This window comes from Saccharopolyspora phatthalungensis (assembly GCF_014203395.1).
Taxonomy (GTDB): Bacteria; Actinomycetota; Actinomycetes; order Mycobacteriales; family Pseudonocardiaceae; genus Saccharopolyspora; species Saccharopolyspora phatthalungensis.
The window spans coordinates 286,137-397,610 of the sequence record NZ_JACHIW010000002.1 but is presented as its reverse complement, the minus strand read 5'-3'; the positions used below and the strand labels follow the sequence as shown (position 1 = coordinate 397,610).

The 111,474-nt window shown below is 68.5% G+C and carries 112 protein-coding genes and 13 pseudogenes (1 of these 125 cut by a window edge); 52 read left to right on the top strand and 73 right to left on the bottom strand.

The genetic code is table 11. The features are described 5' to 3' along the window. Together BJ970_RS28815 and BJ970_RS28810 are read left to right on the top strand one after the other, a co-directional pair. A protein-coding gene (locus tag BJ970_RS28815) for a YkvA family protein (RefSeq protein ID WP_184730059.1) crosses the window boundary here: on the top strand, positions 1–304 show its 3' portion. It extends 170 nt beyond the left edge of the window; only the last 304 of its 474 coding nucleotides appear in the window; the start codon falls outside the window, past its left edge; the stop codon is at positions 302–304. A gap of 341 nt (positions 305–645) precedes the next feature. Continuing rightward, the gene (locus BJ970_RS28810; protein WP_221468307.1) at positions 646–2,646 is read left to right on the top strand and encodes an alkyl/aryl-sulfatase; all 2,001 of its coding nucleotides are present in this window, start codon (positions 646–648) and stop codon (positions 2,644–2,646) included. A 332-nt stretch (positions 2,647–2,978) separates the two neighbouring features. Here the strand turns inward: BJ970_RS28810 and BJ970_RS28805 are convergent, their stop codons facing one another. Further along, positions 2,979–4,151, bottom strand: coding sequence for an acyl-CoA dehydrogenase (locus BJ970_RS28805; protein WP_184730057.1), 1,173 nt, complete (start codon positions 4,149–4,151; stop codon positions 2,979–2,981). A 119-nt stretch (positions 4,152–4,270) separates the two neighbouring features. Here BJ970_RS28805 and BJ970_RS28800 point away from each other — a divergent pair, with 119 nt between their 5' ends. After that, the gene (locus BJ970_RS28800) at positions 4,271–5,020 is read left to right on the top strand and encodes a TetR family transcriptional regulator (RefSeq protein WP_184730055.1); all 750 of its coding nucleotides are present in this window, start codon (positions 4,271–4,273) and stop codon (positions 5,018–5,020) included. A gap of 292 nt (positions 5,021–5,312) precedes the next feature. Here the strand turns inward: BJ970_RS28800 and BJ970_RS28795 are convergent, their stop codons facing one another. From BJ970_RS28795 to BJ970_RS28785, 3 genes are read right to left on the bottom strand one after another with little or no spacing between them, the layout of a single operon-like run. Next, a complete protein-coding gene (locus BJ970_RS28795; RefSeq protein WP_312864520.1) occupies positions 5,313–5,789 on the bottom strand; it encodes a recombinase family protein in 477 nt (158 codons plus the stop codon). Beyond that, a complete protein-coding gene (locus tag BJ970_RS28790; protein ID WP_184730053.1) occupies positions 5,699–7,123 on the bottom strand; it encodes an MFS transporter in 1,425 nt (474 codons plus the stop codon). The genes BJ970_RS28795 and BJ970_RS28790 overlap by 91 nt, the downstream gene beginning before the upstream one ends. Beyond that, the gene (locus BJ970_RS28785) at positions 7,120–7,692 is read right to left on the bottom strand and encodes a TetR/AcrR family transcriptional regulator (RefSeq protein WP_246471881.1); all 573 of its coding nucleotides are present in this window, start codon (positions 7,690–7,692) and stop codon (positions 7,120–7,122) included. Before BJ970_RS28785 ends, BJ970_RS28790 begins: the two co-directional genes overlap by 4 nt. Positions 7,693–7,728: 36 nt before the next feature. Between BJ970_RS28785 and BJ970_RS40230 the strand changes: the two are divergent. Then, positions 7,729–8,056, top strand: a pseudogene (locus BJ970_RS40230) (helix-turn-helix domain-containing protein); the annotation flags it as partial. Between the two features lie 75 nt (positions 8,057–8,131). On the opposite strand, the pseudogene BJ970_RS38325 reads toward BJ970_RS40230, so the two are convergent. The 10 genes and pseudogenes from BJ970_RS38325 to BJ970_RS28740 all read right to left on the bottom strand — a co-directional run. After that, positions 8,132–8,767: pseudogene (locus tag BJ970_RS38325) on the bottom strand (Tn3 family transposase); the annotation flags it as partial. A gap of 55 nt (positions 8,768–8,822) precedes the next feature. Further along, positions 8,823–8,951: pseudogene (locus tag BJ970_RS40225) on the bottom strand (DUF4158 domain-containing protein); the annotation flags it as partial. Positions 8,952–9,298: 347 nt separating this feature from the next. After that, a complete protein-coding gene (locus BJ970_RS28765; protein WP_184730044.1) occupies positions 9,299–9,691 on the bottom strand; it encodes a VOC family protein in 393 nt (130 codons plus the stop codon). A gap of 83 nt (positions 9,692–9,774) precedes the next feature. After that, positions 9,775–9,930 carry a hypothetical protein gene (locus BJ970_RS28760; protein ID WP_184730042.1) on the bottom strand — a complete coding sequence of 52 codons (156 nt, stop codon included), beginning with the start codon at positions 9,928–9,930 and terminating at the stop codon, positions 9,775–9,777. Positions 9,931–10,140: 210 nt separating this feature from the next. Next, a complete protein-coding gene (locus tag BJ970_RS38320) occupies positions 10,141–10,620 on the bottom strand; it encodes an amidohydrolase family protein (RefSeq protein ID WP_312864519.1) in 480 nt (159 codons plus the stop codon). Then, positions 10,608–11,087, bottom strand: coding sequence for an amidohydrolase family protein (locus BJ970_RS38315; protein WP_246471880.1), 480 nt, complete (start codon positions 11,085–11,087; stop codon positions 10,608–10,610). Before BJ970_RS38315 ends, BJ970_RS38320 begins: the two co-directional genes overlap by 13 nt. Then, positions 11,075–11,584, bottom strand: coding sequence for an amidohydrolase family protein (locus BJ970_RS39665; RefSeq protein WP_312864518.1), 510 nt, complete (start codon positions 11,582–11,584; stop codon positions 11,075–11,077). The genes BJ970_RS38315 and BJ970_RS39665 overlap by 13 nt, the downstream gene beginning before the upstream one ends. 31 nt (positions 11,585–11,615) lie before the next feature. Further along, complete coding sequence (locus BJ970_RS28750; RefSeq protein WP_184730040.1) at positions 11,616–11,834, bottom strand: DUF5703 family protein; 219 nt, start codon at positions 11,832–11,834, stop codon at positions 11,616–11,618. Further along, entirely contained in the window at positions 11,831–12,811 is a 981-nt protein-coding gene (locus tag BJ970_RS28745) for a YncE family protein (RefSeq protein WP_184730038.1), read from the bottom strand. Before BJ970_RS28745 ends, BJ970_RS28750 begins: the two co-directional genes overlap by 4 nt. A gap of 169 nt (positions 12,812–12,980) precedes the next feature. Beyond that, positions 12,981–13,964, bottom strand: a complete 984-nt coding sequence (locus tag BJ970_RS28740) for an aldo/keto reductase (protein ID WP_184730036.1) — start codon at positions 13,962–13,964, stop codon at positions 12,981–12,983. 250 nt (positions 13,965–14,214) lie between these two features. On the opposite strand from BJ970_RS28740, the gene BJ970_RS28735 reads away from it, so the two are divergent. Further along, the gene (locus BJ970_RS28735) at positions 14,215–15,063 is read left to right on the top strand and encodes an undecaprenyl-diphosphate phosphatase (protein ID WP_312864517.1); all 849 of its coding nucleotides are present in this window, start codon (positions 14,215–14,217) and stop codon (positions 15,061–15,063) included. A 104-nt stretch (positions 15,064–15,167) separates the two neighbouring features. Further along, complete coding sequence (locus tag BJ970_RS28730) at positions 15,168–15,863, top strand: histidine phosphatase family protein (protein ID WP_184730034.1); 696 nt, start codon at positions 15,168–15,170, stop codon at positions 15,861–15,863. Between the two features lie 101 nt (positions 15,864–15,964). Here the strand turns inward: BJ970_RS28730 and BJ970_RS28725 are convergent, their stop codons facing one another. The 3 genes from BJ970_RS28725 to BJ970_RS28715 form a co-directional block, all read right to left on the bottom strand. Next, complete coding sequence (locus tag BJ970_RS28725) at positions 15,965–16,819, bottom strand: hypothetical protein (protein WP_246471879.1); 855 nt, start codon at positions 16,817–16,819, stop codon at positions 15,965–15,967. After that, entirely contained in the window at positions 16,816–17,373 is a 558-nt protein-coding gene (locus BJ970_RS28720) for a hypothetical protein (RefSeq protein WP_184732639.1), read from the bottom strand. Before BJ970_RS28720 ends, BJ970_RS28725 begins: the two co-directional genes overlap by 4 nt. A 503-nt stretch (positions 17,374–17,876) precedes the next feature. Further along, the gene (locus BJ970_RS28715; protein WP_184730032.1) at positions 17,877–18,149 is read right to left on the bottom strand and encodes a helix-turn-helix domain-containing protein; all 273 of its coding nucleotides are present in this window, start codon (positions 18,147–18,149) and stop codon (positions 17,877–17,879) included. Positions 18,150–18,203: 54 nt separating this feature from the next. Between BJ970_RS28715 and map the strand changes: the two genes are divergently transcribed. Beyond that, positions 18,204–18,971 carry a type I methionyl aminopeptidase gene (map, locus tag BJ970_RS28710; RefSeq protein ID WP_184730030.1) on the top strand — a complete coding sequence of 256 codons (768 nt, stop codon included), beginning with the start codon at positions 18,204–18,206 and terminating at the stop codon, positions 18,969–18,971. A 329-nt stretch (positions 18,972–19,300) separates the two neighbouring features. Continuing rightward, complete coding sequence (locus tag BJ970_RS28705; RefSeq protein ID WP_184730028.1) at positions 19,301–20,476, top strand: macrolide family glycosyltransferase; 1,176 nt, start codon at positions 19,301–19,303, stop codon at positions 20,474–20,476. Positions 20,477–20,508: 32 nt separating this feature from the next. On the opposite strand, the gene BJ970_RS28700 is transcribed toward BJ970_RS28705, so the two are convergent. From BJ970_RS28700 to BJ970_RS28635, 13 genes and pseudogenes are all read right to left on the bottom strand, one after another. Further along, positions 20,509–21,726: a GDSL-type esterase/lipase family protein gene (locus BJ970_RS28700; protein ID WP_184730026.1), complete on the bottom strand. Its 1,218-nt coding sequence runs from the start codon at positions 21,724–21,726 to the stop codon at positions 20,509–20,511. A gap of 227 nt (positions 21,727–21,953) precedes the next feature. Then, positions 21,954–22,484 carry a CocE/NonD family hydrolase C-terminal non-catalytic domain-containing protein gene (locus tag BJ970_RS28695; protein ID WP_221468304.1) on the bottom strand — a complete coding sequence of 177 codons (531 nt, stop codon included), beginning with the start codon at positions 22,482–22,484 and terminating at the stop codon, positions 21,954–21,956. A 417-nt stretch (positions 22,485–22,901) separates the two neighbouring features. Next, entirely contained in the window at positions 22,902–24,752 is a 1,851-nt protein-coding gene (locus tag BJ970_RS39110) for an AMP-binding protein (RefSeq protein WP_281399687.1), read from the bottom strand. A 106-nt stretch (positions 24,753–24,858) separates the two neighbouring features. Next, positions 24,859–25,032 (bottom strand): annotated as a pseudogene (locus BJ970_RS39105) (AMP-dependent synthetase); the annotation flags it as partial. Positions 25,033–25,757: 725 nt separating this feature from the next. Beyond that, entirely contained in the window at positions 25,758–26,333 is a 576-nt protein-coding gene (locus BJ970_RS28675; protein WP_184730022.1) for a 1,2-dihydroxy-3-keto-5-methylthiopentene dioxygenase, read from the bottom strand. Further along, the gene (mtnB, locus tag BJ970_RS28670) at positions 26,330–26,950 is read right to left on the bottom strand and encodes a methylthioribulose 1-phosphate dehydratase (RefSeq protein ID WP_376775179.1); all 621 of its coding nucleotides are present in this window, start codon (positions 26,948–26,950) and stop codon (positions 26,330–26,332) included. Before mtnB ends, BJ970_RS28675 begins: the two co-directional genes overlap by 4 nt. A 2-nt stretch (positions 26,951–26,952) precedes the next feature. Next, positions 26,953–27,672: an acireductone synthase gene (gene mtnC / locus BJ970_RS28665; protein ID WP_184730018.1), complete on the bottom strand. Its 720-nt coding sequence runs from the start codon at positions 27,670–27,672 to the stop codon at positions 26,953–26,955. Then, the gene (locus BJ970_RS28660; RefSeq protein ID WP_184730016.1) at positions 27,669–28,709 is read right to left on the bottom strand and encodes a s-methyl-5-thioribose-1-phosphate isomerase; all 1,041 of its coding nucleotides are present in this window, start codon (positions 28,707–28,709) and stop codon (positions 27,669–27,671) included. The genes mtnC and BJ970_RS28660 overlap by 4 nt, the downstream gene beginning before the upstream one ends. 679 nt (positions 28,710–29,388) lie before the next feature. Continuing rightward, the gene (locus BJ970_RS28655) at positions 29,389–29,841 is read right to left on the bottom strand and encodes a hypothetical protein (RefSeq protein WP_184730014.1); all 453 of its coding nucleotides are present in this window, start codon (positions 29,839–29,841) and stop codon (positions 29,389–29,391) included. A gap of 232 nt (positions 29,842–30,073) precedes the next feature. Next, a complete protein-coding gene (mug, locus tag BJ970_RS28650) occupies positions 30,074–30,664 on the bottom strand; it encodes a G/U mismatch-specific DNA glycosylase (RefSeq protein WP_184730012.1) in 591 nt (196 codons plus the stop codon). Positions 30,665–31,074: 410 nt separating this feature from the next. Further along, positions 31,075–33,459 carry an ATP-binding cassette domain-containing protein gene (locus BJ970_RS28645; RefSeq protein WP_221468303.1) on the bottom strand — a complete coding sequence of 795 codons (2,385 nt, stop codon included), beginning with the start codon at positions 33,457–33,459 and terminating at the stop codon, positions 31,075–31,077. A 369-nt stretch (positions 33,460–33,828) separates the two neighbouring features. Beyond that, complete coding sequence (locus BJ970_RS28640; RefSeq protein ID WP_184730010.1) at positions 33,829–34,239, bottom strand: VOC family protein; 411 nt, start codon at positions 34,237–34,239, stop codon at positions 33,829–33,831. Between the two features lie 5 nt (positions 34,240–34,244). Beyond that, positions 34,245–34,691 carry a helix-turn-helix transcriptional regulator gene (locus tag BJ970_RS28635; protein ID WP_312864516.1) on the bottom strand — a complete coding sequence of 149 codons (447 nt, stop codon included), beginning with the start codon at positions 34,689–34,691 and terminating at the stop codon, positions 34,245–34,247. 292 nt (positions 34,692–34,983) lie between these two features. On the opposite strand from BJ970_RS28635, the gene BJ970_RS28630 reads away from it, so the two are divergent. From BJ970_RS28630 to BJ970_RS28585, 11 genes are read left to right on the top strand one after another with little or no spacing between them, the layout of a single operon-like run. Beyond that, positions 34,984–35,874 carry an ABC transporter substrate-binding protein gene (locus tag BJ970_RS28630; protein WP_312864515.1) on the top strand — a complete coding sequence of 297 codons (891 nt, stop codon included), beginning with the start codon at positions 34,984–34,986 and terminating at the stop codon, positions 35,872–35,874. Position 35,875: 1 nt separating this feature from the next. Further along, positions 35,876–36,580 (top strand): amino acid ABC transporter permease, encoded by a 705-nt coding sequence (locus BJ970_RS28625; RefSeq protein WP_184730006.1) that lies wholly within the window; start codon positions 35,876–35,878, stop codon positions 36,578–36,580. Next, on the top strand, positions 36,577–37,368 hold the full coding sequence (locus BJ970_RS28620; protein WP_184730004.1) for an amino acid ABC transporter ATP-binding protein: 792 nt from the start codon (positions 36,577–36,579) through the stop codon (positions 37,366–37,368). The genes BJ970_RS28625 and BJ970_RS28620 overlap by 4 nt, the downstream gene beginning before the upstream one ends. A gap of 5 nt (positions 37,369–37,373) precedes the next feature. Continuing rightward, positions 37,374–38,105: a GntR family transcriptional regulator gene (locus BJ970_RS28615; protein WP_312864514.1), complete on the top strand. Its 732-nt coding sequence runs from the start codon at positions 37,374–37,376 to the stop codon at positions 38,103–38,105. 14 nt (positions 38,106–38,119) lie between these two features. After that, the gene (locus BJ970_RS28610) at positions 38,120–39,349 is read left to right on the top strand and encodes an aminotransferase class I/II-fold pyridoxal phosphate-dependent enzyme (protein WP_184730002.1); all 1,230 of its coding nucleotides are present in this window, start codon (positions 38,120–38,122) and stop codon (positions 39,347–39,349) included. Continuing rightward, positions 39,346–40,482, top strand: a complete 1,137-nt coding sequence (locus BJ970_RS28605; protein WP_221468302.1) for a mandelate racemase/muconate lactonizing enzyme family protein — start codon at positions 39,346–39,348, stop codon at positions 40,480–40,482. Before BJ970_RS28610 ends, BJ970_RS28605 begins: the two co-directional genes overlap by 4 nt. A 29-nt stretch (positions 40,483–40,511) precedes the next feature. Beyond that, positions 40,512–41,342, top strand: coding sequence for a M20 family metallopeptidase (locus BJ970_RS28600; RefSeq protein WP_221468301.1), 831 nt, complete (start codon positions 40,512–40,514; stop codon positions 41,340–41,342). Continuing rightward, a complete protein-coding gene (locus BJ970_RS37200; protein ID WP_221468300.1) occupies positions 41,329–41,730 on the top strand; it encodes a zinc-binding metallopeptidase family protein in 402 nt (133 codons plus the stop codon). The genes BJ970_RS28600 and BJ970_RS37200 overlap by 14 nt, the downstream gene beginning before the upstream one ends. Further along, the gene (locus BJ970_RS28595) at positions 41,721–42,584 is read left to right on the top strand and encodes a carbon-nitrogen hydrolase family protein (RefSeq protein ID WP_184730000.1); all 864 of its coding nucleotides are present in this window, start codon (positions 41,721–41,723) and stop codon (positions 42,582–42,584) included. The genes BJ970_RS37200 and BJ970_RS28595 overlap by 10 nt, the downstream gene beginning before the upstream one ends. A gap of 29 nt (positions 42,585–42,613) precedes the next feature. Beyond that, positions 42,614–43,762 (top strand): M24 family metallopeptidase, encoded by a 1,149-nt coding sequence (locus BJ970_RS28590; protein WP_184729998.1) that lies wholly within the window; start codon positions 42,614–42,616, stop codon positions 43,760–43,762. Then, positions 43,759–44,220 carry a RidA family protein gene (locus tag BJ970_RS28585; protein ID WP_221468299.1) on the top strand — a complete coding sequence of 154 codons (462 nt, stop codon included), beginning with the start codon at positions 43,759–43,761 and terminating at the stop codon, positions 44,218–44,220. Before BJ970_RS28590 ends, BJ970_RS28585 begins: the two co-directional genes overlap by 4 nt. Positions 44,221–44,278: 58 nt before the next feature. Here BJ970_RS28585 and BJ970_RS28580 read toward each other — a convergent pair whose 3' ends face one another. Both BJ970_RS28580 and BJ970_RS28575 read right to left on the bottom strand, forming a co-directional pair. Then, a complete protein-coding gene (locus BJ970_RS28580) occupies positions 44,279–44,872 on the bottom strand; it encodes a DUF308 domain-containing protein (RefSeq protein WP_184729996.1) in 594 nt (197 codons plus the stop codon). 331 nt (positions 44,873–45,203) lie between these two features. Continuing rightward, positions 45,204–45,353: a hypothetical protein gene (locus BJ970_RS28575; RefSeq protein WP_184729994.1), complete on the bottom strand. Its 150-nt coding sequence runs from the start codon at positions 45,351–45,353 to the stop codon at positions 45,204–45,206. A gap of 101 nt (positions 45,354–45,454) precedes the next feature. On the opposite strand from BJ970_RS28575, the gene BJ970_RS28570 reads away from it, so the two are divergent. Then, positions 45,455–46,084 (top strand): TetR/AcrR family transcriptional regulator, encoded by a 630-nt coding sequence (locus tag BJ970_RS28570; RefSeq protein WP_184729992.1) that lies wholly within the window; start codon positions 45,455–45,457, stop codon positions 46,082–46,084. 149 nt (positions 46,085–46,233) lie between these two features. Here the strand turns inward: BJ970_RS28570 and rox are convergent, their stop codons facing one another. Further along, entirely contained in the window at positions 46,234–47,658 is a 1,425-nt protein-coding gene (rox, locus tag BJ970_RS28565) for a rifampin monooxygenase (RefSeq protein ID WP_221468445.1), read from the bottom strand. 558 nt (positions 47,659–48,216) lie between these two features. Between rox and BJ970_RS28560 the strand changes: the two genes are divergently transcribed. Further along, positions 48,217–48,396: a hypothetical protein gene (locus tag BJ970_RS28560; RefSeq protein WP_184729988.1), complete on the top strand. Its 180-nt coding sequence runs from the start codon at positions 48,217–48,219 to the stop codon at positions 48,394–48,396. On the opposite strand, the pseudogene BJ970_RS28555 reads toward BJ970_RS28560, so the two are convergent. From BJ970_RS28555 to BJ970_RS38290, 5 genes and pseudogenes are all read right to left on the bottom strand, one after another. Next, positions 48,393–48,698, bottom strand: a pseudogene (locus BJ970_RS28555) (recombinase family protein); the annotation flags it as partial. The gene BJ970_RS28560 and the pseudogene BJ970_RS28555 sit on opposite strands and share 4 nt — an antisense overlap. Positions 48,699–48,975: 277 nt before the next feature. Next, positions 48,976–49,422 carry a nitroreductase family deazaflavin-dependent oxidoreductase gene (locus tag BJ970_RS28550; RefSeq protein WP_184729986.1) on the bottom strand — a complete coding sequence of 149 codons (447 nt, stop codon included), beginning with the start codon at positions 49,420–49,422 and terminating at the stop codon, positions 48,976–48,978. Then, the gene (locus BJ970_RS28545; RefSeq protein ID WP_184729984.1) at positions 49,412–49,969 is read right to left on the bottom strand and encodes a DUF4158 domain-containing protein; all 558 of its coding nucleotides are present in this window, start codon (positions 49,967–49,969) and stop codon (positions 49,412–49,414) included. The genes BJ970_RS28550 and BJ970_RS28545 overlap by 11 nt, the downstream gene beginning before the upstream one ends. Before the next feature lie 355 nt (positions 49,970–50,324). After that, the gene (locus BJ970_RS38295) at positions 50,325–50,684 is read right to left on the bottom strand and encodes a hypothetical protein (protein WP_246471878.1); all 360 of its coding nucleotides are present in this window, start codon (positions 50,682–50,684) and stop codon (positions 50,325–50,327) included. 47 nt (positions 50,685–50,731) lie between these two features. Continuing rightward, the gene (locus tag BJ970_RS38290; RefSeq protein WP_246471877.1) at positions 50,732–51,046 is read right to left on the bottom strand and encodes a hypothetical protein; all 315 of its coding nucleotides are present in this window, start codon (positions 51,044–51,046) and stop codon (positions 50,732–50,734) included. A gap of 99 nt (positions 51,047–51,145) precedes the next feature. On the opposite strand from BJ970_RS38290, the gene BJ970_RS28535 reads away from it, so the two are divergent. After that, complete coding sequence (locus tag BJ970_RS28535) at positions 51,146–51,364, top strand: hypothetical protein (protein WP_246471876.1); 219 nt, start codon at positions 51,146–51,148, stop codon at positions 51,362–51,364. Between the two features lie 27 nt (positions 51,365–51,391). Then, a pseudogene (locus BJ970_RS28530) lies at positions 51,392–51,784 on the top strand (Tn3 family transposase); the annotation flags it as partial. A gap of 86 nt (positions 51,785–51,870) precedes the next feature. Here the strand turns inward: BJ970_RS28530 and BJ970_RS28525 are convergent. From BJ970_RS28525 to BJ970_RS28515, 3 genes are read right to left on the bottom strand one after another with little or no spacing between them, the layout of a single operon-like run. Then, entirely contained in the window at positions 51,871–53,073 is a 1,203-nt protein-coding gene (locus BJ970_RS28525) for an alpha/beta hydrolase family protein (protein WP_184729982.1), read from the bottom strand. Next, entirely contained in the window at positions 53,061–53,909 is an 849-nt protein-coding gene (locus tag BJ970_RS28520; RefSeq protein ID WP_184729980.1) for an NmrA family NAD(P)-binding protein, read from the bottom strand. Before BJ970_RS28520 ends, BJ970_RS28525 begins: the two co-directional genes overlap by 13 nt. Beyond that, positions 53,906–54,331: a nuclear transport factor 2 family protein gene (locus tag BJ970_RS28515; RefSeq protein WP_184729978.1), complete on the bottom strand. Its 426-nt coding sequence runs from the start codon at positions 54,329–54,331 to the stop codon at positions 53,906–53,908. Before BJ970_RS28515 ends, BJ970_RS28520 begins: the two co-directional genes overlap by 4 nt. A gap of 97 nt (positions 54,332–54,428) precedes the next feature. Between BJ970_RS28515 and BJ970_RS28510 the strand changes: the two genes are divergently transcribed. After that, positions 54,429–55,061, top strand: coding sequence for a TetR/AcrR family transcriptional regulator (locus BJ970_RS28510; protein ID WP_184729977.1), 633 nt, complete (start codon positions 54,429–54,431; stop codon positions 55,059–55,061). Positions 55,062–55,080: 19 nt separating this feature from the next. Further along, positions 55,081–55,323: pseudogene (locus BJ970_RS40375) on the top strand (zinc finger domain-containing protein); the annotation flags it as partial. Positions 55,324–55,356: 33 nt separating this feature from the next. Here the strand turns inward: BJ970_RS40375 and BJ970_RS28505 are convergent. From BJ970_RS28505 to BJ970_RS28495, 3 genes are all read right to left on the bottom strand, one after another. Continuing rightward, positions 55,357–55,590, bottom strand: a complete 234-nt coding sequence (locus BJ970_RS28505; RefSeq protein ID WP_184729976.1) for a hypothetical protein — start codon at positions 55,588–55,590, stop codon at positions 55,357–55,359. A 6-nt stretch (positions 55,591–55,596) separates the two neighbouring features. After that, the gene (locus tag BJ970_RS28500) at positions 55,597–56,904 is read right to left on the bottom strand and encodes a coiled-coil domain-containing protein (RefSeq protein ID WP_184729975.1); all 1,308 of its coding nucleotides are present in this window, start codon (positions 56,902–56,904) and stop codon (positions 55,597–55,599) included. A gap of 579 nt (positions 56,905–57,483) precedes the next feature. After that, positions 57,484–58,248 carry an ASCH domain-containing protein gene (locus BJ970_RS28495; protein WP_184729974.1) on the bottom strand — a complete coding sequence of 255 codons (765 nt, stop codon included), beginning with the start codon at positions 58,246–58,248 and terminating at the stop codon, positions 57,484–57,486. A gap of 477 nt (positions 58,249–58,725) precedes the next feature. Here BJ970_RS28495 and BJ970_RS28490 point away from each other — a divergent pair, with 477 nt between their 5' ends. Then, on the top strand, positions 58,726–59,910 hold the full coding sequence (locus tag BJ970_RS28490; RefSeq protein ID WP_184729973.1) for a tyrosine-type recombinase/integrase: 1,185 nt from the start codon (positions 58,726–58,728) through the stop codon (positions 59,908–59,910). Between the two features lie 118 nt (positions 59,911–60,028). Here the strand turns inward: BJ970_RS28490 and pcm are convergent, their stop codons facing one another. Beyond that, positions 60,029–60,655, bottom strand: a complete 627-nt coding sequence (pcm, locus tag BJ970_RS28485) for a protein-L-isoaspartate O-methyltransferase (protein ID WP_184729972.1) — start codon at positions 60,653–60,655, stop codon at positions 60,029–60,031. Between the two features lie 180 nt (positions 60,656–60,835). Next, positions 60,836–61,768 carry an FG-GAP repeat domain-containing protein gene (locus BJ970_RS28480; protein WP_246471875.1) on the bottom strand — a complete coding sequence of 311 codons (933 nt, stop codon included), beginning with the start codon at positions 61,766–61,768 and terminating at the stop codon, positions 60,836–60,838. Between the two features lie 236 nt (positions 61,769–62,004). Here BJ970_RS28480 and BJ970_RS28475 point away from each other — a divergent pair, with 236 nt between their 5' ends. Beyond that, entirely contained in the window at positions 62,005–62,886 is an 882-nt protein-coding gene (locus BJ970_RS28475; protein ID WP_312864513.1) for a CE1 family esterase, read from the top strand. 20 nt (positions 62,887–62,906) lie between these two features. Here the strand turns inward: BJ970_RS28475 and BJ970_RS39655 are convergent, their stop codons facing one another. Together BJ970_RS39655 and BJ970_RS28465 are read right to left on the bottom strand one after the other, a co-directional pair. After that, the gene (locus BJ970_RS39655; protein ID WP_184729971.1) at positions 62,907–63,941 is read right to left on the bottom strand and encodes a helix-turn-helix transcriptional regulator; all 1,035 of its coding nucleotides are present in this window, start codon (positions 63,939–63,941) and stop codon (positions 62,907–62,909) included. A 510-nt stretch (positions 63,942–64,451) separates the two neighbouring features. Then, positions 64,452–65,027 carry a TetR/AcrR family transcriptional regulator gene (locus BJ970_RS28465; protein ID WP_184729970.1) on the bottom strand — a complete coding sequence of 192 codons (576 nt, stop codon included), beginning with the start codon at positions 65,025–65,027 and terminating at the stop codon, positions 64,452–64,454. Between the two features lie 319 nt (positions 65,028–65,346). Between BJ970_RS28465 and BJ970_RS28460 the strand changes: the two genes are divergently transcribed. Continuing rightward, on the top strand, positions 65,347–66,357 hold the full coding sequence (locus BJ970_RS28460) for an MBL fold metallo-hydrolase (protein ID WP_312864512.1): 1,011 nt from the start codon (positions 65,347–65,349) through the stop codon (positions 66,355–66,357). 276 nt (positions 66,358–66,633) lie between these two features. Here BJ970_RS28460 and BJ970_RS28455 read toward each other — a convergent pair whose 3' ends face one another. Further along, the gene (locus BJ970_RS28455; RefSeq protein WP_184729969.1) at positions 66,634–67,530 is read right to left on the bottom strand and encodes an EamA family transporter; all 897 of its coding nucleotides are present in this window, start codon (positions 67,528–67,530) and stop codon (positions 66,634–66,636) included. A 324-nt stretch (positions 67,531–67,854) separates the two neighbouring features. Here BJ970_RS28455 and BJ970_RS28450 point away from each other — a divergent pair, with 324 nt between their 5' ends. After that, positions 67,855–68,454: an MBL fold metallo-hydrolase gene (locus BJ970_RS28450; RefSeq protein WP_221468442.1), complete on the top strand. Its 600-nt coding sequence runs from the start codon at positions 67,855–67,857 to the stop codon at positions 68,452–68,454. 15 nt (positions 68,455–68,469) lie between these two features. Here the strand turns inward: BJ970_RS28450 and BJ970_RS28445 are convergent, their stop codons facing one another. After that, complete coding sequence (locus BJ970_RS28445) at positions 68,470–69,012, bottom strand: AAA family ATPase (protein ID WP_184729968.1); 543 nt, start codon at positions 69,010–69,012, stop codon at positions 68,470–68,472. 83 nt (positions 69,013–69,095) lie between these two features. Continuing rightward, positions 69,096–70,229 carry a glycosyltransferase family 9 protein gene (locus BJ970_RS28440; RefSeq protein ID WP_184729967.1) on the bottom strand — a complete coding sequence of 378 codons (1,134 nt, stop codon included), beginning with the start codon at positions 70,227–70,229 and terminating at the stop codon, positions 69,096–69,098. 224 nt (positions 70,230–70,453) lie between these two features. Here BJ970_RS28440 and BJ970_RS28435 point away from each other — a divergent pair, with 224 nt between their 5' ends. Together BJ970_RS28435 and BJ970_RS28430 are read left to right on the top strand one after the other, a co-directional pair. Continuing rightward, positions 70,454–72,550, top strand: a complete 2,097-nt coding sequence (locus BJ970_RS28435; protein ID WP_184729966.1) for an NACHT domain-containing protein — start codon at positions 70,454–70,456, stop codon at positions 72,548–72,550. A 240-nt stretch (positions 72,551–72,790) separates the two neighbouring features. Beyond that, entirely contained in the window at positions 72,791–72,937 is a 147-nt protein-coding gene (locus BJ970_RS28430) for a hypothetical protein (protein ID WP_184729965.1), read from the top strand. 167 nt (positions 72,938–73,104) lie between these two features. Here the strand turns inward: BJ970_RS28430 and BJ970_RS28425 are convergent, their stop codons facing one another. The 3 genes from BJ970_RS28425 to BJ970_RS28415 form a co-directional block, all read right to left on the bottom strand. Beyond that, positions 73,105–73,806 (bottom strand): recombinase family protein, encoded by a 702-nt coding sequence (locus tag BJ970_RS28425; protein WP_184729964.1) that lies wholly within the window; start codon positions 73,804–73,806, stop codon positions 73,105–73,107. Positions 73,807–74,345: 539 nt separating this feature from the next. Continuing rightward, positions 74,346–74,690 (bottom strand): helix-turn-helix domain-containing protein, encoded by a 345-nt coding sequence (locus BJ970_RS28420; RefSeq protein WP_184729962.1) that lies wholly within the window; start codon positions 74,688–74,690, stop codon positions 74,346–74,348. Between the two features lie 97 nt (positions 74,691–74,787). Then, entirely contained in the window at positions 74,788–75,237 is a 450-nt protein-coding gene (locus BJ970_RS28415; protein WP_184729960.1) for an Hsp20/alpha crystallin family protein, read from the bottom strand. A 274-nt stretch (positions 75,238–75,511) separates the two neighbouring features. Between BJ970_RS28415 and BJ970_RS38280 the strand changes: the two genes are divergently transcribed. Then, positions 75,512–76,123, top strand: coding sequence for a hypothetical protein (locus BJ970_RS38280; protein ID WP_246471874.1), 612 nt, complete (start codon positions 75,512–75,514; stop codon positions 76,121–76,123). 224 nt (positions 76,124–76,347) lie between these two features. Here BJ970_RS38280 and BJ970_RS40370 read toward each other — a convergent pair. The 4 genes and pseudogenes from BJ970_RS40370 to BJ970_RS28395 form a co-directional block, all read right to left on the bottom strand. Next, positions 76,348–77,169 (bottom strand): annotated as a pseudogene (locus tag BJ970_RS40370) (Tn3 family transposase); the annotation flags it as partial. 339 nt (positions 77,170–77,508) lie between these two features. Further along, positions 77,509–79,299: an ATP-dependent helicase gene (locus BJ970_RS40210; protein ID WP_512700302.1), complete on the bottom strand. Its 1,791-nt coding sequence runs from the start codon at positions 79,297–79,299 to the stop codon at positions 77,509–77,511. 156 nt (positions 79,300–79,455) lie between these two features. Beyond that, positions 79,456–79,935 (bottom strand): annotated as a pseudogene (locus BJ970_RS40430) (UvrD-helicase domain-containing protein); the annotation flags it as partial. An 861-nt stretch (positions 79,936–80,796) separates the two neighbouring features. Then, positions 80,797–81,606, bottom strand: a pseudogene (locus BJ970_RS28395) (pentapeptide repeat-containing protein). Positions 81,607–82,055: 449 nt separating this feature from the next. Here BJ970_RS28395 and BJ970_RS28390 point away from each other — a divergent pair. Continuing rightward, positions 82,056–82,442 (top strand): VOC family protein, encoded by a 387-nt coding sequence (locus tag BJ970_RS28390; RefSeq protein WP_184729956.1) that lies wholly within the window; start codon positions 82,056–82,058, stop codon positions 82,440–82,442. Between the two features lie 446 nt (positions 82,443–82,888). On the opposite strand, the gene BJ970_RS28385 is transcribed toward BJ970_RS28390, so the two are convergent. Further along, on the bottom strand, positions 82,889–84,106 hold the full coding sequence (locus BJ970_RS28385; protein ID WP_312864511.1) for an acyl-CoA dehydrogenase family protein: 1,218 nt from the start codon (positions 84,104–84,106) through the stop codon (positions 82,889–82,891). A 148-nt stretch (positions 84,107–84,254) separates the two neighbouring features. Between BJ970_RS28385 and BJ970_RS28380 the strand changes: the two genes are divergently transcribed. Then, complete coding sequence (locus tag BJ970_RS28380) at positions 84,255–84,626, top strand: transposase (protein WP_184729954.1); 372 nt, start codon at positions 84,255–84,257, stop codon at positions 84,624–84,626. A gap of 457 nt (positions 84,627–85,083) precedes the next feature. On the opposite strand, the gene BJ970_RS28375 is transcribed toward BJ970_RS28380, so the two are convergent. The 3 genes from BJ970_RS28375 to BJ970_RS28365 all read right to left on the bottom strand — a co-directional run bounded on the left by BJ970_RS28375 (position 85,084) and on the right by BJ970_RS28365 (position 88,948). Next, positions 85,084–85,617, bottom strand: a complete 534-nt coding sequence (locus BJ970_RS28375; protein ID WP_312864621.1) for a GNAT family N-acetyltransferase — start codon at positions 85,615–85,617, stop codon at positions 85,084–85,086. A gap of 174 nt (positions 85,618–85,791) precedes the next feature. Next, positions 85,792–86,778, bottom strand: a complete 987-nt coding sequence (locus BJ970_RS28370) for a malate dehydrogenase (RefSeq protein ID WP_184729950.1) — start codon at positions 86,776–86,778, stop codon at positions 85,792–85,794. A gap of 475 nt (positions 86,779–87,253) precedes the next feature. After that, entirely contained in the window at positions 87,254–88,948 is a 1,695-nt protein-coding gene (locus BJ970_RS28365) for a transposase (protein WP_446689103.1), read from the bottom strand. A gap of 91 nt (positions 88,949–89,039) precedes the next feature. Between BJ970_RS28365 and BJ970_RS28360 the strand changes: the two genes are divergently transcribed. The 5 genes from BJ970_RS28360 to BJ970_RS28340 all read left to right on the top strand — a co-directional run bounded on the left by BJ970_RS28360 (position 89,040) and on the right by BJ970_RS28340 (position 93,625). Next, entirely contained in the window at positions 89,040–89,414 is a 375-nt protein-coding gene (locus BJ970_RS28360) for a YciI family protein (protein WP_184732351.1), read from the top strand. Beyond that, complete coding sequence (locus tag BJ970_RS28355) at positions 89,396–90,625, top strand: RNA polymerase sigma factor (RefSeq protein WP_312864510.1); 1,230 nt, start codon at positions 89,396–89,398, stop codon at positions 90,623–90,625. Before BJ970_RS28360 ends, BJ970_RS28355 begins: the two co-directional genes overlap by 19 nt. Before the next feature lie 225 nt (positions 90,626–90,850). After that, a complete protein-coding gene (gene istA / locus BJ970_RS28350; RefSeq protein ID WP_184727213.1) occupies positions 90,851–92,551 on the top strand; it encodes an IS21 family transposase in 1,701 nt (566 codons plus the stop codon). After that, complete coding sequence (gene istB / locus BJ970_RS28345) at positions 92,548–93,369, top strand: IS21-like element helper ATPase IstB (RefSeq protein WP_184727212.1); 822 nt, start codon at positions 92,548–92,550, stop codon at positions 93,367–93,369. Before istA ends, istB begins: the two co-directional genes overlap by 4 nt. 7 nt (positions 93,370–93,376) lie before the next feature. After that, positions 93,377–93,625 carry a hypothetical protein gene (locus tag BJ970_RS28340; RefSeq protein ID WP_184727211.1) on the top strand — a complete coding sequence of 83 codons (249 nt, stop codon included), beginning with the start codon at positions 93,377–93,379 and terminating at the stop codon, positions 93,623–93,625. 432 nt (positions 93,626–94,057) lie between these two features. Here the strand turns inward: BJ970_RS28340 and BJ970_RS28335 are convergent, their stop codons facing one another. Beyond that, positions 94,058–94,708 (bottom strand): helix-turn-helix domain-containing protein, encoded by a 651-nt coding sequence (locus tag BJ970_RS28335; RefSeq protein ID WP_184729944.1) that lies wholly within the window; start codon positions 94,706–94,708, stop codon positions 94,058–94,060. Between the two features lie 131 nt (positions 94,709–94,839). On the opposite strand from BJ970_RS28335, the gene BJ970_RS28330 reads away from it, so the two are divergent. Then, on the top strand, positions 94,840–95,706 hold the full coding sequence (locus tag BJ970_RS28330; RefSeq protein ID WP_184729942.1) for an oxidoreductase: 867 nt from the start codon (positions 94,840–94,842) through the stop codon (positions 95,704–95,706). A gap of 31 nt (positions 95,707–95,737) precedes the next feature. Beyond that, positions 95,738–96,106 carry a hypothetical protein gene (locus BJ970_RS28325; RefSeq protein ID WP_184729940.1) on the top strand — a complete coding sequence of 123 codons (369 nt, stop codon included), beginning with the start codon at positions 95,738–95,740 and terminating at the stop codon, positions 96,104–96,106. Here BJ970_RS28325 and BJ970_RS28320 read toward each other — a convergent pair. Continuing rightward, entirely contained in the window at positions 96,042–96,881 is an 840-nt protein-coding gene (locus BJ970_RS28320; RefSeq protein WP_184729938.1) for an ArsR/SmtB family transcription factor, read from the bottom strand. The genes BJ970_RS28325 and BJ970_RS28320 overlap by 65 nt on opposite strands. Positions 96,882–96,922: 41 nt before the next feature. On the opposite strand from BJ970_RS28320, the gene BJ970_RS28315 reads away from it, so the two are divergent. Beyond that, entirely contained in the window at positions 96,923–98,332 is a 1,410-nt protein-coding gene (locus BJ970_RS28315) for an MFS transporter (RefSeq protein ID WP_312864509.1), read from the top strand. Between the two features lie 120 nt (positions 98,333–98,452). Continuing rightward, positions 98,453–98,638: pseudogene (locus BJ970_RS40205) on the top strand (Tn3 family transposase); the annotation flags it as partial. 95 nt (positions 98,639–98,733) lie between these two features. Here BJ970_RS40205 and BJ970_RS28305 read toward each other — a convergent pair. After that, positions 98,734–99,690, bottom strand: a complete 957-nt coding sequence (locus BJ970_RS28305) for an alpha/beta hydrolase family protein (protein ID WP_184729934.1) — start codon at positions 99,688–99,690, stop codon at positions 98,734–98,736. A gap of 55 nt (positions 99,691–99,745) precedes the next feature. Between BJ970_RS28305 and BJ970_RS28300 the strand changes: the two genes are divergently transcribed. Next, positions 99,746–100,297 carry a helix-turn-helix domain-containing protein gene (locus tag BJ970_RS28300; RefSeq protein ID WP_184729932.1) on the top strand — a complete coding sequence of 184 codons (552 nt, stop codon included), beginning with the start codon at positions 99,746–99,748 and terminating at the stop codon, positions 100,295–100,297. 128 nt (positions 100,298–100,425) lie between these two features. Here BJ970_RS28300 and BJ970_RS28295 read toward each other — a convergent pair whose 3' ends face one another. From BJ970_RS28295 to BJ970_RS28280, 4 genes and pseudogenes are all read right to left on the bottom strand, one after another. Continuing rightward, a complete protein-coding gene (locus BJ970_RS28295; RefSeq protein ID WP_184729930.1) occupies positions 100,426–101,259 on the bottom strand; it encodes an SDR family NAD(P)-dependent oxidoreductase in 834 nt (277 codons plus the stop codon). Further along, the gene (locus BJ970_RS28290; protein ID WP_184729928.1) at positions 101,256–102,152 is read right to left on the bottom strand and encodes an alpha/beta fold hydrolase; all 897 of its coding nucleotides are present in this window, start codon (positions 102,150–102,152) and stop codon (positions 101,256–101,258) included. Before BJ970_RS28290 ends, BJ970_RS28295 begins: the two co-directional genes overlap by 4 nt. Next, positions 102,145–102,810, bottom strand: coding sequence for a CatB-related O-acetyltransferase (locus BJ970_RS28285; RefSeq protein ID WP_184729926.1), 666 nt, complete (start codon positions 102,808–102,810; stop codon positions 102,145–102,147). Before BJ970_RS28285 ends, BJ970_RS28290 begins: the two co-directional genes overlap by 8 nt. 17 nt (positions 102,811–102,827) lie before the next feature. Continuing rightward, positions 102,828–103,058 (bottom strand): annotated as a pseudogene (locus BJ970_RS28280) (ATP-binding cassette domain-containing protein); the annotation flags it as partial. Positions 103,059–103,144: 86 nt separating this feature from the next. Here BJ970_RS28280 and BJ970_RS28275 point away from each other — a divergent pair. Together BJ970_RS28275 and BJ970_RS28270 are read left to right on the top strand one after the other, a co-directional pair. After that, a complete protein-coding gene (locus tag BJ970_RS28275) occupies positions 103,145–103,666 on the top strand; it encodes a MarR family winged helix-turn-helix transcriptional regulator (protein ID WP_184729924.1) in 522 nt (173 codons plus the stop codon). A gap of 142 nt (positions 103,667–103,808) precedes the next feature. Then, positions 103,809–104,015 carry a hypothetical protein gene (locus tag BJ970_RS28270; RefSeq protein WP_184729922.1) on the top strand — a complete coding sequence of 69 codons (207 nt, stop codon included), beginning with the start codon at positions 103,809–103,811 and terminating at the stop codon, positions 104,013–104,015. 32 nt (positions 104,016–104,047) lie between these two features. On the opposite strand, the gene BJ970_RS28265 is transcribed toward BJ970_RS28270, so the two are convergent. After that, positions 104,048–104,515, bottom strand: coding sequence for a GNAT family N-acetyltransferase (locus BJ970_RS28265; RefSeq protein WP_184729920.1), 468 nt, complete (start codon positions 104,513–104,515; stop codon positions 104,048–104,050). Between the two features lie 71 nt (positions 104,516–104,586). Next, the gene (locus tag BJ970_RS28260; protein ID WP_312864508.1) at positions 104,587–105,303 is read right to left on the bottom strand and encodes an SDR family NAD(P)-dependent oxidoreductase; all 717 of its coding nucleotides are present in this window, start codon (positions 105,301–105,303) and stop codon (positions 104,587–104,589) included. A gap of 390 nt (positions 105,304–105,693) precedes the next feature. Between BJ970_RS28260 and trpS the strand changes: the two genes are divergently transcribed. Next, positions 105,694–106,746: a tryptophan--tRNA ligase gene (gene trpS / locus BJ970_RS28255; RefSeq protein ID WP_246471872.1), complete on the top strand. Its 1,053-nt coding sequence runs from the start codon at positions 105,694–105,696 to the stop codon at positions 106,744–106,746. 195 nt (positions 106,747–106,941) lie between these two features. Here trpS and BJ970_RS28250 read toward each other — a convergent pair whose 3' ends face one another. After that, entirely contained in the window at positions 106,942–107,514 is a 573-nt protein-coding gene (locus BJ970_RS28250) for a hypothetical protein (protein ID WP_184729914.1), read from the bottom strand. An 80-nt stretch (positions 107,515–107,594) separates the two neighbouring features. Between BJ970_RS28250 and BJ970_RS28245 the strand changes: the two genes are divergently transcribed. From BJ970_RS28245 to BJ970_RS28225, 5 genes are all read left to right on the top strand, one after another. Continuing rightward, positions 107,595–108,431 carry a 3-keto-5-aminohexanoate cleavage protein gene (locus tag BJ970_RS28245; protein ID WP_312864507.1) on the top strand — a complete coding sequence of 279 codons (837 nt, stop codon included), beginning with the start codon at positions 107,595–107,597 and terminating at the stop codon, positions 108,429–108,431. A gap of 32 nt (positions 108,432–108,463) precedes the next feature. Continuing rightward, the gene (locus tag BJ970_RS28240) at positions 108,464–108,829 is read left to right on the top strand and encodes a PaaI family thioesterase (protein ID WP_184732343.1); all 366 of its coding nucleotides are present in this window, start codon (positions 108,464–108,466) and stop codon (positions 108,827–108,829) included. Positions 108,830–108,896: 67 nt separating this feature from the next. Further along, positions 108,897–109,223 carry an ArsR/SmtB family transcription factor gene (locus BJ970_RS28235; RefSeq protein WP_184729912.1) on the top strand — a complete coding sequence of 109 codons (327 nt, stop codon included), beginning with the start codon at positions 108,897–108,899 and terminating at the stop codon, positions 109,221–109,223. Further along, positions 109,220–110,155, top strand: coding sequence for an SRPBCC family protein (locus BJ970_RS28230; RefSeq protein ID WP_184729910.1), 936 nt, complete (start codon positions 109,220–109,222; stop codon positions 110,153–110,155). The genes BJ970_RS28235 and BJ970_RS28230 overlap by 4 nt, the downstream gene beginning before the upstream one ends. 100 nt (positions 110,156–110,255) lie before the next feature. Further along, entirely contained in the window at positions 110,256–110,588 is a 333-nt protein-coding gene (locus BJ970_RS28225; RefSeq protein ID WP_184729908.1) for a putative quinol monooxygenase, read from the top strand. Between the two features lie 215 nt (positions 110,589–110,803). Here BJ970_RS28225 and BJ970_RS40200 read toward each other — a convergent pair. Continuing rightward, positions 110,804–111,358, bottom strand: a pseudogene (locus BJ970_RS40200) (alpha/beta fold hydrolase); the annotation flags it as partial. Positions 111,359–111,474 lie beyond the last annotated feature (116 nt).

Below are 111,474 nucleotides of genomic sequence, written 5' to 3'. Positions count from 1 at the left end.
AGCAGTCCGTGCCCACCGGACGGCGCCGGTGGGCAGTCCGCTGCGACGGGCCCGCGCGGTTCCGTCGATGATCGTCTCCACGGCGCGCGGCCGGAATCCCGTGCTACCGCGCTACCAGCTCGCGCTCTGGTTGGTCGCGCTGGTGTACCTGGTTTCGCCGATTGACTTCATCCCCGATTTCCTGCCGCTGCTGGGCATCGGCGACGACATCGGCGTCGGCGCCTGGCTGCTGACCAGCTTGTACGCCGAAGCCGGCAACTACCTGGCGGCCCGGGAGCAACGACGCGAAGTCGACGCGGAGTAGCTGTCTTTCGTCGGCGCGGGTTCGGCAATCCGACCACGGCCGAAGAACGGCCAGCACGGTTTCGTCTCGTTCGCCAGCGATGCGTGGAAGAAGATGCTGCGGGACCGCCAGCGCCCACGCGGCATCGAAACTGCGTCCTCGCCCCTGCCGTCGCTCGTGTCACCACCATGGCGGCCCGTAACTAGGTGGCGTTGCTGGCCACCCTTCTGGGCCCTGGTGGCGTTGATCACGGACTGTCATGATCATTGGCGCGGTCCGTCACGGCCTGCGAGTGACGGCCGCACCGGCACGGGTGCCCAGTCCGTGCCGGGGAGACCTTTCCGAGAGAGGAGAAGAAACCGTTGACCGGTTCCGCGCACAGCACGCCCCAGCCAGCGACGCCGTTGACGAAGGATCTCAACGCCGGGGTGCCCGTCCCGCCATTGGATCAGGACCCCGAGGCAGCCCTTGCAGAACGGGGGCTGATCGCGGCTCTGCCGGCGGATTTCACGGTGGACAGGGTCGGCAGCGACATCCCGGCGTGGCGCCTTGGCCCGTATGCGTTCCTGGCCGGGGAGGCGCCCGACACCGTCAACCCCAGTCTGTGGCGTAATGCGCTGCTGAACATGAACACCGGCCTGTTCGAGGTTGTCCAGGATGCCGTCTACCAGGTGCGCGGGATGGATCTGTCTAACATCAGCTTCCTGGAGGACCCCACCGGTGTCTCCCGGGAGATCGTGGTGGTGGACCCCCTGATCAGCCAGGAGTGCGCGGCGGCCGCCCTTGCCCTCTACCGTGAACACCGCGGTCAGGACCGCACCATCCGCGCGGTGCTGTTTACCCACTCCCACCTCGACCACTACGGCGGTGTGCTGGGTCTGTTCGACGGCGGCGTGCTGCCGGAGGGGGTGGACATCATCGCTCCGGAGGGGTTCCTGGAGCACGCGGTGAGCGAGAACGTCTACGCCGGCAACGCGATGCAGCGCAGGGCGCTGTTCATGTATGGGACGCTGCTGGAGCGGTCCGCCCAGGGGCAGGTCGACGCCGGGCTGGGCAAGAGCAATTCCGCCGGCCTGTCGGGCCTGCTGGCCCCGACGTTCACGATCACCACCCGCATCGCCAGGTCCGGCCATGTGGTCTCCTTCGGTCCGGTGAATCTGGAGTTCCAGCTCACCCCGGGCACCGAGGCTCCGGCGGAGATGAACTTCTACCTGCCCGACGTGCGGGCGCTGTGCATGGCCGAGAACGCCACCCCAACCCTGCACAACCTCTACAGCCTGCGCGGCGCCGAGGTCCGGGACGCCAAGGCCTGGTCGGAGTATCTCAACCAGGCCGTCGAGTGGTACGGCGACCGTTCGAACACGCTGTTCGCCAGCCACTTCTGGCCCCGGTGGAACACCACCGAGACACCGGAGGCGATCGTTGCCTTCCTCAGCAGCCAGGCAGACCTGTACCGCTATCTCCACGACCAGTCGCTGCGACTGGCCAACCACGGCCGAACCATGACCGAGATCGCCGAGGACCTCGACGGCGCACTACCGCAGAGCCTGGCGGGACAGTGGTTCAACCGCGGCTACTACGGCACCACCAACCACAACATCAAGGCTGTCTACCAGCGCTATCTCGGCTGGTACGACGGCAACGCCGCCCATCTGCACACCCTGCCCCCCGAGCAGGCCGGGCCCCGCTACGTCGAGGCGATGGGCGGCGCCGCCAAGGTCGTGGAGCTGGCCCGGCAGACCTACGAGGGCGCCACGAGTGCCGAGGACTACCGGTGGGCGGCCGAGCTGCTCAGCCACGCGGTGTTCGCCGACCCCACCGACACCGCCGCCCGCACCCTGCAGGCCGACGTCCTCGAACAGCTCGGCTATCAGGCCGAGAGCGGCCCGTGGCGCAACTTCTACCTCGCCGCCGCCCATGAACTGCGCACCCGGCCCGCCGACGGCACCCCGCCCGGGCTTGCCTCCCCGCAGATCATCACCCCGCCCGTCCTGGCCGCCATGCGGCTGGACATGCTCTTCGACTACCTCGGCATCCGGCTCAACGGCCCCGACGCCGCCGCCTCGCGGCTCACCCTCGGCTTCACCATCACCGGCGGCCTGCCCGACGATCCCGACCAGTGCACCGTCCAGCTCCGCAACGGCGTCCTCGTCTACACCCCTGGCCCCGCCCCGGCCAGTGCCGACGCCACCTACACCCTCACCCGCACCGGCCTCAACAGCCTCGCCGTCGGCGACGCCACCCCCGACCAGCTGCTGGTCGACGGCGAGCTCACCATCACCACCGGCACCCTCGACCCCCTGACGACGCTCAACGGGCTGCTGGACACCTTCGAGTACTGGTTCGGCCTGGCCACCCCCTAACCCCAGGGAACAGGTCCCCGCCTCAAACCCCAGGACAGGGGCCTGCGGGTGGGCCCCTCCCGCAGGCCCCTGCCGCCGCGCACTCCTTCGCGGCCTCACCAGCGGCACCGACCACACGCAAGCGCCGAGCCTCTGGCTCCAGCGTTTCCGTCACGGGCCGAGCGCTCCTATGGCTAGGAGCAATCTCAGGCATGTGCCGGGTAACAGCCCGTTATCCGGCAGCTTGATCCACAACGAGGACGGGTGACCAGCGTGAACTCCTCGTCAGCCGGTGGGCGACTCGTGCACGTTGTCCGGTAGGTCGATCAGGACAGTTGTCGGTGATGGCCCGGTCAGCCCTTGAGCAGGGACCGGGCCATCACCATCCGCTGGATCTGGTTGGTGCCTTCGTAGATCTGGGTGATCTTGGCGTCCCGCATCATCCGCTCCACCGGGAAGTCCCGCGTGTAGCCTGCGCCGCCGAACAACTGGACAGCGTCGGTGGTGACCTCCATCGCGACATCGGATGCGAAGCACTTCGCCGCGGCCGAGATGAATCCGAGGTTCGGTTCGCCGCGCTCGGCGCGTGCCGCGGCGACGTAGACCATGTGCCGCGCGGCCTCGACCTTCATCGCCATGTCGGCGAGCATGAACTGCACGCCCTGGAAGTCGGAGATCGCCTTGCCGAACTGCTTGCGTTCCTTGACGTAGGCAAGTGCCTGCTCCAGCGCACCCTGCGCGATACCGACCGCCTGCGCGCCGATGGTGGGCCGGGTGTGGTCCAGCGTGCGCAGCGCCGTCTTGAACCCGGTGCCGGGCTCGCCGATGATCCGGTCTGCGGGGATGGTGCAGTCCTCGAAGTAGAGCTCGACGGTCGGGGAGCCCTTGATGCCGAGCTTCTTCTCCTTCGGGCCTACCACGAATCCGGGGTCGTCGGCGTGCACCACGAACGCGCTGATGCCGTTGGCGCCCTTGTCCGGATCGGTCACCGCCATCACGGTGTACCACTGGGACTCGCCGCCGTTGGTGATCCAGCACTTGCTGCCGTTGAGCACCCAATGATCACCGTCGAGACGCGCGCGGGTCTTCATCGAGGCGGCGTCCGAGCCGGCCTCGCGCTCGGACAAGGCGTAGGAGGCAGTGGCCTCGCCGGATGCGATCGAAGGCAGCACCAGCTTTTTGAGCTCCTCGGAAGCGGAGAGCAGGATCGGCATGGTGCCGAGCTTGTTCACCGCCGGGATCAACGACGACGAGGCGCATACCCGAGCGACCTCTTCGATCACGATGCAAGTGGCGACCGAGTCTGCGCCCTGCCCGCCATAGCACTCCGGCACGTGCACGGCGGCGAATCCCGACTTCACAAGCGCGTTGCGCGCCTCGCGCGGGTAACGCTCCTGCTCGTCGACCTCGGCCGCATAAGGCGCGATTTCCTTGTCGGCCAGCGCGCGCACCGCCTCGCGCAGCGCTTCGTGTTCCTCGGCCAGCTGGTAGGTGCCGAAGTTCGGATCCACCGGGTGCCTCCTCATTCCCGGCGTTGCGGCCGGGTCGGTTCTTCGCCGTCCGCGCTAGCGGACACCTGTTGGCGGTCGCCATCGTAACGGCACTGAGTGCCATTAACAATCGTCGGCGGTGCTATATTCCGGCCATGTCCGAGTCCGAGTCAGCGACATCTGCACCCAAGCCTCGCTCCGGCCGAACCCCGCAGGGCCGGCGCCGGGTACGCCGCGACCTGGCGCTGGCCGCGATGGAGCTGTTCGCCGCGCAGGGCTTCGAAGCGACCACTGTGGACCAAATCGCCGAGGCGGCCGCTGTCGGCCGGCGCACCTTCTTCCGCTATTTCCGCTCGAAGGAGGACGTTGTTTTCCCCGGGCACGACGAGCGACTGGCGGAGGTGGTCGAGCGGCTCGACACCGCCGATCCGGCGGCCGACCCGCTGGCCGTGCTCGGGCAGACCGCCGAGGTGGTGCTGGAGATGTACCTGGCCGAACCGGAGGTCTCGCTCAAGCGGTTCGAGCTCACTCGCGAGGTGCCCGCCTTGCGGGACAAGGAGATCGCCAGCATCGACCGCTACCAGCGGGTGTTTGCGCGCTACCTGCGCCGTCGTTATGCCCGGGAACCGGGGGGCGACCTGCGGGCCGCGGTGGCGGCCGCGGCAGTGGTCGCCGCGCACAACCACGTCCTCCGGGAGTGGCTGAAGAGCGGGGGAGTGCTCGAAGCGAAGCTGATGCTGCACCAGGCGGTGCAGCAGGTGACCACCGCGATGTCCGAGCGGTGGGGCGGTGAGAAAACCACGGCCGAGGCGGAGGAGAACATCGTCGTGGGGGTGGTGCGTACCACGGCGCCGGCCGGTGTCGTGCTGAAGCAACTCGAAGAGGCCCTCCGAGACCTGCGGTGACCAACTAGAGGGCACCACCTAAGCGGCACTCAGTGTCAGAGCTCGGGTGTTTACATTTCGATAAGCTCCATTGTTTCAGTACTGAGTGAAATGAAATTTACCCCGATACAAAACCGTGCGGCGCGGGTCTTTCGGGCCAGCGAGCGCCATGGCCAGGTGGTGCGCGTGGTCGCTCAGATCATCGCGCGGACGCGCTCGATGACGGGCGCGAAGGTGTCCAGGTACGGCCCGTGCACGCTGTAGTAGGTGAAGCCGTAACGGGGCTTGAGTAGCAGCCGTACGAGATCCTCCGCTAAGCGCCGGAGGGCTGGTCGGACTTGTTGAGGTAGCCGTAGATCGTGCTGCGGGGCACGGTGAACAGGTCGGCGATCTCCTGGACAGTTTTCTCGCGTGCGTCGTAAAGCTGCTGGGCCAGCTCGGCTTGCTGCTCAGTGAGCTTCGGTCGCCGGCCGCCCTTGCGTCCGCGGGCTCGGGCAGCGGCCAGACCCTCGTTGGTATTGGCCACGATGAGGTCGCGCTGGAATTCGGCGACGGCGGCCAGCATCCGGTAGACCATGCGGCCTTCGGCGGTGGTGGTGTCGATGCCCTGCTCCAGGAACCGGAACGCGACGTCTCGCTGCCGGAACTCGTCCAGCAGCGAGACGAGATGCGCAGTCGAGCGCCCGACCCGATCCAGGGTCAGGACGTTCTTGACGCTTGAGCTGGTGGACGCGGGGATCGGTTTGCGGCGATGATGAGTGCGCTGGTGCCGAGTGGGGGCAGTGCCCACAGTGCGGCGGTGATGTAGCCATCCTGGGTGGGGAGCATTGCGCCGTTCGGGGTAGTGACGGCGAGTAGGAAGCCGGCGAGTGCGCTGCCGATGCTCATTCCAATGCTGCGGGCGATCTGGTTGATCGAGAGCACGCTGGCTGTTTCTCCTTGGGGCACACCGACGAGGACGAGCTTGGGCATCACTGCGAAGACACCACCGACGGCGAAGCCGAGTAGGGCGATCGCGACGAGGACGGCGAGTAGCGACTGGTTGCCGGCGGCGAACAGCAGTGCGCTGGCGACGGCGATCAGGACAGAGACCGCGTATGTCCAACGTTCGGTGTTGCGCACGCTGAGACGCGGCACCGCTTTTCCTGCAACGAACCCGAGCAGCGAGAACGGGATCAGTGCTGCACCTGCGGCGATGCCAGGGAGGGCGAATCCGTAGTGAGCACCGGCGGGGGTCTGCACGTAGCGGGTGAATAGGCTGAATAGCAGGTACAAGCCTGTCCCGGCCACGAGTATCGCCAGGTTCGCGCGTAGGACGGGCCCTTGACTGAGCAGCCGCAGGTTCACCAATGGTGCTGTGGTGCGCTGTTCGATGAACGCCCATACGGCCAGGACTGCGGCGGCACCGGCGAGGATGCCGGTGGCCAGCCACGCGGTCGCCCATATCGAGGGTTCGGCGATGACCAGTAGGAGCCCGAGGGTGCCGAGAGCGAGGAGCAGTGCGCTGGTGACGTCGATCCGGGGCAGCTCCCCGGGTGCCTCAACGGGCAGTGTTCGCCAAGCGATGGCGAGCGCGACCGTGGATAGGAGGAGTCCGAGTCCGTATGCGGCGCGCAGGCCTGCGAGTTGGTCGAGAAGACCGATCGCGGGGTAGCCGACCCCGATCCCTACTGTGGTTGCGACCGATAACGCGGCGATCGTGGACGCCGAGCGCTCAGGTGGCAGGTGTGTGCGGGCGACGCTCATCAGCAGCGCCCCGACCGCGACCGCGAGCCCCTGTAAGCCGCGTCCGATCAACAACGCCGCGAACGGAAGCGGGAGCACCGTCAGCAGTCCACCTAGCGTGACCAGGGCGAGTGTGGCCAGGATCGTGACACGGCGGTACGGGCCGCTGCCGAGCCTGCCGAGAACCGGGCCCACGATCGCACCACTGAACAGCGTCACCGTCAAGGTCCACTGCGCAGCATCCAGGGACACGTGCATTCCCGTGGCGACCGGAGTGATGAGAGGCGCCCCGACACTGCCGATCACCGCTCCCGCCAACGCTGTGCATACTAGTGCGACACTCAGTCGTCCGTCCCGCTGGACGGAGACGGCGCTGCGGTCGTCCGTGCGGGCGCTCATCGGTTTGCCTCGGTCGTGATGTGCGCGAACAGACCGGATTGGATCCGGGTGCGGACACCATCGGCCCACGCGGCGTTGATCTGCTCGATGTCCATCGCGGCGCCAGCGTTTAGCAGCATCCCAAAGGCGAGGAACGTCTTCACGGTCACCGGTTCGAGCCCAGTGCCGTCCTCGGCTGTGCCCCACATCCGTGCGAAACATGCCCGCACCGCGTCCCGCACCTCCGGATCGCCACATGCAGCGAAACCCTGAAGCTGCAACAACAACCCGGTCCGGTCGGCCAACAGGCCGAAGTACTGGGCGCCCATCGCCGAGAGCGCATCCAGACCCGTTCTGCCCTCGCCCGCGTCGCGCATCCCGTCGCTGAAACGCTCGAACGCCGCCCGGACCAACTCCAGGAACAGGGCCTTCTTCGTCCCGAACATCCGGAAGATGTACGCCTGCGTGATCCCCGCATCCCGCGCGATCGCCTCCGTCGACGCCCCATGCAAGCCATGAGCCGCGAATTCCTCCGCCGCAATGGTCAACACCTGAGTACGCCGCTCGGCCCCACTCATACGTTCAGCCATGGCAACAAGTTATCAGTTACTAACTACTAAATAGATGTGACGTCAATCCATCGCAACACCCGTTGTCCATCGAGGGACGGCGGCGACTCGTTGACCGTTGCCGGACCAGGCCTATCGCTCATGTGGCAGCCGAGATGGGTATCTCTCGCTCTTGCGCGTCGAAGTGGGTGTGAACCGGTGGCGCCGCTACGGTGACGTCGGCTTACTGGACCGGTCGACCCCGCGCCGTCAACCGAGCGCCACGCCGCCGGAGATCGCCCAGCAGACCGTGACCTGGAGGCGTGAGCGCAAAAGGTCCGCGTCCCGGATCGCATTCGAACTCAACGACACAGGTGTGGCGATCAGTCATCTCACGGCCACAAGGATCACCGTCGGCGCGGGTTGAACCGGCCGTGTTCGTGCGCCTGGCACAACATCGTGCGGCGGGACATGAGATCTCCTACTCGTCTGGTTCGACGTCGGCGGGGTCGCGCAGCGGGCGCAGCCCGGCCGACTGGGGCGGGTGAAAGGTGTAGGCGCCGTGGACATTCAGATGGGAGTCGATCAACGGGGACAGCCGGGCGGCGTCGGTGTCGTTGACCGGGTAGCCCTGGGCGCGCAGCTGCTCAACGGCGGCGTTGAGATAGGTGGTGTTCCACAGCACCACGGCGTTGAGCACCAGGCCCAGCGCGCCGAGCTGGTCTTCCATGCCCTATCCGCGGCCGGGTCGATGCGCCAGAACCGGGTGTCGGCCAGTCCTGCCAGCCGGGGCGCGTACTGCATCCCGCAGATCCGGTACAACCCGAAGACCATGTCCGAATACCCAGCCGTAGCTGACGTGACCAGCTCCGGGCGGCGCCCGTGGTCGGGGTTGAGCATCACGTCCAGCTGAAACAGCGAGTCCCGCTGCGTGCCCGGCACGACCGTGGCGCCGATCCCGGCGACCTGGTCGTTGATCGCGTTGAGCCAGGTTGCGCCCCTGCGGCGACCGAAATAGCGCGGGTTTGGCGGCGTAGACGGTGTTCACCGGCACGACGAACCGCAGCCCATCCACCGAGGCGACCATGCCACCGCCCCAGAGCTGGGCTAGGGGAATGTTCGGCGAAGTCCCGGTAGCCGAACTCGCGGCGGATCTCCGCCGTGTGCTCCCACTGGGTGGCCTGCCGTTCCGCGTAGGACTTCACACACGACGGATCCGTGATCTCCAACTGTTCCGCCCGAAAGTCCACCACGGTGGGCGCCTCCAGCGGATCCGCCAGGAACGTCCCCAAATACCGCACCGTCGACAGCTGAAGGCTGAACCCGAGCCGAAGATGTTGTAGGAGAAGCGGAATCGGGTCATGCGGATCACGCTGCCGCAAGCGCCGGCTGATCACCACCGGATCCGCCGGGAGCGGAACCGGTAAATCATTAGGATCTATTCCTTCAGTGTTGAATGATATCAATCTCTTCGAGCAAGATCAACCCGATACTGACTTCGCCTCCGAAAACCGCTATGAATCGGACAAACGTTGGCTCTAGCCGTGAGTGGCAAGGGGTTTCGGGGGCGGGGAATGGTCCTGCCGTCGAAGTGATCGTCGCGGTGCGACCTACGCCTTCGCCGTTGATGTGGTGGTCCATTGGGGACTTAGGTCAGCGGTGCGAACAGGTCGATCCCGTTGCCGTCGGGGTCGTGGACGACGGCGTAGCGCTGGCCCCAGAAGGCGTCCCACGGTGCTTTGTCGCCTGCGTAGCTGGCTTCGGTCAGATGCCGGTACATCGCGTCGACTTCGGCCGGGCTGTCGAGCAGGAAAGCCAGGGCGATCTGCGGGCCGCCGGTGGCCGGTTGCCAATCCGGGTTGAACGAGCGGACCGTATCGATGGTGTCCCAGGCCAATCGCATTCCGCCGGGCAGCGTGGTCTCGACGTGTGGCTGCTGGTCGGCGTCGGCGGGCACGTCCAGGCCGAGTCGGCGGTAGAACGCCAGGGATCGCGCCATGTCGGTGACGACGAGGCCGACGAGATCCAGTTGGGCTTTCATTGAAACTCCCGCTAGTCGATGTCGTCCTTGCAGGCTATGGCCGGTGCCAGGGGCCAGGCTTGAACGAATCGGCCATGCGGTGGTCAGTCGTAGCCGCGGATGAGGTGGCTCTCGTCGAACTCGTCGAAGTCCGGGTCGGCCTCGGTCCGGTCGTGGGTGGGCAGGTGAAGTTCGCGCGGTTCCACGTCGAATGGGCCGGTTCGCTGGTGCGGTGCGGCAAAGTAATCGGCGAGCGTCATGCCATTGCTCCTCTCGGCGCGGAATCTATTGCCTGATGGTGCTTCTCGGCTCCGGAGATCGCACGTGGCATCGGTTTGCTACTGATCAGAATCGCCCGGTTGGGCTGCCAACATGTGAAGTATTAACTTCTATAGTTTCAGTGTTGATCAAAATTTACAATACAGCAATCATCAGCTAACCCCGCAATCACCAAATACGCCAAGACAAAGTCAGGCCTTCGGCGTGAGGCGGCGGCCGTTCCGCGGGGCTATGTATTCGCCGTTGTCGACGACTGTTCGGCCGGCTTGGCAGACCCAGGGGATGCCTTTCGGTGGCCGTAGCGGGTCTTGGTAGTCGCCGAGGTCGATGACGGCGTCGGCGTCGAAGGCGACCAGGTCCGCGATGTGTCCGGGGGCGATCATGCCGCGGTCGGGGATGCGGAAGGACGCCGCGGGCAGCGAGGTCATCCGTCGGATCGCTTCGGGCAGCGTCAGCACGCCCCGTTCGCGGGCGTAGCGGCCGAGAACTCGGGGAAAGGTGCCGGTCAGTCTCGGATGCGGTTTGCCTCCGGTGCCAGGCGGCAACCCATCGGAGCCGATCATGGTGTGCGGGTCGGCCATCGCCAGTTCGAGATCATCCTCGTGCATCGCGAAATTAATCATCGAGACGCGGAGGCGTTCGCCGACCAGCACGTCGATCAGCGCGTCCACCGGTTCGGTGTCGGCGGCTGCGGCGAGCTCGGCGACGGTCCGGCCTTCGTAGCGGTGGCTGGCGGTGGTCGCGATGAGGATGTGGTGTAGGGGTAGACGTCCTGGACCACGTCGTGGCCGGTGCTGCGGGCCTGGTGGATCTTGTCCAGTGCGGGTCGCATCTTGCCCCAGTTGTCGGCGTGGGTGGCCTTGAGGTGGGACAGGTGGGTGCGGCCTGCGGTCGCGCCGATCCGCAGCGCCTCGTCGATGGCGTCCAGTAGGGCCTCGCCTTCGTCGCGCATGTGTGTGACGTAGAGGCCGGTGCCGCCGAGGGCTTCGGCGACTGCCGTGAGTTCGTCGGTGGTGGAGAAGACGGCAGGCGGGTAGATCAGGCCGCTGGAGAGGCCGAAGGCACCGGCGGTCATGCCTTCTTCGAGGGCCGTTCGCATGGTGCGTAGTGCGGTGTCGTCGGGGGCTATGTCGGCCATGCCGAGCGCGGCGATGCGGAGGGTGCCGTGGCCGATGAGCGGGCAGTAGTTGGTGACGTAACCGGCCGCGTCGGTGGCGGCGAAGAGGTCGGGGAAGCCGGTCCAGGTGAAGTCCAGCGGTGGGAACAGTCGTCGCAGGAATGCCGCGAGGGTGTGGCATTGTCGGTGCTGAATGGTGCGAGGCTGAAGCCGCAGTTGCCGACGACTTCGGTGGTGACACCCTGCAAGATCTTGGTGGTGTCGTCGGTGGTGAGCAGCGGGGCGTTGTCCGCGTGGGAGTGGACGTCGATGAAGCCGGGGGCGAGGACGAGTCCCGTGAGATCGCGTCGTGGCGTGTCCGGCGGGAAAGTCCCCCCGGGGGCTCGACGGCGGTGATGCGGCCGTTTTGGATGAGCACTTCGGCTGGGCGCAGGGGACTTCCGGTGCCGTCGGCGAGCTGCGCTCCGGTGAGCAGTTCGGCGTTGGTCACGCGGGCCTGCCTTTCGCGTACCCGGCACACCCCACCCCTGTGCAGAACCGCACTCGCTGTCAGGTGAGCAGGCCGGGGACGCCGGGGGTGGTTCGGCGGCGGCGCAGCCAGACCTTGCGGGTGCCGTCGGAGTAGAGGAGTACCCGGGACAGTTCCCAGCCGGAGAATTCGGCGTGGATGCTGAGTTGGGTCGCTGCGCTCCAGCGGGTGATGCCCGGTGGTAGGCGCAGCGGCCGGTACTCCCAATCCGAATCGGTGTCGATTCCTTCCACGTTCACATTCTCACCACCTGGTATCCGGCGCCGTTGGCGGAGGCGATGTAGATGTCTCCGGTGTCTGGGTCGACTGCGACCGAGTTGGGTTGGGTGATGGTGGGCAGCCGGTGGCGTTCCTGGGGTTCGCCGCCGGCGATGTCGTAGCCGACGAGTTCGTTGGTTGCGGTCAGCGTGACCCAGGCTAGGTCGCGGGTGGGGTCGTAGGCGAGGCCGTAGGGGGCGCCGACGACCGGGTAGCGCTGTTTCATGACCAGCGGGTCGGTGCTGAAGGCGAGGAGTTCTTGGCCGCGGGTGTCGATGGTGATGATGCGGCCGTAGCGGTCGGTGAAGGCGTTGGTGGCGCCTTGTCCGGCGCGCAGTCCGGCGCCTTTGGTGCCGGTTGTGGGGTTGATGGGGGTGAGTGCGGTGGTGAGGCGGTCGAGGACGTAGATGTCGCTGGCGGCGGGCAGCAGCTGTGCGGGGCCTTGGAATTTGTCTGCTGTGGTGACGGGTTTGCCGTTTTGCAGGACGGTGACGCTGGCGGTGTCGCGGAGGGCGACGGCGGTCCGGTTTGCGTCGAGGTCGACTGCGTCGACGGGGCCGCCGGGGACCGGGGTGGATTGCGCGGTGGCGGTGCTCAGGTCGACGCGGGTGATGAGGTTGGCGTCGGGCAGTGCCGCGAGGAGTTTGCCGTGTTCGGTGCGCAGTCCGGCGGGGGCGCTGGGCAGGTTGACCGTGCGCTGGGTGTTGGTGCGCGGGTCGATGAGGGTGAGGGTGGGGCCGCTGGCGAGCACGAGGGTGTGGGTGTCGCGGTCGAAGGCGGTGTGTTGCACCGGGGGTGCTGGGTGCACCGTTCCTGCGGGCGGGGTGGTTGTGGGTGGTGCGGTGGCGGGTGTTGCGGCGGTGAGGGTGTTGGTGACCTGGAGGGGGTCGCTGGCGGTGTCCGTGCCGCAGCCGGTGAGCAGGGTTGCGGTGAGGCAGAGGGCGGCCAGACGACGCAACGAGGTCCTCCTAAGTGCTGCGTGCCCGCTGGGTGCGGTGCGTGTTCCTTTCTCCAGGATTCCTGATGCGGTTGGCGGGGTGGTCGTTGGCCCGGGTGGGCGGGGTCTCAGGGTGGCAGGTGGGGTGCGGGGCGGGAATGGGTGTGGTCGAGGTTGACCCGATGGGTGGTCAGGGCTGGGCGGGGTTGCGTTCGGGGTAGCTCTTGACGGGGGTGCTGATGTCGTCGAGGGCGGCGCGGATGGCTGGGGGGAGGGTGAGGTGTTCGGCGGCGAGGGAGGTTTTGAGTTGGGCGGCGGTTCGGGCGCCGAGGATGGGGGCGGTGACGCCGGGGCGGTCGCGGACCCAGGCGAGGGCGACGTGTACGGGTGAGGTGCCGAGTCCTTCGGCGGCGGTGAGGACCGCTTGCACGATGCGGGCGGCGCGTTCGGTGCGGTGGTGTTCGACGTAGCTGGCGAGGTGGCTGGTGGCGCCGCGGGAGTCGGGTGGGGTGGCGTTGCGGTATTTGCCGGTGAGGACGCCGCGGCCGAGGGGGGCCCAGGCGAGCAGGCCGAGGCCGTGGTGTTCGGCGGCGGGGGTGACTTCGCGTTCGATGCCTCGTTCGAGCAGTGAGTACTCGACTTGGGTGGCGATCAGCGGGGTGCGGGTGGGGTTGGCGTTCTGGTGGGTGGCGGCGGTGGCGAGTTGCCAGCCTGAGTAGTTGGAGATGCCGGCGTAGCGGACGCGGCCGGTGGTGACGGCGGTGTCGATGGCGGCGAGGGTTTCGTCGAGGGGGACGGTGGGGTCCCAGGCGTGTAGTTGCCAGAGGTCGAGGTGGTCGACTTGGAGGCGGCGCAGGGAGCCGTCGAGGGCGGTGAGCAGGGCGCCGCGGGAGGCACCGCCGCCGAAGGGGCCGGGTTTGCGGCGGGCGACGGCTTTGGTGGCGAGCACGATTTCGTCGCGGGGCAGGTGGGTGGCGAGCAGATCGCCGAGGATTTGTTCGCTGTGGCCGTCTTGGTAGACGTCGGCGGTGTCGATGAGGGTGCCGCCGGCTTCGTGGAAGGTGGACAGTTGCTCGGCGGCTTCGTCGGCGTCGGTGTCCAGTCCCCAGGTCATGGTGCCCAGGGCGAGGCGGGAGACGCGCAGGCCGCTGCGGCCGAGTTGTCGGTGTTCCACGGTGCGTGAGCGTATTCGGTGTGGCGGCTGTGGTCGGTGAGGCTGTGGCGGCGGGTCTGGTTCTGCGTGTCTCGGATCACAGCGGTCGGGGGAGGCCTGCTTTGTTCGTTGCGGGGTGTGATCGATCGCCTGAGACCTGGTGGTATGTGGGTTTGCGGGGTGGGGGAGGAGGGTCGGTGGGGATGCTGCAAGATCTGGGTTCTGCGCCCACCGGCCGGTGGCCGGTGGGCGCGCAAATGTCTTTGCGATCGTGCGGGAGTGGATTTCGTTGTCGTGGTTGCAGGCCATGGTGCTGGCCGTGGTCCAGGGGCTCACCGAGTTCCTGCCGGTTTCTTCGTCCGGTCATTTGTCGATCGTGTCGAAGTTATTTTTTGGTGATGATGCGGGCGCGTCGTTTACGGCGGTGACGCAGATCGGTACCGAGCTGGCGGTGGTGATCTATTTCGCCAAGGACATCGTGCGGTTGGTGGCGGTGTGGTTCCGCGGGCTGGCGGATGCCGAGGTGCGGCGGACGCCGGACTACCGGCTGGCGTGGTATGTGATCGTTGGCAGCTTGCCGATCGGGGTGTTGGGTTTCCTGTTTCAGGACTACATCCGGTCGACGTTGCGGAGTCTGTGGATTACCGGTGCGACGTTGATCGTGTTCGGTGTGTTGATGGGGTTGGCGGAGCGGTTCGGTCGTCAGCTTCGGGGACTGGACCGGTTGCAGTTGCGTGATGGTGTCTTGATGGGGTTGGCGCAGTCGTTGGCGTTGATTCCGGGGGTGTCGCGGTCGGGCGGCACGATCACTGCTGGTTTGGCGTTGGGATTGGACCGGCCGACGGCGGTGCGGTTCTCGTTCTTGCTGGCGATTCCGGCGGTGTTCGCGGCGGGCGTGTCGGAGGTTTCGCACGTTTTCGAGCCGAGCGCGTACGGGTTGCAGCCGACGGTGGCGCAGATGGTCGTGGCGACGGTGGTGGCCGGGGTGATCGGGTATGCGGTGATCGCCTGGTTGTTGCGGTTCGTGGAGCGGCACAGCGTTTACTTGTTCGTGTGGTACCGGATCGCGTTGGGTTTGGTGGTGTTCGGGTTGTTGGGGTTCGGTGTCATGCAGCCGTGACCTGGTGATCCGTGGGCGTGGTCCGTACCTGTTGGTGCGGACCACGTTCTTTTTCGGGGGGTTGTGGTGGGTTGCGTGGCGGTGTGGGCCTACGCTCGGCGGTCGTGGCGACTCTCATCCTGTTGCGGCATGCGCGGTCGGCGGCCAATGGTGCCGGAACGTTGGCCGGGCGTTCGCTCGGTGTCGGGTTGGACGAGACCGGAGTGAGTCAGGCCGCGGGCCTGGCCGACCGGTTGGCGGGGGTTCCGGTGCGGGAGATCGTGGTGTCTCCGTTGCAGCGGTGCCAGGAGACGGTGGCGGCGTTGGCGGCGCAGCGTGGGCTTTCGCCGGTGGTGGAGCCGGAGTTGTCCGAGGTCGATTACGGGGAGTGGACCGGCAGGAAGGTCAGCGAGCTGACTGCGGAGCCGTTGTGGAAGGTGGTGCAGCAGCATCCGTCGGCGGCGGTGTTCCCGGGTGGTGAGGGGCTGGCGCAGGTGCAGGCGAGGGCGGTGGCCGCGGTGCGGGCGCATGATCGCCGGTTGGGGGCGGATGCGGTGTGGTTGGCGTGCACGCATGGCGATGTGATCAAGTCGGTGCTGGCGGATGCGTTGGGCCTGCACCTGGATGCGTTCCAGCGGATCGTGGTGGATCCGTGTTCGGTGAGCGTGGTGCGTTACACCGAGACCCGGCCGTTTGTGTTGAAGGTCAACGACACCGGTGGGGACGTGTCGGGGTTGTTGCCGCCGCCGGATGCGGCGAAGTCGCACTCGGATGCCGTCGTGGGTGGCTCGACGGGCGCGCCGGAGGCTGATCGCGTCTGATTGTGCGGGCCGGGGCGGTTGGCGGTTGGGTGTGCTTCGGGCGCTCCAGCGGGTTCTGATGGGGTTCCGCTACCCGCACGCAATCCGCTTTGAAGCACTCTCTAGTTGCGGAGTTTCACGAGGTGGCAGCGGGTGTCGGCGGGAAGGAAGCGCTGGGTGCCGCCGGTGAAACGGATGAGGACCTGCTGGCTGTTGGCCGGGGTGATCTGGTCGACGATGCCGACTGGCCCGATGGGGCCGTGGATACGGATCGCGTCGTCGGGTTCGAGTTCGTCGGCGTAGACCAGTTCGAGGTTGGTGGCCGCAGAGGCGGGCCGAACCCAGCGGATTGCGGCGAACCAGGTGGCGTAGGCGGTGGTGGCCAGGATCAGCGGTAGCCAGGTGTAGAGGTCGATGAGAGCCAGGCCCAGGGCGGCGCCTGCCAGTGCGGCCCACAGTCCGGAGCTGATCGGCCAGCGGCCCAGTTGCAGCCATCCGGTGGTGCGGATGGTGCCGTCAGGTTGGCGGCCGCGCGCGGGTTGGCCGGGCTGGGTGGGGAAGTCGAAGGACGTTTCGTCGCCGGCGGTGAGGTCGTCGCGGGTGGTTTCCGAGGTGATCTTGCCCAGTGGTTCGCGGGCGGTGTTCTCGGGCTGCGGTGGGGGCGGCGGCTGGGGTTGTAGCCGGGGGATTTCGATGGTGTCGGCCAGCGAGGGGTTTTCGGTCGGGGTGGCCAGTGGCTGGTCGAAGCGGGTCTGTTGGGGACTGAGCAGGGTGCGCAGCATGGTGACTTCCATGCCGCGGCGTTGTCCGCAGGTCGTGCACACCATTGCCGCGCCGGTCGGGGCGTCGGCGTCGGCGACGGTGCTCAGCGGTCCGTGTCCGTCGGGGCATCGCGGGGCGTAGGGGCCGTTTTCGAGGATTTTCAGGGCGCTGGCGTGATGGCGGTCGGTGGAGGAATCCTCGGTGTTGTTCATCATTGCGTGGTCCACCTCAGCTTGCCGTCACCGGACCGTTGGCAGCTGGCGGGTGCACCGGAGGCGGTGCTACCGACGTCGCCTTGGTGGGAGCAGCGTTGACCTTCGGTCACCGTCGGGGCCGACTCCTGCTCGTCGGTGGTGGTGGCGGTGGTGGGGTGTGGGCGGCCGTTGTTGCCGTCCTGGCCCGGGGGGATGTCCGGGTGGGTGGGCTGCGGCTGCTGCGGTGGGGTGGTGGTGGTTGTTGAGGTCGTGGGTCGTGGGGTCGTCGTGCTCGTGGTGGTGGTGTTCGTTGGTGTGGTCGTTGGCGTTGCCGGTTCCGGTTCGGTTGTGGTGGTGGGCGTCGCCGGGGCCGGTGCCGTGGTGGTCTGCGCGAGGTAGCCGATAGGCGCTTGCGGGGGCTGGGGGAGCGCGGCGAGGTCTTGGCCGCCTGCGGGCAGGGCGCTAAGGACGCCAGTGCCGGTCGCGATCAACAGCGCGGCTGCGGGCAGCAGCCGGACCGCCAGCGGGGTCTTCCACCACCAGCGACGCAACTGGTCGGGGTGCTCGGCAGGCAACTCGTGACTCCTTCGTGTTGTGCCGGTGCTATTTGTCCCCGACCCGGCGGGGGGAATCGTAGCGAATTCGTCACGAACCTGTGTCCTTACGTTCGGTGCGATATCGGGTTTTGGGTGGATTGCCGGAGCGTATGGAACCGCGAGATTCCGGATGTGATCTCCATCGCAGCGTCTCGGGCTGTGCGCCGCGTGATCACCGGAAACGCATGTGCGGACACGAAGAGTCGCGACCCTTTTCGTCCGATGTGGACGTTTTCCGGCGGCGACGCGAAACGCGCCGGGAATTTGGTCGGGGCATCAGGCGGCTCATGGCCGGCGACGATTTTCAACCGGCCTTAAGAAAGATTTATGCTCTGGAGGGAGTGCCTATTTAGGACGGATGCGGTAGCAGCGCATCGGTTACCTGCTCCAGGCGCGGCCCGGCCGACGAGGGAGCGCACCAGTTCCGGCGGCATCGCCATGGAGTGCCACATCTCTGGCTGGCGGCTCCGGCGTTCGCAGCGTCACGCCGACATCGGGTGTTGCGTTTTCTGCGCCGCCGCTACACCTGTGCGCAGGTCGTCCAGCGATATCCCCACCGCGTCGGCCACCGCGGCGACGGTGAAGAACGCAGGCGTGGGAATGCGGCCCTTCTCGATCTTGCGGAGGGTCTCGGTGGAGATCCCGGACGCGGCGGCGATCTCGACCATGCTGCGCTCGCCGCGTGCCTGCCGCAGCGCTTGGCCGAGCAGTTCGCCCCGTTGCCGTTCGTGGTCGTTCAGCGGCTCACGCACCATGACCGTGATACTAATATCGGTATAGTTATTGGGTCCAGTCTGTGGGAGACACGTGTGATCGAGCTGAAGACCACCACCGAGATCGACGTGCTGCGAGAAGCGGGCCGGATCGTGGCGCGCACCCTGCACGCCGTTCGCGCGCACGCGACGGTGGGCACCACGTTGCGCGAGCTCGACGAGCTGGCGCACACCGCGATCACCGACGCCGGCGCGCAGCCGGTGTTCCTCGGCTACCGGCCCAACTGGGCGCCCACCCCGTTCCCCGGCGTGATCTGCGCATCGGTCAACGACGCGATCGTGCACGGCATCCCCAACGGGCACCGGCTTGCCGACGGTGACCTGGTCAGCATCGACTGCGGCGCTCGCGTGCAGGGCTGGGTCGGCGACGCCGCGATCACCTTCAGCGTCGGCACACCCCGGCCCGAGGACACGCAGCTGACCGAGACCACCGAGCAGGCCCTGGCCGATGGCATCGCCGCGGCCCGGCCGGGCGGTCGTATCGGCGACATCGCCCGCGCGATCGGCGTGGTCGGACGCAGTGCCGGCTACGGCATTCCCGACACACTCGGCGGCCACGGCGTCGGACGCGACATGCACGAAGCCCCGTTCGTGCCCAACGACGGCGCGGCCGGACGGGGTGCCCCGCTGCGCCCCGGGCTGGTGCTGGCGATCGAGCCGATGTTCCTGGCCGGCGGCCGCGACCACATCCGCACCGCTGAGGACGGCTGGACCGTGCTCACCGGCGACGGCAGCCGCGCTGCCCACGTCGAGCACACCATCGCCATCACCGAAGACGGACCACGAGTGCTCACCGCGCTCTGAGGACCGGTCTTCGCGGCACCGCAACAGCGGAGCAGGCGAGAGGGCGGCTGGACGAAGCCGCGGAGCCGGGGCAGAGTCTTTTCGAGGACAATCCCGCCGGTTAGGGTGGACGTGACCGCGCGCGGCGTTGAAACAGGAACGAAGTGCTGGCCCCGGCGGCTGCCGTGACGGCGCCGCGAGTGGCATCGCCCAATTAGGACATGGCACGTTTTTCGCCAATAACGGCGAAAACGCGAAGATGAGCAAAGACACATGCCGCCGCCGGACAAGATCCGGATACTGAGCGATGATGCCCACGCGCGACACGCGCATGTCCCTCACGAGGAATGATGGAAAAGCACTTCGTCTTCGTCAGCATGCCCGCCACGGGCCACGTCAACCCCACCCTGCCGCTGGTGACCGAACTGCTGCGGCGCGGCCACCGGGTCAGCTACGCCGTTGGTCACGAAATGGCCTCCACCGTGGAAACCACGGGCGCCGAGGTCGTCGAACTGCCCACCGAAATGCCGAAAATTCCGCAGCAGGACCAGTTCGGCCCGCAGCGGTTAGCGGGGCTGATGCGGTTCATGCTCGATGACATTCAGGCCAGCTTCCCGATGCTGGAGAAACGATTCCACGCCGACAAGCCGGATGCCGTGTGCTTCGACGTGATGACCACGATCGGACGCATGCTGGCCGAGAAACTCGGCGTGCCCGAGATCGCGTTGGTGCCCAACTTCGCCTCGAACGAGAACTTCTCGCTGCGCGATGCCCTCTCCGACAGCAACGCCGAGTTCCCCGTCGAGGTATTCGCCGAGTTCGGCCGTCGGATCCAGCAGCTGGGCGCCGAGTTCGGCGTGCACGCCTACCCGCCGGTCGGCGCGCCGCCCGCCGGACTGAACCTGGTGTTCCTGCCGCGCGAGTTCCAGCTCAGCGCGGACACCTTCGATCAGCGGTTCCGCTTCCTCGGCCCGTTGCTCGGTGACCGGGCCGAAGTACCCTGGCAGCCCCGCGATCCGCACGCCCCGCTGCTGTTCATCTCGCTGGGCACCGCGTTCAACAACCGCCCGGATTTCTACCGGATGTGCTTTGCGGCCTTCGCCGACAGCCCCTGGCAGGTCGCGATGTCCACCGGTCAGCACCTCGACGCGAGCGAGCTCGGCCCGGTCCCGGCCAATTTCGACGTGCGCCCCTCGTTCCCGCAGCCCGCAGTCCTGCGCCACGCCGCCGTCTTCCTGTCGCACACCGGCATGAACTCCACTATGGAATCCCTGCACGCCGGGGTGCCGCTGGTGGCCGTGCCGCAGATGCCCGAACAGGCCGCCAACGCCGCCCGCGTCGAAGAGCTCGGCCTCGGCCGCCGGCTGAACTCCGGCACCCTCACTGCCGCCGACCTGCGCGCCGCCGTCGACGAGGTGGCCGCCGACGAACAGGTTCGCGCCCACCTCGACGGGATGCGCCAGATCATTCACGATTGCGGCGGTGCCGTCGCCGGAGCCGATGCCCTGGAGGAACACCTGTCCTGAAGGCCCGGGCTTTTACCGGTTGGCAGCGCTTGCTAGGCGGCGAATGGTCCGCCGGTAGCGAAGGTGAGCTTGGCGAAGCGTTCGCCGATGCGGCGATGTGTGGCCGCGTCCGGGTGGAGCTGGTCGGGCAGCGGGAGCTCGGCGAAGTCCGCCTCGCCGTAGAGGCCGCGGCCATCGAGGTAGTGCAGATGGGGATCATCGGCCGCCCGCTGCTTCACGATGCGGCCCAGTTCGTCGCGGATGACGTTGAGCGTCAGCTTCCCTGCAGCGCGTTCCGCAGGGTCGCCCGTGGCCCGGAACTGCAGCGTCCCGGTGCTGAGGTTGCTGAAGTCCGGGGCACTGGGGCCGGGCGTGTCCTCATGGATGGGGCAGTGAATGGGCGAGACGACCAGCAGCGGCGTGGCAGGATGCCCGTCGCGGATGGTGTCGAGGAAGCCGTGCACCGCCGGGGTGAAGGCACGCAGCCGCATCAGATCGCTGTTGACCAGGTTGATGCCGATCTTGACGCTGATCAGGTCCGCGGGGGTGTCCCGCAGGGCGCGGGCGGTGAACGCATCGAGCAGGGCACTGCCGCTCAGACCGAGGTTGATCAGGTCCACACCGCCCAGCGAGGCGGCCAGCGCCGGCCAGGTCGTGGTGGGGCTGGCGGCATTGGAACCGTGGCTGATCGAACTGCCGTGGTGCAACCACACCCTGCGGCCGGCCTGCGCTGCGGCCTCGACGGGGGCGTCGGTGCGCAGGGCGACCAGCTGGGTGATCTCGTTGTGCGGCAACCAGATCTCGATGTCCTTCTCGCGGTCGGGCAGACCGGTGAACCGGACGGTGCCGACCGGTCCCGGCCGGGTTTCCGCAGACCCGGTGGCCATGTCCACCATCAGGATGTTGCCGCCGGTCACACTGCCCCGGCCGGCCAAGTGGCCGTCGACGAGCAGGTCGTACACGCCGTCCGGACGGGGCGGGGCGCCCCGGTAGGCCATCTTGGTGCGAAGCGTGTCCAACTCGATGGCCACGGCCCGCGTACGAAACACCAGCCGTACGCCGGAAGACTGGGCCTCCGCCATGGCCAGCTGCCCGTCGGCGCACTGGGCGCGGGCCCGGGCAGGCAGTCGATGCGGCAGCGCACCGTGCTCGGTGCGTTCCAGGTCGAGCGCGCCGCGCAGGAGTTCGGCGGTGACGGGAGTGCTGATCCAGGCTGTCGCCCGGGGCGTGGTCGCGGAGCCGGGCACGGGTTCGTCGTACTGGCGGTTCATGATCTCAGTTTGTCAACCGAATACCCGATCAACAAACTTAGCGGTGCACGAGTCGGGTCGGATGCAGCGGGCTCGGCTGGAGCGGCTGTTGTGAGTTCCATCGAGCCGTTCACGCGACGTGGTCTGCTGCCGGGATCAGGGGCAGCAGCAGGTATGGGCGTCGCTCGTCCGCGCTGTGCAGGGTGATTAGTCCACTGTAGACAGGGTTGTCGCGGTCGCCGGGGAGTTCATGCCAGAACGGTCCGCTGCCCCGCATGCCGTGCGGGCCCGGGGGCAGGGTGGATGTAGTCCTGGCCGCGCACCGACACGCCGAGGCGGTACCCGGCCGGAACGACGATGGACAGCGGCCAGATCTCGACGTCGGCCTCGTAGATGTGTCCCGGGACCAGGGGCGAGATCGTGGTGTGCCGGTGCCACGACCGGTACGGCAGCGACAACTCGGGGTCCACTTCCCGGTGCGACATCCGCAACCAGCCCTGGGAGACCGGTGCGTTCGGCTCGGACGCGGCGGAGAACAGCACCTCGGTGCCGCTGGGGTCGAACAGGTGCACCGTGACGAACAGGTCCGCGTCCTCGGTGCTGGAGGACACGAACAGCTTCATCGCCGCTGGGCCGGTGAACTCCACGTCGTGCTCGACCGCGGGCAGGGTGAACATCAACCCTTCCGAACGAGCGGTGAACTGCGCCCGTTGCCGTTCACTCGGCGCGTGTTCGGCCAGGCCGAACCCGAACACGCACGAGAAGGAGACTCTGCGCAAATGAACTCCGGATCAACCACTACCGGTACTTACCAGGCTCAAGCCGCGCGGCGACTCGGTGCGCCGCACGAGGTGTTGGGACGATGCCGGTGGGGATGAGGACGACGAGCCGAATCCCCGGCAGATGGCCGTCGCATTGCGCGACAAGGTCCCCCGCACGACTTCATCGGGCTCGGCGAGCTGGACCAAGATGCGCTGGTAGCGCAGTATGAGGCGAGGCACGTCATGGCTGGCGGCGGCCAAAGCTCTTGCCGCGAAAGGGGAATCGTCACCAACGAGCAGGGCATGATCGGTTACGCGTTACCCGAGATACGCGGATTGTTGATCAACCTGGTTCGCCGCTAGCTGCCCGGCCCCGAGCATGTCTGGTCTTACCGACGGACGCGGCTGCCCCCTCACCTCAAAGCCGTCGCAGTATTAACGCTTGACCACCTGGAGCAGCTGGAACGTCACCGCAACGTGGCCTGAGTGGCGGGCCTCACCCCGGTATTCGATTAACTTAAGCCCCAACTCGGCGGCGATGCTGTCGAGCCGCACGCGGTCGCCGAGGCTATTGAAGCCCAGCAACAACACCCCACCGGGAGTGAGCCGCTGCATGCCCTCCGCCAGGTAGCGTCGGTGCGCGCGGTAGTCGCGGTCGAAGATGGCGTGCTCGATGTCGTGCGAGTAGTCGAAGTGCTCGGGCGTCGGGATGACGTTGGAGTTCCAGAAGATGACGTCGAAGCGGTCGTCCCGGTCGAGCGGGTCGAACAGGTCGCCCTGGTGGACCGACACGCGGTCGCCGACACCGTGCCGGGTGGCATTGAGCGCGGTGTTTGCGGCTGCTTGGCCGCTGATATCGACGGCGGCCACCCGCGCGCAGCCACGCAGCGCGGCCAGCACGGCCGTAACGCCCGCCCCGCACCCGATCTCCAGGAACGAGCCTCCCGCCGGGTAAGGGAGCCAGTCGGAGAACAGCTCGGTCGAAGCCGTGTGGATGGGAGCGAACACCTCCGGCAGGAGGTCCCAGCTGTGGCCGAGCAGCTCGAACTCGGCGGGCCGGTCGGTAGTGTCGAGGTGCCGGGCCACGAGCTGGAAGCCGACGTCCAACTCGGCCATCTTCCGTACCGCAGTGCGCTTCACCTTGCCGTTCGAGTTGCGTGGCAGCTCCGGCACGATGACAACGTCCTCGGGAACCTTGTACCAGGTGAGCGATTCCTGGGCGGCGGTAATCAGCTCCGCTGCCACCTGATCGTGGTCGCTCACGCCGCTGACGAGCACGACGTAGGCGCGCAGCGTCGAGTTGCCGACTGGGCGCCGGACCGAACAGACAGCCACCTCACGCACTGCGGCGTGGCGCAGGAAGAACTCCTCCACCTCGATCGGGTGCACATTCGTCCCGCCCACGACCTCGATGTCGTCGACCCGGCCGTGCACGGTCAGGAAGCCGTCCTCGTCCACGGTCGCCGAGTCGCCTGTGGCGTACCACTCGTCGGCGAGTCGACGCGGCGGCTCATCGCCCTTGCGCACGCCGAGCGAGATTGTGGGTCCGGCGACCTGGAGCAGGCCCGGTTCGCCCGCCGCCACCGAGGCGCCATCCTCGTCCACCACGCGCAGCCGGTATGGCGGCAGGATTTTGCCGACGCGGCGGTCCCGCCACGCCCCGGGGGTGTTGGCGACCAGCGCGTAGCCGACCTCCGTGGTACCGAAGACATTCAGGAACCGGCTGCCGAGCGTCGCGCGGAACTGGGTCTCCTGCGACTCGGGTACGACCTCGCCGCCGCAGACGGCGAGCCGCAGGGACGCGAGGCGTCCGCTGTCGTCCGGCGTTTGCAGCATCTTCGCGTAGAAGCTCGGCTGGCCGTAGAAGACCGAGACCCGGTGCTCCGCGATGATTCCCAGCGCCACGTCAGCCGTCGCCCGCACCGACCGCAGAACGGTTGTCGCGCCCCGGCTCAGCGGCAGGAAGAGGGAATTACCAAGGCCGAACCCGAAGTACATCCGCGACACGGAGAAGCAGACATCGTCCTCCGTCAGCCGGAACGCGGAATTGGTCGCCTGTTCGAAAATCTCGGGATCGGCGTGGGTGTGGAAGCACAGCTTCGGGTCACCGGTCGTTCCCGACGTGAACAAGCCGAAGCCTGCCACGTCGGTGCCGCCGGTGAAGTACGGCGCCTGACCGGGGGCGCGCAGCTTGTCCGGGTCGATGACGAGCGCGTTGAACCGGGACGTCAGCGCGGGAGCGCAGATCACCGCCGCGGGATTGGCGATCTCCGCTGCCTTGCGCAGCTCGTCGACGTGCAGGTCGGTGTTGACCGGGATCGCGACCAGCCCGGGCCTGCAGCGCCCCCAGGAACGACCAGACGAAGTCGATGCCGTCCGGCAGGGCCAGCAGTACCCGGTCGCCTGGCATCAGCCCGGCCTCCAGCAGCGCGGCGGCGGCACGCCCGGCCCCCTCGTGAACGTCGCCGTACGAATACTGGAGGCCATCCGCGACATAGGCGGTCCGGTGCGTCCAGTTGTTGCGTTCGGCCAGCGAGGCCAGTCGTTCGACGAGATTCCCGAACATCGTCGGCTGATTTCCCTCCGGAAGCTGGCTGGCGACCTCAATCGGGAGATGCGGGTGGGATTCTGTCCTGGTGCACTGCATCCGAGGAGAACGCGTCAGCGGGTGTCGAAGCGCCGTTTGGTGCGCAACGACGATTGTTGATCAAATTTCGCCGGTTGCGGCGAACTCCGCATTCTTTCAAGTTTTTCGGGCAGTCAATATGACCCGAACCGCCGCCGCTCGGTTCGGAAGGCGCGCGCTGACCGCCAAGATCCCCGCGCTGGAACAGGCATATACGCCGAATTTCCTGAGTACTGCGGCGACCCCTTGAGGTTGTGCGTGTGGGATGCCGTTAACGCACGTTTTCCTGCATGGGGTCCTCCGGCGGACGTGAGAGGGTCAGGGCGTGCCGAGCACCCGGTCGACCAGCGTCTCCAGGTCCGACCCGGCGCGTCATACCCGAAGATCGCGCGCAGGTAGATCGCCGCCTCGGCGGTCGCCGGCCCCTGGCCGGCGCTCTGCGAGTTTCCAGAGTCGCTTCGGCGCGGAGATTTCGTTGACCAGCCAATGCCCCTGCACCGAAAGCGCGGGCGCCGGTTTCGGCCGTGTTCCTGGCCCCGGACTCCGGAAGATCCAGCCCGGATGCGCCTGCGGTGCGGGACGGACGGGCCGAGGTGCGCCCGCAACCGAACGACTTCACGACAACGCGCCGGGCGCGGGACGGACCCGCACCCGACGCCGATGGCTCAGCGCGAAGCCATCAACTCGTCGAACGACGCGAACCGCTGCGCGGTGTCGGTACCGCAGAAATCGCCTACCCAGCCGTCCTCGTCGTGGAAGAACCGGATCGCCACGAAATCCGGGCGGGTCCCCATGTCGAACCAGTGCGTGGTGTTGGCCGGCACGCTCAACAGATCACCCGCCTCGCACAGCACCGCGTACACCTTCGTCCCGATGTGCAGGTAGAAAACTCCGGCGCCACGGGCGAAGAACCGGTCCTCGTCATCGTCGTGGGTGTGCTCGGACAGGAACTTCTCCCGCGCCGCCCTGGCCTGCTGCGCCCACTCCGGATCATCGTCGCGCGGGGCCATCACCGCCGCGTCCACCTTGATGTAGCCCTCGGCGTCGATGACCTCGGCGACCTCGGCGCGATAGGCCGCCAGCACGTCATCCGGAGACGCATCCGCGGGCAGCTCCTTGAGCTCCCAGCGCTGGAACCGCACCCCGAACTGCTTGAGGACATCGGCGATCTCGCCGGCTTCCTCGCTGCGCAACTCCACGGCGCCGGGATCGGTGTCCGGCCACACGGTCAGCAACGTCATGAAACCACCTCCTGGAATCCGTTCGTGGCCAAGGTGAACTGGAACAACCACTCCAAGCATTCCGTGCGGTGCCGGGCCTGCACCAGATCCCTTCCCCACACGTACAGGCCATGCCGCGCCACGATCACCGCGGGTGTCGCGGCGTTGAACCCCGCCTCGAACGCATCCCCCAGCACGCCCATGTCCTGACTGTTGGGCACCACCGGAATCCTCATCACGTCGTCATCACGGCGCCCGAGACCCTTGAGCATCTCCAGATCCCGCAGCACCACGCCACCGGGCCAGCGCTGGCCTGCCACCACCGCCGAGAGCATGTGCACATGCACCACCGCCCCCGCGCCGGCCACCGCCGCGATCCGCGCGTGCAACCCCGCCTCCGCCGAGGGCCGCTGCGCGGGATTGGGCTGATCGGGCACCGCAGCGCCGGAGGCGTCCACGACCACCACATCCGACGCGCTCAGCTCGCCCTTGTCCAGGCCGCTGGCGGTCACCGCAAGGCGAAGCGGATCCTGGCGCAACGTCACCGACAAGTTGCCGGAGGTGCCGCGCATCCAGCCCAGCCCGGCCAGCCGCGCCGACTCCGCGGCCAGCGCCGCCCCGGCCGGTTCCAGCCCGATGCTCACTCGATCACCCCGAGTTCGACCTGATCGAAACCGGACACCACCGGATGCGCCCCGAAATCGGCGTCGGCGAACGGTTCCCCGCCTCTCGCCACGCCCACGGTCTGCCAGCCCGCGGCCGCGGCGGCATCCAGTTCTGCGGGCACGTCCGAGAAGAACGCGATCTGGCCCGCATCTGCCCGCAGCCTTTGGGCGATCGCCGCGTAGGAGCCGCGCTCTCGTTTGGGCCCGGCGTTGACCGTGTCGAAGTGGTGCGCGAAAAGTCCCCGCAGATCGCCTGAAGTCGTGTTGGAAAACGACGCGATCTGCCCGGCCACCGAACCCGAGGAGAACACCGCCAGCCCCAGCTCCCGCGCCCGCCACGAACGCAACGCCGGCACCACATCCTGGAAGTAGTCGGTGGTCAGCTCCCCACGGGCGTACCCGTCGGCCCAGATCAACCCCTGCAACGTCTTCAACGGGGTGGCCTTGCGGTCGGCGTCCATCCAGCCGTGCAGGACCGCCACCACCTCGCCTGTGGTGGCCTGCGTTCCCAGCCCGGCCTCGGCCCTGACCTGCGCCACCGCCTCGGCCACCACAGGATCGTCGAGGTGCTTGTCGATCCACGGCCCCAGCCGCGGCCGCGCGTAGTCGTAAAGCACCACGTGCACCTGGCTGGTGGCGGTCAACGTCCCCTCGATATCCAGCACGACCCAGCGGGCCGCGACACGCACGCTCACGGTGCCGTCCCCTGTTCCTCGTTCCAGTACTCGTGCACCCGGTCCGGCCCGAACGCGCCCCGGTCGGTGACCACCGTGGTCACGAACCGCGGGTCGGTGACGTCGAAGGCCGGGTACAGGCCCCGCACCCGCTCGCTTGCGCTGCGCCGCCCCAAGGTGTGCAGCACCTCATCGCCGTCACGGAACTCGATCGGCACATCGGCGCCGGTGGCCGAAGCGGGATCCGGGGCGTGGCACAACGCGTGGAAGGGCACGCCGAAGGCGTGTGCGGCCACCGCCAGCTGCAACGTGCCCACCTTGTTGATCACGTGACCGTCCATGGTGACCCGGTCGCTGGCGGTCACCAGCGCATCGATCTGGCCCGCCCGCATCAACGACGCCGGCATGCCGTCGGTGACCACCGTGGTGTCCACGCCCATCTCCGCCAGCGTCTCGGCGGTCAACCGCGCGCCCTGCAGGTACGGGCGGGTCTCGGTGCACACGAATGACAAGTGCTTGCCCAGTTCCAACGCCGCCTCGACAAGCCCGACCAGGTACAGATCCCCCCAGCAGTGCGTCAGGATTCGTGGCTGCTCCGGAAGCAGCGCCGCACCGGCGCGGCCCATCGCGGCGCTGCGTTGCCGGTAGTCGGCATCCCCGGCCCGCGCGCCGGCCAGTGCCGCCGCCGCCACATCGTCGCCGCCGGCGGCCACCGCCGCCATGACCCACTCCACGGCCTTGCGCGGCTGGTCGTTGGTCGGCCGGGTGGCGATCAACCGCTCACCGGCGCCCCGCAGGTGCTTGCGAGCGGTGTCCGGATCCCGGTCGGCGACCTCGCGCGCGGCCAGCACCATGCCCCACAGCACCGCGAAGTACGGCCCAGAGGACTGGGTCACCATGTCCTCGATCGCCCCGGCGACCTCCTCGACCGTGCGGGCATGCACCCACCGGCGCTCGAACGGGAACACACGGCGATCCAGCAGGTGCACCCCGTCCTCGGCCAGCCGCACGCTGTCGGCCAGCGTCGGCAACCCCGGATGCGCGGCAGGTGGCGGCATCGAACTCCCCGGCATTCTCGGCGTACGGGAACTGAAATCTTTACCCAGGGTATCGATTCCGGACCCAGTGCTGGCAAGGCCTCCACATCGCGGGCAGCGCCCCGCCGCCCCGCGGGGTTTGTGAGGGTGCCGGTATCGGCCATGATCGGATGGTGCGTGCTCCGGCGACACCGGGACCGCAAGCGCAGCCGCACCCCATTCCGGGACTTCACCCCAAGGCCGCGCCGAGGCCGACTCGAGCCACCACTTCCGAGCCCGAGCCGCTCTGGCGCGCACCCGGCCCCCGCTAAGGGCGCGAGATCCTGGAGGTCGACCGTTGATCGACTCCCGACCCACCCGGTCCATCACCCACCTACTGGTAGTGCGGCGCGGTGTTCCGCAATGCCGTCGGTGATGACCTGGAGGGTGTCGGTTTAGGTTTTCCTCCCGGCGGCGTTCAGCCTTCCAGAGCGGTCCCCGGGGGACCGGAAACCTCCCGGCATCGTGCTCACGATCCGCCACATCACCGACCGCGAAGCCAAAAACGTTCGCCACCGGCCAAACACCGCCGGTGTGTCCACAGTGGCCGGATCTACCAGGCTTCGAAGGCGGCAGGGCCGAGCCCGTCAACGACAGTGGCCTTGGCACCGGCGCAGGATGCAGGTCTGCGCCAGTGCCAAGGCCACTGCCTGCGCACTGCCTACCGCCGCTTCTTCGGCGGATCCTTGCGGAGCAGATCGGGACCGATGATCCGGCGCACCACTCGGCGCACCAGGCTGCGCTTCTTCACCGGCGCGGCCGGAGTCGACGCCGCCGGCGTGACCGGCTTGATCCGCTCGGTCGGCGCCGCTACCTGCGGCTGCGGGCCCGTCAACCCCGCATCCGGGGGCGGCGCTTCGGGGTGGAGGCGCTTGGCGAACTCGGGCTGCTCATCGCGGATCGCGGGAATGTAGGGCTGGGTCACTTCCACCCGCGCCGGGCTGGCCGCCGGCGGTGGCGGGGCTGGCGGACGGGTCGGCACGACCGCCTCGTCGAGGGGGAGTTGGCCTGCGAAGCGGGTAGTGGGCGGCCCCGGGTTCGGTGGCGGCTGCTGCGCTTCCGATGGGACCACGGGCTGGAACCACGGTCGAGCAAGGTCGTCTTGAATAGTCATCCGTATCGACTCTGCGGGGGCAAAATGGCCAATGTCACCGGATTTGGGGCTTCCCGCACCGGCGGATCAGACCCTACCGGTAACGGACAGATAAAGCACACCCCCGTGTTCCCGAGCTCTCGTCGCATGATCACTCCGAGTGCTGGCGCGGGCATCCGGTGTAATCAAGATCCGGAGAGCAATGGGCGAAACCCGAACCGCCGACATGGTCCGGACCCGGCCCTGCGTCGAATCAGGGGCGCCTGTCGCCGAATGCGGACTTCGACGGCCCGTCGGCCATCGTGACCTGCCGCAACTGCCCGAACTCCGCCGCCAGCGTGCCCGCCGTCCAATGCGCGTTGAGCCCACTGGGGTTGGGCAGCACCCACACTTTGGTGTCCTCGATCCGCCGGTCCTGCGGCCCCACCGTCGCCCGGCGCTCACCGAAGGCCACCCGGTAGGCCGTGATCCCCACCACGGCAACCCACGCGGGCCGAAACCGCCGCACCTTCTCGACCAATACCTGCCCACCGGCCCGCAACTCGTCATCGGAGAGCTCGGCGGCCCGCGCACTGGCCCGTGCCACGACGTTGGTGATGCCCAACCCGAAATCCAGCAGCTCAGCCTGCTCGTGCGGGTGCAGCAGGCGCGGGGTGAACCCGGCGGCATGCAGCGCGGGCCAGAACCTGTTGCCCGGCCGCGCGAAATGGAACCCCGTGGCCCCCGACCACAACCCCGGATTGATCCCGCAGAACAACACCCGCAAACCGGGCGAGAGGACGTCGGGAATCCTCGCCCCCTCCGCCGCGGCCAACTCCTGCGCACTGGGCCGGTTTCCCGTCAACTCCCACCTCCGGTTCCCGCTACCGGCAACGGACCTTGCCCGGAGACCACCGAGCCCCGAACCGGATCCGCGACGGACACGAAAAATAACCTGGACCTAACTGGAGATTCTACGGTCGTCGGCGTGACCGGGATCCGGTGACCGGCACCGAGGGTAACCACGTCGTCTCGGCACTGGCGAAATCAAAGGTGCGCGGGGCCCGGTCAGGGCCTCGCTGCTCGAAGGGGCCGTGTCCGGAGACCTATTGGGAAGAACGACCGCTGGAAACAGCTCAGGGCCCCGAGACGGCCGACGCTCCCGAGGGTGCTTGAGGCGTGGCGGACTGCCGCGGCCTCTCGTGTCGGTCCCGGAGTGGGACGAGCCGAACCAGATCAGAAAACTCGTCCCACGGGGTCCGCGAAGGGCCTTGATCAGGTGCCGACGTAGGCCGCGAGGTGCTCGCCGGTCAGGGTGGAGCGGGCGGCGACGAGGTCAGCGGGCGTGCCCTCGAAGACGATCCGGCCGCCGTCGTGCCCGGCGCCCGGGCCGAGGTCGATGATCCAGTCGGCGTGGGCCATGACCGCCTGGTGGTGCTCGATGACGATGACCGACTTGCCGGAGTCGACGAGCCGGTCGAGCAGGCCCAGCAACTGCTCGACATCGGCGAGGTGCAGGCCGGTGGTCGGCTCGTCGAGCACGTAGACGCCGCCCTTCTCAGCCATCTGGACGGCCAGCTTGAGCCGCTGCCGCTCGCCGCCGGACAGCGTGGTGAGCGGCTGGCCGAGGCTGAGGTAGCCGAGCCCGACGTCGGCGAGCCGGCCGAGGATGCGGTGCGCGGCCGGCGTGCGCGCCTCGCCTGCGCCGAAGAACTCCTCGGCCTCGGTCACCGACATCGCGAGCACCTCGCTGATGTCGAGGCCGCCGAGGTGGTGGTCCAGCACCGATGCCTCGAACCGCTTGCCCTCACATTCCTCGCAGGTCGTGGTGACGCCGGTCATCATCGTCAGGTCGGTGTGGATGACGCCGGCGCCGTTGCAGTTGGGGCAGGCGCCCGCGGAGTTGGCGCTGAACAGCGCCGGCTTCACGCCGTTGGCCTTCGCGAAGGCCTTGCGGATCGGGTCGAGCAGTCCGGTGTAGGTCGCCGGGTTGCTGCGCCGCGAGCCGCGGATCGCGGCCTGGTCGATCGACACCACACCCGAGTCGGCGGGGACCGATCCGTGCACGAGCGAGCTCTTGCCAGAACCGGCGACCCCGGTGACGACGGCAAGCACCCCGAGCGGGATGTCGACGTCGACCTTGCGCAGGTTGTGCGTCGTCGCGCCACGGATCTCCAGCATGCCGGTGGGGGTGCGCACCGTCTCCTTGAGGGCGGCCCGGTCGTCGAAATGGCGGCCGGTGATGGTGCCGCTGGCCCGCAGCCCCTCGACAGGGCCCTCGAAACAGACGGTGCCGCCCGCCGTGCCAGCGCCGGGGCCCAGGTCGACGACGTGGTCGGCGATCGCGATCGTCTCCGGCTCGTGCTCCACGACCAGCACCGTGTTGCCCTTGTCCCGCAGCCGCAGCAGCAGGTCGTTCATCCGCTGGATGTCATGGGGGTGCAAGCCCGTGGTGGGCTCGTCGAAGACGTAGGTGGCGTCGGTCAGCGAGGAACCGAGGTGGCGGATCATCTTGGTGCGCTGCGCCTCGCCGCCCGACAGCGTGCCCGACGGCCGGTCGAGAGAAAGGTAACCCAGCCCGATCTCCACGAACGACTCAAGTGTGTGGTGCAGCGCGGCCAGCAGCGGCGCCACCGACGGCTCGTCCAGGCCGCGGACCCATTCGGCCAGGTCGCTGATCTGCATCGCGCAGGCGTCGGCGATGTTGATCCCCTTGATCTTCGACGACCTGGCCGCCTCGCTGAGCCGGGTGCCATCGCACTCAGGGCAGTCGGTGAACGTCACCGCCCGCTCCACGAACGCCCGGATATGCGGTTGCAGCGCCTCCTTGTCCTTGGACAGAAACGACTTCTGGACCTTCGGGATCAGCCCCTCGTAGGTGAGGTTCACGCCCTCGACCTTCACCTTGGTCGGCTCCCGGTAGAGGAAATCCTGCATCTCCTTCTTGGTGTACTTGCGGATCGGCTTGTCCGGGTCGAGGAAGCCCGACTCGGCGTAGACCCGCACTGTCCACCAGCTGTCCGACTTCCAGCCGGGGATGGTGAACGCGCCCTCGGCGATCGACTTGGAGTCGTCGTAGAGCTGGGTGAGGTCGATATCGGAGACCGTGCCCCGGCCTTCACAGCGCGGACACATGCCGCCGGTGCGGGTGAAGGTCTGCCGCACGGTCTTGCCGGCACCGCGTTCGACCGTGATCGCACCGCTTGCTCGGACCGAGGGGACGTTGAAGGAGAACGCGTTGGGCGAGCCGATGTGCGGCCTGCCGAGTCGGCTGAAGAGGATGCGCAGCATCGCGTTGGCGTCGGTGGCGGTGCCGACCGTGGAGCGGGCGTCGGCCCCCATCCGCTGCTGGTCGACGATGATCGCGGTGGTCAGCCCTTCGAGTACGTCGACTTCGGGCCGCGGCAGCGTCGGCATGAAGCCCTGCACGAAAGCGCTGTAAGTCTCGTTGATCAGCCGCTGCGACTCCGCGGCGATCGTGGCGAACACCAGAGAGCTCTTGCCCGAGCCGGAGACGCCGGTGAACACCGTCAGCCGGCGCTTGGGGATCTCAATGCTGACGTCCTTGAGGTTGTTCTCGCGCGCGCCGTGCACGCGGATCAGATCGTGGCTGTCGGCAACGTGCAGCGCAGGCGACTGCGTGTTCGTCCTCGTGGCCATGCTTATCGTGTCTCCATCTATTTGGCGGGACCCGTCTTCGCGGTCTCCGTCGGCGTCGCCTGGCTCGATCTAGCTTCGAGCGCTACGTCTGTTTCTCCTTGGTCGGCGCGGTCGCCGGCAACGGTCTGCTGTCGGTCGCGCATCAGCTCGCGGCCTCTCGTTCACCGCGCGCCGAGCCCTGCGCGTGGAGTGACCCGATGCTCGGTGTCGCGACGACGCTGCGCGCGGCAGCCGGGCTCGGGCGCTCACCGGTCGTCACGGCAACTCGGCGACGTTGCCATCGGGGTCGGTGCCGGCGGCCACCGGCACCGTGCGCGGGCTCGGTCACGGTGCCGTCTGTGCAGGTCATGACCGAGATCGCCGGACGGCTCAGCCCCGCTGCTGAATGCGGATCAGGTTGCCCGAGGGGTCGCGGACGGCGCAGTCGCGAACCCCGTACGGCTGCTCGGTCGGTTCCTGGACGACCTCGACGTCGCTGGCTTGCAGCCGCTCGAAGGTGCCGTCGAGGTCCTTGGTGGCCAGGAGGATGGCGCCGTAGGTTCCCTTGGCCATCATCTCGGTGATGGTGCGGCGCTCGTCGTCGGTGATGCCCGGGTCGGCCCCGGGCGGTGTCAGGACGATGGAGGTGCCGGGCTGGTCGGCGGGGCCGACCGTGATCCAGCGCATCCCGGCGTATCCGACGTCCATGCGGACCTCGAAGCCGAGGGTGTCGCGATAGAAAGCCAGGGCGGCGTCCGGGTCGTTGTGCGGGAGGAAGCTCGCGTAAATGGTGATGTCCATGCTGGTCAGGCTAGTTGCGGCTCCGTGACCCGCGCTTCTCGATTCCTGACCGGTCTGGTCACCTGTTTGGCCACGCACGAGGGCAACCCGGCCGTCGCGCGCGCCGCGTGGCGCCGGTAGGTGCTGGGCGGCATACCGACCAGGTCGGTGAAGCGAGTGCTGAAGGTGCCCAGCGACGCGCAGCCGACCGCGAAACAGACCTCGGTGACGCTGAGGTCGCCACGACGCAGCAGCGCCATCGCGCGCTCGATGCGCCGCGTCATCAGATAGGCGTAGGGCGACTCGCCGTAGGCGAGCCGGAACTGGCGGCTGAGGTGCCCGGCCGACATGTTCACGCCGCGGGCGAGCGCCTCGACATCCAGCGGCTGCGCGTATTCGCGGTCGATCCGGTCGCGGACGCGGCGCAGCCGCGCGAGGTCGCGCAGGCGTTCTGCCGCAGCGGGTCTGGTCACCTGCGGGATCGTGCCACGTCGCGCCGCAGTTGCCCAGTGTCGGAATTGCCCAGTGCCGCAGTTGCCCAGTGTCGTTGGCATCCCGCCCCGCGCAGATCGCGCTTGTTCGCATCGCGTGCGTCGAGGCGGTCATTCCGGGCCGCTGAATCGTGAATGCGGCCTGGGCGAGGCCGCGAGCGGAATGGACACAGTTTGGTAACCGGCGAGGAATACCGGTGACATCAAGAGCAACCAGGATCCATGCTACTGGATACAGATTGCGCTGACGTGCTCAAACACCTAGCGAGGTCCCGTGCTTCTTCGATTGCGCAGTGCGACCGCCGCCGCGGCCGCGCTTCTACTCGCCACAGTGGCCGGATGCAGCAGTGCCGGGAACACGACGTCACCACCGGCCGAAGTCGCCGCACCGGCCGGGCTGGTCGACAGCGGTTCGCTGACCTACGGCACCGCCGCCACGTTCCCGCCGTTCGAGTTCAAGGGTGATGGCGGCAAGCCCACCGGATTCGACATCGAAATGGCCCAAGCCCTCGCCGGGTACATGGGATTGAAACCCGAGCCCATGGATGTCGACTTCGACGGGCTGATCCCGGCCTTGCAGGGCAAACGAGTCGACATCATCAACTCCGCCATGTACATGACGCCGCAACGCCAGCAGCAGGTGGACTTCATCCCGTACCTGGTGATCGGCGAATCGATGCTCGTGCCCAAGGGCAACCCGAAGGGCATCACCCGCATCCCCGATGACCTCAGCGGCAAGACGGTCGCGGTCACCCGCGGCGCCATCGGCGAGACCTACATGAACGAGTTCAACGCGGACCTGACCAAGCGTGGGCTGCCGCCGATGACGATCATGGCGCTGCCCAGCAACCAGGACGCGCTGCTGGCCGTTCGCAGCGGCCGGGCGGACACCTTCGACACCTCCACGCCCGGTGCCGCCTACACCCTCGCCCAGACCAAGGGAGAGTTCGCGATCGCCGGTACGTTCAAGGTGGGCACGAAGATCGGCATCGCGGTCCGCAAGGGCGATACGAACACCGCGAATGCGATCAAGGCCGCCTTGGACAAGTTCGTCGCCTCCGGCAAATACCAGGAACTGCTCGCCAAATACGACCTGCCGCCCGAGGTGAACTACTTCGCCGGAACCGCCCCCCAGCCGTCGCCGACCACGGGGGCGGGCAACTGACATGGGATTCCTGGAGAAGGTCTTCTCGACGGACTTCCTGGCCGCATCGGGACTGACGTTCGCGCTGACGATCGTGTCCATGCTGCTCGGCGTCGCCGGCGGGCTGGTCCTCGCGCTGGCCAAGGCCAGTCCGGTGCCGCCGCTGCGCTGGGTGGTCGACGGCTACATCTGGGTCTTCCGCGGTACGCCGGTGCTGCTTCAGCTGATCTTCGTGTTCAACGTCCTTCCGCTGTGGGGCTTGAACTTCAGCCCGTTCACCTGCGCCGTGGTGGCGTTGAGCCTCAACGAGGCCGCCTACATGGCCGAGATCGTGCGCGGCGGCCTGCTCGGCGTGGACCGGGGCCAGCGAACCGCCGCCCGCATGTTGGGGATGAGCGAGGCCAAGATCACGCGCTGGGTGGTGCTGCCGCAGGCGGCCCGCCTGATCCTGCCGCCCACCGGCAACCAGTTCATCGGGATGCTCAAGACATCCGCGCTGGCCTCGGTGGTCAGCGTGCAGGACCTGCTGCTGACCGCGCAGCGCCAAGCCGCGGCCGACTTCGACTACGTCTCGGCGCTCGGCGCGGCCGCGGCGCATTACCTGGTGCTGACCACGGTGTTCACCTTCGCGGCCGCGACGCTGGAACGGCGGCTGGACATCACCCGGCGGGCCGCCGCCCGCCGCAGAACCCCTGTTGGCGCTACTGCGGTGGTGAACGCGACATGAGCAAAGTAGACGCGGTTTCCGCAGGTGGCCCGGTCGGCTCGACCGAGTCCGCCGACGTGGTGGTCGCGGCCGAGACCATCACACGCTCCTACCACGGCACACCCGTCGTATCCGAGGTGAGCATCTCGGTGCGGCAAGGGCAGACGGTCGCGCTCCTCGGCCCGTCGGGGGCCGGGAAGTCGACCTTGCTGCGCTGTCTGGCCGGGCTCGAACCGGTGCAGAGCGGGACGGTGCGCTTCCGCGGCGAAACGATGTCGCTGCCCGACGCCCCGCCGCGGGCCTTCGGCGGCCGGATCGGGATGGTTTTCCAGCAGTTCAACCTGTTCCCGCATCTGTCCGCTGTGGACAACGTCGCGCTCGCGCCGATGAAGGTGCGTGGGGTGGCCAAGTCCGCGGCCCGTGCCGCGGCGCGGGAACTGCTGGAACGCGTCGGTTTGGGTGAGCACTGCGAGCACTTCCCCTTCGAGCTCTCCGGTGGGCAGCAGCAGCGAGTGGCGATCGCCCGGGCGCTGGGGATGTCGCCGGAGCTGATGCTCTTCGACGAGCCGACCTCGGCGCTGGACCCGGAGTTCACCCGCGAGGTTCTGGCCGTCATGCGCGATCTCGCCGCGGCGGGCATGACGATCGTCGTCGTCACCCACGAAATGGGATTCGCCCGGCGCAGCGCCGATCGCGTGGTGTTCATGGACGCCGGCCGGCTGGTCGAAGAAGGCCCGGCCGACACGGTGTTCACCAACCCCGACCACGAACGCACCCGCGCGTTCCTCGACCAGGTCCTGGGCGGGTGAGGCCGGTGGGCGAGAACCCAGCGGCGATGGCCACCCGGTTCACCATTCCGATCAGCCTGCGCAAACAGGACTGGGCCTACCAGCAGCTGCGGCAGTGGATCCTGGCCGGCACGCTCGAACCAGGCGAGCAGCTCTCGCAGGAACGGCTGGCCACCGAGCTTGGCATCAGCCGGGTTCCACTGCGCCACGCACTGTCTAGGCTGGCCAGCGAGGGCCTGGTCGTGGACCGGCCGCATCAGCGGTGGACGGTCGCCGAGGTGTCGCTGAACGACGCCGCGGACGTCTACCACGGGCGTGCCGCGCTGGAGGCGATGTTGGCCGAGGCGGCGGCGCGGACCGTCGCCGAAGTCAGCGGGGACGTCTCGGCGCTCGAAGAGATCGAGGCGTTGCTGGCCGAACAGCGACAGGCCGCCGCAGCGGGTGACCGGGCCCGGGTCAGCGTCCTGGACCGCCGCTTCCACGGCGCGATCTACGCGTTGGCGGGGATGCCGGCTTCGACGGTCGCGCTCGAACAACTCCGCACCAAGAGCGACCGCTACGTCGCGCTCTATCTGGCCGACGTGGACCGGGTCCAGAACTCCTTGGCCGAGCACACGGCCATGATGGCGGCTCTGCGCAGCGGCGACGCCGCGACATTCGCCGATCTGACCAGGGCTCACGTGCTCGGCGGGCTTGAGGTGCTCGCCCATCTGCTGTCCGGCCCGGCGCATTCCGACCGAAGCAGAGATCAACAGTGAGGAATTCGTTTCACATGTCCGGTTTACCCGAAGCCATCAACCGCCTGGCGATGCCCGAGCTCGCCGACCAGATCGGCGTTTCGCTGCGCGACGCCGAGCGGGAGCTGGAGAACGCACCCGGCCCGGACGGCCTGCTGGATGCCACCTACGCCGATACGCACCGGTTCCCGCCGCCGGAGTGGGCGCTGCCGACATTCAGCGCGGCCGCCGGCGGGGACGGCATGACCTACACCCCCTACCGGGGTGATCGAGGCGTCCGGGAATCGGTGGCGCACAACGTCTCCACTGCGCTGGGCATCCCGACGACCGGCGCCGCCGAGGTGATCCTGACTCCCGGCACCCAGGGAGCGCTGTTCACCGCGCTGGCCTCCCTCATCTCGCCCGGCGACCTGGTCCTGCTGCCCGACCCGGACTACCTGTCGACCGAGCGCATGCTGCGCTACTTCGGTGCGCGGGTGCTGCGGATCCCGATGCTGTGGCCGCAGTCCCCGGCGGGTCACGGCCGCCCACGGCCGGCCCTGGACCTGCAGGCGCTGGAGGACGCCGCGAAGCAGCGGCCGCGGTTACTGGTCTTCTCCCACCCCAACAACCCGACCGGTGCGATCTACGGCGCGGACACCATCGACGCCATCTCCGAGCTGGCGCAGCGTTACGACTTCCACGTCATCGCCGACGAGCTGTACTCGCGGCTGGTTTACGACGGCGAGGAGTTCTTCCACCTGGCCGCCAAAGACGGGATGGCGCAGCGCACCGTCACGCTGCTCGGCCCGTCGAAGACCGAGTCGCTGTCGGGCTACCGGCTGGGCGTTGCGGTGGCACCGGCGAAACTGGTCGAGGCCATGGAGGACGTGCAGTCCTGCACCGCCCTGCGGGCCCCGTCCTACGCCCAGCACCTGCTCGGCCGCTGGATCGGCGACGACGGCGAGTTCGTCGGCCAGCGGATCAAGGAATACGAAGCATTGCGCAACACCACCGTGGCGAAGATCAACGCCTCCTCGGTGATGCGGGTGCGGCCCAGCTTCGGCACGGCCTACGTGTTCCCGGAGGTGCTCACCGGCGCCTGCGACCAGGATGTCGCGCTGACGCTGAAAAAGGACGCCGGAGTGGTGGTCAACCCCGGCTACCAGTTCGGTCCCGCCGGGTCCGGGCACATGCGGCTGTGCTTCGCGCAGGACGAGGCCGTGTGGGACGCCGCGCTGGACCGCATCCTCGACGTCGTCGCGCGCGTGGCACCGCGGCCGTGACACCGGCGGAGTCCACCGCGCCCGCGGTGATCGGAGCCTGGTATGCGGTGGTGCGCCTGCCCCTGCGCGTCCGGCTCCGGCACAGCACCGCCGATGTCGGTGAGTTGCAGGAAGTGGTCTTCCAGGTGCGCCTCGCCGACGGCAGCACCGGCTGGGCCGAGATGCGCGGCAACGGCGCCTACGCCACCGGCTGCGACACGACGTCCATCACCGCCGCGCTGGCCGCGCTACCGGCCGCCGGCGACCCGCGGTGGGCGGACGTGGCCGGCCTGACCACGGCGCTGACCGGGCGTTGCCGGCTCGCGGCAGCGGGATTGGACATCGCGTGGCGCGACGCGCGGGCCCGATCCGAAGGGCGTCGGCTGTGCGCATCGCTGTCCGGAGACACAGAACTGCCCGATCGGTTACCCACGCACGCCGCGATCGGCTTCTGCGCTCCGCAAGAAGCACACGCCCAGGCCGTCGCCGCGGCCGAGGCGGGCTTCAGCCGGATCAAGATCCGGGTGGGCTGCGACCTCGACCGCGAACGCCTGCGCACGATTCGCCGCGCTGCGGACCGCGTCGCGGGCGACGGCGCGGTCGCCCTGGCCGCCGACGCCAACGGCGCCTGGGACGCCGCCGAGGCGATCGAGGCGACGGCCTGGCTCGCCGACTGCGGAGTCGCGTGGTTGGAGCAACCCGTCGCGCCCGGCGACATCGGCGAACTCGCCAGGGTGCGGGCCGCGGCGAGGGTGCCGATCTGGGCTGACGAGTCCGCTCGCGACGAGGCATCCGTCGCCGCGCTGGCCGCCGCCGACGCGGTCGACGGAGTCCATTTGAAGCTGGAGAAGACCGGCACGGTCACCGCGCTGGCCGCCGCGATCACCCGGGCCCGCGCAACGGGATTGCAGGTGGGTCTTGGCCAGATGGACTGCGGCCGGCTCGGCTGCGCCGCCACTGCGCACCTGGCAGCGGGCCTTCGGGTCCAGGTCGCCGAACTGTGGGGGTGCGCGAACGTCGCGCGCGACATCACCGCAGGACTGCAACTGCAAGGCGGGTCCGTGCTCCTCCCGCCCGGTCCCGGCCTGGGAACCCAGCCGCTGCCCCCGCCCGAGATGACGCCGGTCGGCACGCCGTTGGCCGTCCCCGCCTGATCCCACGCACCACCGGAAGGACCCACGACATGACCACGACCGCCGAGAACCCCACCACGGCCGCGACATCGGTCAACGGCGTCCTGGAACTGCTGAGCGCCCTGGTCGCCTGCGATTCGACGACACCCACCGGGGAAGAGCGCACCAGCGCCCAGGTGCTCGCCGGCTACCTCGACGCCGCCGGATTCGCCGTCGACATCGACGAACTCGGGCCCGGCCGGGTCAACCTGCTCGCGCGCCGCCGGTTCGCCGAACACGGCCCGAAGCTGATGGTCAACTCCCACCTGGACGTCGTTCCGGCAGGGCCGGGCTGGACCAGCGAACCGTTCGAACCCACTGTGCGCGACGGGAAACTCTACGGCCGCGGAGCGGCAGACGCCAAAGGAGCACTGGCCGCGATGGCCTGCGCCGCGGCGGAGTTGGTCGCCGCTGAAGGCGGTGCGCCGCTGATCGGCGAACTCGTCTACACCGCCGTGTCCGACGAGGAGGGTGGCTCCACCGGTGCTCGCCACCTGCTCTCGGAACTGGCGCAGGCCGACGACCTGCCGGATGCCGTCATCATCGGTGAGCCCACCGGCATGCGGCCGCTGACCGCCCACAAAGGATCGATCCGCCCGGTGATCGAAGTGGTCGGGGTCGCAGCGCACGCGGCCACGCCCAAGCAGGGCGTCAACGCCGTCAACGCCGCCGGTGCGGTGCTCGCCGCGCTCGACGGCTACAGCCAGGGGCTGGAAGCCATCCGGCACCCCTTGCTCGGCTCGCCCACCTGCACCCCCGTGCTGATCGGCGGGGGAGAGGCGCCGAACGCGGTGCCCGAACCGCTGCCGCATCACCCTCGACCGACGCATGCTGCCCGGTGAGGATCCCGGCGAGGTGCTGGCCGGTATCGACGCCGTGTTGCGGGACTTCAACGCCGCCGGCACCGGGGCGCGGGCTCGGATCGCGGAATGCGCGCCCAGCACGGGTGGGCCGTCGGAAACACCGACCGACGCGCCGTTCGTGCGAGCCTGCCGCGAAGCGCTGGTGGCGGCCGGAGCGGACGGGGAGCCGGGAGGGCTGACGGTCAACTGCGACATGACACACTTCCGCTCCGCCGGGGTCCCCGCGCTGGTGTGCGGGCCGGGACTGCTGGAGGTCATGCACGCCGTCGACGAGTACATCGCGGTCGGTGAACTCCGCGCGGCAGTGGGGAAATACCGTGGAGTTTTCACGCACCTGCTTTCGCCGGGGAGCACCTGGTGGCAGTGAGGATCGCGCTGGGGCAAGCCGAAGCCGCCGCGGGCAAGATCGCCGACAACCTGCTGCGGGCAGCCGGACTCGCCGATGCGGCGGGCGCGGCCGGGGCGCGGATGCTCGTGCTGCCGGAATTGTTCGCCTGCGGTTACGACCCCGCCGCGATCGCCTCCGACGCCGACTCATGGGTGCTGCCGCTGCCACCTGCCGGACGAGCGCCGGACGATAGTTCGCCGCTGGCACCGCTGACGCAGGCGTGCTCGCGCGAGGGAATCGCGGTGCTGCTGGGAGCGGCAGTGCCCGGGCTCCCTGGCGGGCGTCCGTACAACTCGGTCGTCGCCATCGACACCCGAGGACGCGTGCGCGGCAGCTACGCCAAGGCCCACCTGTGGGGCCCGGAGCAGCAGGCCTTCGCACCCGGCGACGCGCTGGTGGTCGCCGAACTCGGCGGCCTCGCATTCGGCGTCGGCATCTGCTACGACGCGGGTTTCCCGGAGTTCGGCCGGGCATACGCCCGGGCCGGCGCCGACGCCCTCGTCTTCAGCTCGGCTTTCGCCGCCGGAGCAACACAACCCCGCTACCGCATCTACCACCCGGCGCGCGCCGTGGAGAACACCGTCTACACGGTCGTGGCCAACGCCATCGGCGAGGTGGCCGGTGAACGCTACTTCGGGTGCAGCGGAGCCTGGGGCCCCACCGGCGACCAGCTGACCACAACCGGAGCCGAACCCGGAATCACCGCCGTCGACATCGACCCGCTGGCGATCGCCGCTGCCCGAAAAAGGTTGCCGTACCTGGCCGAGCTGCGTACCGATCTGCTGCCGGCCCGACCTACCGCGAGTCCACATCGGATCATCCTGGACGCCTGATCGCCATACGACCCTGGAAAGGCGAGGACATGCCCCCGATTTTCACCGCCGAGGAATACCACGCCCGCGTGAGCACGCTCCGCAAGGCGCTGCGGGAACACGAACTCGACGCCGCCGTGGTCCACACCCCGGAGAACGTCTGCTACCTCAGCGGTCACGCAACCCCCGGCTACTACACCTACCAGTGCCTGGTCGTGACGGCGGCCGGTGACGTCGCGGTGCTCAGCCGCGAAACGGAAACCGTCAACGCCGGGGAAACCACCCACCTGGAACACATCGTCGGTTATCCCGACACCGCCGACCCGGTGCAGGCCACCGTCGACCTGCTCGCGGAGATGGCGCCCAACGCCCGCGCCGTCGGTGTCGAGGCCCGGTCCTGGTTCTTCCCACCGGCGCTTTTCGCGCAGCTGACCGGCAAGCTCGAAGCCACCGGCGCACGCATCGTGCACGTCGACGACACCCTGGCCGGACAACGGTTGATCAAGTCCGCGGCAGAGATCGAGCAGATCCGCGCCGCCGCTGCCAGCACGAACGCGGGCATGGCCGCAGCCGCGCGGGCCGCGGTGCCCGGAGCCAGCGAGCGCGAAGTCGCGGCCGCGGCGTTCAGCGGGCTGATCAAGACCGGCTCGGAGTACTTCGGCATGGAGCCGTTCGTGGCCTCCGGGCCGCGAGCCGGAACGATCCACGCGAGCTGGAGCGACCGGGTGATCGGCGCGAACGAGCCGGTCTTGCTGGAAATGTCGGCGACCGTCGGCCGGTACAACGCGCCTCTCATGCACACCGTGTGGACCGGGGAACTATCCGGCCAAGCCGCGGCGATGGCCGGCGCGTGCGCCGATGCCCGGGCCGCGACACTGGCCGAAGTGCGTCCCGGTGGTTCGCCCGCCGCCGCGCACCAGATCTGCAAGGAGGTCATCGCCGAGGCCGCTCTGGCGCACACCTACCGCAAGCGCAGCGGCTACTCGGTCGGCATCGCCTTCGCCCCCGACTGGGGCGAAGGGCACATCTTGTCGTTGAAGGAGACCGAGGAGCGCACCTTCGAGCCCGGCATGGTCGTGCACGTCGTTCCGACGCTGCGGATCTCCGGAGTGGCCGGAATCGGCCTGTCGGCGACGGTGCTGGTGACCGAGGACGGGCACGAGGTGCTGACGTCCTGCCAGATCGGCCCGCAGCTGTGAGTGCGGCGACGATGCCCGAGGCCCCGGAACCGGCGGGTGACTACGCCACGGCCCGAGTGGCCGGTGGCCTGGTGTTCACCGCCGGCATGACCCCCAGGAACGGTTCTCGCCTGGTCGCCGCGGGGCGGCTGGGTGCGGATCTGGATCTCAAGCAGGGCAAGGAACTCGCCGCGCTCGCCGCGCAGCGGGCGATCGCCGCCGCCCACCACGCCGCGGAGAACGCGGGGGTCGGCCTGGCCGAAGCCGTGTCGCTGACCGTGTACCTGGCCACCACTGCGGACTTCACCGAACACACGGCGGTGGCCGACGGTGCCAGCGAGCGCGTCGCCGCGCACCTTGGCGGACCTCCCGCGGCACGTGCCGCGATCGGGGTGCACAGCCTGCCTTCCGGGGCACCGGTCGAAGTCTCCGCGATCTTCGCGGTCTCCGGCGATGTCGGTGAAAATCACCACGCTTGATTTCCACCGACATCGCACGCCGAGGGCGTGGTCAGGCGGATTCCCGGGCGCGGGTCGGTCATGTCAGTTCCTCCCACCCGGTGCTCTGGCTGGCGTTCCGTCCGAGGCGCAGCGCGGAGACGAGGAAGAAGACGCCGCCGAGCAGGGCGTAGCCGGCCACGTTGGCCAAAGAAGCTCCTGCGCTCGACGCCATGAGGAAGAACGACACGCCGGCCAGCACGGAGATGGCCCCGCTGGCGATCATCGCCCACTGTCCCCCCAGTCGGCGCCGCCGGATGGCCACGACGAGCTGCACAATGCCGGCCACGACGGCCCATGCCCCCCAGACTCGCAGGACGGCTGGGATGCCGGAGGTGAGGGCGACGGCGAGTCCGACGGCGGCGAGGGTGCTGATCGCGATGTTGACGTAGAGACCCGCGGCGGACCCGTTCGCGGACCCGCCGGCCACGTTGACCCGCGCGGAGCGGGCATCGACGACGGCGGCGGCCACGTCGAACACCGGGTACAGCACGAGCAGCGCCGCGGTCAGCAGGCTGATGCTCGACGCGGTCAGGAACAGCAGGACCGCCCAGACGAGGGCGAACCCGAAACGCACGAAGTAGAGCCGCCGAAGTGTCGCTGCGACACCGGTCGCAGCCGGGGTGGTGGTCATGCCAGATTCCCTTCATTCGAGGTGGATCAGTGCCCATGGGAAAGGAGGCTGCGTCGAGCCGAATGTGGAAGCGGTCTTCTCAAGCGCCCAGACAACCGTGAGCGCCGAGACAACCGTGAGAATGGAGTGCGCGTCCCTCTATGCCTGGTTGTCGGCCGCGGCGGCCGGGTGGGCTGTTGCGGTGAGTCTCGCGACCTGGTCGTCGGTCAACCGCAGGCGTGGCGGCCGCGACGTTCTCCTCGAGGTGGGCGAGCGAGGGCGAATTGCCCGCGCTGCTCCTCGACTCGCGGGTCCCCCAGGACCCTCGGCGCGTGGTGCGGGTGGTCGGCGTTCACGGGGTCAGGGCGGCGTCGAGGGCGATCGTGGTACCCGCCATCCCGCTGATCTCGAAGCCCCCGCCCGTGGCCGGCCCCAGGGTGACCTCGACCGAGACGCGCAGCAGGTCGCCCTGCCACCGGCAGGTCGCGTCTCGGCTCGACATGATGCCTCCAGGTAGAAAGACTGTTCTCTCTTGCAGCGCCGAGCTTGGCAGACATCGCCGGCGATTGCAAGACCGATCGTTCTTTCTGTTACGGTCGGTTCATGGCGACACCGATCCGCTCCGCGCCCGACAGCCCGAACAGCAGCTCGGGGAGGCAGGGGCGGTCCGAGGCCCGAGAACGGCTGTTGTCCACGGCCAGCGCGCTGTTCTACCGCGAGGGGATCCGGGCGGTCGGGGTCGAGCGGATCCTCGCCGAGGCCCCAGCCACGCGAGCGACGTTCTACCGGCACTTCCCCTCGAAAGAAGACCTCGTACTCGCCTACCTGCGCGGCGTCGACGCCCACATCCGCGCCGACGCGCAGGCCATCATCGAAGCCGCGCCGTCGCCGGCCGACGCGCTGCGCACGATCGGCACCGCCGTTGCCGACGACCTGGCCAAACCAGAGTTCCGCGGGTGTGCCTTTCTCAACGCCGCAAACGAGTACCCCGACCCCAACGACCCGGTGCGCCAAGTGGTCCTCGATCACCGAGCCTGGTACGTGACCACGCTCACGAAGCTGTTTGCGCAGGTCTTCGGGGACTCACCGCGGCGCGGCAAACCAGAGCACGCCGCACGGCACTTCGTCATGATGCGCGACGGCGCCGTGACCGGCGCCCACCTCGACGGCGTCGAGAGCGTCGGCGCCGCGTTCCACCGCGGCGTCGAGGGCCTGCTCACCCTCCTTCACTGAGCACCCGCACAGCATCGGGCCACGAAGCAACACAAAGCGGGTCGATATCCACCTCGATCGCACCGAAGAAGTTGATGTACTCGCTGTGCGCGGGCGAAATGTGCGCCAGAACCTCTTCCTCACGGGCCTTTTCGGTTGCTCAGGCGAAATCAGTTGGCGGGCTTGCCGAACCAGCGGGAGAGGTGGTCGTCCAGGTCCTGCTGATCGTCGCCGATCCAGGCGACGTGGCCGTCGGGGCGTAGCAGGACGCACGGAACATCCAGCACCGCAGTGGAATCCGCGAGGTAATCGACCCGGTCTGACCAGCCGCCGACGGTCAGGCGTTCGGTGCGGTCCAGCAGCAGGCCGCGGCCGCGATGCAGCAGACCGTAGAGGTGGCCCTGTTTCACGTCGATGTCGCGCAGGCGGCGGCCGAGCAGGTCGGGGCCTGCGCCGAAGTCGTAGCGGATACCGATCGCGGTGATCTTCTCGATCAGATAGCGGTTCACCTCGTCGAAGTCCATCAGTTCGGTGAGCAGCCTGCGCACGGCCTGCGGGCCCGGTTCGGTGGACAGCAGTTCCATCTGGGCGCGGGTGTTGTGCAGCACGTCCTCGGCGACCGGATGACGTTCGGCCTGGTAGGTGTCCAGCAGTGTTTCCGGTGCCCAGCCGCGGATCTGTGCGGCCAGTTTCCAGCCGAGGTTGAATGCGTCCCCAACGCCCAGGTTGAGGCCCTGGCCGCCGGTGGGTGGATGGACGTGTGCCGCATCGCCCGCCAGCAGCACCCGCCCGACCCGATAACGTTCGGCTAGCCGGGTGGCATCCCCGAAGCGGGACAACCAGCGCGGGGAGTGCACGCCGAAATCGGTTCCGGCGACGGTGCGCAGCTGTTGTTTGAAATCCTCGAGGGTGGGCGGTACCGCGCGATCGCTGACTCCCGCGACGGGGACTACGACGCGATAGACCCCTTCGCTGAAAGGCCTGAGACTGAAAATCTTGTTGGTCTCGTGGATTTCGGTCACCTTGGCGGCGATCTCCTCCTGCGGCACACCCACTTCCATCTCGCCCATCAACGTCTCGGTCCGCGAGGGCTCGCCGGGGAAGCCGACGCCGAGCAGTTTGCGCACCGTACTACGCCCGCCGTCACAGCCGACGAGATAGCGCGAACGCAGCTGTTCGCCGTCGGCCAGCTCGACGGTCACACCCTCGTCGTCCTGCTCGAAATCCGCCACCGCACATCCGCGCCGGACCTGCGCACCCAGTTGGATCGCATGCTCTTCGAGCAGGTGAACGATGACCGGCTGCGGGATGCCCAGCACATAGGCGTGCGCGGAATCCAGGCCCTTGGGCGCGGGTTTGGTGATGGCGGCAAAGAATCCACCGGCCGGACGCTTTCTTCCGCGTTCGAGAATGCGATCCAGCAGTCCGCGCATTGCCATCAGCTCGATACTGCGAATATGCAGACCGACTATGCGGACGAACGACACGGGCTCGGTTTCCTTCTCCAGAACGAGTACCCGCACATCGTGCAGCCGCAGTTCGGCGGCCAGCATCGCACCAGTCGGCCCGCACCCGGCAATGATCACGTCGAACATGAGGGGCGCGCGATCAGCGCCGGAGGCCGGCGTCCGGAGTCCGGGGCCCTCGCCCACGGTGAAGTCGCGCTCGACCGTATCGTTCGACGACGGCTCGGCGGTGAACTGCGGAGAGTCCATAGGTGTTGCCTTTCGGGAGTGCCTTGTTGTCGAGGCGCTCCCGGCGACACCTACGTCAATCGCCCGACCGTGACCGGAAGGGGCAGCACCCACAGCGATACAGCGTTCATGGGTCTCACCTCCTCGGGCGGTGTCACGGTCCACTGCAAGCTACAAGCCCGAGCATCACCCCGTCCAATCCTTTCCCAGCCACGTGATCACGACTCCAAAACGGGCCCGTGCGGTTGCAGGGCGAATCCGGCGTGGCGGCCCGGCTGGTCACGGCCGACGGTCTGACCCTGGCTGCCCCGAGGCGGACCGGATCTCGAAAGGCGCTGCCCTGATGAGGTTCGCTCGTGGCCACCACGCGAACTGGTCGTAGGCGAGCTTGACGACCAGCGCGATGACGACGCACAGCAAGACGATCCGAATGAATCGACTTCCGCGCTGGAGCGCGTAGTGGACGCCAAGTCGGGCACCCGTGAGGTTGCAAGCGGCCATACCGAGCCCGAGCAGCCACAGGACTCTGCCCTCCGCGGCCAACGCACACGCAAGATCCGCGTCCCCGAAACCTGGCCCTGGGCCCACCAACTCGCCACCTGCATCGAGCTCGGCCTCAACCTCGACCCCACCGGCTAACCCAGCCGCACCGACCCGGCGGCTTCGGCGGCGGCGACGCCTTCGCGGGTGTTCTCGCTGATCATGTCGCGCTGGAACTCCAGCACGGCGGCGAGGACGGAGACCATCATCTTGGTGCCGGGGACATCGGATGCGAGATCGATGCCGGCCAGCAGTCCGGACTCGACGCGCAGGTGCAGACCTCGGCGGATCAGCACCGGACGCAGGGCGAGGTTGTCGGCGACGGAACGGAAGAGGCGCGCGGCGTCGGCGATGCGGATGGTGTCGCCGACGACGGCTTCGTCCAGGAGCCTGGTGAAGCCGGTGCGGTCAAGGGAGAGCCGGCGGTGGAAGGTGGCCGGGTCTTCGTAGGTGGGGCGCCGGCGGCCAGCAGCGGGGCGAGGGCGTGGCGCTGGCGCGCGTCGGTCTGCTTGTCGGTGGAGTGCCGCAGAGAGATCCGGTCGACCATTCGCCTCTTGGCCTCCCTCGGGGTGGGCCGGGTGGTGCCCGCCTGTCCCGTCTCACGAGACCTTGCCCCTGCCTCACCGGGCCTTCTTCTGTTCGCATGCCGGGGGCAGGCGCTCGTGAGACTGTCCGGCCCTACCACGCACACGGGTCCAGCACGAAGACGGGGATCACGCGGTCGGTCTCCTCCTGGTATTCCGCGTATGTCGGATACGCGGCGACCGCGCGCTCCCACCACTCGGCCCTCTCGTCCCCGGTAACCTCACGGGCCGTCATGTCCTGGCATACGGCGCCGTCCCGGAGTTCCACGTGCGGGTCGGACCTGACGTTGAAGTACCAGTCCGGATGACGCGGGAAGCCACCCTTCGAGGCCACGGCCGCATACCGTCCCTCGTGCTCCACGCGCATCAGCGGGATCTTACGAAGCCTGCCGCTCCGCGCACCGCGCGTGGTGAGAATGACGACGGGCAGGCCCGTGTCCCAAAGCGTCGTCCCCCGCGTGCCGCCCGAACTCTCGTACAGCTCGACCTGTTCGCGTATCCACCGAGCCGGACTCGGCCCGTACTCGCCCTCAAGAGGCATGGTGGCCCCCCGTCGTCGCTTGCGGATTATGCCGCGCAGTCCAACCGTTCCATCGCAAGTGACCTGGTCCGAGCACCCTGCCCCGAGTGCGGACCATGCGGATGACCCGATCCGGTGCCGGAGGTTCGACGAACTCCTCCCGGCACCGCTTCAGCAGTTCATCGCGCACCCGGTCCGCGTTCCGCTCGGCATGCGCGACGCTGCCGGCCAGCCAGGCCGTCAGCTTCTCCGCGTCCTGCACCGAACACACCCGAAAGCCCAGATGCTCGCGGATCTGGGCACGGTGGTACTCGATCGTGCTGCCGCTCCATTGGTAGGACTCGAACTCGGCAGCCGGCACATTTATCCGCCGGGCGACGAACTCCACCACCTCGGCCGGGAAGTCCCCCCGCCCCCGTGGAAACCGACCGTGCCGGGTGTAGAACTTCAGCAGCAGCGCGAAGCCCAACCGCGTCCCGCCACGTTTCCCCGCGACCAGGTCCGCCTCGTCATCGAGCACCGTCCAGTGCTCCACCAGCTCGTCCATGCCCACCGGCTGCCGCCCCATGGACTCCCATCGTGCCGGACAACCTCAGATCAACCTGGACAAACGATCAAAGATCACCCGCATTTGGGGCTGGCGACACGGTCGTTAACGGCACCCCATCATGACGATCGCTTGTTGCGGGCTCCAGGCAGGCACCGGCCATCCCGGGTGTTGAGGAACATCGGAACGAAGACTGGCGCTAAGCCGTGACCTGCCGGTTTGCGAGTTGACCTTGGTTGCGCTGCTGAGGTACGCCGCGGTGCCGCCACGGTGGGCGGTGTAAGCAGCAGGAGGCACTGCGTTGCCCGTTGAGTTCCTGTCCGATCAGCAGGCCACGGCCTACAGCCGGTTGCCCGAGTCGTTGTCCCGGGTCGAGTTAGAGCGGTTCTTCTTTCTCGACGACGTCGACCGGAGTCTGGTGGAGTCCTCGCGGCGGGAGGCGGCAAGTCAGCGGTTGTGGGAGACGCTGCACCAGCTGCTTGACGACGAGCAGCGCGCCGCCCTTGACGGGTTGTTGGAGGTGCCGGAGGGGCAACGGAATTCGCGGTTGGATCAGCTGCGTCGGCCGCCGGTGCGGGTGTCGGGGCCGGCGATGGTCGACGCGTTGCAGCGGGCCGCGGAGATCCTGGGGCTGGGGTTCGCCGAGGTCGACACCGAGGTGGTGGTGCCGCCGCGGCGGTTGGCCGAGTTGTCCCGCTACGGCGTGCAGGGCAAGGCCAGCTTCTTGCGTCGTCATGGGGACTCGCGGCGGTTGGCGACGCTGCTGGCCACCGTGGTTTACCTTCAAACCCGTGCGGTCGACGACGCCCTGGACCTGCTGGATGTGCTGATCTCCTCAAAACTGCTGGCCCGTGCGGAGCGGGAGTCGGCCAAGGAGAAGCTGCGCACCCTGCCCAAACTCGGGAAGGCGTCAGCGAAACTGGTCGCCGCGTTCGGGGTGTTGTGGGAGGTCACCGGCGCGCACGACGACTTGGCCGAGCAGGCCGCCGAAGCCGGTGATGTGGTCGAGTCGGTGAGCCTGGCGCAGGTGTGGGCTGAGATCGAGGCCGTGGTGCCCCGCTCGGAGCTCGCCGAGGCGCTGGTCGCGATCTCGGCCACGGCTACTGCACCTACACGTTCTTCGAGCAGTGTCCACATCGGATGGCCTGTGCGCGCTGCGACTTCTATACGCCGAAGGCGTCAAGCAAAGGACAGTTGTTGGAGGCCAAGGACAATCTCCAGCGGATGCTGGCGAACATCCCGCTTTCTGACGACGAACGAGCGGCAGTCGACGAGGGCCAGGTCGCGCTGTACCAGCTCCTGGAACGACTCGTCGACGTTCCTACACCAGCCGGGGCCACCCCACGTGAGATCGGCGTTCCAGCGACCGCGACCCTACTGCCGATCATTACCGTGGTCCACGGCAAACAGGGATGAACTTGACAAATCAGATTCCACAGAATGCTGCGCCTGGTCGACGACACCGGCTACCGCCGCGACATCAAAGCCCAGGCCAACCTTCAGGAAGGCCGCCACGCGCTGGCCCGGCGGATCTTCCACGGCCAGCGCGGCGAACTGCGGCAGCGCTACTACGAAGGCATGGAAGACCAGCTCGGCGCCCTCGGCCTGGTTCTCAACGCGATCGTGCTGTTCAACAGCCGCTATCTGGACGCCGCGATCGCCGAGCTCCGAGCCGGTGGCTACGAGGTCGGCGACGAAGACGCCGCCCGCCTCTCACCCTTTGTGCGCCACCACATCAACGTCCTCGGCCGCTACTCGTTCCTGGCCCCGGAACTCGTCGGCGGACTACGCCCACTGCGCGACCCGTCCGAACCTGACGAGGAGGAGATCGCTTAGAACTGGTCGTGACGCTGCCCGTGCCAGCAGGCAGGGGACCGGGTATCCGGGGCGGCACCCTGAACAAGGGGCGGAAGGTCTAGGCGTCAGATCGTGTCGTCGAGCCAGTCGAAGATGCGCGCCACCGCCAAGCGAAGAGCACCGGGGTGGCAGTGAGCGTCGCCGCCTTCCTCCTCGGTGAAGGTCAGGAGCTTCTTCGGTGCTGTGATGTGCTGGTACAGCTTGCGCGGATCGGGCTCCTCGGTGGCGGAGTAGAACAGGTCGGCGGCTGCTTCGCATACCAGGACGGGGCAGGTGATCTTCTCCGCGCTTCCGTCGTCGAAGTTGTAGCGGGCGTACTCGGCCAGGAATGCCCTGTCGGTCGAGGTCCCCGTGACGTAGCGGCCATGGTCGCAGGCCCAGTTCAGGGTCGGGCTCTGCGCACAAGCGTCGGCGATGATTCGGTCCAGTTCCCCGTCGTCCTCGGCTGCCGCGCGCCGAACCACCTCGTCGTGCGGCAGCGGGAGGTGTGCGGTCAGGGCGGAGACGGCGTCGAAGACACCGTCGAGGGCGATGACAGCTGCGAGGCGCCGCTCATAGGCTGCCGCGCGAGGCGCCAGGTAGCCGCCGAGACTGACGCCGAGCAGCGCGATGCGGGCGGGGTCGACGCCCGGGTGCTGGGTGAGGAAGTCCAGGACGGGGCCGACCACATTCTCCCAGTCCGGTCGAAAGGTCAGACCGTTCCGGTGGATGGCCGCGGGCTGCCCGGGGCCGTCGAAGGTCAGGACGTGGTAGCCGCGTTCCTGTCCGCCGACGGCGCCGAAGAAGTGCAGCTCTTCGGCAGCACCGTCGAACCCGTTGTGCATCATCAGCGTCGGCTTCGGACCCTCTCCCGCCGCCCGATAGAAGTAGCCGTGCAACACGGTGTCCTCATATGGGATCTCCACGGGAGTGATACCCGGGATGTGGGCGATGGCATCACGGAAGCAGGCGACACCGCGCTGGTAGGCGTGGTCGATGCGCGGGTCGTCAGGATTGCCATGCAGGAAGAACTCGGCCGCCCGGTAGTAGGTGGAAGCCCGCAGCAGCCCGTCCCGCGCGCTGACAGGGTGGCTTGCGCGGGCTTCCACCTCCAAACGGTTGGCGGTGGACAGCCAGGCGTCGTGCCAGCCGTCGTAGTCGCCGGAGGTGACCTGGGAGGCGGTTGCGACGACCTCACCGACGTCCGAGCCACCGTAGACGGCCAGGCCGAGATTGCGCAGGGTCTCGAACCAGAACTGCCGATCGTCCTGGAACATCAACTGCTGCATTGCGTCTCCCTCTCAACGAGGGCTCGGAAGGTGCGCGGGGGCCGACCTGTGAGGCGCTGGACGGTGTCAGTGACGCGGTCCTCCGCCCCTTCGGCGATGGCACGGTCCATGCCGGCCAGCATGGCGGCGAACTCCACCGGGACCAGCGCCGTGAGGCGATCGCGCAACTGCTCGTAGGACAGACGGCGGTGGGCCACAGGCCGACCGGTGACCTCGGTGACGATCGCGGCGACGTCGTCGTAGCTCAGTGCCTCGGGTCCGGTGAGGACGAGGTCGGTGTTGGGGGCTGTCCGGTCGGTCAGGGCGTGGACGGCGACGGCGGCGATGTCCTCGGCGTCGATGAAGCCGACCCGGCCGTTATCGGTCGCGGTCCAGATGATGCCGTCTTCACGGATGCTGTGCGCGTGCGCGTGTGTGCCGGTGAAGTTCTGCATGAACCACGAGGGCCGCAGCACCGCCCACTGCTCGAACAGATCGGGCAGGGCCTGGTGCACCGTTCCCACCGCAGGGCCGCCCTCGGGTATGGCCGAGGAGCTCAGCAGCACCGCGCGATGCACGCCCCCGGTGCGGGCCCGCTGGAGGAAAGGCAGCATGACGGCCGCCGGGTCGGACTCGCCCACGGGCGGTATGAGGTAGACGCGGTCGACGCCGTCGAGGGCGGCAGTGTGGGTGGCCGGGTCGTACCAGTCGAAGTGGACCGGCTCGGCTCCGGGGAACGGGGTGGCTTGACGGCTGGCCGCTTTGACACGGTGACCGGCGGCCGTCAGCTGTGCTGTGGTGCGGCTGCCGGTGGTGCCGGTGGCGCCGATGACCAGAGTGGTGCCGGTGGTGGTCATCGGCTGCTCCCGGTGAAGTCGGTGCCGGGTTCGAGGACGGCGAGGGGGTTCCAGTAGTCACGGTAGGAGGCGATGCGCCCGTGCTGAACCGTGACGACAGCGATGTAGGTCATGTCGAAGGGAGCGTCGGTCTCCACGAGACGACCGACGCCGCGCATCTCGACCACGATGGTCCCCGGATCAGTGGTCTGGTGGATCCGCAGGTCAGGGAAGTCGTGCAGATCGATGTGATCGGGGTAGTGACGCATATAGGCGGCGATGGTCTCCTTGCCCTCCAGCCGCTCGGGCCAGCCCGGAGGGGCGAAGGGGAACTCCATGATGCCGTCCTCGTCCCAGAGGCCCACCCAGTCGGCGATGTTCTTGTCCAGTAACAGCCTCAGACTGTGGCGGTAGAGATCCGCCGGAGAAGTCGGTGCGGACATGGGGTTCCTCCATCTCGTAGACATCTCATATAATCCGGACCCGGGGTCCGTTTCAACGATACGGACCCCGGGTCCGTTTTGCAAGTGGAGGAACCGCATGCCCGAGCGCAAGCCACGCAAGGACGCCGCCCGCAACCGGGAGGCCGTCCTCGCGGCCGCCGACGCCCTCTTCGCACGTAGCCAGAGCCCCGACGACGTCACCATGGCCGACGTCGCAGTAGCGGCCGGCGTCGGCAAGGCCACACTCTTCCGGGCCTTCGGTGACCGCGCTGGGCTGCTCCGTGCGCTGTACGAGGCACGACTCGAACCGATCAGGGACGCTGTCGAAGCCGGCCCGTCACCCTTGGGGCCCGCCACGCCACCACACCAGCGCGTACCCGCCCTGCTCGACGCCGTCCTGTGCTTCAAACTCGACAACCGCCGCCTCGCGCTGGCCCTGGAGGAAAGCGGGAGCAGCAGCCCATACCAGGCCGAGCATTACGTGCGGTGGCACGGCCTGCTCCAAGCCGTACTGGAGCAGATCCCCGGCCTGACCGACAGCGGCTTCACCGCCCACGCCCTGCTCGCCGCCACACGAGCCGACCTCGTCGAGCACCTGGCCGGAGAAGAGCGCATTCCGCGGGAAAGAATGCGGGCACAGTTGGCGAACTTCGTCACCAGAGTCCTGGCCTCCGGCCCACTGCAAGTGGTTGACCGCCGAGGAGTGATCGAGGATCGGGCGAGTCCTTGATCAGCGAGGCCTCTCCCAAATGGTCAATTGTGCGAGATCCGCGAACCGGCCGATCCGCACCGGGAACCCGCTGGTCACGATTCGCACAACATCTCTCAAAACCTTAAGGTTGTGCGAATCAGTTCTGCGAGAACCCGGAGATGGAGCGCTGACCCCCGAGCAGGCCGCCGCCAACGCGGTCGAGCGTCACCACCCGTGCCCCAAGTGCCAGGTGCCGGCGGGCAGTCCCTGCCGGACTCGGGCGGGCAAGGTCGCGGCGAAGTACCACACCGCCCGGTTCATGCTCGTGCCCAGGCTACGCGACGAGCTCGCCGTCGCGGTCCCCGCCGACCGCAGGCCCGGCAAACCCTGGGTGCCCGGGCACCTGGTCCCCGTGGCCGAGCCGGACGACAGCGGCACCGACGGGCCGATCCGGATCGGCTACGCCCGTCGCAGCAGTGCTACCCAGGAGCTGCAGAGCCAGCTCGACGCACTCGCCCAGGCCCAGTGCACGCGGGTGTTCTCGGAGAAGATCTGGTCCCGTCGCCATGCATCGTCACCCCGCCGAATACGGCGAGGCGTAAGGCTCGCATGGTTGGGCGCGTGCGTCGCCGGAGGTTTTCGGCTGATTTCGTTGCAGTCCCACCGGCTCGGCTTGCGGCGTGCGGCCGCGCTCGGGGCCTTCGGGGGACGTCTTCTGCGCCGTGCTGTGATCGAGGATTGCCAGAAGCCGCTCCCGGATCTCGTCGTTGCCCGTGGTAGCGGCCAGAGTTTCGGCCAGGGCATCGCGCAGGCCGCCGAGTTGGCGATGGGCCGCTGTCGCGGCAGTTGTCTGTGCGGCCAGATCACCTCGCAGCGCGCTCAGTTCGTCGTGCAGCGGGGCCAGGCTGGCGGCGTAGCTGCGCGTCGATGCGGTCAGTTGGCCGGTCAGTTCCGCGATGCGCTGGTCAGCGGTGGTGTGGGTGTCCCGGAGTTGCTGGGCGATTTCCTCGCTCTGGTCGCGTAGGCGTTGTTCGCATTCCTGGGTGAGGGTGGTGCGCAGCGTTTGGCGGGTCTGGTCCTCCTCGCGGCGCAACTGATCGAGCCGCTCGAGTGCGGCTGCGCGCTCACTGGCTAGTTCGCTTTGTAGTTCCGTGATGCGCTCGTGGGCGGCGCTGACCCGGTCCAGGGCGTGCTGGCGGTCGGTACGGGCGGCTTCGGCCTCTTGTTGCGCCTGGTCGCGCTCGGCGTTGGCTTGATCTCGCTCGGCGGCTGCCTGACTCGCCTGCTCTGCGGCGGTGGCCTTCTCGGCGCGAGCGGTGTCGGCTTCGGCGCGGGCGCTCTCAGCGTCGGCGATCGCCTCCTCCCGCGCCGCTTCCGCGGCTCGCGCTGCCTCCACGGCTTGGCGGCGTGCGGTCTCGGCGGTGTCACGGGCCTCCAGCGCGGTGGCCAGTTCGCCGGTGGTGTGGCTCTGCAGGGCGGCGACCTCGTGGCGCACCGGGTCGAGCACGGCCGACAGCGCGGTCAGCCTCTGGTCGAGGGTGTGCACGTCGAGGTGGGTCATGGGCTGATCGGGCCCATACGTCCGCACCCAGATTTCGCGGTGCTCGTCGAGCATCGCGCAGGTGATGGTCTTGGCGCCCCACTGGCCGTAGCGCTGTGGATCGGCGGGGCAGTACGGGGTTGGCCGGCCTCCTCGAGGTGGCAGGGGCGGCAGCGCCTCGCCGCAGTAGGCGCAACGGGCGTCCTCGCCGGCTGCCAAAGCGCGCAGGGTGTCCTCCCGCCGTTCTTCCCGGCTGCCTCGACGCGGGGGAGGGGCGAGTTCAGCGCTCCCGGTGGTCGGCTCTGGCGTGTCGGCGTGCCGATCGGCCACATCGTCTGACACTCGTTATCTCCCTGACCTGCGAATTTGCCTTCGATTGAGTTTCAGTTATGAAACTCTAACACGAGGTTCCAGTTCCAAAATTGAAACTATGCCAACGACACGAGGTTAGTCGAATTCCTATGGATAAGGAGAATTATCGATATAGTTTCGTGGCAGGGCCCGGCCGTAAACCCTTGCGGGAGCCGCCCAGAAGCCTGGGGCTGACCCTGGTGCCGATCCTGGGGATGCGCGGAACCGAACACGCCTCGCGAACCCGAGGCTCCCCAAGCGCAAGACGATTTCGTCACGGTGACTAAAAACTTGAGTCGCAACGTGGGAAGGCCCTGGACTCCTGAAGCTGTTTCGAGCCGCAAGGTAGCGGGGTGCTCCGATCAAGGGCGTGGTCAGTGATCGAGAGAGTTCGCCGATGCAGCGTGAGTGGCAGCCGGATGAGCTGGTGCGGTCGTGGACACTGGTCGGTGCGGGCTGGGCGACAAGACCGGGCCGATTCTGCTCGGGTTCGTGTTGTTGCTGACGTTACTTCGAGGTCGAGGCGCGGTTTCCGCGCTATGCCGAGCAGATTCCGCCGCAGGCGGCGGGCTATGTCGCCGAGCAGGTCGGCGTGCCCTCCGAGAAGTCTGCAGAACTGTCAGGGTGCACGAAGTGCACGAGGGTCACGTTCGCGTCTGAGGCGATCCCTGGGTAGTGCTGCTCGAGCGTGGCGAGGAGCTCGTGTCGGTCGGCGAATCCATCCCGGACCGCATCAGTGTCCGAGAGATCGCGGATGGCCTTCTCCTCGAGGATGGTCACCTCGGCCCTGACGGTGACGTCACCGTCGTCGGTTTCGAAAACGAGCTCAGCCGGACCAAGGCGAACAGGATCTTGGAATCGGATAGTGCTGGTCTTGGTTCCAGCACGGACGGCAGCAAGGTAGGCCGGGTGGAAGTAGACCTTCTGCACCCCGGCCCCAGGTTCCAGCGAGCGCTCGTCAAACACATACGGCAGCAGGTCGATGATCGGAACCGACGTCAATCCGTTCCTGCTGTTGACGATCACACGGATGCCGGGGAAGTAGTCGAACAATACTTGGCGGCACCGCCCGCAAGGCGGTATGACACCCCGGCCACCATCGAGCGCGGCAACGATCGTAGTCAGCGGAAGCTGATCTGAGCTCGCGGCTGCTTGTCCGAGCACAACGAGTTCGGCACAAGGCCCCCTGGTAAAGTGGTACACGTTCAGTCCGGTGTGAATGCGTCCTGCGGAGTCAAGCGCGGCCGCAGCGACGGAATGATTGTCGTTGCCCTGACAGCGGTCGATGAGGTCAACGGCGGCCTGGACCAAGTTCGTCTCAAAATCAGTGATCACTTCGGCATCGTAAGAACCGATTAGGCGACGGCGCAGCCGAATAATTTCCGGATCCGGTTTTCGGGGGTTAAACGAACCCGCGCACCTCATAGCGAAACGATCACGCTACGCCCGCTGCTCCACCGGCGAACAAGACCTCACCGCCCATGCACGGCACCGTCGAATACACCATCGCCGACTTCGCTGAGCCGTTCACCGTCTCCCGCACGACGGTCTACCGAAACGTGCAACACCATGTCGGCGCAGGACACGTTCCTCACTGGTCTTCGACTTTGCGAGTCGGGACGGCTTCGGGAATCCGGGGCCTGGAAGGGGATATAGCGGGTCTGGTTCTCTGCCCCCACACCGGTGGCGGCAAAATACGCGCAGGCGACCGGTTCTGGTGCTACTCGCTGAACCGGACCTGGCCTCCCTGCGGAGGCTCCCCGCGAGAAGGGGGACGACGACCCGGATGGAAACGGAGGCGAGGAGTCGCTCATGACCACGGACGTGGCCCGGCTGGAGAAGGCGGAAAAGACCACACAGGAACGATTCGCGGAATTCCTGCGCATCTACGCCTCGCTGAACACCCGGCTGGCCTACGCCACCGACCTCGGCATTCCCCTTGAGTGGGTGCCCGGCTACCGCCCGGCGGACCCGCAGCGCCGCCGTGGGCGGGCCCGCCGGAGTGAGCCCACCGGGCTGGAATGGCTGGCCTGGTGCCTGCGCAACGGGTTCACCTCCTTCGCCGAGATCCGCGTCGAGCACGTCGAACGCTGGCTGGAGGACCTCGCCCGCGCCGGCTACCGCGACGCAACCCGGGCCCGGATGCTCTCGGCCGTATCGGCCTTCTACCGCAAGTACCTGATGCGGGAAGGGCTCAGCGACCACAACCCCGCCGCCCTGGTCGACCGTGCCGCCCAGCACCTCAACCGCGCCGGCGGCACTCCCTCGACCACCGCGATGTGGTCGTTCGAGGCCTGCCGCGCCCTGCTGCTGGCCGCCTACCTGCTCGCCGACCGCAGCCGCAACGGCCGCCGCGACCGTGCCATGATCGAGGTCCTGATCGGCACCGGGGTGCGCGCGGAGGAACTGGTGGGCGTCAACCTCGCCGACTACCATCGCCCGACCCCCGGCGGCCCCGGATCATTGCGGGTGCACGGCAAGGGCGCCAAGGACCGCCGGGTGGCCCTGGCCGCACCGGTCGCCGACGCGCTGGAGTCCTATCTCGCCGACCGCGTGCTGCCCACGGTCCCGGCCCTGCCCGGCCAGAACGCAATCCCCACCCGAGAACCCCTGTTCCTGACCAGCACCGGAGCCCGCGTGCACGTCTCCCACGTCCAGGCCCTGCTACGCCGGCTGTGCGCCACCTTCACCCCGGACTCGCCGCCCCGGGCCCGCTGGCTCCGCGACCTGCTGACCACCGAGTCGGCCGCCTTCATCGCCACCCACCTCGCCCCGCTGCGCGAGACCATCCACCCTCACTCCGCGCGGCACTCCTACGCCACCCACGCCATCGACCGCGGCGCCGAACCTCGCCAGGTCCAACGCGACCTGGGCCACGCCGCCCTGACCACCACCGAGGGCTACCTGCACGACGCCAACAACCTCGCCAACTCCGCCACGCACGAACTGTCCCCGGCCCTGCATCGCGGCTGGCTATCGCCCACCATTCCTGGCTAGACAGCCCCCTTATGGTGTCGCTACCCAACCCACCCCGAGCCGCCCGAAACCATCAAGGGCATACCTTGATCATTGATATCCGGGACGGAAACCGATATCCGGGGATGGAAACCAGGGACTAGGCGCGGCCACGCATCCGCACGAACCGAGCCAACGCAAGGACATCGATGCGACGCAAACCCGATTCGGTCCGCTCGAACAGCATGACCCGCTCATTACCTCCGGCACCGATGGGCTGCACCAGGCGTCCACCCCAGCGCAGCTGCTCGACCAGCGGCACGGGTACTTCCAGCGCAGCGGCGGAAACCAAGACCGCGTCAAACGGGGCGCGCTCGGGCACCCCTCGGCGGCCATCGCCCACGACCAGCTCGACGTTGTCCACGCCCTCGGTCGCCAGAACACGCCCGGCCTGCTCGGACAGGTCGGGCCACCACTCAATACTGACCACGTCGCCGGCCAGCCGAGCCAGCAGCGCGGTCTGGAACCCTGCCCCGGTGCCGATCTCCAAGACGTGCTCGCCGCCGGTGAGCGCTAGGCCCTCCAACATCCGTGCCGACAGCGAAGGCTGCGTGGTGACCTGTCCGTGGCCGATCGCCAGCGGGGCGTCGTCGTAGACGGCGCGAAGATCCTCCAGCGGCAGGAATGCTTCTCGCATCGTTGTACGCAATGCGGCGAGCACGCGTTCGTCGAACACGCCTACGCGTCGAGCCGCGCGCACGAGATCCTCGGGCCCAGCGGGATGCATCGACCTGCCTCCACCAGCATCATCGGTGCCTGGCCACGCCCACGACAACAGCCGGCCCGCCGCCCGAGCGCTCACGTTGCCGAGCGGTTTTCAGCAGCACTCGGCGGCGGTCCGAGCTGATCCGGTACGGACCCGGCGCTTCCCCCAGCCGTAGCGGGGGAAGCGCCGGGTCCGTCAGGGTCAGCCGAAGTTGCCGGTGGCGACGGCCTTCCAGTCGTTCGCGCAGTCGGGGCCGCATTTCCAAGACAGGCGCGGGTCACCGGTCACGGCGCCCTTGCCGTTCAACGTCCACGTCGCGACCTCACCCGTGGTGGCGTTGTGCCACACCACGTCGTTCTTGAAGTCGTTGTTGAAGTCGTTGACACCGACGATCTTCCACTGGTTCGCGCAGTCGGGCCCGCACTTCCAGGACAGCTTCAGGTCACCGGTCACCGTCTGCTTGCCGTTGGTGAGCCACGCCGACACCTCACCGGTGGTGGCGTTGTGCCACAACAGATCGTCGAGGTTGTCCTCATTGATGTCACCGGCACCGACGGCCTTCCACTGGTTCGCGCACTCGGGGCCGCACTTCCAGGACAGGTTCGGGTTGCCGGTCACGTGCCCCTTGCCGTCGAGCAGCCACGTCCCCACCTCGCCGGTGGTGGCGTTGTGCCACACGATGTCCGACTTGTTGTCGGCGTTGAAGTCGCCGATGGCGACGGCCTTCCACTGGTTCGCGCACTCGGGGCCGCACCTCCAGTCGAGGCTCAACGCCTTCGTGACGGTGCCCTTGCCGTCGAGGATCCACGCGGACAGCTCGCCCGTCGTGGCGTTGTGCCACAGCACGTCGGAGGTGAAGTCGTTGTTGAAGTCACCGCCGCCGACCACGCGCCACTGGTTCGCGCAGTCGGGCCCGCACTTCCAGGACAGCCTGTTGTCCCCGAGCACCGTGCCGTGACCGTCGGTGAGCCAAGCGCCCACGTCGCCGGTCCTCGAGTTGTGCCACAGCAGGTCCGCGTTGCCCGCAGCGGCCTGGGCAGGCGCGACGGTGAACGCGAGTGCTGCCGCAGTCGCCGCGAGTGCGACGCCGATTTTCCTTCCGAGCATGGATTTTGGCAGCTCAGCAGATCGCATGTGTTCTCCCGATCGTATTTATAGCCCTTGATCCCTGACGCGTTAGGCAAGGGTCTGTCGGTCGATTCGGCCGTCAGCCACCTACCAGCGCGCAACGTTGAGGATCATTCGGCGCGGGAAGTTCGTGAATCCCAAGCTTTGGGGGGTGACAAGAGTACGTGTCGCCTGTAGAGCGGCCAGGGCGCGCAGTACCGTGTATCGCCCACTGATCACACCGGCGATAAGGAGAAACCAGGGTGCCCGCATCCACCTGCCCCCGAAGACTGTCACGCGCTACCCGCGCCAGAGGGCTCACCGCCCGGTTGCTCGCCGTCTCGATGTGCATGGGACTCCTGATCACCGGCACCGCCTCCGCTTCCACAACCGCGACTGGGGGAGCCGGCTGCACGCTGGTGCCCACCTCGGGAACCGTCAGCCGTGAGGCCGCGGGCAGGACCTACCACGTGAACGTGCCACCGGGCCTGCCCGGACCTTCGGTGCCGTTGCTGCTCAGCCTCCACGGCGCGCTTCAGCCGTACTCTTTGCACGAGCGGGAGACCCGTTGGTCAACTGCCGCCGCCGACAGGCACTTCATCGTCGCTTACCCGTCGGCAGGGGCAGGACTGGTGTGGGACGCAGATCAGCGATCCGCTGACGTCACCTACCTGCGTGAGGTGGTCAAGGACATCTCCGGGAGCTGGTGTGTCGATCCGCGCCGGATCCACGTGGAGGGCTTTTCCAGCGGCGCCAACATGTCGGCCAGGCTCGCGTGCGACGCCGCCACGGTGTTCGCCTCGGTTGCCGCCTACGGCGGCGTGTCCCCTTCGTTCACCGGCAGCCCCTGTGTACCGGACCGCCCGATCGCGGTCGGTCTGTTCCACAGCGATGGTGACCTCATCAGTCTTCCCCCGTTGGCCGTCGCGCACCGCGACGAATGGCTCCGGCGAAACGGCTGCCCGGCGACCCCGGTGACGGAACCGGGGGTACCGGTGGAAGCCGCCGTGTACGGCCCGTGCCGTGCGGGCGTTGAGGTGGTGTGGCGCGTCTATCGCGGCACTCACTTCTGGCCCGCGGACGACAACCGTACTGATATCGCCAACCGTATGTGGAACTTCTTCCTGCGTAATCGGCTCCCGTGAGGTGCTTTGACCAGTCGCCCTCACCGAGACAGCACGGCCGTGATCTCCTCTCGGCTGGTGATGCTGATTTTCCGGTAGATGGCCTTGAGGTGATCGTTGACGGTGTGCACCGACAAGTCGAGCCGTCGGGCGATCTGCTTGGCGGGTATGCCGTCGCGGAGTTGGTCGATGATGGTGCGTTCTCGTCCAGTGATGTCGTACCAGGCCGACAGGGCGGGCAGCAGTTCCACACCGGCCGCCTGGATGATCACGGCCACATCGCCCGTGCCGTCCGCGTTGAGAGGTTGGCCCTGGATGCTGACCCAACGTCCGGCGTATGCCGAGGGCAGACAGGCCACCGGGCGCGGTGTCGTTGGGTCACGGACGAACCTCCGGCTGGCCATCGCCACCTCGCTGGAGAGGGCTGTCGCCGCCCACTCGGGATTGGCCAGTGCCCCTGGCAGACGTATTTCACGTAGCCACGCGTGCCCCTCAGGAGTGATCCCGCGTACCGCGTGATCGGCGCCCACCACGATGACCCCTGGGGACAGGTCCTTTTCCGGTGGGCGCAGGGGGGTTGCCCTGATGTAGCTCCGCGACGCCGCCACCAGTGGTTTGACAAGCCGCGCGACGCGGTCCACATCGCCTTGTTCGAAGGGTCTGCCGCCCTGCTCCCGGTACAACACGAGTGTTCCCCACACCCCGTGGGAGCCTCGCAGGAGCAGACGCAACTCGCTGCCGAACCCGTTGTCCCGCAGGACCTTGTAGGCAAGCCGGTCGCGCGCGTTCACCACCTGCGCTAGGACGCCTCGGTGTGCCTGTTCGGCAGGATGGCCCGGCTCCTGGCCCGAGTAGAGGTTGATCATCTGCGTCTGGCCGATCTTCGCGGTAAGCCGATGCCAGAATCCGAATGAGGCCATGTTCGTGTTCGGGTTCCGCCAGCACACGTGGAGGGAATCGTGTGCGACCAGGCCGATGATGGTGCGGGAGATGACCTCACCCATCTCGTCTGAGGTCAGGCCGTCCCCGGACGCTGAACAGAGGTCACGCTCCAGGCGGTCCATGTCTGGTGTCACGATGTCAATTGTCCGGATGTGCCGTTCCCACCGACAGCGAATTCCCTTCGTCCGCTGGCCTTTTCGGTGCACATGAGACCATTCGGGTCAGCGAGCACCAGGCCCAGTGCTTGGGTAGCTACGCGCAGGGGCAAACCCACGACTGGGCACCGGCAGGTGCCGACGGCGTTGTTGATCTCGCGCTCCGTTGAGGTCAGGCCGTCCCCGGACGCTGAACAGAGGTCACGCTCCAGGCGGTCCATGTCTGGTGTCACGATGTCAATTGTCCGGATGTGCCGTTCCCACCGACAGCGAATTCCCTTCGTCCGCTGGCCTTTTCGGTGCACATGAGACCATTCGGGTCAGCGAGCACCAGGCCCAGTGCTTGGGTAGCTACGCGCAGGGGCAAACCCACGACTGGGCACCGGCAGGTGCCGACGGCGTTGTTGATCTCGCGCTCCGTCACCCCGTTTACGGAGACGAGCCACGGCCCGCGGATCGAGCCGATGCCACGGTGCACGAAAAGGTCCGTTACCGGTCCTCACTGCCGTTGGAGCCGAGGACTTCCGTCACGAGGCGACGTGCGTACGCGTCGTCGATCCCGATCGGACGGAAGAGGATGCGGTACATGATGGGCGCAACGACACCGTCGATGACCATCTCCACCTTGGGTGTCGCCTCTCCACGGTCGGCGGCGCGGGCGAGGACGACATTGATCTGCTCGGCGGCGTAGGCCGAACACTGTCCTGCGTTGCGGCCGTCCGGATCGCCGAGTAGTGCGTCACGGATGTATGCGCGGCCCGCGGGCGAGGCCATCTCGTCGAGGAAGAGTCCGGCCCAGGCCGTCAGGTCAGCAGTCAAGGAGCCGTGGTCCTCCGGAGGTGTCTCGGGGCGCAGCCGTTCGACGGCCACGTCCGACAGCAGCTCCTGTAGGTCGCCCCACCGTCGGTAGATCGTCGACGGCGTGACTCCGGCCCGGGCCGCGACCAGGGGCACGGTCAGGGCCTCCCGGCCCGATTCCGCCATCAGGTCGCGTACGGCTCGGTGAACCGATTCCTGGACCCGGGCACTGCGCCCGCCCGGGCGTACCATCGGCTTTCGACTCATGGCATCACCTTAAAGCGAAGCGATTGCATCAAAGGCACGCAGGCCGGGCTCGACCTGGTCGACCGAGGGTGTGAGTTCGACAGTGGACATGGTTGTCCCTTCATGGCAGGGCTGGATGAGGGCAAACCTTGTCGGCCGGAGCACCATGAACCGACACCCTAAAGCTAGCCGTTTGCTTTAGTGGCGGATAGGGGCTACGGTACCTTAAAGCAAGAACGTTGCTTTTAGTGTAGGAGTCACATGCCCTGCGCCTCCCTGGGCGCCCAGGCCCCTTCCCGGCGTCACAGAATCCGCACCCCCGCCATCCGCGCACTTCAGGATGGGCCGGGCCGCCTCGGTGCTCGTCACCCACCTGGCCGCATCCAGCACGCCCACTCCGCTGTACCCGCTCTACAAGGAACCAACGACCATGCGTACTTCCTCGAATACTGCTGTCGACCACCCCTTCCTCGCCACGCCCTCCTGGACCGTCGGCGGGCTCACCGTCCATCGCATCGACGAGGTGCTCCTGCCCCCGGCGACCGGTCGTTGGCTGCTGCCCGACGCCACCGCGGAAGTGGTGGACCGGGCGGAGTGGCTGCGCCCCGATTTCGCGGGCCCGGACGGCATCCTGCACCTGCACAGCCACAGTTTCGCCTTCGAGAAGGACGGGATGCGGGTGCTGGTCGACACCGGCATCGGCAACGGCAAGACGCGGGCGAACCCGGCCTGGCACAACCTCAGCACCGGCTACCTGCACAACCTGAGCGCGGCGGGATTCGCCCCGGAGGCCGTCGATCTGGTCTTGCTCACCCACCTGCACACCGACCACGTCGGATGGAACACCCACCAGGTGGACGGGGCATGGGTGCCCACCTTCCGCAACGCCCGGTACCTCACCTCCCGCACCGAGCGGGAGTTCTGGGCCAGCTACGGCATGGACGAGCCGCGCCGGCACATGTTCAACGACTCCGTGGTCCCAGTGGAGGAGGCAGGTCTGCTCGACCTGGTCGAGATTCCCACTGAAGGCATCGAGATCGCCTCGGGGCTGCGACTGCTCCCCACGCCCGGGCACACACCCGGCCACCTCGCCATCCACCTGACCAGCCAGGGCGAGACAGCGCTGATCACCGGCGACTGCGTCCACCACCCCATCCAGTTCGCCCACCCCGGCATCGGCTCGTGCGTCGACATCGACCCCGCACAGTCCCAGGTCACCCGACGCCGGATGCTGGCCTCGCTCGCCGACACCGACACCCTCGTCCTGGGCACCCACTTCCCGCCGCCTACCGCCGGCCGCGTGGTCTCACACGGGGACAGTTACCGAATGGTCCCCGTTTCCTCCGCCTGACAGTCTCCATGTCCCAGGCTGCACAATGCGGGGCGGTGGGCGGGAGTCTGCGAGCACTTTGTCCAGGTCGAGGCGGACGGCTCGCGCATAGATCGCCTCGGGCGCGCAACCCACCGCGCTGTCCGGGTTGCGTTGGGGGAACGGCGTTTTCGCGCGGAAACGCCAAACCTGCGGCCCGGCCAACGTTCCCGGCACGGCACTAGCCCAGCCAGGCGTCCTCGCCGACGACGAAGATCACGGCCAGGCTTTTCAAGCCGGTCCTTCGCCCGTCCCCGCTCACCTGCGGCGCATGGTGGCCACGACGCTGACGATGTTGGCGGTGACGATGGCCGCGATGCTCAGCCACTCGCCTGCCTGCAATTCCTGGCCGAGGAAGACCAGTCCCACGGTGGCCGCCAGGACCGGGTTGATGCTCATGAAGATGCCGAAGAAGTGGGCCGGAACCCGGCGCAGCGCCAGCATGTCGAGCAGGAACGGAATCGCCGAGGCGAGGATGCCTGCCGCCGCCGCGCATCCCAGCGCGGCCGGGGTCGGCGGATGCTGGAGCAGCACCACAATGCCGATCGGGACGAACAGAAGACCCGACAGCCCGGCTGCTGCCGCCGTGCCCTCGACACCAGGCAGCCGACGACCCACCGAGCGGTTGAGCAGGATGTAGCACGCCCAGCACATCGCGGCCAGCAGACCCAGGCCGATGCCGAGATAATCCGTCGTCGGCTGCGGCCGGGTCAACGCGACCACGCCCGCGGCGGCGATAACCGCGCAGCCCAGGTCCACCGCGCGGCGAGAGCGGGCCAGCGCGACTGCCAACGGGCCGAGGAACTCCAGCGTCACCGCCAGGCCAAGACCGATGCGGTCGATCGCGCTGTATAGCGACAAATTCATCGTCGCGAACACCGCCGCCAGCAGCAGGACCGGCCACCACTGCTGCCAGGTGAATGAGCGAACCCGCGGCCTGCCGACCGCCAGCAGCGTGACTGCGGCCATCCACTGCCGCACCGCCACCACACCTGCCGGTCCGATCACCGGGAACGCCAAGGAACCGACGGCGGCACCGACCTGGTTGGACAGCCCGCTGCCCACCATCATCGCGATGCCCGCGTAGCGCCCACCGTTGTCCGCAGCGGAAACCGGATCGGCTGCGGCCTGCCGCGCATGCGCTGTTGTCTGCATGCACCCGAGCCTGGGGCGCGGCAGCGTTTTCGCAAAATGCATCCGACGGAGCAGCTATACGATTTGGTTATGGCCGCGCGATATCGAGCCACCGGGCCGCCCCAGCGTGAGTCTCACCGCCATCGCCGCGGTATATCGGCGTTGAGCCGACCAGTGTCGCGAGTGGACGGTGCGAGCCCGCACCCACCCCGGCACGCGGGAACCACTCGGGATGTGTTCGACTGGATCCGCAGGTGCGCGACCGACATGCTTGCCATAAGGCCGTATTCGGCCGGACCGGGCTCAAGGCAGACCTCGGCCGCTGCGTGGCGGGAGGACCGCGTGATGGTGAACCTGACGTTGCTGGGGGTCGGCGCGATGAACTCGCCGCGCTACCGCCCCGCCGGGCTGGCGGTGCGGTGGAGCGGGCATCGGGTGATCATCGACGGCGGGGGCACGGCGCCGGAGGGCGAGCACGTCGATGCTTGGCTGGTCTGCGATGAACGCGCCGAGCTCATGCCCTCGATCCGGCGTCGCAGCGCAGCCCTGGGAGTGCCCGCCGGGGCCGTCGAGTACCAGGCCGGCGGAGTACGGCTGCGACCGCTCCCCGTCGAGCACACCGCGCACCCGACCTACGGATACGTGATCGACCACCACGGCCACCGCGCGGTGTGGGCGCCGGAGTTCTGGACCTTCCCGGACTGGGCCCGCGACGCTGAGCTGATGTTCGCCGACGCGGCCGGCTGGGACCGGCCGATCCGCTTCGCCGGCGGCGTCGGCGGGCACGCTGCCACCGTGCAGACCGCGAACAGCGCCGCCCGGGCCGGCATCGCACGGCTCGTCTTCGCACACATCGGACGCCCCTCGATCCGCGCGATCGACCGCGGCGAGCTCCCGCCATTCGGCGAGTGGGGAGCAGAAGGCAGGACCTATCGGTTGCGCTGAGCACCCTGGCCACCGTCAGGTCAGCTCGTCGAGCACGAATCGTGCCCGCTGCTCGACTGTGGTTCGTGGCAGGTGCACGAGCTCATAGCCGTAATCGGTGTAGGCGGCGGCCATGTGCTCGTAGGTGCGTTCCGCTTCGTACAGGGACTGCTTGCGTTCGCCGTCCTGCCGGTAGATCTCCGGCCAGAACGGGGCGAGCAGGACCCGGTTGCGATACCGGAACCGCTGCGCGGCGGTGTGCACGTGTTCGGGCACCGGCAGGTCGTTGAGTCGCAGGTAGCCGACGATGTCGGGCAGAGCGCGATCGAAGATCACCGGGCTGCTCTGTCGGCGGGCCTGGTGGTAGGAACGCAGGTCCCAGCTCAGCATCAGCTCCGCGAACAGCACACGGTCGGCCCAGGGCAGCGCGCGGCCGCCGATGGCGAGCTGATCGGTGATCACACCGCGGCCGGCTTCCGGTGACCGGGCGAGTCCGGTGGCGGCGAGCCGGTCGACCAGGGCCGTTTTGCCCGCACCGGGACCACCGGTGATCACCACGAAACACTCCGGCGATGACATCTCTGCAACCTCCACGGTTCGACAAGGACAACGAGGGGAGTGCGGTGATTGTTTTCGCCAGATGCGGCGGGCTCGATGCGCCGTCACAGGTACGAGGTCAGCAGGCTGTCCACCGAGAACATCAGGTCGGTGCGACCGGCGAAGAGCGTGTGCAGGCGGCGGGCGTGATCGCGCATCGCGGTGTCGAAGTCGGCTTCGCCGCTCAGCAGCCAGGCCACGCCGGCTAGGAGCTCGGTGAGATCGGCCTCGATGCGCGCCGAGGACATGCTGGGCGAGCGCGGACCCTCGTCATCGACGGGATCCGGGGTGTTGCCCAGCAGGACGTAGCACGGGAAGCGGTCCGGGTCCGGCAGCACCGAGTAGAACGGTACTCCGGGGTTGAAGTAGTACTCCGCCCAGTCGTTGCCGGCCAGCGACAGCCAGGGCGTGCCGACGGCCAGCGCGGCGAAGGCGAACCCGGTGTGCGGCGAGAGCAACAGGTCGCAGCGCTGCATCGCGGCCAGCTGCCGGTCCAGCGGCACATCCAGTGCCCAGGCGGCGTTCGGGACGGTCTCCGCCAGCGCGTCGAACTCCGCTCGGGTGAACCCGGTGCTGGTGCGGCCGTCGTCGGTGAGTTTGCCGGTCAAGCACACCCGCACCTCGGGCCAGCGCTCGACGACGGCGCCGAGGATCCGCTGCCAGGAGCTCAGCGATGGGTAGCGCCAGCGTTCGGCGCTGCCGCCGGGCAGGATGGCGATGGTCGGGGCGGCATGCTGCGGCAGCAGCTCGGCCGCCCAGTCGCGTGCGGGGTCCGGCAGGTTCAGCCGCAGCGAATTGTGCGACCGGTAAGACGGCCGGGGCGCCCCGATCTGGGTGTGCCCGCCGGTGGTGCGGAAATGCTCGGCGGCCAGTTCGTAGTAGCGCCGCAGGCCGGGGAAGATGTCGTGTTGCCACTTCTGGTGGCCGCGCGGGTCGTCGACGACCCAGTCCCACTCGGCCGGGACGTGCGCGAGCGCCTCGGCGGTCGGTGGCCCGAACACGTCGATGTCCACTGTGTACACCTCGTCGATCGCGTCGCACCAGGCGGCCAGGTCGACCGCCGTGGCGGAGTTGAGCACCACGCCGATGCGGCGGTCCGGGTTCGCGCGGCGATAACCGAGGCAGTACTGCACTGCTTCCACGGCATGCCCGACGGGATGGCAGTAGACGAAGTTCACCAGCACCGATTCACGCCCCATGCCCCGACTCTACGAACGCGGGCCAGTGGTTTTCCGCTGCGGCTACAGGCCGCCGGCCACGCGCCCACCGTCCCGTCGGTGGGGGCCGAGGTGGGCTGAGGGGCGCGGCGGCATCGCGGAACTTTTGGGCGGAACTGAGCGGGGACGATGCGATTCGGCGCGACTTCGCTGGGTTTGTGGTATTCGGGAGGGTTTCGTACGGCGTATACGGCACACTGCACGGTGTGGCGGAGGACGGCGAGATCCATAACCAGAGCACCGGCTATGTTGCCGGGCATTCCGTTCAGGCCGGTGCCGTACATGGCGATATCCTGTTGTTACCGCAAAGATCCGCCCTGCTGGGAGCCGGGGAGGCACAAACCAAGGTGGTCCAGGATCTCGCCACCGAAGTGCGGACACTCAGCGCACAAGAGATGCGGCACTGGGGGATCACCAGTGCGGACGCGCTCTCAGTGCGCTGGCACACCGCATCCGAGGACCTGCTCGATCACTGGGAGAAGATCCACGGAGTAACCGGTCGTGATGATCGGATGTCGTTGGCGGGGCATTTCACGGTTATCCGGGACACCTACCAGGCCATCCACTCAAAACGTCTGGTAATCCTCGGGAAAGCCGGCGCGGGTAAGACCGTGCTGGCACACCGCCTCATCATTGACCTGCTTCAAGACACCAAGGTGCCCGGTCCGGTACCGGTGCTGTTCAGCCTTAGCGCCTGGAGCCCCGCCTCGACCGGGCTGCAACCCTGGCTGGTCCGGCAACTCCTGCGCGACTTCCCCTTCCTCGAAGCCCGGGACCCGGCCACCAGGAAAAGAATGGCCGAGGCGCTCGTCGACAGCGAAATGATCCTTCCCGTCCTCGACGGCTTCGACGAAATCCCCGCCCGGCATCACCCCGATGCGATCAGCGAGATCAGTGACGTCGACTGGCCACTTGTCGTCACCAGCCGATCCGGTGAATACACCCGGGCCGCCCATGAGGTCAACGCGGTCGGGCGTGCCGCGGCCATCGAGGTCCAAGACCTCTCCGTTGAGGAAGCTCACCGGTTTTTACGCCTCGGCACCACCAAATCCCGGAGCCCGGAATGGGACACGGTTTTCAACCATCTGCGCACTGCGCCCGGCGACACCGCGAGTCAGAACCTCACTCCGGTGCTGACGACGCCCTTGATGGTCATGCTGGCCCACACCATCCATAACGGCACCCCGGCACGCCACCCCGACGAACTCCTCGATACCCGGCGTTTTCCCACCGACACAGACATCGAGGAATACCTGCTCGGCCGCTACCTGGACACCGTCTACCGCGACCGCGACACCAACTCACGCGGAAAACGACAACCGGACTGGGCCCCTGACCGGGTCCGGCACTGGCTCGGCTACCTCGCCGACCACCTCGGACAACGCAACACCCACGACCTCACCTGGTGGCAACTTTCCACCACCCTGCGCCGCAGCACCCGCATCCTCACCACCATGGGCGCGGTCGGGCTCGTAGGTGGGCTCGCCGGCGTGCTCATGGTCGGGTTGCTGTCGGCAGTGGGTGGATTCGTCGGCACGCTTGCCATCGGGAGTTCGCGCGCGCTGGCTCTCGGGCTCGCGGCCGGGCCCGCTATCGGGCTCGCGGCCGGGCTCGCTACCGGGCTGGTCAACGAAGTGAGACTCCGGCACAGACACACCGCCGTAGAACCAGAACGGCTACGGCTGCGCATTCGGAGAAACACCGAGCGAGCTCGACATTTCCCGGGGACCAGGAAGCTTCTGTCCGGGTTCAATGCCGGATTCGCGTTCGGGTTCGCGATCGGGCTTGTGGGCGGGGTACTCGACTTTGTGTCCGGGCTCGTGGGCGGATTCGCAGTCGGGCTCGTAGTCGCGCCCGCGACCGGGCTCGCTGTCGGTCTCGTGAATGTCGTCTTGGTAGTACTGGGCGACAGCCATGATCCTCGAGAAGCAGTCAGCCCGTGGCAACTTTTAAGGACCGACCGCACCGTCACACTCATCCGTGCGATCCTGGCTGGGTCCACGGTCGGACTCTCGGTCGGACTCGTGGACGGTTTCCTGAGCACTACGGTATTCGGACTCGTGGCCGGGTTCGCGGTCGGACTCATGGTCACGCAGGCCTTCTTATTGCGGTCAACGTGGGGAACCTGGCTGCTATTCGGTCGCGTGTGGCTCCCGCTTACCGGTCGCCTGCCGTGGCGTGTGAAACGCTTCCTCGAAGACGCCTACGACCGAGGCGTCCTGCGCCAGGCCGGTTCGCTTTACCAATTCCGCCACGCTCGACTCCGGGATCACCTCGCCCGGCATTACCGCACCAAACGCTGAGCGCGTCGTCCTGACTCCTGCGGTGCGCTTCCGGCGAGCTCGGCCAGCCGCCGGGAATCGGCCAGGCGGTCGTGGTGGACGCGGCCGTGCCCGGCGGCGGTCATCGGGAAGACGGGCTGGCCGCGGTGTCACCACCGGTGCCTTCCGCAGGCCATCACGCCGACCTGTCCGAGGCGGCACCAGCGGTGCTGGCGAGCACGTCGTCGACCCACTGGACGAACTCCAGCGGAGCCCGTCGAAGTGGTCGCTCACGCGCTGCTGCATGGCGCGTACGTCGTGGCCGGGCGGGAAGTCCCGGTCGGTGAGCTTGTCGCAGCCGCACGCGCAGGGCCGCTGCACGAACTGCTGCTCCTCGGGCAGCGTGCAATAAGCGACCGGGTTCTGTGACCCGGTGTCGACCGGGTCGGGCTTGCCGAGGTAGGCGTCCCGGGGCTTGAGGAACATCGATGCCGGATCGTGCGCTAAGCCTTAACGCTGCTGGTCAGTGAGCAGATGAGGATGGCGCCGCCGAGATTCGCTGTGATCTGCAACACGCCGATGGGCGGCGTCCCTTGTCAGGCGTTGTTCAGCCGGTCCGCGTAGATCCGGTACGCCTTGCGGTCGGCCGGGGATGCGCCTTCGCCTCCCAGCGCCGCCGCAGCGGCGAGCAGCGCCTGGTGTACGTCCGGTAGCGCGGTGACGTGCAGGCTTGTAGCCCTGACCGCGGCGGACTTCGCGACCCTGCCGCAGGGCGTGGCGTTCGACGTCGTCCAGGTCGTCGTGTTCGGCAGGTGGCGAGCGATCTTGCCGGGGATCTCGATGCGCACCGGCTGCGGCTCGTCAGCGGTGGCCGCGGGCCGCTCGGGGCGGTCGGGCATCAGGTCGGCCACGGCGGTGCGGATGGCGACCCGGCTGACCTGGTGTTCGCGGGCCAGTGCGGCGATGCTGGCGCCGTCGCGGAACGCCTGCCGCACCTCCTCCAAGACACCGAGCTGGGCCAGGCGCGGCCGGCGTCCGGACTTCGCCCCTTGCGCCCACGCGGCGGCCAGGCCATCACGGGCGAGTTCGTTCTGCAGGTCGCGCTGGAACTGGCCGACCGAGACCAGGACGTTGACCAGCATGGTGGTGGTCGCGTCAGTGGCGGCTAGGTCCACGATGCCCGACAGCGCGCCGGACAGCACGCGCAGCTTCACCCCATGCGCGCGGCACCAGTCCCGCACCGCCAGGATGTCGGCCAGGTCGCGGCACAGCCGGTACAGCTCGGAGACGGATCGCATTGGATCAGGGCGGCGGTTTTCCCATGATCCGCCCGGCCGGACGAACTCTCGACCATCTGTCGTCAAAGGGTCATTTGACGACAGAAACGGATCGCTCTAGTCGGCCTAGTGCTGCGGGAATTGTCGAGGATGTCGGCGGCGGTGTTGGCGGCCGCGCGGCGCTGCTGTGGGGGTCATGCGGGCGCATTCGTCCAACATCGCAGTGTTGGCGCCATCGATCCCAGCGCGGGCAAGGCGCCGGAATTCCGCCGCGGCGGGGCCGGCGGGCAGCATCGACCGACACAGCCAGCTGGTGCTCGTCGTCGGTGAGTACGCGGCTGCCTCGCAGCCGCAGCGGGGGTTCGTTGACCCAGAAAGCGCGGCGTCCCCATGCTTCCCGTTCCGGGTTGACGAACGCCAGGACTGGGACCTCGTCGGTGCCGTGCAGAAGCAGTACTCCGTTGAGCCCGTGCAACACAGCCCGGGCATCGCGGTCGGGGCCCAGGAAGAGGGGTTGCTGCCCTCGTCTTGCACACCGGCAGGTGCGGGCCCTCGATACTTCACGCTCGGCGCGTGTGCCGGGGTGGGGTGTCGAGTGCGGCCAGGTGCTGCCGGGTGGTGGTGAGGTCGCGTTCGAGTTGGGCGATGCGGCAGGCGGCGGTGAGGATGGTCAGGTCGCTGTCGAGGAGTTCGCGCACGCGGGCGGCGAGGGTGAGTTCGGTGCGGCTGTAGCGGCGGTGCCCGCCGGTGGAGCGGTCGGGGGTCAGCAGCCCGGCGGCGTCCAGGCTGCGCAGGAAGTCGGGGGTGACGCCGAGCATGTCGGCGGCCCGGCCCATGGTGTAGGCGGGGTAGTCGGCGTCGTCGAACGCTGTGCGCGCACGCTCCGGTGAGGGGGAGTCGACCATGATCCGTAGGCGCCTTTCGTCGTGGGAAACGCCGGGCCCGGACACGTGTCTGGCTTGTGTCCGGGCCCGGGCCGGAAGATGTGGCGCCCGCTGGTCGTCATTCAGCCGGGGCGCCTTCGATGACCTTGCGGCCCCCGCCGTGGCCGACCTCGATGCGGCGGGGCTTGGCCTGCTCGGCCACGGGCAGAGTCACGGTGAGCACCCCGTCGGTGTAGTCGGCGGTGATGTGGTCCAGATCCAGGCCATCGCCCAGCGACAGCTGCCGGGAGAAGGCGCCCCGCGGGCGTTCGGCCGCCAGGTAGCGGACCGCGGCGTCACCCTCGCCGCCAGTGCGGTCGGGGCGCTGGGCGCGCACGGTCAGGGTGTTGTTTTCCGCGTGGACCTCCAGCGACTGCGGGTCGATGCCCGGTAGGTCGAACTCGACGACGTAGTTCTCCCCGGACCGGTAGGCGTCCATGGCCATGGTCTGCGGCATCCGGCTGCTGCCGAACACCTCGGTGGCCAACCGGTTGAGATCCCGGAAGAACGGATCCAACGCCATCGTCATCGCTGCCCACTCCTTCGTTGTCGGTTCCGCCCGACCGCGCAAGTGGGTCGGGTCTTGTGGAAGGGGGTGTGGCGGCCCTGCCGCCACACCGGAGCCAAAGGGAGGGAGAACTGACGATGCGCCGTCACCTCCTTTTCGCAGCTCAAGCGCTTCACAACTAACCACTGCACGACCTATTCTGGAACCACTGAACCAACTTTTCAAGAGCAGCCACCATCACCTCTCTGGGCTAAGAGGCGCGGGTACGAGAGCTTGTGGAAGGTGGTGAACGGTGATGGCGGTGTTGCACGCGGTGTACCGCAGTGACTGGGAACACGGGTGCCGGTGGCGGGGCTGGCTGCCCGCGCAGGGCATCGCCCTGGGAGCCGACACCCTGGGGCAGGCCCAGCGGCTGATGAGCGCTGCCGTCGCGCGCAACGGGCAACGCGAGCAGTGGGTCGAGCACACCGAGCACCTGGCCGGGGATGGCCTGTGGGTGCGCCAGGCCCTCGACGAGCGAGTGCTGGAACGGGAACACGCCACCCGGGTACTCATGGAGGCACTGGACGATCAACGGCTACGTGCCCGGCTCGCCGCGCTCCCGGACTGCCTGCTGGGCGGGGTGGTGGTATGCGTCTGCGTGCCCGGCGACACCCTGGAGTGGATCCTCGGCCAGCACGACGGCCAGGGCGCGCTGGTGGCGGCCGCCGCGGTAACCAACCACCAGGTGTGGTGGAACGCCCTAACCGGCGCCACCCACACCGGCCACCTCTACCTTCCCGTCGCGGGCAGCCTCGCCGAGCTGGACCTGACCGATCCCGACGCCACCGTGGACGACTGGATCACTACCACCGACTGCGGACGCGTGGTCACTCGCTCTCCGACCAGCGGGGCACTAATTGCCTGATCAGGGGCATCGTGGTGCCGCCCGAACCCACTTGAATGCGGGCGGCACCACAGGCCGCTTCTAGTCGTTCTCGTCTTCGTCCGGGCCCCGACGGGTCGCGCAGTGGGCGTAGCCCGCCGGCGAGTTCCGGGGTGAGGAAGGAGTAGCGGCCGAGCATGTTGGTGTGGTGGCGCACAAAGGGTGAGAGGCGGGCGGTGTCCTCGTCGCGGACTTCGTAGCCACCGGCGCCAGTTCCGCCGCACCCGGTCCAGGTCGATGCGGCCTCGGGCGGCGGTGGCGAATGGGCCGTAGTCCGCCTTGGTGTCGATGCGCCACAGTTTCTGATCCGGCAGATCGGCCAGCTGCGGGGCGTAGGTGAACCCGGCCAGGGTGAGCAGACCGAAGACGATGTCGGATTACGAGGCGGTGTCGGTCACGATCACCTGTGGTTTCTGTCCGCCGTCGCGGTCGTAGAGCACGTCCAGGACGTGCAGGGAGTCGCGCGGGGTGCCCGTGACGACTTTCCCGGCGAGCCCGGCGGCCTGGTCGTTGAGCATGTTCAGCCACGTCGCGCCCCGGTGTTGGCCCCAGTAGTGCGGGTTGTGGCGGGCGTTGATCGTCTGCACCGGCACGACGAACCGCATCCCGTCCACGCTGGCCACATGCCCACCACCCCAGACCTGGGCCAGGCCATTGCGGGCCTGTTCGTCGATCAGGGCGGCGTTAGCGGCCTTGATCGTGTCCATCCGCAGATAGGTCGCATCCACGTGCGCGACCGGTTCCTGGTCAGTGCCGGGACGCTGTGCTTGATGACCGGGGTCCAGCCGATGTTGCACGCCTCTGACACCAGCAGTGCGGCGATGGTGATGTGCAGGTCGGCCAGGCGGGCTTCGCCGCCGGTGACCGGGGTGAACGCCTGGTCGGCGCAGGCGGCCGTGTTCGTCGAAGCGGACCGCGGTGTTGTCGCCGAGCCCGGCGGTGACCTCGCGGAAGGTGGCGTCCGGCAGCTCCGCGCGTTCGTCCGGGTGATCGTCGGGGTCGGGTGGCAGGTTCAGGCTGGCCAGCACCACCGGCTTCGCCGTGATCCATGCCTTGCCTGCCAGCAGTTTCGCGCGGGGGTCGCCCCACTTGCTGGAGTTGACCGCGAAGATGTCCCGGCGCCGCAAACAGCGGTGGAACTGTTCCAGCACGCAGAAGGTGTAGGCGCGCCAGTCCACCGTGCCCGGCTTCCAGCTCAGGGGTGTGCAGCACGAGTCGCCGCCAGGAGCCGATGAGCAGCTGTTCGTCGATCTCCGAGCGGTCGACCTTGTTGCGTCCGCCGCCCCACAACGTCGGCAGATCCCGCAACGCCGCCAGCACCCGCTGCCCGTCCGGAGCGGCGCCGAAGCGGATCACCTCGCACTGCCCTACAGCAGGGGCAGCTGGGCCGGGCGGACGCGCCGGGCGGGGGCTTCGGATTGGATAATCGCCTCGCCGAGAGGATTCAGGAACGGCGAACTCGTCCGGTCCTGTTGGGTTCCGCGGATCGTTCGGCGGGTCGCCCGGGTGAGGTAGAGGTGGTCTTGAGCCCGGGTCATGCCGACGAAGAACAGCCGGCGCTCCTCGGCCACTTCCGCCACGGTGGGCTCGGTGCCCGGCCAGCGCAGCGGAAGCAGGCCGTCCTCGCAGCCGATGAGAAAGACCACCGGGAACTCCAGGCCCTTGGCGGCGTGCAGGGTCAGCAAGGAGATGGCCTCGGCGCGCGGGTCCAGCGTGTCGACCTCGGCGCCAAGCAGCACCTCGCGGCAGAACCGCGGCACATCCTGGCCGCACCGCTGCGCCAGCGGGCCGAGCAGCTCCACCGCGGTGTGGATGTCGGGCCGGGTGTCTTCGGGCACGGTGTCGGCAACGGCCTTGGCCGCCAGGCGCAGCTGATCGGCTACCGGGCCGGTGCGGGCGGCGACGTGCAGCATCTCGCGCACCAGGAGGTCAACGCCGGGGCGCGCGGAAAGCCGGTCGTGCGAGCGTTTCTGCACCGGCAGGCCGCAGCGGGTCAACTCATCGAGGATCGCGTGCGACTGCGCGTCGGTGCGGTACAGCACTGCGATGTCGTTGAAGCCGACGCCGCCGGGTCCGTCGCCGAGGACGCGGCCGCTGTCGAGGGAATGAAACGAGGCGCCGCCGAGCAGCTGGTCGATCGTGCGCGCCACGAAGGCCGCCTCCGTGCGTTCATCACCGGCCTGGTGGACCACGATGGGGTGGGCTTGGCGGTTCGAGGCCGGGTGCAGCCGGCGGTCGGGGACCAGTGTGGACGGTGTGATGGCGCGGATCGCGCCGTCGAGGATGTGGACGCCGCTGCGGTAGTTGCGGGTCAGCGCCAGCACCGGCGCGCTCGGGTAGTCCTGCTCGAAGCGCAGGAAGAATCCGACGTCGGCACCGCGGAAGGAGTAGATCGCCTGGTCGGGGTCGCCGATGGCGGTGAGGTTGGCCCCGGCCGGGGCGAGCAGCCGCAGCAGCCGGTACTGGAGCTCGTCGACGTCCTGGTATTCGTCGACGGTGATCCACCGGTAGCGGCGCCGGTATTCCTCGCCGATTGCGGGATGGTCGGTGAGCAGCTGCACCGCCAGCACGACGAGGTCGTCGAAGTCGACCAGGTTCTGCTGGCGCAATTCCGCCAGGTACGCCGCCAGCGCCGCCTCGGTTTCCGGGTCGCCGTCGCCGCCCCGGCGCACGGGCGAGAGCTGTGCCTGCACCCGCCGCGCGGTGCGTTCGTCGCCGGTGATCGCGGTGAGGATCTCGTGCTGGCGGGCGGAATCGGCCAGGCCGAAATCGGCGCCGAGGCCGAGCTGCACGTGGTGTTCCCGCAGGATCCGCAGGCCGAATGAGTGGAAGGTGGCCACGGTCATCTGCTGCGCGTCCGGGCCGATCAGGGCTTGCAGGCGTTCGGTCATCTCCTCGGCGGCCCGGCGGGTGAAGGTGATCGCCAGGCACTGGCTGGCGGGGACATCGCGCTCCAGCACCAGGTGCGCCAGCCGGTGGGTGACGGTGCGGGTCTTGCCGGTGCCCGGGCCGGCCACGATCAGCAGCGGCCCGCCCGGGACTTCGGCCGCCGCGCGCTGGTCGGGATCCAGACCGCCCAGCACGCCTGGCCCGGTATCTGGGAGGGCGGCCGGTCGCGGTTCGGGTTCCGGCAGCGGCGGGGGGACGGGTGCGGCCACGGGTTCTGGTTGCGGTTGCGGGGTGAACAGCGCGTCGTCGAACAATGCGGGCGCATTGCCGGTGCGCAGCCGGGTGAGCTCGGCCGGGTCGAAAACGCGGATGGTGCCGTATTCACCGTCGTAGCCGGGATCGCGCAGCACGTGGCCGTGCCGCAGCCGCTCGATCGCCTCGGCCACCGGGGCGTGGCTGCGCCGCAGCTCGTCGATCGGCACGTCCTGGAGGATCGCCAGCTCCGGGCCGTGGGCGGCGGTGAGGTCGCTGATCTGGCCGAAGACCTTCTTGCTCTTGGGCCCCACACCGAGGATCTCGCCCACGATCTCCGGCAGCGGGATCAGGTTGTGGAAGTCGGCCGCACCGTCGGGGCGGATGCCCGTGGGCCGGTCGGCGAGCGCTTCGACGCGGTGCAGCACGCCGACGGTCAGGGGCTTGCCGCAGCCGGGGCACAGTCCACTGTGGGCGCGGGTGTCGCCCGGTTCGAAGCGCACCTGGCACTTGCGGTGTCCGTCGAGGTGGTATTTGCCTTCCTCGGGGAAGAACTCCACGGTGCCGGCGAAACCCTCGCCGGTCTCCAGCGCCCGTTTGACCGCGAAGTAGTCCAGGTCGGTGTCGAAGACGCTGGCCTCCCGGCCCAGCATCGGCGGCGAATGCGCATCGGAGTGGCTGACCAGCGTGTATCTGTCGAGCCCGGAGATCCGCCAGTTCATCTCCGGGTCGCTGGAGAGCCCGGTCTCCAGCGCGAAGATGTGCCCGGCCAGATCCCGGTAGCAGTCTTCCACCGCGTCGAACCCGGCCTTGGAGCCCAGCACCGCGAACCACGGGGTCCAGATGTGCGCGGGCACCAGGTAGGCGCCGTCGCCGGATTCCAGGGTGATCTCCAGCAGGTCCCGGGAGTCCAGGCCCAGGATCGGGCGGCCGTCGGAGCCGAGGTTGCCGATGCGGCCCAGCCGCCGGTTGAACTCCTCGGCGGCGGCGAAATCCGGCATGTAGCAGAGGTGGTGGACCTTGCGGGTGCGCTCGCCGTACTTGTAGATGGTGGAGATCTCCACGGACAGCATGAACCGCACCTGCCCGCCGCAGGTGGCCGGCAGGCTGCGGGTGAGGTCAGTGTCGAGGTCGCCACGCAGCCGGAACAGGCCGGGCTCGGCGGGTTCGAGCACCTCGCGCAGGTGCTCGAACCAGGCGGGGTGGGTGAAATCGCCGGTCCCGACCAGCGTGATGCCCTTGCGGCGCGCCCACCAGGTCAGGTGCTCGATGTCGCAGTCTTTGCTGCACGCGCGGGAATACTTCGAGTGGATGTGCAGATCGGCGTAGAAGCGCACCCGGCGATCTTGCCAAAAGATCATCGGCCGCCCTGCCCCGGGGGCCGGGCGGCGGCGATCGGGAGTGTGTCCGGTTGCGTGGTCAGCGTGCCCGAGTTGGTCTCATACAGCCCGGTGTTCGCGGGTAGTGCCTGGTAGGTGCGGGTCCTGGATCTGGATGATGGCGCGCCGTTGGTCTCACCAGTGCCGGGGGTGGGTGAGCGTGGGCGGCAGTGTGGTGCCGGTGTTGCCCTGGGCGGCGTTGATCTGGTCCTGGGTGAGGAAGATGCTGCCGGTGAGGTCGGCGTCGCGCAGATCCGTGTCGCGGAAGTCCACTCCGATCAGATCGGCCGAGCGCAGGTCGGCCGCGATCAGACAGGCCCCGCGGAGGTTGGCGCCCCACAGGTCGGCTCCACGCAGGTCTGCCCGATGAGATCGGCTCCCCGGTGGTTTCTCTTGCGGCCCGCGACCGTGGCCCGCACCAGTTCGCTGGTGCGCAGAAGTAGTTCGTTGATGGTGTGGCGCAGTGCGGCGACATCAACGCCGGCGAGTGTGTCGGCGCTGCCGCGGGTCAGGTCTTCGGTGTCGCGCAGCGCCTTACGCAGATCATCGTGGACGGGCCGGGCCGCCGCTAGGGTCAGTGCTTCGTTGAGGTACCAGAGCAGTTCGTGGAGCTGGCGCATGACGGGGAACACCGCGAACATCTGCATTGCGGTGTGCGGGTCCTGGCGCCAGTCCTTGCCGCCGTAGGTGAGCTGGGAGACCTTCTGCCCGGCGCCGAAGCAGTCGAAGACGGTGCAGCCGCGAAAGCCTCGCTCGCGCAGCTGTGCGTGGATGCCGCAGCGGAAGTCGGCCAGCAGGTTGGTGCACGGCCATCCGGCGTCCTCTGTCGACCGCGAAATCGGCCGAGGCGGCGAAGGGTAGTGCGACGCAGCATAACCCGAAGCAGTTCGCGCAGTCGGCGTGCAGACTGCCGTCGGTGTGCGGGTCTTGGTGCTGGTCGGACAATGTGAGCGATCTCCTACCGCGAGGTGCTCTTGCCCGTATTCTCCCTGATCGGCAGCGGTGGGCCTGGGTCAGTCCCTTGGCGGGCCACCGTGGTGACCCCATCGGACAGTCGTGCCCCGAGGTTGTGCATCATGTGGCGGGCCTGGGGGCGTAATCGCCACGGTCGCGCCGCCTGGCGTCGAAGGGCAGGCCGGCGGCGAGCACGAGTCGTGCGTCGGGTTGGACAACGGCGCCGTTGGCGTATTCGGCCTCGGAGCGGGTGCGGTGGTCACAGGCTGGTTGGCCGTCCGGCGGTGTCGGGTTCGGCGCCGACGATGCCGATCGAGGGCGGTTCGGGCAGGCAGGTTCGCGGTTCAATGCTTTGCCCGCCGGTGCTTCGCCGCGTCGTGACCAGCCGATGAGGTGTTCTCGCGGCTCCGGATTGATAGTCCGTACCTATAGTGCTGGGCATGCACATATCGCGTCTGCAGTTCGTCTCCGTGCCGGTGGCCGACCACGTCAAGGCATGCGGGTTCTACATCGACGTGCTCGGTTTCGAGCTGGTGATGGACCTGGCCGGGCCGCACGGCCAGTTCGTCATGGTCGCCCTGCCCGGTGCCCAAACCGGGGTCGTGCTGGTCGATTTCAGCGTCGAAGGGCGCGATCCCGGCGGCCCGGTGCACTTGCAGTTGCACACAGACGACCTGGAATCCGACGTGGCGGAATTGCGCGCGGCGGGCGTGACCGTCGGGAATCCCCTGGACAGGCCGTGGGGGCGCACGGCGTCGTTCAACGATCCCGACGGCAACCTGATCTCGTTGTTGCAGCCCTCGCGCTTGGGGGACCGACCGAGCTGATGGCGCGCACCGACGAGGTGTTCGCCGGACTGGCCCCTCGGTCAGTTTCCGGCCGGGCCGATCACCTCGCCGACCCTGTCGAGCACGTTCGTGTAGGCGCGCGGGGTGTTGGGGTTGGTCTTGATCTTCGGGGAGTCGGCGACGCCCCTAACGGTCCGTTTTCCGGTAGGTGTCCGGCGACCTGGTTAGCGGGGGCACCGCGGCGTGCTGGAGGACCAGGTCCCGGTACGGCAGACACCTGACACAGCGGCACCATGCCGAGCACGTCCAGCAGGGTGTTCGCGGCGCTAGCCTGGTCGGCGCCGGACAGGATGATGTTGGTCGCCGCGACCTGGGCGATGTGGTGATCTCGCTCGGACTCGGCCACTGCCCCAGGCTGCGCCGGGTCACCCTGCCCGGACAAGCCAGCGGAGGCGGTATGTTCGGCGGTGGCCAGTGCGTCCTGCTCAGTGCCGCAGTTCTGCGCCGGCTACCTTGTCGGCTAATCGCACCGACCACGAGCTGGGATAACTGTCCATCGTGACTTTGTAGAGGATGCGCTGTTGGATCTCCGAGGTTCCGGCAGGTGAACGGATGGGCTGGGAGTCCCGGACGTAGCGCTGAAGAGCCCGATCGGTGCGGTGCGCGTCCGCGCCATAGATCCCGTCTGCCAGGCGCGCGGAGGCCAGCGCGAGTTCTACGTTGATCAACTTCGCATTGGCGAGGGCTGCATCGCAGTCCATGCCGCGATCAAGTGCGTCGACGGCGAGGTAGAGGTCTTGGCGTGCGGTCATCACGTTCGATGTGATCTTCCCGATCTTCTGCTGAACGCTGTCCAACGCTTCGTGAAGTGGTTTGCCGTAGCGGTGGCGCCGCTTCACTTCGTCCTTCGTGTCGGCCAGTAGTGCGCGATGCACTCCGCACGAGACCGCCGCCAGGTTTGCCCGCCCATAGAGCATTGACGAGGAAAGGGCGACGGAGAGACCGTCGCCTTCCTCTCCCAGCAGAGCGGACGCGGGGACTCGGCAATCCTCGAAAAACACGTCGCCTGCGGAAAACCCGCGCAGGCCCGTCAGCGGGACGTGTTCGCCCAGGTAGCAGCCGGGTGTGTCGGCCGGCACTAGGAACGCGCTCAGGCCGCCTGATCCCTCACCTGTGCGCACCACCACACCGTGGAGATCAGCGACGTGGCTGTTACCCACATGGTGCTTGTGTCCATTGAGGATCCAGTCGGAACCGTCGCGGACGGCGGTGGCCTCCATACCCAGGACGTGGCCGCCACAGCCCGGCTCGGTCGTGGCGATCGTGGGCAGGCATTCGCCCGCCGCGATCGCCGGCAGCCACTGCTGCTTCTGTTCCTCGCTGCCAAAATGCAAAATCTTGGCCAGGCCCAGGATGCTTGCCTGGGTGGCCGCACCCATCGCTCCACTACCATGCTCGCTGCTGATCGTTTCGATCAGCAGCGTCCGAGCTTTGTGATCGCCGCCCATCCCGCCGTAGCGACGCGGGATCGTCACGCCGATATAGCCCCGGCGGGAGACCTCGCGGATGACCTCATGGTCGACAGCCGACGTCTCCTCCATTTTGGCGACCTGCGGGGCGATCACCTCAGCAGCGAACTCCTGCACCTCGTGCCGGAGCGCATGGTGAGCGTCAGTCAAGATCATCTGGTCGATCAGGTCCACACTGCGACCCTTCCATGTCACCCTAAGCCCGCTGCTTTCATTGCATTGTGGGTTGAGTGGGTGTTGTGAACGGAGAAAAGGTGCGCTGAACTGCAAAGATATGGCTTGCTGAGGACCACGTCAGAGCAAGTTCAGGAGCACCTTTCTGGTGAGCAAGCTTACCGGGTCGTATCCATCGTTAAAGGTCGACATCGCCGGTACGAGGGTGGTGTCCAATGTTGGTGCGGTGCTGCTCGTGCAGCCCCTGACCACGCTGGGATTTGATCAAGTGCTGTCGGCGGCGCTGGCGCGGTGGCGGCGGCCGACGGCGATCCATGATCGAGGAAAGATCGTGTGCGACCTAACCCTCACTCCGATGATCGGTGAGCACAGTGTGGCCGAGATCGCCGCCCTGCCGCAACGAACACGAGGTGTTCGGCCTCGAATACCGCCGCGGATCACATCACTGTGGACCGAAACGTCGTTGCGGGGAGTTTACCCTTCACCGGCAGTTGCGGCCGGATCGGGCGAAAAGTGCTGATCCGTACCGATTCTGCCGGCGCCACCCCACGACTTCCTGGACTGGTTGCACGCCCGGAAACTGTCCTAATCGGTCGGGTTCACCCTGCCCAACGACGCGGTCGAACGCCTGGCCCGCATCCCGCACAATGTGGACACCGGCCTACGTTCATCGGTCTCCCAGTCCCGCTTCACGGGCGCGGACGCAAGCAGGCAGAGCGTCCGGCCAGTCCTCGCGACTCACCAAATGGTGCTCACCCACCGCCCACACCGCACCGTCTACACCGCGCTTAGCAACCCCAGCGCGCCCGCTGGTGCAATGACTCCCGCATCCCGTCCTCCTGGCCTGTTCCACGAGGGCATAGGGTCCTGGCCACCGCCACGGTGGGTGGTGCACTGTGGACAGTGGTGCAGCGGTCGACGGCAGGGGCCGGATTGGGTTGTGGTGTCGTCGGCGACTGTGGTGGCGAGCTCGGGTGTCACTGCTGGGGCGGGCGGGACAATCGCCAGATGACGTCGATCCCGTCGTCTCCGGAGTTTTTCGGGCCGCGGGTGGCGCTGCGGCGATCGACGCAGGTGAAACCGAGGCGTTGCGGCACACCCTGGCTGGCGGTGTTGGCCGCGTCATGCCAGATCTCCACGCGATCGATGCCGGGCAACGCGAACGCCTCGTCGATCAGCGCCGCGGTGCTGGTGGTGGCCAGGCCGCGGCCGGTGTGGTCGGGGTGCAGCCAATACCCGATCTCGAGGCCGCCGGGGCCGATGCGGCGTTCCAGGGAGATGCAGCCGGCGATCGCGCCGTCGACGGTGATGGCATAGGTGTAGGCATCGCCGCTGCGCCAGTTGCGGTCGCAGAGGTCGAGGAACTCGGCGGCCACGTCGAGCGGGTAATCTCCGGCGGCCCACGGCATCCATGGCCGCAGATGCGGCAGCGCTTCGGTGACCACCCCGTGCACTTCAGCGAGGTCGTCATGCCGCCAGCGCCGCAACACCGCCGAGTCCAAGGTGATCACTTCCGCGGGATGGGCCATGCGCCGAGGGTGCTGTCCGGTAGCCGGTCCTGGCAACGGGATATCCCGGCGCCGCAGGCGTCCCCAGCGGATCCGTGCCGGAAGGGCTCGCCGGTCGACTGAGGCAAAACGGGGGCCGTCCCGTTCCGGGACGACCCCAGCACAGTGCGGATGGGCTCAGATCAGACCGAGGTCGCGCACCGCGTCGCGCTCCTCGACGAGCTCGTTGACCGAGGCGTCGATGCGCTCGCGGGAGAACTCGTCGATCTCCAGGCCCTGCACGATCTCGAACTTGCCGTCGCGGGCGGTGACCGGGAACGACGAGATCAGGCCCTCGGGCACGCCGTAGGAGCCGTCGGAGACCACGCCCGCCGAGGTCCAGTCGCCCTCGGGCGTGCCGTTGACCCAGGTGTGCACGTGGTCGATGGCGGCGTTGGCGGCCGAGGCCGCCGAGGACGCGCCGCGGGCCTCGATGATGGCCGCGCCGCGCTTGGCGACGGTGGGGATGAATTCCTCGGCCAGCCAGGCCTGCTCGACCTGCTCGGCGGCGATCTTGCCGTTGACCTCGGCGTGGAAGAGGTCTGGGTACTGGGTGGCGGAGTGGTTGCCCCAGATGGTCAGCTTCTTGATGTCGGTGACCGACACGGTCAGCTTCTGCGCCAGCTGGCTCAGCGCCCGGTTGTGGTCCAGGCGGGTCATCGCGGTGAACCGCTCGGCGGGCACGTCCGGGGCGTGGGCCTGGGCGATGAGTGCGTTGGTGTTGGCCGGGTTGCCGACCACCAGCACGCGCACGTCGTCTGCCGCTCCGGCGTTGATGGCCTCGCCCTGCGGCTTGAAGATGCCGCCGTTGGCCTCCAGCAGGTCGCCGCGCTCCATGCCCTTGGTGCGCGGGCGAGCACCGACCAGCAGCGCGATGTTGGTGCCGTTGAACGCGGTGCGGGCATCGTCGGTGATGTCGATGCTCCGCAGCAGCGGGAATGCGCAGTCGTCGAGCTCCATCGCGGTGCCCTCGGCCGCCTTGACCGCCTGCGGGATCTCCAGCAAGCGGAGCTTGATCGGGGTGTCGGGCCCGATGAGCTGTCCGGAGGCGATCCGGAACAGCAACGCGTAGCCGATCTGACCGGCCGCACCGGTGACGGTCACGGTGACGGGAGCTTGGGTCATGAGGTTTCGTTCTCCTGCTCGCCGGGTGATTTGCCTAGCGGGATGCTATCCCCAGCGCGGCGGTGCCGTTGCCGGACCGCCACGGATCACAGTGGACGGCATGCCGGACCGATTCAGCCGCCCTGCGCCTGGGGAGAGGCAGGACACAACCCACCGGACGAGGCCGTGAGCACGGCCACGTTCACCGTCGTGAGTGACGCTGTCGGCGGCCCGGGAAATCTCTTCGCAGGGTGTGTCGATCCGCTCCGCGGCCGTTCGTCTAGTGGGTGAGAAGCCGGCGTGGTGCCGGTTTCGCTAGTGCTAGGTGGCTGGTGTCGAACGGGGTTTTGAGGTGTTTGCTCTGGTCTTAGCGTGGCGGGCGGTGGGTGTGATTGCCGATCGTTTTCGAGTGTGGTCGGTGGGTTTGTGTGTCGCGTGTGCCGGTTATCGGTGGGGAGGACGTGTGGTGTTGGTGATGGGCTGGGCGTTGGTCTGGTCAGGCGGTCGTCACGGCCCATCCGCCTGCCTTGCGGGTTATCCCGAGCACGCCCAGTCGAGCGAGGTTGACCGCGGCGGCCAGCAGCGAGAAATCAGCGGCCACTTTCCGCAGTCCTCGGACACGGGCCCGTCGTCCGCCGTGGCGGTGGCGCATCAGGTGGCCGATCTTGCGTTCGACTTTGGGCCTGGTGGCGCGGTAGTCAGCCTTCCAGGCGGGGTCGGTCTGGCGGGCACGACCGGCGGCCAGTGCGGCTTCGTGGGGGCTGATGGTGATGGTGCGGCCGGTCTTGGCGGTGGTGCACTGTGCGGCCAGCGGGCAGGTGGCGCACACGACGCCGAAGTTGGCCGCCCCAGCGTGACGCTCACGGGCGCGAATGGGTGCGGTATGCCCGGCCGGGCAGGTCACGGTCTGCTGCTCAAGGTCGATATCGAAACGGTCCTTGGGAAAATGGCCTTTCACCGCAGCCGGCGGTTGCACCTTGAGCCCATTGTGGATCCCATTCTCGTCCAGCCTTTCCAGCAATTCCCCCGCCCCATAGGCCGCATCCCCATATACCGCGGCCTGACCCTCATCCCCGGCTTCGGCTTCGGCTTCGGCTTCGGCTTCGGCTTCGGCTTCGGCTTCGGCTTCGGCTTCGGCTTCGGCTTCGGCTTCGGCTTCGGCTTCGGCTTCGGCTTCGGCTTCGGCTTCGGCTTCGGCTTCGGAGGGCAGGATGTCGGACAGGAGGGTCTCGGCGGTCTCGGCGTCGCCGCTGTTGCCGGGGGTGACTTCGGTGGCGGTGACGATCTCACTGTCGGGGTCGATGGCGAGATGTCCTTTGTAGCCGTCGAAACCGCGGGCCTGCGTTTTGTGGCCATGGCGGGTTTCGGGATCGACGGTGGAGATGACCCGGTCCGGGGCGACCCGGCGGGCGATCCGGAACACCCCGTCGCTGTCTTCGGTCAGGTCCTGGCCCAGCACCGTGGCCAGCAGGCGCGCGGCCTCATCCACGCACTTGGTCCACTTCTGGCCTTCCATCAGGGTCAGCATCGCGAACCCGTCCCGGGCCCGGGAGTCGATCAACGCCTCCCGGGCGGCCTGGTCGTCCCAGTCGATCAGGGGTTTGCCCGCTCCGGCGTAGTCATCTCCGGAGGTGAGCACCGCCCGCAACCGGGCGGCCAGTCCGGCCTCAGCGGTGGCCAGCAGACCACGGATCGCCGAGCGGATCAGGGTGATGGTGTCCATCGTCGCGACCGCGTCATACAACGGGGTCGAGTCCAGCACCCTCCTGCACCCGACCAGACCCGCCTGACGCGCGACATCCAGCACCGTCTCGAAGATCCGGTCCGGCCGAGCCGAGCGGGCCAACCGGGCCCGCATGTCCACCAGCACGGTGTGCACGAACCCCGGATAGTCGAAATCCAGGCCACCGGCGGCGTACTTCCAGCGCGTGTCAAATGCGAACCGCTCCACCGCCTCCCGATCCGACAGGCCCTCGACACGCTGCAACACCATCACCACCGCCACGATCATCGGCGGCACCGACCGGCGACCCACATCGGTGAACAGATCCGCGAACATCTCATCCGGGAACAGACTGAAGCACTCCCGATGCAACACCCCATAAATCGAACCCGCCGCGACCCGGCCCTCACAGTAATCCACCGTCGATCGCAGCAGATCACCCTGCCGCGGCGCGCGTCCCAACGTCACCCCCGACATCCTGCCAAACGATCACCCCGACGGAACACCGACACACCCCGATCCTTAGCAACCCAAAACACCAGCCACCTAGGAGACCATGATGAAGCAGTACCTGCTCAGCATCTACCAGCCCGACGGTCCCCCGCCGCCGCCGGATGTCCTGGAGCCGATCATGCGCGACCTGCAAGCATTGAACGCCGAGATGAGGGCCGCCGGGGCGTGGGTCTTCGCCGGGGGCCTGCACCCGCCGAGCACCGCCACCGTGCTGCGCGCGCGGGGCGAGGAGGTGCTCACCACCGACGGTCCGTTCACCGAGGGTAAGGAGCACCTCGGCGGGTTCACCGTCATCCAGGCACCGGATCTGGATGCCGCCTTGGCATGGGGGCGCAAGCTGGCCAGGATGATCACGCTGCCGATCGAGGTGCGGCCGTTGCAGGGCGAGGCCGCCGAGATGACGTGCCAACCGCCGGCGTAGCGGAGATCGACCGGGTTTTCCGCGCGGAGTACGGCCGCGCGGTCGCCGCCCTGGTCGGCGTGTTCGGCGACATCGACATCGCCGAGGAGGCGGTCCAGGACGCCTTCGCCGCGGCGGTGGCTCGGTGGCCGTCTACCGGGCTACCACCGAGCCCGGCGGGCTGGATCATCACGACGGCCCGCAACCGGGCGATCGACAGATTGCGCCGGGAGTCCTCCCGCGCGGACCGGCACGCCCAGGCCGCGCTGCTGCACGCCCGTGAGCAACCCGCCGAGGAGGGGCCCGTGCGCGACGACCGGTTGCGGCTGATCTTCACCTGCTGTCACCCGGCGCTGGCCACCGCCGCGCAGGTGGCCCTGACGCTGCGTTTGCTGGGCGGGCTGACCACCGCCGAGATCGCCCGGGCGCTCTTGGTGGCCGAGCCGGCGATGGCCCAGCGGCTGGTGCGCGCCAAGAACAAGATCCGCGACGCCGGCATCCCGTACCGGGTGCCGGAGCAGGCCGACCTGCCGGTCCGGTTGCGCGCGGTGCTGGCCGTGATCTACCTCGTGTTCAACGAGGGATACACGGCCAGCTCGGGGCAGCAGCTGGCCCGGGAGGACCTGTGCGCGCAGGCCATCCGGCTGGGACGGCTGCTGGCCGGGCTCATGCCCGATGAGCCCGAGGTCATGGGTCTGCTGGCGCTGATGCTGCTGATCGAGTCGCGGCGGGCCGCTCGCACCACCGCCGAGGGTGCGCTGGTGCTGCTGGCCGATCAGGACCGCAGCCGGTGGGATCCGGTCCTGATCGCCGAAGGGCAGGCCATCGTCCAGCGATGCCTGCGCCGTAACCAGCCCGGCCCATACCAGATCCAGGCGGCGATCAACGCCGTGCACAGCGACGCACCGACCGCGGCGGACACCGACTGGCGGCAGATCCTGGCGCTGTATGACCAGTTGCTGGCGGTCGCACCGAGCCCAGTTGTGGCGCTGCACCGCGCGGTGGCGATAGCGGAGGTCGAGGGGCCGCAAGCCGCACTCGCCCTGGTCGAGGAGCTCGATCTCGGTGGCTACCACGTGTTCCACGCCGTCCGCGCGGACCTGTTGCGTCGGCTGGGCCGCACCGAGGAGGCCGCCGGTGCCTACGATGCCGCGATCGCAGGCACCGGCAACGCGGCCGAACGTGACTTCCTGCAGCGCGCACGCCAGGCGCTGGGCCGGGGCCCGGCGTGATGGGATCTGCGGCTATTTGCGGCTTTGCCTGTTTATGCCGGGTAGTTCCGGCCCCGGTTGTCCGGTGAGTTCTGGCCCCGGCTGAGTTCGTCCGGTGGGTTTTGGCCCCACCGTGTCCGATGTGGACACGCCCACGATGGTGTGAAGGACCGGTCTTCCCCCGTTGGTACGGGCAACGATGTGCGCCTTGAATCCAAGCGGTCGTGTCGGAGGCCGGAGTTGTCGTTGTCGCGCGTTGAGTTGTTCGCACGCATACGCCGTGATCGGCGGTTGGAGCCGGACCTGTCGGTCCGGGCGTTGGCCGAGCGGTATGGGGTGCACCGCCGGACGGTGCGGGAAGCGCTGGAGTCTGCGGTGCCCAAGGAACGGAAGAAGCCGCCGCCGCGCCGCTCGGTGCTGGAGCCGGCTTATGGGTTGATCGACGAGATGCTGCGCGCGGATCTGTCGGCGCCGCGCAAGCAGAAGCACACGACCGCGCGGATCTACCAGCGGCTGATCACAGAGCATGGGTTCACCGCAGCGGGCCGGACCGTGGTCTACGAGTACGTCGCCCGGCGGCGGCCGGAGCTGGTGGCCGAGCTGCGCGAGGAACAGCGGCACCTGCAGGGCATGGTGCCCCAGCAGCATCAGCCCGGCGAGGAAGCCGAGGTCGACTTCGCCGACGTGTGGGTCCGCGTCGCGGGCACGGTGCTGAAGTGTCACCTGTTCACGCTGCGGCTCAGTTTCAGCGGTCGCGCGGTGCACCGCGTGTTCCTGTCCGAAGGGCAGGAGGCGTTCATGGAAGGCCACGTCGAGGCGTTCCGGGCGCTGGGCGGGATCCCGACCCGCCACATCCGCTACGACAACCTGCGACCCGCGGTCCAGCGGGTCTGCTTCGGCCGCTCTCGCGTCGAGTCCCAGAACTGGGTCAAATTCCGTTCACACTTCGGTTTCGATGCCTTCTACTGCATCCCGGGCAAAGACGGCGCGCACGAAAAAGGCGGCGTCGAGCAGGAAGGCGGCCGGTTCCGCCGCACGCATCTGGTCCCGGTCCCGGAGGTCGCCAGCCTGACCGAGCTGAATGAGAAGATCGCCGCGATCGACCTGGCCGAGGACGAGCGGATCCTGCACGGACAACGGGTCAGCATCGGGTTCAACTTCGCCCACGAGGCCGAGCTGCTCGCGCCGGTCCCGTTCGAGGAGTTCGACACCGGCAGCACGCTGACCCCGAAGGTCGGCCGGGATTCGCGGATCACCGTGCGGCAGTCGCAGTACTCGGTGCCGGCGCGGTTCATCGGCCGGAAAGTGCGAGTCTCGTTGCGCGCCAACGAGGTGCTGGTGTTCGACCGCACCACGATCATCGCCCGGCACGTCCGGCTCACCCGCCGCGGCGAGTCGCATGACGAGCTGGATCACTACCTGGAGATCCTGCTCGGCAAGCCCGGCGCGCTGGCGGGGTCCACCGCGCTGGCCACCGCCCGCGCCGAGGGCACCTTCACCTCGGCGCACGAGGCGTTCTGGTCGGCCGCTCGCGCCGCGCACGGCAACGGCGACGGGACCCGTGCGCTGATCGAGGTCCTGCTGCTGCACCGCCGCCTGCCCGCCGAGGCGGTGATCACCGGCATCACCACCGCGCTGGACGCCGGGTCGACCAGCCCGGAGCTGGTCGCGATCGAAGCCCGCAAGGCCGCCGCCAGCACCGCCCGCGACCAGCCGCTGCTCGACGATGCCGACCTGTCCGACCTCGGCATCGACACCACGGTGATCCCGAAGATCATCGACGACACCCCTGATCCCCGCGAGCACGCCCCACCCACGCCGGTGAGCACCGCTGCACCGGTGATCTCCCTGCGTTCGCGCCGGGAACTGCCCGCGACCTCGACCCCGCTGCCCTCGGTGGCGATCTACGACCAGCTGCTTCGCCGCACGAAAGGCACCTCCGCATGACCGCCACCCTGCCCGCGCCCACCACCTCTGCCACCGCGGCGACCGTTCCGGCCGTCGCGCCCGGCGTCGACAGCATGGACGCCCTGATCGACCAGGCCTGCCGCACGCTGCGGTTGCCCACCATCGGCTCCCGGTTCGAGGAACTCGCCGCCGCGGCATTGCGGGAACAGGCGTCCTACAAGGCGTTCCTGCTCACCCTGCTCGACGCCGAATGCGAGCACCGCGACGAACGCCGCAAGATCCGCCGCGTCCGCGAGGCGAACTTCCCCCGCTCGAAGCGGCTCGACGACTTCGACTTCGCCGCCAACCCGAACGTCGTTCCCGAGGTCATCAACACCCTCACCACCCCAGGCTGGGTCAACGCCGGGCAGCCGCTCTGCCTGATCGGCCAGTCCGGCACCGGCAAGTCGCATCTGCTGATCGGCATCGGCACCGCGATCGCCGAATCCGGGCTGAAAGTCCGCTACACCACGACAGCGAACCTGGTCAACGAGCTCGCCGAGGCCGCCGACGACCGGCAGCTGACCCGCGTGCTCAACCGCTACAGCAAGGTCGACCTGCTCTGCTTGGACGAATTCGGCTACCTCGACCTGGACAAGGCCGGCGCGAAGCTGCTGTTCCAGGTCTTCACCGACCGAGAGGAACGCAGCGCGATCGCCATCGCCTCCAACGCCCCGTTCTCCGAATGGGACCAGACCTTCACCGACAAACGGCTCTGCTCCGCGATCGTCGATCGGCTCACCTTCAACGGCAACATCATCGAGACCGGCGCCGAGTCCTACCGGCTGCGCGCCACCCAGCAACGCCCGCGCGGCTGACCCGCTGATGCCGCAACTCTGGATCGGCGACGAACCACCCGACGACCTGTCCGTCGCTGACCCGGCCGAGGGGCCGAGCCGGTCGCACCTGCTCGAGCTCCTCGGCGTCTGCGCGGACTTCCTCGGCACCGCCAGCCCCGCGGTGCACCACGAGCTGCGCGTGTTCCTCATCGCCCGCGGAGATCACGCCATCGCCGGGCTGCCCGCGTTCCTCGACCAGCTGGCCCTCACCGCCGCCGCTCAGCCAAGGCCCTAAACGAAAAAGGGCCGACTGCTCACGGATCCAGCCTTGTCGGAGGCGGAGCCATGAACACCCGGCGAGCAGAACGCTAGCTCTCCACCCCGTTCACCGGAGCGCACACCACTCGGCACCCGCGAAGTTTCACCCATCCAGGGGCGGGGCCAAAACTCGCCGGACACCGTCAGCCCCCGGCGGCCCAGCCCGCCGGACACACCCGGCACCGGAGCCTGAACAACCCGGACCAACGGGTCCAGAAAACACCGGCAAAAACAGCTTTGCCTGTGGTGCAAGGCGAATTCACGTGGATGTGCACGTGATGAGCCTTCCCGGCTGCGCCTGGGGTGAGGAATCGTTGGGCTGCCCACGGGGCTGGGTGCCCTTCCGGTGAGCGCCCGGGTCAAGGACGACGACTGATCGTGCCGACCAGGGGTGGGCTTGCGCTGCGGGTCAGCGGATGAGGCCGAGTTCCCCGGCCCGGGCACCGGCTTGAAAGCGGGACTGGGCCTGCAGCAGCGTCATGAGTTCGGCGACGCGCCGCCGGTAGGTGCGCAGCGAGACGCCGATGCGGCGGGCGGCGGCTTCGTCGGTGAGCCCGGCACCGAGCGCCTGCAGGATGCTGCGGCCGGTCGGGTCGATCTGCGGCAGGTCCTGGCGCAGGTAGTCGGTCAGCGGGGTGGCGGCCTGCCAGGTGGCGTCGAACAGGGCGTGCACCCCGTCGATGAGGGCCGGCTTCGTGGTCGCGGTGAACTCGCGCTCGCCCGCGATACGCGCACCGGCAAGGATCATCGCCTGGCGGTCGATGATGATCGTCTCGTGTGGCAGCGGTGCGGCGCAGATGCGCACCTGCGCGCCGGCTTCGGCGATCCGCATGAGGTGCTGCTGCTGGTGCGGATCGGTGAGCGCGGCCGGGGTGAACAGCTTGCGCACCCGCAGGCCGGGCGGGTGCGGGACGCTGCGGCGCGCGTGGATGCGCGGATGTGACCAGGTGTTGAGGTCGGTGGCCGCGCACACGAACTCGGTGCGGGCACCGGAGAACAGGTGCGCGGCGCGGCGGGTGAGCTCTTGCTCCCCGCGCACCGTGATCGCCTCGTCTGCCACGCCGCCCAGTCTAATCGCGGCGCAGGCAGCCTGATCATCTTCTGCGGCGGGAAAGCCACCGAGAAGACCGCTGGTGGCAGCAAGCTGCCAGGTGGTGGCGGCGGCCGGGTGTGGTCACGACGCTGGTGGCCATGACGAACGTGACGGCCGCGGTGGGCGGCGAGTTTCTGCTGGGTGGCGACCTGCGGGTCAATCGGCTTGGTTTCGGGGCGATGCGGTTGGTCGCGAATTCGTTAGCGGGGCCGCCGCGCGATCCGGCCACGGGAGTGGCGGTGGTGCGGCGGGCCGTGGAGCTGGGCGTCAATCACATCGACACGGCCGGTTTCTACCGCCTTGGCGGCACGCAGGCGCACGAGGTGATCCGGGAGGCGTTGTCGCCGCTTCGCGAGGATGTGGTGATCGCGACGAAGGTGGGGCCGATGCGCGGCGCCGACGGGATCTTCCGGGGCCAGGCGCGGCCGGCGGACTTGCGCGGTCTGGTCGAGGAGGATCTGCGGCGGCTCGGGGTGCCGCGGCTGGACCTGGTGTACTTGCGGCCGGGCGGGCTGGAGCCGGACGGGACTTCGGTGGCGGATCGGTTCGCGGTGCTGGCGGAATTACGCGAGTCCGGGCTGATCCGCCACCTCGGGCTGAGCAATGTGGACGCCGCACAGTTCGCGCAGGCGCGTTCGATCGCTCCGGTCGTGGCCGTACAGAACCACTTCCACGTGCGGCACAACGCGGACCGCCAGGTGCTGGCCGACTGCGAGCGGCTCGGAATCGCCTACGTGCCCTTCGCTCCGCTCGGCGGTGGCTTGCCGGTGGACATGGCCGGGGTGCGGTCCGTGGCGCGGCGGCTTTCGGCGAGTGTCGCTCAGGTGTCGTTGGCCTGGTTGCTGGCGGTTTCCCCGGTGGCGTTGGCGATTCCGGGCACGGGTTCGGTGGCGCATCTGGAGGACAACGTCGCGGCGACCGGGCTGCGGCTTGGGCCCGGCGACCTGGCCGAGCTCGGCGGGTAGCCCAGCAGCCCAGCAGGCCAGGAGTGCCGGATTGGCCGTTGGCGCCGCTGTCGCGGCTGTCTACCGTGCGATCACCACGTTCGTTGGCAGCGGGAGGCGCGGTGGTGGTCGATCTTTCGGCAGTGGTGGCGATCGCGGGGGTGGCGCTGGGCCTGGTGCTTTCGCCGGGGCCGAACATGATCCCGCGCGGGGCGGGGTGGCGGTGCAGAGCTTGACGTTGAGCCTGGTGCAGATCGTGGTGGCGTTGTCGGTCAACGCCGTGATGGTGGTGACTGCCGGTTCGGTAGCCGGTGCGCTGGCGCGGCGTCCGCGGTGGCTTCGGGTGCAGCGCTACTTCATGGGCACGGTGCTGGCTGGGTTGGCGGTGCGGTTGCTGACCGACCGGACTCGCCCGGCGTGACACCCGGAGCTCCGACCCCGAGAACCCTGACCCCGAGAACAGAGTGGAGCCCGTCGGCGCCTGTGTCGGTGAGCTTGAGCGCCCGTTGCTGGGGCTTGCGGGCTAGCCAGCCGGAGTCGAGCAGCGCGCTCAGCAACGCCGCGCCGAGGCGCCCGGCGAGATGATGCCGTTGCTCGCTCCAGTCGACGCAGAACCGCAGCAGCGGTCGCCGGGACGGCCCGGTCCGCACGGCGTCGAGATCCACCCCGAGGGCGGCGAAGACCGGCTCGGCGTGCGGGCCGAGTCGGTACGGGTGCTCGCTGAGCTGCACGGACAGTCCGTCGCCGGGGCGGCGGCGGGTGTCGGGGATGCCGTCGGCGGCCGCGAGGGCTCCGTGGTCCAGCAGCGCCGCGGTGACCGCGACACCGAGGCGCCCGGCGAGGTGGTCGTAGCAGCTGCGGGCCTCCCGCACGGCGGCCGCGCGGGTGCCCTGGCGCAGCGAGCGCACCGGTCGGGCCGGGGCGATGGCGGCCAGGGCTTCCAGCACGGCGGCCACTCGGTTGTCGGCGATGCGGTAGTAGCGGTGCCGCCCGGACCGTTCGACCTCGATCAGCCCGCCGTCGCGAAGCTTTGCCAGGTGCGCGCTGGCGGCGCTGGCCGACAGCCCGGCTTCGCCGGCCAGCACCGAGGCGGGCAGCGCACGTCCGTCGGCCAATGCCTGCAGCACGTTGGCGCGGCCGGGCTCGGCGAACAGCGCGGCCACCGGGGCGATGTCGCTGTCTCCTTGAACTGCCATGTGCTCCATGATGCGTCCACGACGTTTCAGGCTGCCCTGAAGTGTCCGTGGGGCAGGCTCGGGACGTGGTGATGCGACGAGATGGTGGTTCTCCCGCCCTGGTGTTGGCGGTGACGTGCGCGGGCATGTTCCTGGTGCTGCTGGATGTCACGGTGGTCAATGTGGCGCTGCCCAGCATCCGCGACGCCTTCGGTGCCGGGATGGCCGGCACGCAGTGGGTGGTCGACGGGTATGCGCTGAGCATCGCCGGGGTGTTGCTGATCGGCGGCATGCTGGGCGACCGGTTCGGGCACCGTCGGTTGGTGCTGGCCGGGATGGTGCTGTTCGGGGCGGCGTCGGTGGGGTGCGCGGTGGCCCCCGGTCTCGGGGTGCTCGTGGTCTCGCGCGCGGTGCAGGGGCTCGGGGCGGCGTTGCTGCTGCCGGGCAGCATGGCGGTGATCACCACGGTGTATCCGGATCCGGCTGCGCGGGCGCGGGCCTTGGGGGTGTGGGCGGCGGTGTCGTCACTGGCACTGCCTGCCGGGCCGCTGCTGGGTGGGGTGCTGATCGAATGGGGTGGCTGGCGATTGGTGTTCGCACTGAACGTGCCCGTTGTCATCGCCGCGGTCGCGGGGATCCGCCTGCTGGTGCCGGACCTGCCCGGCGATCCCGGGCAGCGGGTGCGCGTCGGGGCGCTGACCGGCGCGGTCCTGGGGCTGACCGCCGTGGTGTTCGCGGTGATCGAGACCGGTCAAGCCGGGGGGAATGCCGTGGTGCTGGGGGCGTTGGTGGTGGCGGTGATCGCGCTGGGCCTGGCCGGTCGCCGGGTGCCACGCACGCTGCTGGCCAACCGGCCGTTCGTGGCGGCGAACGTGGTGGCGCTGCTGATGAATCTCAGCGTGAACGGAACGCTGTTCGTGCTCACCTTGTATTTGCAGAGCCTCGGTGGGAACACACCCGCGCGCACCGGTGTGCTGCTGTTGCCGCTGCTGGTTCCGCTGGTGCTGCTGGCCCCGGTGGCCGGGTGGATGGTGGCACGGTTCGGGCCGCGGGTGCCGATGCTGTGCGGGGCAGCGATCGCGGCGGCCGGGTCGGTGTGCTGGGGTCTGGCGACTCCGGAGGGCCGTTATGACGCGGTGGTGCCGGTGCTGGTGGCGTGCGGGGTCGGCGCCGGGTTGCTGACCACATCGGTGGTGGCCACCGCGGTCGGGGCGCTCGGGCCGCAGCGGTCAGGGCTGGCCAGCGGCGTGAACAACACCATGCGGCAGACCGGTACCGCGCTGGGGGTCGCGGTGTTCGGCACGGTCGCTGGTTCTCCTGCGGTGCGGGGTGATTTCGTCACCGGGTTGCACCACGTGGCCGTGGTGGCGGTGCTGTTGTGGCTGGTGGCGATCGTGGTCAGCGTCTTCGCCCGCGAATCCGGGGGCGGGCGATGCCGAAGCGCCGCCGACTGTACGCCCGCCGCGCGGTGACGGCCCAGGACTCCGGAAACTACGGCCAGGGGCATGTAGCGCGGGGTAGTTCCTTACGACACGGACGCGGACGCCGAGGCCAACTACACCGACACGCACGGGTTCGCGTTCACCGAGCCTTTGGCTCTCCACCTGTTGCAGGGCAGTCTCGTCTTCATCAATACCCTGTTGATACCACGGGTTTTGGACGATCCATCCTGGGAGAAGCGGCGGATCGCCGAGGACCGCAGAGCCTTGAGCGCGCTTTTCTGGTCGCATGTGAACCCGTACGGAAGGTTCCGCTTGGACATGACCAAACCGGCCTAGGCGCCAGGACTGCGTAGCCGGGGCGGTCAACACGCGCTATGCGGCAGATGAGGGGGCGGCCCACTGCGGGCGGCTTGTGCCGTGGTTGTTGTGGCTCAGCGAAGCCGTTGAGCCAACCACCGCGCGACATCGGTCAGAAGGTCGGCGTCCACCGGCTGGCGCAACAGTCGAGGATAGGACAGCAGCGACGCCGGACCCGAATCACGCCGCAGCAGATGGGTCAGGTCAGGGACGCGCCGGATGTCGGCTCCGCCCGGCACCAGGGACGCGATCACGCCGAGATCGTCGGGATCGACCTGGAGATCCTTCTCGCCGGTGATCGCCAGCACCGGGGCATGGACGCGGGCCAAGTCGGCGCCGGGATCGTAGGCCAGTTGCTCGCGCCACCAACGGGCGTTGAGCCGCGCCCCGCCGATCCGGGCCACGTCGGTCGTGGTGCTCTGCAGTTTGGTCAGTTGACGAGTGGCGGTCCGGCGCAGGACCGACAGCAGCGGCCGAAGCGGGCGTGGCAGGGTCGCGGCCATGCGTGCGGCCTGCCACCGCAGCGCCTGTTTGCCGGGACGGGCGTAGCCGGCGAGCATCACCAGGGCCGCCGGGTGTGCGTGGGCGCCCAGCCATATGGCGTGCACTGCGCCTTCGCTGTGCCCGACCACGCCGACCGCGTGTGCCTGGATTTCCGGATGTGCGCGGAGGGCTCGCAGCGCGGCGGCGGCGTCGGCGCGGTTGTCCAGGAAGCCGACGCTCCGCCAGTCGCCAGGTGTCGCGCCCACGCCGCGCCGGTCGTAGCGCAGTGATGCGATTCCGTGTCGGGCCAGGGCCTGGGCCAGGGGGCTGCCCAGGGCCATCCGCACTCGTCCGGCGTTGGATTCGCGATCCAGCCGTCCCGAGCCTGGTAGGCACAGCACGGCGGGGTGTGGGCCGGGGCCGGCGGGCAGTGTGAGCGTGCCGTGCAGGGGAATGCCGTCGGCGGCGGCCAGCGTCGTCTCGACGTCACGTGATCCGCCTGGTGCGGCGGGTGTCGGCTGCGTGGTCGAGTCGTGCGGGGTGTTCATCCATCCTCCGGTTTATCAATTGTGATACCGATATCATTCATGAGAAACTAAGGTCATGGCAACCCTGGATCTTCTGCTGCACCCCGTACGGCTGCGTATCCTGCGAGCGCTGCTGGACGGGCGGCCTAGCACGACCACGCAGCTGCGCAGGCGGTTGCCCGACATTGCGCCGGCGACGATGTATCGGCATGTCGCTGTCCTCGCCGAGGCCGGCGTGCTGGAAGTGCTGGCCGAGAAGCCGGTAGGCGGCATGGTGGAGCGCACCTACCGGCTGCGTTGGGATCGCGGCGCGATCGACGCGGCCGACCGCGCCGCCATGACTCCCGACGACCACAGGCGCGCCTTCACCGCCTTCACCGGCAGCCTGCTGGCCGACTTCGACCAGTACCTGGCGGGGGAGTCGGCCGACCCTACGGCGGACGGCGTGACCTACCAGCAGGTCGCACTGTGGCTGACCAACGAGGAACTCGCCGAACTGCTTGCCGAACTACGCACGGCCGTCACCGCCCGAGCCGGCCGCGATCCCGGTCCGGACCGCACGCGCCGCCTCGTCAGCCTGGTGGTCATACCCAGCGACGAGGTGATTGATCCTCCCCTGGCCACCTAGCCCGGCAGGTCGGTGGCGATTCCACCGGACGCGCTAGATGACCCCTGGCCGTAGTTTCGGGAGTCCTGGGCCGTGACGGACGGCGACGCGGGGTGCGGGTTTTCGTTGTGCGCCCATGACACCTGGTGTTAGATCATGCGTTTTCCGCCGCCTGCGTAGATGGTTTGGCCGGTGACCCAGCGGGCTTGGTGGGAGGCGAGGAAGACCGCGAGGTCGGCGATGTCGTCGGGGCGGCCGACGCGGCCCAGCGGGCTGAGTTCGGCGAAGCGGGCGTTCATGGCGTCGCTGATCCAGCCGGTCTGCACGGGGCCGGGCGCGATGACGTTGACCGTGATGCCGGCCGGGCCGAGTTCGATGGCCGCCGACCGGCTCAGCGATTCCAGTGCGTTCTTGGTGGCCCAGTAGGAGATCTGGTCGGCCGCGCCGGGCGCGGCGTCGGTGGAGATGTTGATGATGCGGCCGCAGGTGGCCTTGCGGCGTAGGTGGCGGCGGTGGAATTCGGCCATCAGCAGTGCCGGGGCCCGGGTGTTGACGGCGTGGTGGGCGTCCAGGCTGGCCGCGTCGACGGTGGTCAGGCCGCGTGTGGGTTCGGGCCTGAAGGTGTCCGGCACGCAGCGGGCGGCGTTGTTGACCAGGATCTCCACCGGCCCGAGGCGGGCCTCGGCGTGGTCGAAGATCGCCGGGGCGGCGGCCGGATCGGCGAGGTCGACGGCCAGGGATTCGGCCTCGACGCCATCGGCGCGTAAGGCGTCGCGCACGTGATCGGTATCCGTGGCCTTGGCCGCGCCGTAGGAGCGGTCGGCGCCGCGGGCCGCGCTGGTCGGGGGTTTGTCTGGCAGGGAAGCGAGCACGACTTTGGCACCTTGGCGGGCCAGGGCGCGGGCGATGCCGGCGCCGATGCCCAGCGGGCTGTTCGCGCCGGTGATCACGGCGACGCGGTCGCGCAGGCGGGGGTCGATCACGCGGTGGTCCTCTCGAATCGTGCGATGTGGTCGGTGATGGTGGTGCTGATCGTCTGGTGCAGGGCGCTGGGCAGGGCGTGGCCGAGCCCGGGGATGCTCGTGCAGCGGGCACCGGGGATGAGGTCGGCGAGGTGCTGGCCGTGCGGGGGCGGGTTGATGGGATCCAGCGGGCCCTGGATGATCAGGGTCGGGGTGGTGACATGCCGCAGTTCGGCGCCGCGTTCGGTGGGCACAGGGCTGGCGAAGGCGTGCGCGCCGGGTTGCTGGTAGCTGCCGGCGTGCTCGATCGCGGCGTTCTCCCAGCGGCGGAATTCCGCCGCGTCGAAAGGGATTTCGTCGCCGGCGAGCAGCCGCCACTGGGCCACCCGGCGCTCGATCGCGGTGTCGCGGTCGGGTGCGGGGTCGCTGCGGTGGGCCATCGCGGTGACGATCCGCGGGGTGGGGGTGGGCAGATCGGTGGGTTCGCCTTCGATGGCGCGGCGCATCGCCTCGGCGAAGTCGACGTCGAGGGCCGCGGTGACCATCAGGGTCAGGGTGCGCAGCCGGTGGCGGTGATCCAGGGCGAGCAGCTGGCCGAGGGTGCCGCCCAGGGACAGGCCGACGACGTGCGCGGTGGCGATGCCGTGCCCGTCGAGCACGGCCACGGCATCGCGTGCCATGTCCGCCAGCGAGTAGCCGGTGATGTCGAGGTGGGTGGAGCGGCCGGTGTCGCGGTGGTCGTAGCGCAGCACATGCAGCCGTCGCGCGGCGAGGGTGTCGACGAATTCGTCGGGCCAGCCGAGCGCGTTGGCGTTGGCGCCCATGATCAGCAGCACAGGTGGGGCGGTGGGGTCGCCGCGGGATTCGGTCCACAGTTGCAGCCCGTCGGGGGTGGTGATGCGGCGTTCAGGCATCGAGCAGTCCTTCCCGGCGGGCCAGTGCGGCGAGTTCTTTGGGGTGTCCGGCCATGATGGTGCGCACGTGGTCGGTGATGGCCTGGATGGGCCAGTTCCACCAGGCGATGCGCTGCAGCAGTTCGACGTCGGCGTCGTAGAAGCGGCGGTGGATCACTCGGGCCGGGTTGCCGCCGGCGATTCCGTATGCGGGAATGTCGCCGGTGACCACCGCGCCGGTGGCGATGATGGCTCCGTCACCGATGTGCACGCCGGGCATGATGGTGGTGTCGCGGCCGAACCAGACGTCGTTTCCGACGACCGTGTCGCTCTTGCTGGGCAGGCCGGTGGCGATGTCTCGGGTGGCCTGCGTCCAGTCACCGCCGAAGATCGTGAACGGGTAGGTGGCGCAGCCGATCATGGGGTGGTCGCCGGCGGGCATGATGAACCGCGTCCCGGTGGCCAGTGCGCAGAACCGGCCGATGCGCAGCTTGGCGGGGCCGTAGTTGTAGAGCACGTTGCGGCTCTGGAACTCTGCGGCGCCGTCGGGGTCGTCGTAGTAGGTGTACTCGCCGATCTCGATCAGCGGGGAGCGGACCACTGTGGACAGAAAGGTGACGTTGGTCAGCTCGGGCCGGGTGCTGGGGTGCACCTGGGCGGGGTCGGGTGTGTCGGGCATGGCGCTGGCTCCCTTCCTCAGGCACAGCAACGACCGTCGTGCAACTTCAGGGTGGGCCCGTTCCAGCGTCGCCGCAGCCAGCGGTCGCGGCTGGCGACCACGATGGCCCCGGGCGCGGTGTGCAGGGCGTTTTCGAGCTCGCCGACGAGGGTCCGGGAGAGGTGGTTGGCGGGTTCGTCCAGCAACAACACCTGTGGTGGGTCGGCGAGCAGCAGCGCCAGGGCCAGCCGGCGGCGCTGGCCGACCGAATGGCGGCGATGATCCTAGCGCCGCGGCCACGCCGACCGGCAACGCGTTTTCCGACATCGCCGCCGGCGCTCTACGCTGTGCGGTCATGTCGCAGACCGAGGACGGCGTGGACCGGATCCAGCAGGCGTGGCAGCGGGAACGCCCGGGTATGCCGGTGTCGTCGATCGGGATCATCACCCGGGTGTGGCGGATCGCGAAGCTGCTGGAGGACGAGCGCCGCCGCACCGATGCGCGCATCGGCCTGGACGCAGCCACCCGGGACCTCTTGAGCACATTGCGCCGGTCAGGGCCGCCGTACCGACTGGCCGCCGGGGAGATCGCACGGCAGTCGCTGGTGAGCGCGGGAGCGATCTCCCAGCGGGTCGCGCGAGCAGAACAGCGTGGCCTGGTGCGCCGCGGCAAGGGCGGTGCCGACGGTCGTTCGGTGCTGGTGGAGCTCACCGACGCCGGACACCAGCTCATCGAGCAGCGGGTGGATGAGTTGCTGCGGCACGAGGAGACATTGCTGAATTCGCTGGATGCCGGACAGCAGGAGCAGCTGACCGAGTTGTTGCGGATCCTGTTGCGGGATCTGGGTGAACGCTTCGGGGCCGAGGACCGCCCCTAGCTCGTGCGGGTCGGTCTTTCGCCGGAACGGGGTGGTTGGGCTCGCCTGTCGTGGTGATCCAGTCTGCGCGCCGTGCCCGCCGATGTTGGCCTGGGAACACCCGCCCCGATCCCGGGGCCGAGCAGATGGGAGATCTGTGATCATGCGCCGTACCCTCAGCGTCATCGTCCTCGCCACCGCGGCTTTCGCCGGGACCTGCACCGCCCTCGCCCACGCTCAAGCCAAGCCGTCGGCCGTCATCCTGCCCGCTCCGGCGTGCGAGAGCGGCAAATGCTCCAACGGGCAGGACGCAAACGGGCAGGACGCTGTCGCGCACGCCACGGTGAGCGAGGACGGGCAGGGCGAGTGACGAGGTGATCCTCTCGGGGATCCGGGCCGGATTCACCCGTCGGCCGGCAAGGCCAAACGCATCGCCGGATCCGGGAGGCAGACGAAGCCGAGCGATCGGTACAGCGGCTCTGCCTCCGGCGAGCAGCGCAGGTCGACCAGGGTGATGCCGCGCCGCTGGAACCAGGCGAGAAGGGCTTGCATGCACGCGCGGGCGTACCCGCGCCGCCGGTGGCCGAGGTCGGTGGTCACGTTGAACACGAATCCGACCTGGCCGGTCGGGCAGGCATGCCCTTCCAGTCGCTGGTCGATCGCCCCCACGGCGCACGCGGCGAGGCGGTTGGATTCGTCTGGTGCGTCGACGACGTAGGCGGCCAGTGATGCGGCGGGGTCGGACAGGTGCCGCCGCAAGGTCGCCAGGGCGTTTTTCTGCCAGGTTCCGGTTCCTCCGGTGATCACCGTTTCCCGGAGCCGGACGAGTTCGGCGGCGTCTGCGGCCTGTGCTCGGCGGACGAGGCTCATCCGGCAGACGCTAGTGACTCCGGGGCGGGCCGGGGCAAGCGATTTTCCGCCGCATTCGCGCTGTCTCAGGTTCATCGCCCGAGGTAGGCGCCGCCGTTGACGTGCAGTACCTGGCCGGTGATGTGACCGGCCAGCGGGCCGGCGAGGAAGCCGACGAGGCCGGCGATGTCGGCGGGGGTTCCGGCGCGTTCGGTGCTGGTGGCGTCGATGAGTGCTCGGCGGCGGTCTTCGGTGAGGTTGCCGCGGAAGAATTCGGTGTCTTCGATCAGGCCGGGCGAGACGACGTTGGCGGTGATGCCGTGTGGGCCGAGCCGACCGGCGAGATCGGCGGTCCAGGCTTCGATGGCGGCTTTGGCGGCGCCGTAGGAGCCCGTGCCGGTGCGGGCGGCGATCGAGCCGATGGTGATCACCCGGCCGCCGGTGGCCAGCCGTGGGGTCACGGCGGTGGTCACCAGAACCGCGGAGAGCACGTTGGCTCGCAGGTTGGCTTCCCACCCGGCGGCGATCGCGGCCAGGTCGTGCGGTGCGGACCGGTCGAAGTCGGTGTTGCCGCCAGCGTTGTTGACCAAGACGTCGACGTGGCCGGGCAGTTGGGCCGCCGCGGCGGCGACGGCCTCGGGGTCGGCGGCGTCGAAAGGCAGTGCCGTCACGCCGAGTGCGGCAGCGGCGGCGTCGAGGACGTCGCGGCGGCGGCCGGTGATGGTGACCACGTCGCCTGCGGTGGCGAAGTGTTCGGCGATGGCGTAGCCGATGCCGGTGCCGCCGCCGGTGACGATGATCTGACGCACGCCAAACTCCTTTAAGTCTAAAGTATATGGGCAAGGTAGATCCCCAGCGTCCTTGACGCAAGGCATTTCTACTGCCTCGCAGCCGCGGGGAAAATCCGCTTTCCTAGCAGGGCTTTTGGACGTAGACCTTGTCGCATGCCGCAGCAGAGCCACACCCGTGAGGCCGTGGTGCCCGAGAACGGGGCCGGGCTGCTGGCGCACGACACACCGGCACTCGGATAGGGTGATGCCGTGATTCGCGCATCGTGCCTTGCCTGGTGGCGCTCCGGTTAGGAGCGGCCGCACCAGCATTGCGCACACCTCGGGCCGTTCGGATGGACGGCCCTTCTTCGTGTTCTCCGCACGTCCAGGGCGCCGGCCGGACCCCGCCACCGGATGAGGAGAACCTCAATGACCACCACGACCGCGACCTCTACCGCCGCCCGTCGCAGCACCGAACTGGAAAAGCTGATCCCGCTGCGCCCCGCCGATTTCCGGGTGCTCACCGGGGATCGCCCGACCGGACCGCTGCACCTGGGCCACTACTTCGGCACCCTGCACAACCGGGTCCGGTTGCAACACCTGGGCGTGGAGGTGCTGCTGATCATCGCCGACTACCAGGTGCTCACCGACCGGGATGTCGCCGAGCGCCTCGGTGAGCATGTGGAGAACCTGGTGCTGGACTACCTGGCCGCCGGGATCGACCCGCAGCGCGCCACGATCTTCACCCACAGCGCGGTGGCGGCGCTCAACCAGTTGCTGCTGCCGTTCCTGAGCCTGGTGTCGGTCCCGGAACTGGGCCGCAATCCCACGGTCAAGGACGAGATCAACCATTCGCGGCAGTCCGCGGTCAGCGGCCTGATGTTCACCTACCCGGCGCACCAGGCCGCCGACATCTTGTTCTGCAAGGCGAATCTGGTGCCGGTGGGCCAGGACCAGCTGCCGCACCTGGAGCTGACCCGCACGATCGCGCGCCGGTTCAACGAACGCTACGGCCGGCTGCTGCCCGAGCCGGACGCACTGCTGTCACCGGCGCCGCTGCTGCTGGGCACCGACGGGGCGAAGATGAGCAAGAGCCGCGGCAACGCGATCACGCTGTCGGCCAGCGCCGATGAGACCGCGCGGCTGATCCGAGGCGCGAAAACCGATTCGCAGCGCCACATCAGCTACGATCCGCAGTCCCGCCCCGAGGTCTCCAGCCTGGTGCTGCTGGCGGCGTTGTGCACTGGCCGGGATCCCCACGAGGTCGCCCAGGGCATCGGTTCCGGTGGTGCGGCGGCGTTGAAACGCACGGTCACCGAGGCGGTCAACGAGCACCTGGCACCGATGCGGGCGCGGCGGGCCTCCTTCGCGCGGGATCGCGGCTACCTGCGTCGGATCCTGCGCGACGGCAACGAGCGGGCCAACGCCATCGCCGAAACCACCCTCGCCGAGGTGCGCTCAGCGATGGGCACCCGCTACTGATCGGGTCGGCCGTCACAGGTTGACCACGTTGCGGGAACGCATCGGCACGTCGCGCAGTGGCGTCATTGCCGCTGCTATGCGCCCAGATCGCCACGTACAGTGCGGACTCGGCATCGTCGGCGCTGGTGTCCGCGGGCCTGCCACCGCGCTGGTGGACCAGGTGGACCTGGTTGAGCGGCATGCGTTTTCCGTTCATCAGGGACTGTCGAGGTAGGACTGTCCGCGCGGGGACAGCCGGAATCCGGTTTCGAGGGGTTCGACGAGGCCGAGCTCGCGCAGTTGCCACACATCGGATTTGCACCGCGATACCGGGCGTCCTTGGTCGGCGGCGAGTTCGGCGGGGCGCAGGCCGGGACGCTGCCGCAGCAGTTCCAGGATCGCTTTGGTCCACGGTCCGCGCGGGGAAGAGACGTCCAGTTGCGCCAACCGCCGGTCGATCGAGGCCCGCTCGCGCGGGTGCAGCTCCACCGGTTCCGGAGGCAGCGCCGGGGCGGGGCCACCGTAGCTGAGCGTGAGGCGATAGACCGCGCCCCGCCCGTGTTTGTCCAAAGAGGACCGAAGGCCGGCCGCGGAGGTGAAGCCGGCCCGCTGGGCCTCGCCGTCGGTGATCTCGTGCGGGTCAACCTCGGCGACCTCGCCGATGCCGATCAACCCGACCGCGGTGCGCAGTTGCGATCCGGCGTTTGCCTGCGGGCTTGGCCAGCGCTGGAACGCCAGGGTGATCTCGCCGGCCGCCACGCCCCGCAGGATCCGATTGCTCAACACCACCTCACCACGCTAACGCCTCCGCCACGATCCCCGGTGCACAGATCACGCGTCCTCATCCGGGGTCGCGTGGCTGACCGGCCGTGGCCAAGCTGGACGCCGGCGTCACCGATCCGGGCGACGCATGGCACCGGAAGATGATCACGAAACGGGACGTCAGCTTCCGCGCGCTTGCCGGATCGGGGGAGAATCGGCGCATGCTGCAGGTCTGCCTCAACGGCGCGCGGTCGCCGCGCGAGCACTTCCACCTGCCCGTGCGCCCGGAAGAGCTGGCCAAGGCGGCTGCCGACAGCGTCGCTGCCGGTGCTACCGACATCCACCTGCATCCCAAGGCGCCCGACGGCACCGACAGTTTGGATCCGCACCTGGTCGCCGCCGCGTTGCGGGCGGTGCGGGCCGCCGCGCCCGCCGTCCCGGTCGGCGTCACCACGGGCGCGTGGACCGCCCCGGACCCCGCCGATCGGATCCGGGCAATCCGGGCGTGGACAGTGCTGCCCGATCACGCCTCGGTCAACTGGCACGAACCCGGCGCCGACGTCGTCGCGGCCGCGCTGTTGGAACGCGGTGTCGGCATCGAGGCCGGTATCCACTCCGGCACCGACGGCGACCGCCAGTTCCTGCTCTCGCCGCATCGCGGCAGGGTGCTGCGGGTGCTGGCAGAGGTCACCGATCTGACCGCACGCGGCGCCCCGACCACCGCCGAAGCGTTGTTGGATCGGCTGCGCCCGGCGGCGACGCCGATCCTGCTGCACGGCGAGGCCGCCGGGGCATGGACGGTGCTCACTGTCGCCGCGCGCCGCGGTCTCGCCACTCGCATCGGGCTGGAGGACACCTTGCGGCTGCCCGATGGGCAGGTCGCCGCCGACAACGCCGAACTCGTCGCCGCCGCAACCCGGATCCTCGCCCAGGAGGCCCCGTGACCGCCGTCGATCATCAGCAACTCCTCGCTCTCATGCCGTTCGCGGTGTCGCTGGGAGTGCGGATCGACTCCGCGAGCACCGAGGAGGTCCGCGGGCATCTGGACTGGGCCGCCCAACGCTGCACGGCGGGGGGAGTGCTGCACGGGGGCGCGGTCATGGCGTTGGCCGATTCGATCGGCGCGATCTGCGCGTACCTGAACCTGCCCGAGGGCACGCGCACCGCCACGATCGAGTCAAAGACGAACTTCTTCCGCGCGGTGCGCGACGGCGCGTTGCACGCGGTCAGCCGTCCGCTGCACGTGGGCCGCACGAACATCGCGGTGCAGACCGAGCTGTTCGACGATTCCGGGCGCCGCATCGGGCACACCACCCAGACCCAGTCCGTGCTGAACCCCTGAGATCGATCGCCAGCTGGTGTGGCCCGCCGCCTCGCCCAATATATTTCCGGTTGGCTATATTGATGGGGTGGCAAGTACTTTTGAAGTCCTGGCCGAACCGCACCGACGGGACATCCTCGACCTGCTGCGCACCGGGGAACGGGCGGTCGGCGACCTCGTCGACCGGCTGCCGCTGAGCCAGCCCACCGTGTCCAAGCACCTCAAGGTGCTACGCGAAGCGGGACTGGTCGACGTCCGCCAGGACGCCCAGCGCCGCTGGTACCGGCTCTGCCCGGAGCCGCTGGCCGAAATCGACGCCTGGCTGGCGCCCTACCGCCGGATGTGGAACGACCGGCTCGACGCCCTGCAACGCCACCTCGACACCATGCCCGACCAGGAGGCCCCCCAGCCATGACCACGAACACCACCCTCACCATGATCGGCGACCGTCCCGTACTGCGCCTGCAACGCCTGCTGCACCACCCGCCGGAGAAGGTGTGGCAGGCCATCACCGACCCGGCCGAACTGGCCCACTGGTTCCCCGCCCGCATCGACTTCGACCAGCCAGTCATCGGCGCACCGATGCGCTTCACCTTCGAAGGCTCCGCCGACTCCGACGAGGGCGAAATCCTGGAGGCCGACCCGCCGAAAGTCTTCGCGTTCCGCTGGGACAGCGACGTCATCCGCTGCGAACTGCTCCCGCACCCCGAAGGCTGCCTGCTGGTATTCAGCCACACCCTGCACGGCCCCGACAGCGACCGCCCGTCGGCCGCCCGCCACGCCGCAGGCTGGGACGCCTGCCTCGACGGCCTGTCCGCCCGGCTCTCGGGAACGACCGCCGAATTCTGCATGCAGACCTGGTTCGAACGCGCCGAGTCCTACATCGAGCAGTTCGGCCTCGGCGAAGGAGAACTGGACCCGACCGAGCACGGCTGGACGATCCACTTCGAACGCGACCTCGTCCAGCCACCCGAACAGGTCTGGGCCCTGATCACCGACAACGGCCAACCCGCTACCGGTGACCAACCGCCGCTGCACAGCACCCACGGCTTCGGTCAGGCCGCCGCGCTCACCACCGTCGAGGCCCCGCACGTCCTGGAATACGCCTGGCAACCCGGGGGAACCGTGCGTTTCCAACTCCGCACCCAGCATCCGATCGGCACCCGCCTGAGACTGACCCACACCGTGCCCACCGCTCAGGCCGACCAGCGAGCCACCCTGCTGGCCGCGTGGCAGGTGTACTTCGAGATCCTGTTCGCCGCCCTGCACGGCGACATCCGCGGCCCCTGGCCCACCGACCGCACCGAGGTGTTGCGCGAGCACTACACGCGGCGGCTCGGCGACTGAATCACGGCCTACCAGCCCGGATGCGTGCCCGGACGAGTCCTTAGGATCAGCGGTACCAACGGAAACGCAGCGTCCAATCTGGTTCGAAGGAGTGCCCGCGATGATCTTCATCACCGCCAAATTCCGAATCCGGCCCGAACACGCCGACCAATGGCCGGACATCGCCGGGGAATTCACCCGGGCCACCCGCGCCGAGCCGGGCTGCCTGTGGTTCGACTGGTCCCGCAGCGTCGCGGACCCGACCGAGTACGTCCTGATCGAGGCATTCCGCGACGGCGAGGCCGGTGCCGCGCACGTCCAGTCGGAACACTTCAAGAAGGCCCGGCAAACCCTGCCACCACACCTCGCCGAAACGCCGCGGATCATCAACACGACCGTGCCGCAGCAGGACTGGTCACTGCTGGGCGAGATGGCCGTACCCGAGCAGAACTGAGAGCTCACCTGTCGCGTGGGCGGTGCGGGTACATCCCGCACCGCCCACGGGTCACTGAGCCGGGAAACGCTCGCTCTCGCGTTCACCGCGACCGCACCAGGTCGGCCAGCAGGGTGGCGACCAGATCGGGCCGGGACCAGTGAGGACACGGTCTCGACCTCGTCCCGGGGCAGCGCGGCCGAGATTAGCTCCGCCATCCGGTCGAATGCGGCCCGCACGACGGTCGTCGCCACCTGCCGCCATGCCGCCGCCCGCACGGCCTGCCCGCCGATCACCGGATTACTGGGCCGCAGCAACGAAATCGCCTCCTCGGCCCGCAGTGGTGAGTAGTCGTGGAACAACGCCTCGCGAGCGGAATACGCGGTCAGCTCCACCAAGCCGTCGGCACGCCATCGCACCGCTTCCCGCGCACGTGGCGCGGACCCGGGAGCCGGCGCCAGATCAGCCAGGCTCTGGCCGGCATCGGGCAGCGCGCCGACCAGGTACACCAGCCGCCGCACAGCCGGATGCCCCGCGGCCGCTTCGGTGATCACCGCCCCTCCGTAAGAGTGCCCGCACAGCACCACCGGCCCCGCGGCAGCATCCAGGATCTCCCGCACCTGCGCGGCATCGTCGTGCAGATCACCGGCGGCGTCGCGGATCCCGCCGAATCCGCTGGGAAGATCCGCGACCACACATCCGATTCCCGAGTCCGCCAGGTCCACAACCACATCACGCCACGACCACGGCCCCAGAAAACTGCCGTGCACCAGCACCGCCGTCGCCGCCATGCCCGAATCCTAGGCGCGAAAGCCCACGCACAAGCGCATGTCCCACAGCTGCCGGCACACCAAGCCCGGTGTCCGGTGCCCACACCGACCTGGCCAGCCCCGGCCGAGCCGTACCG

Coding starts and splice junctions, on each gene's coding strand:
- BJ970_RS28805 (WP_184730057.1), bottom strand. CDS start 4,151: ATGAGGAGGCACCCGGTGGATCCGAACTTCGGCACCTACCAGCTGGCC.
- BJ970_RS28800 (WP_184730055.1), top strand. CDS start 4,271: ATGTCCGAGTCCGAGTCAGCGACATCTGCACCCAAGCCTCGCTCCGGC.
- BJ970_RS28790 (WP_184730053.1), bottom strand. CDS start 7,123: ATGAGCGCCCGCACGGACGACCGCAGCGCCGTCTCCGTCCAGCGGGAC.
- BJ970_RS28785 (WP_246471881.1), bottom strand. CDS start 7,692: ATGGCTGAACGTATGAGTGGGGCCGAGCGGCGTACTCAGGTGTTGACC.
- BJ970_RS28765 (WP_184730044.1), bottom strand. CDS start 9,691: ATGAAAGCCCAACTGGATCTCGTCGGCCTCGTCGTCACCGACATGGCG.
- BJ970_RS28760 (WP_184730042.1), bottom strand. CDS start 9,930: ATGACGCTCGCCGATTACTTTGCCGCACCGCACCAGCGAACCGGCCCA.
- BJ970_RS38315 (WP_246471880.1), bottom strand. CDS start 11,087: ATGGCCGACATAGCCCCCGACGACACCGCACTACGCACCATGCGAACG.
- BJ970_RS28725 (WP_246471879.1), bottom strand. CDS start 16,819: ATGATGAACAACACCGAGGATTCCTCCACCGACCGCCATCACGCCAGC.
- BJ970_RS28715 (WP_184730032.1), bottom strand. CDS start 18,149: ATGGTGCGTGAGCCGCTGAACGACCACGAACGGCAACGGGGCGAACTG.
- BJ970_RS28705 (WP_184730028.1), top strand. CDS start 19,301: ATGGAAAAGCACTTCGTCTTCGTCAGCATGCCCGCCACGGGCCACGTC.
- BJ970_RS28700 (WP_184730026.1), bottom strand. CDS start 21,726: ATGAACCGCCAGTACGACGAACCCGTGCCCGGCTCCGCGACCACGCCC.
- BJ970_RS28675 (WP_184730022.1), bottom strand. CDS start 26,333: ATGACGTTGCTGACCGTGTGGCCGGACACCGATCCCGGCGCCGTGGAG.
- BJ970_RS28660 (WP_184730016.1), bottom strand. CDS start 28,709: ATGCCGCCACCTGCCGCGCATCCGGGGTTGCCGACGCTGGCCGACAGC.
- BJ970_RS28655 (WP_184730014.1), bottom strand. CDS start 29,841: ATGACTATTCAAGACGACCTTGCTCGACCGTGGTTCCAGCCCGTGGTC.
- BJ970_RS28645 (WP_221468303.1), bottom strand. CDS start 33,459: ATGGCCACGAGGACGAACACGCAGTCGCCTGCGCTGCACGTTGCCGAC.
- BJ970_RS28640 (WP_184730010.1), bottom strand. CDS start 34,239: ATGGACATCACCATTTACGCGAGCTTCCTCCCGCACAACGACCCGGAC.
- BJ970_RS28625 (WP_184730006.1), top strand. CDS start 35,876: ATGGGATTCCTGGAGAAGGTCTTCTCGACGGACTTCCTGGCCGCATCG.
- BJ970_RS28620 (WP_184730004.1), top strand. CDS start 36,577: ATGAGCAAAGTAGACGCGGTTTCCGCAGGTGGCCCGGTCGGCTCGACC.
- BJ970_RS28610 (WP_184730002.1), top strand. CDS start 38,120: ATGTCCGGTTTACCCGAAGCCATCAACCGCCTGGCGATGCCCGAGCTC.
- BJ970_RS28600 (WP_221468301.1), top strand. CDS start 40,512: ATGACCACGACCGCCGAGAACCCCACCACGGCCGCGACATCGGTCAAC.
- BJ970_RS37200 (WP_221468300.1), top strand. CDS start 41,329: ATGCTGCCCGGTGAGGATCCCGGCGAGGTGCTGGCCGGTATCGACGCC.
- BJ970_RS28590 (WP_184729998.1), top strand. CDS start 42,614: ATGCCCCCGATTTTCACCGCCGAGGAATACCACGCCCGCGTGAGCACG.
- BJ970_RS28580 (WP_184729996.1), bottom strand. CDS start 44,872: ATGACCACCACCCCGGCTGCGACCGGTGTCGCAGCGACACTTCGGCGG.
- BJ970_RS28575 (WP_184729994.1), bottom strand. CDS start 45,353: ATGTCGAGCCGAGACGCGACCTGCCGGTGGCAGGGCGACCTGCTGCGC.
- BJ970_RS28570 (WP_184729992.1), top strand. CDS start 45,455: ATGGCGACACCGATCCGCTCCGCGCCCGACAGCCCGAACAGCAGCTCG.
- rox (WP_221468445.1), bottom strand. CDS start 47,658: ATGTTCGACGTGATCATTGCCGGGTGCGGGCCGACTGGTGCGATGCTG.
- BJ970_RS28550 (WP_184729986.1), bottom strand. CDS start 49,422: ATGCCTCTTGAGGGCGAGTACGGGCCGAGTCCGGCTCGGTGGATACGC.
- BJ970_RS28545 (WP_184729984.1), bottom strand. CDS start 49,969: ATGGGGCGGCAGCCGGTGGGCATGGACGAGCTGGTGGAGCACTGGACG.
- BJ970_RS38295 (WP_246471878.1), bottom strand. CDS start 50,684: ATGACGACGCAAGAAGCTGGCCTTGCCCTGCACGCCGTAGCGGGACAA.
- BJ970_RS28525 (WP_184729982.1), bottom strand. CDS start 53,073: ATGCAGCAGTTGATGTTCCAGGACGATCGGCAGTTCTGGTTCGAGACC.
- BJ970_RS28520 (WP_184729980.1), bottom strand. CDS start 53,909: ATGACCACCACCGGCACCACTCTGGTCATCGGCGCCACCGGCACCACC.
- BJ970_RS28515 (WP_184729978.1), bottom strand. CDS start 54,331: ATGTCCGCACCGACTTCTCCGGCGGATCTCTACCGCCACAGTCTGAGG.
- BJ970_RS28510 (WP_184729977.1), top strand. CDS start 54,429: ATGCCCGAGCGCAAGCCACGCAAGGACGCCGCCCGCAACCGGGAGGCC.
- BJ970_RS28505 (WP_184729976.1), bottom strand. CDS start 55,590: ATGGCGACGGGACCAGATCTTCTCCGAGAACACCCGCGTGCACTGGGC.
- BJ970_RS28490 (WP_184729973.1), top strand. CDS start 58,726: ATGACCACGGACGTGGCCCGGCTGGAGAAGGCGGAAAAGACCACACAG.
- pcm (WP_184729972.1), bottom strand. CDS start 60,655: ATGCATCCCGCTGGGCCCGAGGATCTCGTGCGCGCGGCTCGACGCGTA.
- BJ970_RS28480 (WP_246471875.1), bottom strand. CDS start 61,768: ATGCGATCTGCTGAGCTGCCAAAATCCATGCTCGGAAGGAAAATCGGC.
- BJ970_RS28465 (WP_184729970.1), bottom strand. CDS start 65,027: ATGAGTCGAAAGCCGATGGTACGCCCGGGCGGGCGCAGTGCCCGGGTC.
- BJ970_RS28460 (WP_312864512.1), top strand. CDS start 65,347: ATGGGCCGGGCCGCCTCGGTGCTCGTCACCCACCTGGCCGCATCCAGC.
- BJ970_RS28455 (WP_184729969.1), bottom strand. CDS start 67,530: ATGCAGACAACAGCGCATGCGCGGCAGGCCGCAGCCGATCCGGTTTCC.
- BJ970_RS28450 (WP_221468442.1), top strand. CDS start 67,855: ATGGTGAACCTGACGTTGCTGGGGGTCGGCGCGATGAACTCGCCGCGC.
- BJ970_RS28445 (WP_184729968.1), bottom strand. CDS start 69,012: ATGTCATCGCCGGAGTGTTTCGTGGTGATCACCGGTGGTCCCGGTGCG.
- BJ970_RS28440 (WP_184729967.1), bottom strand. CDS start 70,229: ATGGGGCGTGAATCGGTGCTGGTGAACTTCGTCTACTGCCATCCCGTC.
- BJ970_RS28425 (WP_184729964.1), bottom strand. CDS start 73,806: ATGCGATCCGTCTCCGAGCTGTACCGGCTGTGCCGCGACCTGGCCGAC.
- BJ970_RS28420 (WP_184729962.1), bottom strand. CDS start 74,690: ATGGTCGACTCCCCCTCACCGGAGCGTGCGCGCACAGCGTTCGACGAC.
- BJ970_RS28415 (WP_184729960.1), bottom strand. CDS start 75,237: ATGACGATGGCGTTGGATCCGTTCTTCCGGGATCTCAACCGGTTGGCC.
- BJ970_RS38280 (WP_246471874.1), top strand. CDS start 75,512: ATGGCGGTGTTGCACGCGGTGTACCGCAGTGACTGGGAACACGGGTGC.
- BJ970_RS28390 (WP_184729956.1), top strand. CDS start 82,056: ATGCACATATCGCGTCTGCAGTTCGTCTCCGTGCCGGTGGCCGACCAC.
- BJ970_RS28370 (WP_184729950.1), bottom strand. CDS start 86,778: ATGACCCAAGCTCCCGTCACCGTGACCGTCACCGGTGCGGCCGGTCAG.
- BJ970_RS28360 (WP_184732351.1), top strand. CDS start 89,040: ATGAAGCAGTACCTGCTCAGCATCTACCAGCCCGACGGTCCCCCGCCG.
- istB (WP_184727212.1), top strand. CDS start 92,548: ATGACCGCCACCCTGCCCGCGCCCACCACCTCTGCCACCGCGGCGACC.
- BJ970_RS28340 (WP_184727211.1), top strand. CDS start 93,377: ATGCCGCAACTCTGGATCGGCGACGAACCACCCGACGACCTGTCCGTC.
- BJ970_RS28330 (WP_184729942.1), top strand. CDS start 94,840: ATGACGAACGTGACGGCCGCGGTGGGCGGCGAGTTTCTGCTGGGTGGC.
- BJ970_RS28320 (WP_184729938.1), bottom strand. CDS start 96,881: ATGGCAGTTCAAGGAGACAGCGACATCGCCCCGGTGGCCGCGCTGTTC.
- BJ970_RS28305 (WP_184729934.1), bottom strand. CDS start 99,690: ATGAACACCCCGCACGACTCGACCACGCAGCCGACACCCGCCGCACCA.
- BJ970_RS28300 (WP_184729932.1), top strand. CDS start 99,746: ATGGCAACCCTGGATCTTCTGCTGCACCCCGTACGGCTGCGTATCCTG.
- BJ970_RS28290 (WP_184729928.1), bottom strand. CDS start 102,152: ATGCCTGAACGCCGCATCACCACCCCCGACGGGCTGCAACTGTGGACC.
- BJ970_RS28285 (WP_184729926.1), bottom strand. CDS start 102,810: ATGCCCGACACACCCGACCCCGCCCAGGTGCACCCCAGCACCCGGCCC.
- BJ970_RS28275 (WP_184729924.1), top strand. CDS start 103,145: ATGTCGCAGACCGAGGACGGCGTGGACCGGATCCAGCAGGCGTGGCAG.
- BJ970_RS28270 (WP_184729922.1), top strand. CDS start 103,809: ATGCGCCGTACCCTCAGCGTCATCGTCCTCGCCACCGCGGCTTTCGCC.
- BJ970_RS28265 (WP_184729920.1), bottom strand. CDS start 104,515: ATGAGCCTCGTCCGCCGAGCACAGGCCGCAGACGCCGCCGAACTCGTC.
- trpS (WP_246471872.1), top strand. CDS start 105,694: ATGACCACCACGACCGCGACCTCTACCGCCGCCCGTCGCAGCACCGAA.
- BJ970_RS28240 (WP_184732343.1), top strand. CDS start 108,464: ATGCCGTTCGCGGTGTCGCTGGGAGTGCGGATCGACTCCGCGAGCACC.
- BJ970_RS28230 (WP_184729910.1), top strand. CDS start 109,220: ATGACCACGAACACCACCCTCACCATGATCGGCGACCGTCCCGTACTG.
- BJ970_RS28225 (WP_184729908.1), top strand. CDS start 110,256: ATGATCTTCATCACCGCCAAATTCCGAATCCGGCCCGAACACGCCGAC.